Consider the following 112378-nt stretch of genomic DNA (forward strand, 5'->3'; position numbering starts at 1 on the left):
CTGCTCATCTTCGGCATGGTGACCACATCTCCTCACGTAGGTGGGTGTCACGGTTATCCCGACGGTAACGCAGATCACCTTCACGTGTCAGGAGCCGTGCCGCACATCCTCGGCCGCGTTATCGCTTCGCGGCCATCGTCGGTGTGCTGTGACCGGCCGGAACGGCTCCGGGCCAGTGACTATTGTCTGCTGTCGAACAGGAGAGTACGTTTAACGCACGACCACAGCGCGGAACGTGGAAACCTGTGAACCGCTGTAGGGGCGAAAACCATTTCTCGGCCTTTTTGCTGCATCAGAATGTCACAGAGAGGATTCGTCATGGATGAGGATACGTTCGACGATCTGCTTGTGTCCGCGGATGCAGGTCTGATCGTAGTGACCACAGCGGTGGAGAACGAACAAGCCGGTTGTCTGGTGGGTTTCCACTCGCAGTCGAGCATGTCTCCTCAGCAATACGGCTTCTGGCTGTCGAAAGCCAACCACACCTATCAGGTGAGTCTGCGGGCCACTCATTTCGCGATCCACTTCCTCACTGTCGACGATCTCGCCATGGCTCAGCGCTTCGGTGCCCGATCTGGTGAGGACACCGACAAGTTCCGCGGACTCGATGTCGACCCCACCGAGCAGGGAGTGCCACTGCTCAGCACTCTGCCCAATCGACTAGTCGTTGAGCGCATCACCATGCTCGATGACGGGGGTGACCACGTCGCCATCACCGCACGGGTGATCTCAAGTGAGACCACGGGAACATTCACACCCCTGCGACTGTCCCACATCGGCGACCTTCCACCGGGCCGCGATAATGACTCACGGGCAATCCAGCCGTGATGCGCTGAAAGATCTGGCTATGGAGACACCGTGGACCTTGACCGTGGCTGTCCCTTCGTCAGTGGTGGTCAGGGCGTAGGTTGGCCCCCGTTGACGTTGAGGGTCTCACCGAGAACGTAGCTGGACTCCGATGACGTGAGAAAGACGTAGGCCGGGGCGAGTTCCGTCGGTTGACCGGCTCGTCCTATCGGAGTGTTCTTCCCGAAGTGGGGAAGTGCTTCCTTCGGCTGTCCGTCAGAGACCTGCAACGGTGTCCAGATTGGGCCTGGTGCGACGGCATTGACTCGGATTCCCCTGGGAGCCAGCTGTGTTGCCAGCCCCTTGGTGAAGTTGTTGATCGCGGCCTTCGTCGACGCATAGTCCAAGAGGTGCGTGGATGGAGAATATGCTTGAACGGACGTTGAGTTCACGATCGTTGCCCCGGCAGGAAGATAGCCCACAGCCGTTTTCGATACACGGAACATGGCGCGAATGTTGGTCTCGAAGGTGACGCCCCACTGCTCGTCGCTGAGATCTTCTATCTCTTCGACGGCGATCTGTCGTCCGGCGTTATTCACCAAGGCGTCGAGGCCACCGAGCCCGTCTGCCGCATCATGGACGACCTGTTGACAGTAGTCGGGGTCGATGAGGTCACCGGGCAGTGCCACTGCGTTGACACCGGCTTCTCGGATGACGTCGCAGACATAGCGTGCATCGTCCTCTTCGGCCGGCAAGTATGACAGTGCGACGTCGGCTCCTTCGCGAGCGAACGCGATGGCGACTGCCGCGCCGATGCCGGAATCGGCTCCGGTGATCAGTGCCTTGCGGCCCTTGAGCCTGCCGGTGCCGCGATAAGTCTGCTCACCACGGTCGGTGCCAGGAATCAGTTCGACGTCTAAACCCGGCTCAGGCTGGTCTTGTTTGGGCGGGGAGATATCCGGAAATCGTTTCACCGGATCTTGAAAAGTCAGTTGATCATTCATCAGCGTTGATCCCCTTTCGGCTGATCCCGCGTTCGCGAGGATCAGACTCGTTTCGCTCTCGATCAGCACGATGCTCTCGGAAACATCAGCACCGTCCCGGTGCCGCCACGCTAGCAGGCTCCAAGGAGTCTCGTAACCCCTGTTGAGATCGACGTGGTCGCGATTACGGGCATGCTCGACGCCCGGCTGGCCTAGGCGGTGACCTCCTTGGGGTCGATGTCGGCCCGCAGCCCACGCCAGACGGGATGACGGAGACGACCGGCCTCGGTGATTCCTCCGTATTGGACTTCGCCGACGAGGCTGGGTCGCACCCACTGGGCATCACGCGATTCGGCGGAGGGAACAACCAGTGGTGGTGTCTTCCTGGTCAGCTGGTCCAGTTTGGCCCGAAGCTTTCGCAGCTGGTGCTCGTCGAATCCGGTACCGACGCGGCCCAGATAGACCAGTTCGCCCTTGTCACGAGCCGCCAGCAGCAGCGAGGCGAAGGTGTCGGAGCGCTCTCCCTTGCCGGTGCGCCACCCGATGACGATCACCTCGCGGGTGGAGGAATGTTTGAGTTTCGCCCAGGTGTGGGTTCGTCTGCCCGGCAGATAGATGCTGTCGGTCTTCTTCGCCATCACCCCTTCAAGTTCGAGTTCGCGGCTGGCCTGCATCGCCTCGTCGATGGTTCCTTCGATCGCGGAGGGCACATGGATGTGCTTGCCCTCGGTGACGAGTTCGCTCAGTCGTTCGCGGCGGTCGACATATGTGGACTTCAGCAGGGAGGAACCGTCGGCGTGCAATACGTCGAAGACCATCAGATGCACTGGGGTGCGCTCGCGTTCACGGGCGATGTCGCGCTCTCGAGTCAGGCCCATTCTGCGCTGCAGACGCCCGAAGTCAGGACGACTGTCCGGGCCCAGCGCCACGATCTCACCGTCGAGGACGCAATCGACGTCCACGCACGCGGCGAGCTCGATGAGTTCGGGGTAGGTCTCCGTCATGTCGTGGCCGTTGCGGCTGGTCAGCGCGATGGACCCGGACGAATCGTGCGTGCCGGCACGCACGGAGGCGAGCGCGCGGATGCCGTCCCACTTCATTTCGAACGCCCAGTCCTCGGTCTGTCGGCGAACGGCATCGATGTCTCCGATGCTGGCCAACATCGGAGCCAGGTCGGTGGGCTCGGCCAGTTCGGACATGGTGTGCTCGGAATTTTCAGGTGCGGACGAAAGGGAGCCCCGCCTCGGCGAACCTTTGGATGAGTCCTTGGACGAGTCCTTGGTCAGGTGGATCATCCAGTTCTTTTCGGGTTCCTTGTTGGGCCCGTGCTCGCCGGTGTTGAACAGTGCGAATCGTCGCACTCCTCCGAGTCCGCCATCGGCGGCTCCGTGAAGAACGGCGATGATCTCACTGCCCTCTTTCCACTTCTCAAGCTCGTAGGTCCCTGAGTCCCAGATCGTGACCTCACCGGCACCGTATTGGCCCTTCGCGATCGTGCCCTCGAAGCTTCCGTATTCGAGGGGGTGATCCTCGGTCTGGACCGCCAGGTGGTTGTGCTTCGGGTCGGTGGGAGGCCCTTTCGGCAGCGCCCATGACACCAGCACGCCTTCGTGTTCGAGCCGGAAGTCCCAGTGCAGCGAGCTGGCGTGGTGTTCTTGGATGACGAAGGTGAGCTCGTCCCCGCTGGCTCCGTGGCTGTCGGGAACCGGTTCACTGGTGCGCTTCGGATCACGCTTCGATCGGTAGATATCCAGGCGGTCGCGGGGTGCTGCCGAGGTGAGCGATGGGTTCGTGGACTCCCCCGAAGCTTTCGCCAACGGTTCGAGCAGATCGCCGAGGTCGTCGATCCTGTCGAGCACCTCTTCGAAGCGCAGCTGCTCGAGGGTATCCGGGTCGTCGAGTTCGTCCCATGTGCGTGGTGCCGCCACTGTGGGAGTGAACCGGCCGCGCAGCGAATAGGGTGCGACCGTCGTCTTCGCTGCCGAATTCTGGGACCAGTCGATGAGCACCTTGTTCTCACGGAGCGTCTTCTTCATCGCTGAAACGACGAGGTCTTTGTGATCGGCTTCGAGACTGCGTGCCAACTCGTGGGCGACATCTGAAATCTGCTGACTCGTTGCAGTGGCGTCGAGCGGCGCATAGAGATGGATTCCTTTGGACCCGCTGGTCACCGGGTAGACGTCCAAGTTCATTCCTGTCAACAGTTCTCTCACCAACTGGGCGACCTCGACGCAGTCAGCCAAACCACGTCCCGGACCGGGGTCGAGATCGAAGACCATGCGGTCCGGGTGCCGGCTCGTCGAGTCGATGGTGCCGGGGTCAGACGAACCTTTCGCAACCTGCCATTGGGGAATGTGGATCTCGAGTGACGCCATCTGCGCAAGGTAGGTCAGCGTCGCACGATCCTGGACCAGCGGGTAGCTCTTGGACCCTGTGGAGTGACGGATGGAGCGGCAGGCGATCCACGAGGGGGCAGATTCGGGCAGGTTCTTTTCGAAGAACACCTTGCCCGGCTTCTTGGGTGTGCCGACGCCGTCGACCCAGCGTTTGCGGGTGGCGATGCGATCATGGGCGTGCCGGATCAAATGCTCATGGATGCGCGCGTAGTAGTCGAGCACCTCACCCTTGGTCGTGCCCGTCTCCGGATAGAAGACCTTGTCGAGATTGGTCAGTGTCAACCGATGCCCGTCGACGGTGACCTTCTGTTCATGACCTGACATGGATACCTCCTGTTCCGTGTACGCTACTCGCTCGCGACGGCGGGAACGAGAGAAGCGGAGGAACTACCTCGGCGATGGATCCCTGCGGGGGTAGCCAAGGCTCTGAGACTGGGCTTCAATGGAGGGATGAGAGCCATTTGGACCGGATCGATTGCGTTTGGGCTCGTCAACGTTCCGGTGAAGCTGTATTCGGCCACCGAGAGCCATGACGTCAACATGCACCAGGTACATGAGAAGGACGGCGGGCGCATCCGCAATCAGCACCGTTGTCAGGAGTGCGGGAAGGTCGTCGAGTACGACGATATGGTCAAGGCCTACGACGATGGCGACAATCGCGTGATTCTCACGAAGGACGATTTCGAGGCCCTGCCCGCCGATGAGAATGACGACCTCGACGTCCTCCAGTTCGTGCCCAACGATCAGATCGATCCCATCATGTTGGAGAAGTCGTACTTCCTGGAGCCGACGTCGAAGACGCCGAAGGCCTACCTGCTGCTGCGCCAGACCCTTGAAGACACCGACCGCACAGCCATAGTGAAACTCACCCTGCGTACCCGCACACGACTGGCGATCCTGCGAGTCAGCGGAAAAGTGCTCATGATCCAGACGCTGCGGTGGGCCGATGAGATCCGGGACGTGGATTTCAAGGGAGTGAACTCGCAGGCGAAGATCTCCAAGAAGGAACTGGAGATGTCGGCCAAACTCGTCGACTCGTATTCGGAGGACTTCACGCCGGAGGAGTTCAACGACGACTACCAGGACGAACTGCGCAAACTCATCGATGCCAAGATCGACAAGGGCGAGACCCTGGACCTGGAGAAGGCCTTCCCAGATGAAGACGAGGACGAAGAGCCTGGCGGTGACGTCATCGACCTGATGGAGGCTCTGCAGAAGTCCGTGGACAGTTCGCGCTCAAAGAAGAAGAGCTCGAGTGGTTCCGGGGCGAATAAGTCCGGTTCGAAGAGGAGTTCGTCCTCCTCGAAGAAGGGCGAAACGAAGAAGAAGACCGGCTAACACCGCTCAAAGTGGTGTTGCGCATCGTATGGGGCAGGACCTGCTGCCCAACCGAAAGGAAGATCAATGAGCAACGAGAACTCCCACAAGGCCGAAGAATTCAAGGGCAAGGCGAAAGCCGCTGCCGGCAAGGCCACTGATGACGAATCTCTCCAGGCTGAGGGAAAGGCCGACGTGGCCCAGGCCAAAGGCAAACAGGCTGGCGCGAAAGCCAAGGACGCCGTTCAAGGCGTCGCCAACTCGCTCAAGGACTCCCCTGAGCGCTGAGCCGCACATGGTCTGAGAATGGGAGCGGCAGTTCTTTGCCGCTCCCATTCCTATATGTATCTCAAGCGGGGCGGTGGTGTCGTCGACGACGCAGTCGCTGTGTTACCAGCTCACTGCGCGGTCAGATCTCCCTGCGGTTCGTCAGCTTCTGCCAGTGCCGTGAGAAACCGGACGACGACCTCGCGTTCTTCGCTGCTCATGGCGGCAGCGGCAGCGAAGCGGCGCGAGTGTTGGCGGCCGATCGTCTCGCGTGCCGCTTGAGCTGTCTGTGGAGTCACATTGATGCAGATCGTTCGCTGATCCTCGGGATGCGGTGCGCGAGTCAGGTGGCCTGCCGCGACGAGTCGGTCGATGAGCTTCGTCGTCGACGCACTGGAGATTCCCACCTCATGGGCAATGTCCTTCGGCGTGATGACCAGGCCCTGCTTCTGCGCCTGCATGAGCATTCGGATGGCGCGCATGTCGCTCTCATTGAGACGCATGAACCGTCTGGAGGCCTCAGACAGTGCCCGATCTGCTTCCCGCCAGTGGTGCAGCGCCTCCATGACGGACATGCACTGCGTGATTTCGGACTGCGAAAACTGCGAACGATCGGAGAACTCGGGATCGTTCGAAAAGTACTTCAATTCTGAATCCTGGTGGATTCTTCGCTCTGCGCTCGACACGAAGACAGCATACCGTTGCTATGCTAGATTAAGTCTCTCGCCTGGCTAACGAAAGTGGGTTCGAACAGTGGAAATGGTTGTTCTCGTCGACCACACCGGAGACCCCATCGGTGTCCGCGCCAAGGCCGAAGTCCATGGTCTTTCCACCCCACGGCACCTGGCATTCTCCTGCCATGTCGTCGATGGACGCGGCCGACTTCTCGTCACACGGCGCGCACTGACGAAGAAGACGTGGCCGGGAGTGTGGACGAATTCCTTCTGCGGCCACCCCGCGCCCGACGAAACTCTCGAGGAGGCAGTCGCTCGCCGGTCCGAATTCGAGCTGGGACTGAGCATCGATCACATCACCTGCGCCATCCCCGACTTCGCCTACGTCGCCCGTGATGCCTCCGGTATCGAAGAGAACGAACACTGCCCCGTCTTCATCGCCCGGGCCACATCGTCGCTGACACCCAATCCCGCCGAGGTGGCCGAGACTCAGTGGACGACGGTCGCAGAGCTGGCAACGGCGATCGCCTCGGCACCATGGGCATTCAGCCCATGGCTGGTCGAGCACTTCCCCGAACTTGCACCCCGTATCGCAGAGCACATCACCGAGTCGGGGCACAAAGAGGGAGCGAGCCACAATGACTGATTCGATCACTCCACTCGACGACATCGCGTTCTCGTTCCAGGACCGACTCGTGCAGGTGCTCACGGACGCAAGGCACCGGTCGCGCGGAGTCTCCGCACAGTACGGGCAGCTCTGGGAGTCGCTGACTCGAATGGCCACGGGCGGCAAGCTGATCCGACCGCGGCTGCTCATCGACGCACATCGCGGTCTGGGCGGAGGTGACCAGGCAGCCGCCGTCGACGCGGCATGCGCCATGCAGCTGCTGCACATTGCGCTCGTCATCCATGATGATGTCATCGACAACGACACCGTCCGCCGTGGTGAGGCGAACATCTCCGGAGAGTTCGCTTCCGATGCGATGCGCCGTGGCGCCGGCCGGCGTGAGGCTCACACTTGGGGAGACGCAACAGCGCTGCTGGGCGGTGACCTTATGCTCACTCTCGCCCATTCTCTGCTGGCTCGACTCGATATCGACGATGCCAAACGCCGGGCCATCCTCGACATCTTCGATGACACGGTGTTCCAGAGTGCCGCGGGAGAACACTCTGATGTGTGGCTGAGCCTGCATCTGGAAGAGCCCCGTTCGCAGGAGGTCCTTGAGATGGCCGGGCAGAAGACCGCCGTGTACTCGTTTCAGGCGCCCCTGCTCATCGCGGCCGTTCTGGCCGGTGCCACCAGCACGCTGACTGCCGAGCTGGCCGACATCGCTGCACAGATCGGCGTGGTCTACCAGCTGCGCGATGACGTCCTCGGACTGTTCGGGGACGAACGGGTGACGGGAAAGTCCACGTTCAGCGACCTCCGCGAGGGCAAAGAGACACTGCTCATCGCCTTCGCACGCTCTGATCCGTCCTGGGCCGAGGTCCACGCCCTCTTCGGGGATAGGATGCTGAGCACCGCCGACGGTCATCGGCTGCGGAACGTCATCGAGGAATCAGGTGCACTCGTGTTCGTCGAATCCATCATCTCCGCACGCTGTGAGGACCTCTACCGACTCATCCGCGAAGCGAGCCTGCCCACCGCCTTGAGCACTCAGCTCATCGAGCTGACCTCCGACTGCAACCGCCGCACCGCATGACCTCGATGCCCATGCGCAAGGCTGTCAGGGACGATGAAAAGACCGGACCGGGCATCGACTATGACCGAAACATGTGGAGGATCCGGTCATTCGAAGCAGCTCGGCAGGTGCTGCGTGCCCGCCAGCAGACCACACAGGCCGGTTTCACCGCCGAGAAGATCCCGCGGGGCTATTTTCGCCATCATCCGATCCTGATCTCCGATGGCGATGACCATGATGGGCAACGCAGGGAGGTGGCTCGGTTCTTCGCCCCTTCAGTGGTTTCGGCTAAGTACGGAGATTTCATCAGCGACCGTGCTCAGGCGGTCGTCGACGGTGCCGTCGCGGAGGGCACATGCCGCGTTGACGACCTCGCTCTGGCCTACTCGGTCGAGGTCACCGCCACGGTGGTGGGCCTGACCGAGTCATCCGTCGCAGGAATGTCCAAACGTCTCGTCGGGTTCTTCAAACAGCCCCCGGTCGACCTCTCCGCTCCGTCGATGGGACGCACACCTCGGCAATGGATGCAGGCGGCCATCAACGGACTCGTCCCGATTGCGCGGTTCTACTCCGCCGATGTGCGCCCCGCGATCCGACCCCGTCGTGCGCAGCGGCGCGACGATGTCCTCTCGCATCTCCTTGATACCGGATACGGAACTGCCGACATCCTCGTCGAATGCATGACCTATGGCACTGCGGGCATGGTCACCACTCGCGAATTCATCTCCATGGCGTGTTGGCACCTGCTGTCCAACCACGAGTTGGGCCGCGCGTATCGTGAGGCGGCACGACCGGACAGGCTGGCGCTGTTGGAGGAGATCATCCGTCTCGACCCGGTGGTCGGCCACCTCTACCGGCGAGCACAGACCGATATCGACATCACCGACGACGGGCGCGTACACACCATCTCCCAAGGCGATCTCATCGACGTGTGCGTGCAGCAGACCAACGCCGATCCACAGGTGATGGGGGCGAACCCGGATGCGGTATGCCCAGGACGGAAGCTGAAGCAGGGAACGCCCGCAGCGGGACTGAGCTTCAGCGACGGAGCACACAAATGCCCCGGCCAATCATTGGCACTCTTCGAGACCGATGCCCTCCTGCATCCGCTGCTGGCCCGTCGGCCCCGCATTCTCCGTGAGCCCTCGATCAGCTGGGACAACCTCATCGAGGGCTATCGTCTGCGCGGTTTGGACCTGAGCCTGATGGACAGGTCGCGCCCAGCAGCCACGAGAGAGCCGATATGAGTTCACTCGAATACCTGGCGCTGATGGGCGCCTGCCTGCTGATCACACTTCCGCTGGAGCTGGTCTTCTCCGCCAGGGTGTATCGACGCTGGAAGGTCCTGGTCGGAGCTCTTATTCCGATCGTCCTCGTCTTCTCCCTCTGGGACATTGTCGCCATTGCCCGCGATCACTGGAACTACAACCCGAAGTACGTCACCGGAATCCACCTCGGCAACCTTCCGCTGGAAGAGATCGTCTTCTTCATCGTCATTCCCATCTGTGCCCTGCTCAGCTACGAAGCGGTGGGCACCGTCCTCGAATTCTTCGCAAAGAAGGCCAAGAGCAGGAAGGGAGGCCACAATGGTGCCTGAATACACGCTGATGACGATCATCGGAATGCTGGTCGTCATCGGGCTTGAGGCCTTCGTCTTTCGCAGCGGAATCTTCCGCCGCGCGAAGTACTGGATCGCGCTTGCCATCTGTCTGGGATTCCAATGCCTCGTCGACGGCTGGCTGACCAAACTGAGCGATCCCATCGTCATCTACGCCCCGTCCCACTTCCTGAATGTGCGCTTCCCCTGGGACATCCCGATCGAAGACTTCGGATTCGGGTTCGCCATGATCACCTCCGTGCTCATGGTGTGGCAATGGCAGCTCAATCGTTTGCAGAAGGGCACCGAATGACATTTGGACCACGGCCGAGGGACCGATGGGCTGAGAACATCCCGGCACCGCAGGGACGCACTCGCCCACTCAGGCCCAAACAGGTCACCGTCATCGGCGGCGGCATCGCAGGACTGGCCGCGGCCACGATCCTGACCGAACACGGCGTCAAGGTCACGGTGATCGAGAAGAACGACCACCTCGGCGGGCGTGTGAGTGCATGGCCGGTCGCGGCCGATCGGACCATGAGCCGAGGATTCCACGCCTTCTTCCGGCAGTACTACAACCTGCGCGATCTGCTCAGTCGGGCAGACCCTGAGCTTCACCGTCTGCGTCCCGTCGACGACTATCCCCTCACCCACCGCCGAGGCACCACGGACACCTTCGCCTCGATCCCCCGGACTCCCCCGTTCAATCTCCTCGGATTCGTCTGGCAGAGTCCCACGTTTCCCCTCCGCAAGCTCCTCGACGTCGACATCTCGGCTGCGGTGGAACTCATCGACGTCGAGTTTCCCGCCACCTACCGACGCTACGACGGCGAATCCGCGGCCGACTTCCTCAACCGGCTGCGCTTCCCCGACGAAGCCCGACATCTGGCGTTGGAAGTCTTCGCACGCTCGTTCTTCGCCGATCCGCACGATTTCTCCGCCGGTGAGCTCATCGCCATGTTCCACACCTACTTCACCGGATCGGCGGAAGGGCTGCTCTTCGACGTCCCCAACGATGACTACGACACCGCTCTCTGGACACCGCTGGCCGACTATCTCACCGAACTCGGTGTGACGATCCACACCGGTGAGAGGGTGGCTTCACTGGAATCCACCTCGGCGGGTTGGACGGTGTCGACCGGCGGCGGCGAGATCCACGGCGATGCCGTGGTCCTCGCCGCCGACCCTGCGCGAGCTCGTGATCTGCTGAGGGGCAGCCGCGACTCGATCGTGCGCACCGATCCAGTCGCGCACGGGTGGCTTGAGAACGTCGACTCGCTGACGAACGCACCTGCCTTCGCTGTGCTGCGTCTCTGGCTCGGTGGGCCCGTGGCCGACCACCGCTCACCGTTCCTGGGCACCAGCGGATATGACCTTCTCGACAATGTCTCGGTGCTCGAACGTTTCGAGGACGGGGCCAGGCAGTGGGCGCAATCCCACAACGGCTCGGTCCTGGAACTCCACGCCTACGCGCTCGACATCGACGCTGACCCGTCTGAGCAGGAGAAGGCTGACATCGTGGCCCGCCTGCTCTCTGACTTACATCAGGTCTACCCCGAAACCGCTCATCTGCCCATCGTGGACCAAGAGCTGCTCATCGAAGCAGACTGCGCGTTGACGGATACCCGTCCCTGGGATGAGCGACCCGAAGCTGCCACCCCGATTCCGGGATTGGTCATCGCCGGTGATTATGTGCGCTGCGACTTGCCTGTGGCACTCATGGAACGTGCCGCAACGACCGGTTACATGGCGGCCAATCATCTGCTCGCCTCGTGGAGGGTCGAGGGGACCGCGCTGTGGTCGCCACCGCGCCGCGGCCTGCTGAGACGCGGGGTGGTGGGGCGGGTGCGACACAGCGAGAAGGGCCTTACGAGGAGACACCGATGACCGACGACTTTTCACCAACATCATTGCAAATCACAGGGAGAATCTCATGACCGCCGATTGGAAACGCTTCATCATTCCGTCCGCTGTGTGTGCCGGAGCGGCCACGCTCGGGGCACTCGGGACGAAAGTCGATTCCGCCTGGTATACGAATCTGAAGAAGCCTGCCTGGCAACCACCGGGCAAGGTGTTCGGCCCCGCATGGACAACCCTGTACTCATTGACAGCATTCGCATCGGGGCGAGCGCTGAACCGCTTGTCAGACAGTCGGGACCGGCGAGCATATCTGGGTGAGTTGGGCGTCAACATGGCAGTCAATGTGGCATGGAGCTGGCTGTTCTTCTCCGCCCGTCGCCCGGACGCCTCTCTCCTTGCGTCAGCCGTGTTGGAAGCCTCGACTCTGAGACTGCTGAAGAGGGCCGCCACGGTCGATCGGGTGTCGGCTGCCGCGCTCGCGCCGTACGCGGCGTGGGTGGGATTCGCAACCGCCCTCAACGCGGAGATCCTCCGTCTCAATCCCGACGAAACGAGCCGGTGCCAGCCCCTCACTCGAACGAAGAGCGTCTGATGGCCGCTGCCGACGAGTGCCTCACCCTGGTGTGGTTTCGTGACGATCTGCGTGTCAGCGACCATTCGGCGCTTACAGCGGCGCGTGCCGATGGACGGGTCATCGCGGTGTGGGTCCGTGAGGTCCGCGATGTTGAGGGGCTGGGGCCCAGACCGTTAGGCGGGGCAAGCCGGTGGTGGGCGCACGAATCGCTGGCAGTTCTCCACCAGGAGCTCGCTGATCTGGGCATTCCACTGCTCTTCGCCGCAGGAGAGGCGGCAGCGATCATTCCGCAGCTGGCCAGCAGCCTCGGCGTCGATGCGGTCCGGTGGTCGCGCCGCTATGCTCCGGCCTCGCGGACTCTCGACGGCCAGATCAAAACTGTGCTGGACGATCAGGGCTTCGCAGCCCATTCCCACAGCGGGTCTCTCCTCGTCGAACCCTGGACGGCCGCACCTCAGGGTGGTGACCATTACAAGGTCTTCACCCCGTTCTGGAAGGCCGTGTCAGGACGCGAGGTCGGTGACGTGCTGCCGACGCCGGAACCACAGTCACCACTGGACCCGGCTCTGGTGGAATCGGCACGCAAATGCACAGCCGTGACCGACCTCGACGGACTGGGACTCCTCGACGGTACGGAGACCGGTTCAGGGGACTTCGCTGCAGCCCAGGGGCCACGATGGTGGCAGAACACCATCGCCTGCCACTGGTCGCCGGGAGCCCGGGCTGCCGGCGAGCAGCTTGAAGATCTGGCGGCGGGCATCAACGGCTACAGCACCACCAGAGATGTGCCCTCGGATGCGAAGAGCACCTCTCGACTCTCGCCGAGGCTGCGATTCGGAGAACTGTCACCGCGGCAGCTCCTCCACGCCGCACGAACGACGACATCCGTCACTCCAGAAGATCGCGCAGCATGGAACCGTCAGCTCTACTGGCGCGAATTCTCCTGGCATCTGACCTATCACTACCCCAACATCGACTACACACCGATCAGAGACGAGTTCCGACACTTCCCCTACGAAGACGACGATGAGGCTCTGGCCCACTGGAGGTCGGGTACTACCGGCTATCCCCTCGTCGATGCAGGAATGGCACAGCTGTGGGAGACCGGGTGGATGCACAATCGGGTCCGCATGGTCACGGCGAGCTTTCTCACCAAGAACCTCCTCCAGCATTGGTGGTCAGGCGAGCAATGGTTCTGGGACACCCTCGTCGACGCCGATGAAGCCAACAACGCGGTCTCCTGGCAGTGGGTTGCCGGCAGCGGTGCCGACGCGGCTCCCTATTTCCGTGTTTTCAATCCCGAACGCCAACGCGAACGCTTCGACCCCGACGGTGCTTATATCGACGACTGGCTTCCTTATCCCCCAGACGCCTCGCCCACCCCCATCGTTGGTCTCGCGGATTCGCGGCAGGCAGCGCTGAGTGCCTACGATCGAATGAAGAACATGTCCGCAGGAGCCGTATCCTCACGGCCTGTGTCCGCAGACGATGACGAGGCGAGGACGGTTTAGAACATGAGGGTGCTTCTGGCAGGATGCGGTGATCTGGGAACCCGTTTGGGACTGAGGCTGGTGGGCAGCGGGCATGAGGTCGTCGGTGCGCGCCGCCACCCCGAGCAGCTTCCCGACTCATTCGAAAAACTTGCTGTGGACCTCAGCAACCCCGGTGACCTCACCATCGACGACGTTGATGCAGTGGTGATCACGCTGACTCCCGATGACTATTCCGATGCGAGTTACGAGCAGACGTATCGCCGCGGAGTCGAAGGCCTGATCAGCATCCTGGACTCTCAACCCCAAAGGGTGATCCTCGTGTCCTCGACTCGAGTCCTCGGCAGTGCGTCGCCTGGCGAGACCGCGAATGAGGACACTGTGCCCCGACCTGAGTCGGGCCCTGCCCGCACTCTCTGGAAGACAGAAGAACTCATTCGTGCCACGTTCCCCTCCGCTTCCATCGTTCGGGCGGCCGGGATCTATGGTCGCGAGGATTCTCGGCTCGTCGAGGGAGTCCGGTCTGGTCGAGCAGTGAACTATCGCCGGTGGACGAATCGCGTTCACTACCGCGATCTGATCCGAGGCCTGGAAGCTCTCCTGTTCGCCCCTGACCCGCCGCAGCTGTTGCACGCCGCGGACTCGTGCGCAGTCCAACTGGGCGAGGTCGTCGAATTTCTGGCCTCCGTGCTGGACGTCGCGCCGCCACCAGATCTGAGAGAAGAGCCCGAGGCAGGGCGACGGATCGAGAACACTCGGTTCCATGACTTCCTCGGATCGCTGGAGTTCCCCACATTCCGCGACGGGTACTCGCATTAACTGTGCGCTCCCAAGCCAGCGGGCCTAGACTGAGGTATGGCTGAATTCAACACAGGCGATACCGTGACGATCACCGGCGAACCCATGAATGGCAACACCGGCAAGATCGAGGTCTTCGACGAGGAACGGGGCAAGTACCTCGTTCGAGTCAACGACCTCGCACAGCACTACTACAGCGCAGACGAACTCGAGCCATTCGAGGGCTGAGACACCGCCGTTTCGAAGAGGCCATCGTCGATGGGCAGGGGTCCCGGACTTGAGTCCCCTCGAATGCGTTTGAGCACAAGTTCAGCGCTGATCAGACACATCGGCACTCCGACCCCGGGAGCCGTAGTCGCACCTGCGTAGTAGAGCCCCTCCACCTTTTCGGAGGCATTCTGCGCGCGGAACATCGCACTCTGCCGCAGCGTATGTGCGGGTCCGAGCATCCCCCCGAGCCACGAATTGAAGTTGCTGGAGAAGTCTGTCGGCCCCTGTGTCTGCCGAAATCTGATCCGATCTCTCAGGTCAGGAATCTCGGCCCACCGGGCAACCTGATCAATGGCTCGATCCGCTGCACGTTCAATGCGCGGATCTCCCTGCCCATCACGGCCACCAGCGCCCATTCCGGCATCAGCCGGCACGGGGATGAGGATGAACAGATTCTCGTGCTCGGGTGGTGCCACGCTGGGGTCGGTGTGGCTGGGTTTGCACACATAGGCCGATGCCGGGGAGGAGATCTTCGGTCGAGGGCCGAAGATATCGTCAAAGTTAGTCGACCAGTCGTTCGTGAAGAACAGTGAGTGGTGCGGAAGCTGTGGGACTTCACCCTCGATTCCGAGAAAGACGAGAATGGCGCCCGGCCCGCTCGTCACCCTCTCCCACCAGCTTTCAGGGAAGCTCCGATCGACAGACTCCAGGAGCTGAGTCTCCGTGTGGTGGAGATCAGCGGCTGAGACGACGGTGTCACAATGTTGATCGTGATTCCGGCCCTCCTGATCGGTCCAGACGATGCCAGTGACTTTTCGGCGTCCGCTGCCTTGTGGTGCGGCAGAGATGTGTTTGATGACCGCATTGGTGTGCACACGGACCCCTGATTCTTCGACGATACGGGTCAATGCGTCGACGATGGTTCTGAATCCTCCCATCGGGTATTGGACCCCGTCGCTGAGGTCCAAGGCACTCATCAGGTGGTAGATCGCCGGTGCCCTCCGCGGGTCCGTGCCGAGGAAGATCGCCGGATATTGGAGGATCTGCCTCAGCACGGGATGCCTCACCGAGGTGGAGGAGAAACGCTCAAGAGATGTAGTGAGCAGACGCACCAAAGTCGGGAGCGCGGTCATGATCTCTGGCCGAAGCATCGACATCGGTGAGGTGAAGGGATTGTAGAGAAAGTAGTCGATCGCCATATTCTTGGTGCGCTCGGCCGAAGCGAGATATCGGTTCAGAGAACGACTGCTGCCCCACTCGATCCGTTCGAAGACTTCGAGCACTCGTGCTTTGCCCTGCGGAATCGTGATCGTCTGCGCTGGTGAGGATGTCGAGGCGGGGCTGAATACGGTGTAGGCCGGGTCGAGTGTGCGCAGATCCAGTTCGGCGGCTGCAGATGTCCCGACGAGGTTGAAGAAGTGTTCGTAGACCTCCGGCATCAGGTACCAGGACGGCCCGGTGTCAAACCGATAACCGTCGTGTTCGATCGAGCCGATACGACCGCCGAGAGTCGAGTTCTGCTCGAAGAGGTCGACGGTGTGTCCCTCGCGCGCCAAGAGTGCGGCAGTGGCCAGTCCCGCTGCCCCGCCACCGATGACGCCGATGCGCTGCGTCATGTTCGCCCCTCCCTCGCTGTGGCAAGGATGGCCTGCGAGGCAAGCCGCGCTTTCACCGCATTGGGGATGCGCACGCGCTCCTGATACAGGCGATCGACGGGAGTGACGGCGATCCTGTCATTGAGGGCGGCGAAGAGCGCCGCGGCGCTTCTCACCGCCGTCCTGGCGTCCTTCGGCAGCAGGGAGAACGTGGCCTGAGCGTGAGCGAGCTGCTCTCGGATGATGATCACCCACGCGGTCTTATCAGAATCCGAGAGCCGACTCTCAGTGGTGAGATAGCTGCGATGCAGGCGCACACTGTCGTCGGCCAGATCGCGGAGGAAGTTGATGTTCTGAAACGCCGCCCCAAGCTGCCGCGCACCGAACTCCAGCGCCTCAACCTCGGCGGGGGTGCGGACCTGATCGTTGAGGAAGACATTGAGGCACATGAGGCCGACCACCTCGGCGGAACCGTAGACGTAATCGCGGTGTTCGTCCGCGAGGAGACCGCGGACGGGTGCGAGAGATTCACTCGCGGCGCCCAGATCGGCTCGCATCGAGGCGAAGAACGGCTCAATGAGATCAAATGTGATTCCAGTTGTCCTCGCCGTCTGCGCAAACGCGTGGATGACGAGGTTGTCACTGATGCCGAATCGCAGTGCGCTGCGGGTTGCGGCAGCGAAGTTGTCAAGCAGTTCACGCTGCTCACCTGCATCGAGTCCGGCCTCAGCGGCAAGACCATCGACGATCTCATCGGCGATCCTCACGAGGGCGTAGATGTTGCGGATGTGGTGCCGGTGGGTGGGGCCGAGGAGCCTTGTCGCCAGTCCGAAAGACGTCGAATAGTTCGAAATGACGGCCTCGGCCACCTGCTGGGCCGTGTGGCTGAACAGTTCGTGGGTCTTCGGTACCATGTTCGCTAGCTTAGCTAACGAATTTCCTCTCAGCGTCGATCGGGGTGAGTTTTTTTCGCCGCCCGGGCAATGTTCTTCGCCATGGCTGGAAAGATGAGTCGATGGAATGGTGAGACGAATGCCCAATAGACCCGACCGCGGACACCCTTGGGAATGAAGATCGCTCGCTGCCTGAAGTCGCAGCCGCGACCGGCAGCGGTGGTGGTGAATTCGAGCCAGGCGCTGCCCGAGACCCGCATCTCCGCTCGCAGGAGGAGTCGATGTTCAGACTCGAGTTCCTCGACCCGCCACCAGTCGACCGGATCGCCGACCCGAAGCCGATCGGGCAGCCGCCGCCCGCGATTGAGGCCGGCACCTCCCACAATCTTGTCCCAGACTCCGCGCACTCTCCATGCCAGCGGCCACGAGTACCATCCGTTTCGCCCGCCGATGCTTTCGATGACGGGCCAGATCTGCTCAGGAGTCAGATCTGGGAAGTGCAGTGTCCGGTCGTCTGTGAAGACGCGTTCTCCGGCCCATCCGGGGTCATTCGGCAGCGGCTTCGCAGCCTGGTCGAGCCCTCCAGCATCGGCGTCCCAATTGGTGTCGACGGCCCCTTCGGCTTCGCGCAGCAGAGCCAGACGCACGGACTGCTCAAAGTCGAGCAGACCGTCGGGAGGCGGGGGTATGACAGCGTCGACGTCGCGGTCCTTGGTCACAGCGTCTTCCTGCAGTGACTGGACGAGCGGCAAAGTCAGTGTGAACGGCAGCGGGGTGACGAGGCCGACCCAGATCCCGGACAGCGTCGGTGCAGGCAGAGGCAGCGTGAGGACGTGCCGGGGCCTGAGTCCGGCGATCGCAGCGAACCTCTTCATGATCTCGGCGTACTTGAGAACATCATGGGATCCGATGTCGAAGGCACGATTGACGTCACTGTCGATGTCGACGGCCTTGAGGAGGTAGTAGAGCACATCACGGACCGCCAGGGGTTCAACGTGATTGGTGACCCACCTCGGCGCCGGCATCAGTCTCAAGGTCAGGGCGAGGTGACGGACCATCTCGAAGGAGGCCGATCCTGAGCCGATGATGATACCCGCCTGGAACGCGACGGCGGGCACGGGCGAGTCGATGAGAATCCGGCCGACCTCTGCTCGCGAGCGCATGTGCATGGACAGGTCCGCCTTGTCGGGATGGAGTCCTCCGAGGTAGACGATGCGTCGAACACCGGCCGCTTCTGCAGCTTCGGCAACCCGCCTGGCAGTTGCAGCCTCCTTCTCTTCGAAGTCGCGTCCCGATCCCATCGAATGGACCAGGTGGTGGATGACATCAGCTCCGGCTGCCGCTTCGATGAGACCATCCCCATCGTCGAGGTCGACGCGATGGATGTCGACCTCATCGGCCCACGGCACCTGCTCAAGCTTCTGCGGCGATCTCACTGCGACGCGAACGCGGTGACCGGCCTGCAGAAGGCGAGGGACGAGGCGTCCCCCGATGTAGCCGGTGGCCCCGAGGACGAGGACCGTGCGGGGACTGGGTGAGGGGTCAATGGTTTCGAATTGAGATAGTGCCACGTTGTCACCATAAGCAGTAAACGTTAGCTTGGCTAGTGGTTGGCGAGAGTGACCTCACAAGCACGCGAGGTTTCGCTCAATCCCAACGACTACTATGGGTGAAGGCAGTCTGCGGCGGGCCACATGACTCGACGATGAAACCGAGCAGAGAGAGCAGCGAGGTGAGTGGTGACCGACATCGAGAAGTCAGCGGTCTATGATGTCGACTCCAGCGATCCGCAGCAGCACCTCGTCGACCGATCGGGCATGTCACCTGCAGCTGTTGCTCAAATCGGGGAACTCATGACTGCTTTCGGTGAGCTTCGCGAGGCCGAACAGGCTATGTCCGAATCGTCTCAGCAGTACATGAAGCTCAACGCCACAGATATGAGGGCCATCCACTACCTCATCATCTGTCAGCACCGTGACGCCGTAGGCACACCCGGAGGCATCGCCGAGCATCTGGGCATCTCGAACTCGGCGACGACGAAGCTACTCGCTCGACTGGAACACGCCGGGCACATCAAACGGGCCCCGCACCCTGATGATCGACGAGCTCAGAAGATCAGCATCACACCGAAAACCTATAATTCGGCAATCGAGACTGTCGGCCGCCAACAGTCTCGACGCTTCCACGCCGCAGCGCAGTTGACCTCAGCCGAACGCGACGTGGTGATCCGGTTCCTCCGTGAGACGAAGAAGGACATCACCGCCCCCGAAGCAGAGTGAGTTCTCAGTGCTTGCTGGGCTTGGCCAGACGCGAGGGCCACCACAGACGATCCCCGATCCACAGCGACAGAGCCGGCACCAGCAGCGTCCGCACGATGAGAGCATCGAGGAGGACACCCAGCGAGACGATGATCGCCAGCTGGAGGAGGAACTGGATGGGAATGACGAGGAGTGCTGCGAAAGTCGCAGCGAGTACGATTCCTGCGCTCGTGATCACCCCTCCCGTCACCGACAGTCCTCGGAGTGTGCCTTCCCTCGTTCTGTGGGTGATGGCCTCTTCCCGAACTCGGGTCATCAGGAAGATGTTGTAGTCGATTCCCAATGCCACGAGGAAGACGAAAGCATACAGCGGTACCGACGGATCTGATTGAGGTTGCCCGATCAGACGGAAGATGACGGCACTGACTCCCAGCGCCGTGCCGAAGCTCAGCACCGTCGTCGCCAGCAGCAGCACCGGCGCGATCAGGGATCGCAGCAGGAGGGCGAGCATGATGGTGATGACGATGAGAACGATGGGAATGATCACCGTTCTATCTCGTGACGATGTGTCGTTGGTATCGAGATCAACAGCTGTGCTGCCACCGACCAACGCCTGAGTCGAGGACAAGTTCTCACGCAGATCCTCGATGGTGCCTTCTGCCTCAAGTGAGTCCGCAGGAGCGGACAAGGTCAGCGAGAACATGATGTCCCCGTTAATCTCCGTCGCCTCTGCCGCTGGCGGGCCAGGCCGTGAGTCGGTGATCACCTGGCCATCGTCGTCAATCGGTGTCGTGCCCGACGCGGAATCTCGGGCGACCAGCGCGAGACCGTCGATACCGCCTGACGACGAAATCGCCTCAGCGACCTCTCGACGTTCGTCACTGGGTGCGAGCACGTACGCAGGGTTGCCCGAGCCGCCGGAGAAGTGACGGTCGATTACTGCCTGGCCGTCGCGTGCCTGACTTTCGCCGAGCACGAAGTCACTCTGCGGGACGCCGTCGGCATCGAGGAACGCCAAACCGCCGCAGCCGATGACGAGAACGAGGGTGACTCCGGCGACTAGACGACGGGGTCCTTTGGCGACGAACCGGCCCACTCCTGGCCAGAGCCCTGTGGCATTCGGACCGGTGAGCACCGGGTGCTCGGTCCCATATCGGGGCCCCCGCGGCCAGAACGCCACTCGCCCGAAGACTGCGAGCATGGCCGGCAGGAAGGTCAGTGTGGTGAGCATGGCACACGCGATTCCTACCGCCGCCACCGGGCCGAGTGCTGAGTTCGATCCGAGGTCGGAGAGCAGCAGACACAGGAGGCCCACGATGACAGTTCCGCCCGAGGCCAGGATCGGTTCGAACACGCCGCGCATCGCTTTCCACGCGGCAGGGAAAGGGGTGGGATTGTCCCGCAGCTCTTCTCGGCAACGGGCGATGTAGAGCAGGGAGTAGTCGGTAGCGGCACCGATGACCAGGATGAAGAGGATGCCTTGGACCTGCCCATTGAGCGTCACGATTCCCTCACGAGCCAATGCGACATTGATCAGCACCGCTGCGCACAGGGCCGTGAGAGAGCTGACGAGCACAAGAACCGGCAACAGGGGCGATCGGTAGACGATGACGAGAATGACGAACACGACAGCGAGGGCGACGAGGAGCAGGATTCCGTCGATTCCGCCGAAGGCCTCTTGCAGATCGGCGCTGAAACCTGCCGGTCCGCTGACCCAGACATCGAGGCCGGCCAGCTCTTGTGCAGCGTCGTCCTCCAACTGTGTGACCACATCGCCGATTTCGGCATCGGAGGGGATCGAGACGACAAGCTGCGCGGCCTCCTTGTCATCCGATGGGATGACCGGGGAGGACTCCGCACCAGGAATGACATCGGCTGCGCGTTCAGCGAAGTCGTCGAGTCCCTCCTTGTCGGTGTCGGTGAGACCGCCTGAACGTTCGGCGACGATGATCGCCGGGACTGCGTCTGATCCGGTGAACTTCGCAATCTCGTTCTGGACCTTGGTCGATTCTGCACTCGAGGGCAGGAATGACGATCGCTCGTCGGTGGAGACGTCGTCAATCGATCCGAAACTCATCCCACCGAATCCGAATACTGCCAGCCAGACGAGAATGAGGGCAGCGGGAATAAGGATGCGCACGGCCCGTCGAGGATGAGACGACGACTCCAACTTTTCTTTCATCTGGCTAGTATTTCACCTGGCGAACTAAAACACCAAGCGCTGGCACTCACTCAGGGCTCGCACCGTGAGGAACCTTCACCCCATCACCAGGGATTCGCCAGCTGCCACCGCTCGAACCAGTATCTGTCGCCCTGGTAATGCGACTTCGACGGCCTGCAGCCCTTGAGATCCGAATGCTCTCCCAGCCAGGCCCTGACCAGTTCGGGCACCTCCCCCATCCTTCCCCGCCAATCATCGAGTGGCAGCAGGAGCACCGCGCCATCGACCGCCGTGAGGCGGCACGAGTAGTTCGGCAGCCCCTCGGTGTTCTGGGAATGTGTATAGCTGATCTGCTCACAGCCCGTGGTGAGGTAGAAGCGGATGTACTCCCCCGAAACGTCCGAGCACAGCGACTTGAAGTCCTGGTACCGACTGAGCCATTCCGGTCGCTGATATTCGTTCATACGTTCTATTATGCTCTGTTTTGGGTCAATCGTGAAGCATGCCCAGCGCCGACCCTCAGAAGCCTGTCAGGCTGTGGATTCAGAGAAACTTCTCGAACCACCAATCCAAACGCACACACTCTCCGAACCAGTACTGCTTGCCCGGTGCAGATGATCTGCACCGGGATTCAGGAAAGGACAGAGACAATGTTGAGCCTCAAACGCACAGGTCTTCGGACCATCATCGGTGCCACGATCGCAGCGCTTACCGTGATGGTCGGAGTCTCCACCGCCCCCGGCGCAGCTTCGGCGGCTGAAGCACCTCAGACAGATTCTGCAGACACCTCCAGCTCACTGATCGAAGGACCCCTCGTCGACCTCGGAGATCTGATGAACCTCATCGGCTCAATCAACATCGGACAGTTCCAGTAACCGTCCTTCTGAAATTCCGACTGCACCACCATCTCGCGCTCGAAAGACATAATGACTGACGACTCCCCCCGCATCGAACTCACGTCCGCGCAAAAGGGCATCTGGTATGCCCAGAAGATCGAGCCCGACAACCCGACCTTCCAGATCGGGCTGTACGTCGAAATTCTCGGACCCCTGGACGTCGATGTCATGCGACGTGCCGTCGGCACCACCGTGGCCGAGGCCGATTCGCTCAACGTCGTCTTCGGCGAAGACGACCAGGGAGTCTTTCAAAAGCACGGCTCGCCTCGCAGGCACCTACACTTCCATGATCTGCGAGGCGGGTCGGTCGACGAATCGGTGGCAAGGGCCCGGGCCCTCATGGAGGCCGACCTCGCCACCGTTCACGACCTCGAGACAGGTGAACTGCTCAGGTCTGAGCTGTTCCACCTCGGTGACGACCACTGGATCTTCTACCAGCGAGCCCACCACCTCCTCGTCGACGGCTACTCCGCTGTGCTCATCCTGCGACGCGAGTCGCAGCTGTACGGCGAGCTGGCTGATCCTGCTGCACAGCCATCGGAATCACCTTTCGGCAGCTTGGAGGCCCTGGTGGCCGAGGAAGCGGACTACCGATCCTCGGAGCGTTTCCGCACCGATGCTGATTTCTGGTCACAGACCATCGCCGAGTCGGAGACCGCCACGGGCTTGGCGGGACGTCCGCCTGCCTCGGCGAAACAGCTGGTCACAGCCGACGCCGACATACCCACGGAACTGGCCAGACAATTGGCGAGCGCCCAATCGGCACCGACGCTCATCCTCGCAGCGGCTGCAACCTATCTGCACAGGATGACAGGTCGGAAGACCGTCTCCGTGGGGCTGCCTGTGACGGCCCGGCGCAGCGCCCTGGCCAAATCAGTGCCGTCGATGATGTCGAAGATTTTGCCGCTGCAGCTGACCGCTGCACCAGAGACCACCTTCCCTGAACTCCTTGAGAGCACGGGTTCCGCCCTGCGCTCGACACTCATCCACCAACGATTCCAGTATCAGGAGCTCGACACCGACACGAGCTACATCGGGCCTTCGGTCAACATCTTCCCTGCCGTCGAAGACATCAACTTCGGTCAGGCCTCAGCCTCCCTGCATCTCCTGTCCACGGGCCCCGTCGATGACCTGTCGATCATCGTCCACGGCCTGGGAGCGGACCAGAACTCGTCCGGGAGGGACTCACGAAATGCGATCGTTCGGCTTGAGGCCAATGCCGAGCTCTACTCCCAGGAGAGCCTGGCCGATCACCTGGGACGCTTCATCTCCGTCCTCGCCCAGCTGGATCCCGGTCACGCTCAGCCTCTGGCGGGGCTGTCTCTGCTCGACGACAGCGAAGCAGACGAGGTCATCGCCGGCGGACAGGGCCGCGTCCAGGACATTCCCCGCCACACCGTGGTCGACGAATTCGCCCGCCACGCACATCAGACACCCTTCGCCTCCGCCGTCGTCGCCGATGACGGTCATCTCAGCTTCTCCGAACTCGATCGCCGTTCGACACAATTGGCCTGCTATCTTCGCAAGCACGGCGCCGGCCCGGGCACACGCGTCGCCGCACGAATCGGACGGACCACGGCGATGCCGGTCGCTGTGCTCGGGATCCTCAAGGCGGGAGCCGCCTACGTCCCTCTCGATCCCGATCATCCGGCGGCCCGAATCGAAGCAATGGTCGCCGACGCGGCACCGGCCCTCGTACTCAACTCCTCACGCGTGCCCGGTCCTGCCGGAGAGACTACGGTCCTCACAGACCGACCTGTCATCGACCTGGATTCGGACGTGCTCGCCGCTGCGCTGTCGTCCAGGACGACGCAGACGACACCGTTGGCCACACCGGCACCCGATGACCTCGCCTATGTGATCTTCACATCCGGGTCGACCGGCCGGCCCAAGGGCATCGGCGTCGAACATCAGTCCTTGCTCAATCTCCTCCTCAGCCACCAGGAGACCATCTTCGCTCCGGCTGCGGAACGCCTCGGTCGCGGGTTGCGGGTGGCACACACCGCAGGGATCTCATTCGACGCCGCCTGGGACCCGCTGCTGTGGCTCTTCGCCGGACACGAGCTCCACCTCATCGACTCGCTCACTCGCCGCGACCCCGAGGCCCTGACTGCCTACTTCACCACCCATGGCATCGACTCCATCGAGACGACGCCCTCTTTCATCAAGGCTCTGCTGGCTCACAGCAGCTTCGGCGCGAACGGCCACCCCAGTGTCGTCGCATTGGGCGGAGAAGCAGTCGACAGCGGGCTCTGGAACCAGTTGGCCGCGCGTGAAGGAATGACCTCCTACAACCTGTACGGGCCGGCAGAGACCACCGTCGACAGTCTGACAGCGCCCATCGTTGCCGGCACGTCGCCGATCCTCGGCCAGTCCGTCACCAACACCCGGCACTACGTCCTCGATTCCCGGCTGACCCCTGTGCCCGAACAGGCCACCGGAGAGCTCTACATCGCAGGGCTCAACCTTGCGCGCGGCTATGTGGACCGTCCCGGCACCACATCTGAGCGCTTCGTTGCCGACCCGTTCGCCGACGACGGTTCGAGGATGTACCGCACCGGAGACATCGTCCGCCGGCCCCTGAACGGCGGTGTCGAGTTTCTGGGCCGCGCCGATGAGCAGATCAAACTGCGCGGCTACCGAGTCGAACTCTCCGAGGTGGAACTCGCCCTGCAGGCCGATCCCAGGATCAGTTCGGCCGTGGTCGAACTCAAGCAGAACCAGGCCGGTTACGCTCAGCTGCTCGGTTTCGTCACCTCGCCTTCGCAGCTCGATACCGCCGAGGTGCGCCGAAGCATGAAGGCCCGTGTCCCGGACTACATGGTCCCCTCGTTCATCATGCAGATCGAGGCCATTCCACTCACGGTCAATGGCAAACTCGACCGTCAGGCTCTCCCCGAACCGGAATCGACACGTTCCGAATCCGAGGCACCGAGAGACTCCCAGGAACGGATCGTGGCCGAGGCGTTCAGCGACGTGTTGGGCATTGACTCCGTCGGCATCGACGACGACTTCTTCGAACTCGGCGGACACTCGCTACTCGCCACCCAGCTGGTCGCCTCCCTGCGCACAAGCTTCGCCACCGCACCCGCCCTGCGCGAGGTCTTCCAGCACCCCACCGTCCGCGAGCTCAGCGCCTGCTTCGACCCGAAGGCCACCACCGACGATGCCGGTCATCAGCTCGTCGCCGCAGACCGACCCACCCCGATACCACTCTCATATGCCCAAGCTCGCCTGTGGTTCATCAACCAGTTCGATCCGAGTTCCGCGGCGTACAACATTCCCCTGACTCTGCGCATGCGCGGACGACTCGACGTCAGTGCGCTGCAAGCGGCCATCAACGACGTCATCGCACGGCATGAGAGCCTGCGCACCGTCTTCCCCTGGACGACCGGGCAGCCCGAGCAGGTCATTGCCAACCCGGCCAGCGCCCGCATCGCAATGTCCACCGTCGGTGTCAGTGAAGAGCTCGTCCACCACACCGTGGAAGCAGAGGCCACCCGAGGCTTCGACGTCTCCAGCGAACTACCGATCAGGGCCCTCCTCATCAGACTCGGCGAGGACGATCATGTGCTGCTGCTGACTCTGCACCACATCGCCGCTGATGGCTGGTCACTTGGCCCCCTGGCCCGAGACCTCTCCACCGCCTATCGCGATCGCGGGCAGGTTCGGGCCCCGGCATTTCCCCCTCTTCCCGTGCAGTACGCCGACTATGCCCTGTGGCAGCGAGATTCTCTCGGCACCGAGGACGACCCGAACAGTGCGCTCTCGCACCAACTGGCGTTTTGGAAGGACACGCTGGCCGACGCGCCCTCACAGCTGCGTCTTCCCGCCGATCGGACCAGAAGTGCTGCGAACTCAGGATCTGTCTCCCGTGCAATTCCCGTCGATATCAGTCCCACGGTCCATGCCGGGCTGCGCAGACTCTCCATCGAGCGCAACGCCAGCCTGTTCATGGTGCTGCAGGCGGCATTCGCCGTGCTGCTGGACAAGCTCGGTGCGGGCAGTGACATCCCCATCGGCACTCCCGTCGCAGGCAGAACCGAGACGAAGCTCGACGAACTCGTCGGGTTCTTCGTCAATACTCTCGTCCTGCGTACCGACACCTCGGGCAATCCCAGCGCCGCCGATGTCATCGACAGGGTCCGCGGAGCTAACCTCGCGGCCTACGCCAATCAGGACGCCCCGTTCGAACGTGTCGTCGACGAACTCGACCCACCACGCTCTGAGGGACTGCACCCCCTGTTCCAGGTGATGCTGACCCTGCAGAACACGGCTCCGGTCGATCTCGACATGGGCGACCTCAACGTCGAACCCGCATCTGGGCCACAGGTTTCGGAAGCGAAGTTCGACCTGCTCCTCGATCTGGCAGAACGTGCTGGTGAGACCGCCGGAATCACCGGCTCCCTCACGTTCGACTCAGCGCTCTTCGACGAATCCACCGCCCGGGACATCGCCGAACGCTTCGCGCACATGCTCGAGCAGTTCGTCACCAACCCGAACCTCCTCGTCTCGGACCTCGATGTGCTCAGTCCCACTGAACTCGACATCATCCGTGACGAGAGCCGCGGTGCCGATCGCCTCCGAGTGGACGCGACGATCATCGACACCCTCGACTCCACCATTGCCCGTGACCCCGAGCGGACCGCACTCGTGGCCGAGGGCACCGAACTGAGCTTTGCCGAATTCGGGGAACGCGTGCACCGCTACGGCCGCGCGCTCAGCCGGCGAGGCATCGGCCCCGGTCAGCGGGTCGCGATCGCTCTGCCACGATCCGCCGATGCCATCATCGTGCCGTTGGCGGTGCTGAGCATCGGAGCCATCGCCGTTCCCATCGACCTCAGCTACCCGCAGGAGCGGATCCGGCTGATCCTCGAGGTGAGCGACCCGGTCGCCGTCGTCACCGACTCCCCCGAGGTGCCGGTGCGAACGGGCACAGCCATGTCCACTGCAGATCTGAGAGCCGACCACCCCACCGATCGAGCTCACACCGAGGCCGAGGGCCGCCTCGGCGAGGCCTCAGGTGCGGACGTGATCGGTGCGATTCGGGGTGAGGACTATCGTCCGGGTCTCGATGACCGCGCCTATGAGATGTACACATCCGGATCCACCGGAACACCCAAGGGCGTCGCCGTGCCCCATCTCGGGCTGGCCAATCTCCTGGCCCACCACCGGGAGACGATCTTCGCCGAGGCGGGCCTGGGTGAAGAGCCGATCAGAGTCGCACACACCGCCGGCCTGGGCTTCGACGCCGCCTGGGACCCGGTGCTCTGGCTCGTGGCCGGAGCGAGCCTGCACATCGTCGACGAGGATGTGCGCCGAGACGCCGAGGCGCTCGTGGACTTCTGTCGCGAGCAGCAGATCGATGCGCTCGAGACCACACCTTCATTCGTGCGTCAGCTGATCGCTTCCGGGCTCCTCGACAACGGTGGGCAGCTCGACAATGGTGGGCAGCTCGACGAGCAGAACCACGAGGCCGCTGTGCTGACGATCGCTCTCGGCGGAGAGCCCGTGCCCGAGGACCTGTGGCGTGAACTGGCCGAGGACTCAGGTGCGCGAGCCTATAACTTCTACGGGCCCACCGAATTCACCGTCGACTCCGTCACGGCGAAGGTCGAAGGGGAGCACACCACGATCGGGCATCCGATCAGGAACGTTCAGGCTCTGGTTCTGGACCAGCATCTTCGCGAAGTCGCCCATGGCGTGGTGGGCGAGCTCTACCTCGCAGGAGACGGAATCGCCAGCGGATACGTCAACCGAGTGGCAGAGACCTCACTGCGGTTCGTCGCGAACCCGCTCGGAGACGGCGAGCGCATGTACCGGACGGGTGACCTGGTCCGTCGGACCGCGGACGGGCGCCTCGACTTCATCTCCCGTGACGACGACCAGATCAAACTGCGCGGGTACCGGATCGAGCTCGGAGACGTCGAGAATGCGCTGACCGCCTGCCAGGGCGTCGAACAGGCCGCGGCCATCGTCGACAACCAGCAGGACCCGCAATCGGCACGGCTCGTCGGCTACTATGTCGGCGACGTCGAGGAGTGCGCCATCCGCGACCACCTCGTCCGCCAGCTTCCGGCACCGATGGTCCCACGGGTGCTCCTTGCAGTCGACTCGATTCCGCTGACATCTCATGGCAAACTCGACCGCAGTCGCCTGCCGGTTCCGAACTTGTCGGGAGTCCCGTCCTCCCGCGCCGCTCAGACTCCGGACGAACGCACCATGTGTGAGCAGTTCTCCCTCGTCCTAGAGGCCGAGCACATCGGACTCGACGACGACTTCTTCGAGCTGGGCGGTCATTCACTGCTCGCCGTCTCCCTCATCGGTCACATCCGAGAGGCATTCGACGCCGACCTTCCGCTGCGAACGATCTTCGATGCTCCCACCCCTGCGGCCCTGCTGCGCCGAATCGATGCCTCATCCCGCAGTCTGCCGACCGGACTGGGTGAAGGACGGTCAGCACAGGTCGAAGAGGTGCCCACCGCTGACCCAGGTGCTGCTTCGGGGCTGCGCCTGTCCGAGTGGAAACGCTCACCCCAGGGCGCCCGCCCCCACACGATCCCCCTGTCCTTCGGGCAGGCGAGGATGCACTTCCTCAATCAGCTCGACACCAGGGCCTCCGACTACACCATCTCTCTCGCGGCTCGTTTCGAGGGAGACCTGGATCCGGAGATCCTCGGCCAGGCTCTCAACGAGATCATCACTCGACACGAGATCCTGCGCACCGTCTATCCGACCATCGACGGCACCCCTGTCCAGCACATCCTGCCCCCGGAAGCCGGACACGGCATCCTCGATCGCCGCACCACTTCGTCGCCGGCCGCGACCACGGAGGAGATGGCCCGGGAAGCCGCTCGAGGATTCGACCTCAGCACCGACCTGCCGCTGCGGGCGGTCCTCTTCGCCGAGGGAGGCCAGTGGGTCCTTCATCTCGTCATGCACCACATCGCCACCGACGGAGCGTCCCTGGATCCGCTGACTCAGGACCTGGCCACCGCCTATGCCGCACTGCGCGGCTCAGCCCAACCGATGCGACGAAAGCTCGACGTTCAGTACGCTGACTTCGCTCTATGGCAGCGGCATGTGCTTGAAACGCAGACTCTTGACGGTGACGATCGTCCGCTCCTGGAGCACAGAACCCGATTGTGGGGTGAGCGCTTGGCCGGAATTCCGTCCGAAACGCCGCTGCCTTCGGACCGTCCTCGTCCGCATACCGCCCGTCAAGCTGGCCGTCACCATCACTTCCGCCTCGACGACCGCACGACCCAACGACTGACTGCCATCGCCGCCGAGGCGGGAGCCAGCCTGTTCATGGCACTGCACGCAGTGCTCGCCGGGTTCCTCAGCAGAGTCGGGGGCGGTGAGGACGTCGTCATCGGCTCGCCCAGCGCCGGACGTTCGGACCCGGAGCTCGAGGACATGGTCGGGCTCTTCGTCAACACCGTCCCGATCCGCACCGATGTCTCCTCCCAACCGGATTTCCACACCCTGCTGGCGCGCACCCGAACCGCGGTGATCGATGCACTGGAACTCGACGACGTACCGTTCGAACGACTGGTCGAAGCCATCAATCCGCCCCGTGTGCTGGGCCGCCATCCTCTGTTCCAGACCATGCTCTCCCTGGAGAATTCGGCTTCACCCCTCCTCGACCTCCCGGGAGTCGACACCAGCATCGAACCGGAGGTCGAGACCGGAGATGCGAAGTTCGACCTCTCCTTCACCTTCCGCAGACACGCCTCGGGAAGGTCGACTCCCGAGCCCGGCCTCGACATCGTGCTCGACTACAACTCCTCGATGTTCGACGCCGCAACGATCAGTGACATGTGCGAGAATCTGTCCCGATTCGCCGCCGAACTCGCGCAGAAGCCCGAGCGGCCGATCACCGACATCTGCTTCCTCGAGACCGCAGAGGTGACTCACGCGATCGACCAACTTGCCGGTCCCGTCCCCTCTGGCTCCCTGCCGATGGTGCTCGATGTCTTCGCGACCACTGTGCGCCAGCTACCCGATTCCACCGCAGTGGAATCAGCCGAAACCTCGCTGACGTTCAGGGAACTCGACGAGGCCTCCGATCTGCTGGCCCGCGAACTCATCAGGTTCGGCGCCGGGCCCGGGTCGACGGTGTCCGTGCGGCTGAGCCGCGGCGTAGGCATCATCGTCGCCACCCTGGCCGTTCTCAAGTCCGGTGCTGCCTACAACCCGATCGACATCGACTACCCCGTGGGTCGTACGACTGCGATCATGGCCGATGCGACGCCGAGCATCGTCTTGGCTGAGACAGGCACCGCGGAGGAGCTGGCACCTGTCCTCGCCGAGGCCGGGATCGCCCCGCCCGTCGTCGAGGTCTCGGCCCTCGACGGCACACTCGACGATGCCCGCTCGACCTGGCCATGGCCGGGTTCGGTGGCTGCTGCACCGGACCAGTCGCCTCCAGCGGGGCAAGTCGATCCGGCGGCCTACGTGACCTTCACCTCCGGCTCGACCGGACGGCCGAAGGGCGTTGAAGTCGGCCACGATGCGCTGGCGAACCTGCTCGCTTCCCACCGCGCCACCTATCTGCCGACCCCGGCCACCGGTGCCGAGCAGATCACGGTGGCTCACACCACCGGTATCGGCTTCGACGCCGCATGGGATCCCCTGCTGTGGATGATGGTCGGGCACCGCGTCCACATCACCTCCACGCAGGTCCAGCGCGACCCACAGCAGTTGGCGCGCCTGCTCCGCGATCTGCGAATCGGGTTCTGGGAGACCACTCCCAGCTACCTGCGTCAGCTCAGAACGGAATCGGACTTCCTGGAACTGATAGACCAGGCAGCCAGGGCCCAGGTTCCGATGACTCTCGCCCTCGGCGGCGAGGCGATCGATGAGGATCTCTGGGAGTGGCTGCGCGAACGCCCGGGCATCAGCGCCTACAACCTCTACGGCCCCACCGAGACCACTGTCGATGCCTTTGCCGGGCCCGTCGCCTCCTCGGCGACTCCGGTTCTCGGCTCGGCACTGCACCACATGCGTGGCTATGTGCTCGACGAGCGACTCCACCATGTGCCGGCCGGGACGACCGGAGAGCTCTATCTCGCCGGGCACCAGTTGGCGCACGGATACCGAGGCCGCCCCGGACTGAGCGCCGAACGCTTCGTCAGTGATCCCTACGGCGAGCCAGGTGAACGCATGTACCGGACCGGGGACCTCGTCGTTCGTCATCACAACGGCGACCTCGGCTTCCTCGGTCGCAGCGACAACCAGATCCAGCTCCGCGGTTTCCGGGTCGAACTCGGTGAGGTCGAACGAGCCCTGCGCTCGGCCCCGAACGTCAAGGACGCACTCGTGAGATCGTTCGGTGCCGATGCCGCTACCATGTCGCTGGTCGGCTATGTCGTGGCGGCTGCGACCAACGCCACGGGAGCGAGAGAGGCGCGTGAAGACCTCGCCGATGAGGCTCGGCGACATGTGCGATCAATGGTGCCGAACTATATGGTCCCGTCGCGGATCGTTGTCATCGACGAGGTCCCACTGACTGCGCACGGAAAGATCGATGAGTCGGCCCTCCCCGACCCATCACAGGCAGAGGTCGGGTCGCGTTCGGCACCCCGCACGCCACATGAGGAGACCGTGGCCGCCATCTTCGCCGAGGTGCTCACGCTGCCCCGAGTCGGGATCGACGAGTCGTTCTTCGAACTCGGCGGCCACTCCTTCCTCGCCCGGCCGCTCATCGCAGCCGTCAACGAGGCCCTCGGTGCCGAACTCTCGGTCCAGTCCCTCTTCCGCTCGCCCACCGTCGAGCAGCTGGTGGCCGAAGCCGGCCAGGAGACTGCTGATTCGGTCGGCGACAGCCTGCAGCGACTGCTTCCGCTGCGCACGACGGGAACCAAGTCTCCTCTGTTCACGGTGCATCCGGCCTCGGGCATCAGTTGGGGCTTCGCGACGATGCTCCACGGTCTCGACTCACAGCGCCCACTGATCGGCCTGCAGATGCCGGGACTGGCACCGGAGGATCCAGGCACCATCACTGCTCACACGCTGACCGAGCTCGCTGACGACTACATCGCGCAGATGAGGTCGGTGCAGCCGGAGGGTCCGTATCATCTGCTGGGTTGGTCCTTCGGCGGAATTCTGGCGCATCGCCTGGCCACGCGACTGCAGGAGCTCGGTGAGGACGTTGCCTTCCTCGGGATCCTCGACGCCTTCCCCGACGGGCAGGAGACCAACGCCGACGTCAGCGAAGGGGCGCAACTGTGGGTCGACTACCTCGGTGCCAGACATCCGAGCCTTCAGCTTGGAGCAGAAGGGCTTGAGGACGAACGAGCTCTGGAGATCCTGCGCGAGATCGGCGACCCTCTGGGCAACGTCTCGGTCGATACCATCGCAAGGATGACAGACGGTTTCTTCACCATGGCGCGGCTGATCCGTGAAGCCCCGGTGGAGAGATTCGCCGGCGATGTCGTGCTCTTCACGGCCACCAAGGAAATTCCGCCCGGGACCCCCACCGCCGAATCGTGGCGACCCTATGTCACTGGTCACATTCACGTCACCGAAACCCCGGCACGACACGCAGACATGCTCACGTCGCCTGCCCTTCGAGAAATTCTTCCCGTGTTGGCAATCCACTTGGACACTGACGCCGAACCAGATATGTAAGCGTTACATCTCACCAGCTATCAACAAGAGATGAGGAAAAGTGCAAAACCCCTTTGATGACACCACCGCCACTTTCCGTGTACTCGTCAACGACCTCCAACAGCATTCCCTGTGGCCGACGTTCGCCGATGCGCCCGCTGGCTGGGTCATCGCCTTCGGCCCGGCCGACCGCGATGAATGCCTCGAATTCGTCGAGGCGAATTGGACGGACATCACTCCGCGCCGGCTCGCCGAGATCGCGTCATAGTGATTCGCATTGACCAACTGAGGAAGAACTACGGCAGCTTCAGAGCCTTGGACGGAATCGACCTGCAGGTCGACCAGGGTCAGATCTTCGGGCTGCTGGGTCCCAATGGGGCAGGCAAGACCACCACGGTCAAGGTTCTGTCCACGCTGATCCGTCCCGACTCAGGAGACGCGATCGTCGCTGGGAACTCGGTGACCGCCGATCCCACCGCCGTGCGTGCCAGCATCGGACTGTCCGGACAGTACGCGGCGGTCGATGAGAAGCTCACCGGCTACGAGAACCTCGTCATGGTCGGCCGTCTCTACGGGATGAGCCGCACCGAGTCGCGAGTTCGAGCTCGCGAACTGCTCAGGGAGTTCGCCCTCGTCGATGTCAGGGACAAACGCGCAGGCGCCTATTCGGGTGGCATGCGGCGTCGTCTGGATCTCGCCTCGGCTCTGGTCTTCCGGCCCCCGGTGGTCATCCTCGACGAGCCCACCACCGGCCTCGACCCACGCGGCAGGCTGGACACCTGGGACGTCATCTCAACTCTTGTCGGTCAGGGAACCACCGTGCTGCTCACGACCCAATATCTGGAAGAGGCCGACCAGCTGGCGGATCGCATCGCCGTCATCGACTCCGGTCGGGTCATCGCAGAGGGGACCTCGAACGAACTCAAGGTCAGCCTCGGCGCCGAACGCATTGCGCTGACGCTCAACAGTCCTGATTCCCTCGACGAGACTCTGCGCGTCTTCGAACGTATCCTCGGGGGCTCGGTCAGGCCGCAGATGGACTCGACAGGGCAGCGACTCACGGTCCCGGCACCGCAGGGACAGAAGACACTGTTGGAAGTGCTCGGCGCCCTGGACCGGAGCGGAGTCATCGTCACCGAGGCGGCTCTGTGCCGACCAACGCTCGACGACGTCTTCCTGGAGCTGACGGGAAGCCCGGCCTCTGCGAAACCATCGCCTCAGCTGCCCTCGGAAGTCGAGGTGGGAGCTTGAGTACCATCACCTCGGCGGCGCGCGATAGCTCCGTCATCGCCTGGCGCAATCTCCTCAACGTGGGCCGCACCCCCGGAGCCCTGGTCACCGGCGTCGTGCAGCCGGTGATCTTCGTGTTCCTGCTCGCATTCGTCTTCGGCGGCAGTCTGGGTGGTGCACCGTACCGGGAGTTCCTCATCGGTGGGATCCTGGCTCAGACGCTGACATTCAATTCCTCCTTCACCGCGGTCTACCTCGCCAAGGACCTTCAACTCGGACTCATCGACCGGTTCCGCTCACTGCCGATGTCACGCGTCGGCGTGATTCTGGGGAGGACGACGTCCGACCTGGCCACCGGCTCGATCTCAATCGTCGTGACAATGGTGTGCGGACTCATCATCGGTTGGCGCATCACCGAAGGCTTCGGGTCGGCACTTCTGGCCATCCTTCTGCTGCTGCTCTTCGGCTTCGCCATGTCATGGATCGGCGCGGTCATCGCACTGACGGCCAGAAGCGTCGAGGTGGCTCAGAGTCTCGGCCTGATCTGGCTCTTCCCCGTCACGTTCCTCTCCGGTGCCTTCGTCTCGGTCGATTCGCTGCCCGGACCGCTGCAGGCGATCGCCTCGTGGAATCCTGTCACTGCAGTGGCAACCAGCGTCCGAGACCTGTTCGGCAATGTCTCTCCCGCTGGGTACACCTCAGGGACGGGGTGGGCGGCAGACAACCCGATTCTGTACGCGGTGATCAGCTGCGTGGCAGTGATTGCCATCTTCTCCACCCTTGCCGTATCCCAGTACTGGAGAATCAGCAGGAGGTGACCCGGGGCACCATCGAATACCTGCTCTGCGATGTCAGCTCAGTGGAACGGATCCGTGACGAACACCGATGGCTGGGCTCGATTCTCTCACCTGCCGAAATCGCGCATGCAAACCGTCTTCGACAGGCCACGGATAGAGCTGCCTACCGTTGCGGACATCTTCTGTTCCGGCTCATGGCAGCTCGCCGGCTGGGCCTCGATCCGAAAGCCGCTGGGGATCTGAGACTCACTCGCACATGCCGCAGCTGCGGCGGTCCCCACGGGAAACCGCAGATCGCAGGTGCGGAACTCAGCCTGTCGAAGACCGGTGGCATGGTGGCGGTGGCCTCGGGGCCCTCGTCGTCTCCCGTCGGCATCGACATCGAACGCATTCCGGACGAAGTCTTCCCGGGCTTCGACGACTACGTGCTGGCGCCGACCGAGTCGGTCCCCCACGGTGGGGATGCGGTGCGGAGCCGTCTCGAGCTCTGGGTTGCCAAAGAAGCGGCACTGAAGACGACCGGGCACGGCCTGAGTATAAGACCCGGTGAACTCGAGGTGGTCCGAACCGGGGACCAGGCATCGCCAGTTACCGGCGGCGGAGTCTGGGTGTCCTCGATCGAAGCTCCCGAACACCCGGAACTCAACGGGCTGAGCCTGGCATCTCTGTCCCGCTTCCCCTACTATGCAGCAGCACTCAGCTGCGCCGACCGGCTGCCTGTCACCTCGCTGAGGCTGTCAGAGCTCCTCACTGTGGAGCACCGCTGAGCATACTGGCGACCAGGCCGAGCACCGCGAGGAAGGCCAAGACTATGAGGAACACACGTTTACGCATACTCCCGATTCTACTGTGGGGCGCCTGGGCAGAATCCAGGCTTGGGCTCACCGGTCGGCTGGCAGGCAGCCCAGCAACGGTAGATTCGGCACCCGAAAGGGTCGGACTGGCTACGATGTCTGCCGACGGGCACCGGTCCCACGAATGAGCGCCGCGGCCAAGACAGCACAGAGCAGATACACCACTGCGACGGCAATCCACCCGGCAGTGAACCCGCCGGCCGAGCCGAGGAGCAGTCCCATGCCCAGCGGCCCGACGGCGAACCCGGCGAACATGCCCGCCGTGACCATTCCGCTTGCCGAGGCCATCGACGCCGAAGGGATCGACCGCATGAGTGCGCTCATGAGCACCACGGAGACCCCGAGCGCCGAGATTCCGTGCAGCGCGACTGCAACCCAGAGCAGCCAGGCCTGGGCGGAGACCCCTGCAACGAGGAACAGAGTCGCTCCGCCCAGAGCGATGAGTGCGAGGATGAGCAGCAGCCGCAGTCCCGATGCACCGCGAGCCATGGCCCGCGCCCAGCTGACTCGGGCGATCACTCCGATGACCCCGGCCATGGCTGCGGTGACACCGCCGAGCACGAGCGAGAATCCCAGTTCGCGTACCGCGAAGAGCGGCATGTAGACGTTCGTGGCCTGGACACCGATGCCGTTGAGCAGGCCGAATGCCGCCAGCGCCCACACCATGCCCGGATACCGCGGGGCGTACGGGGAATGGGCGGGTCGCGACGATTCCGACGGCAGCGTGCCATTGCCGGCAGCCACCTCGGCGGTATCGGTGTGCGGCGCGGCGGCCGACGGCAGCAGCGGGGTCGAGCGCAGAGATCTCCAGGCCACCACCAGGAGGACGAGCGGGATGACGGTGATGGTCAGGGCCGCGCCCCTCCAGCCCATGGCCAGAGCGAGCGCGGGGAAGGCGAGGCTCGAGACCAACTGGCTGACCTGCACTCCGGACTGCTTGATGCCGACCCAGCCGATCCGGCGGGCTTCGGGGACACGTTCGAGCAGGATCCGGTTCGTTACGCCGTTCGGGAAGGACTGGGCGACTCCGGAGAGCCCTGCCGCGACGAGCAGCAGCCCGAAGCCCGCTGGCAGCGCCGCCAGCACGAAGCTCGCCGCTGCAAGCAGGAAGACCGCCGCCATCAGCAGCAGATCGGACCGGCGATCAGCGACACGGCCCAGGATCGCATTCCCGATCGCCGCACACCCGAAGCAGACGGTGGCCAACAGCCCGAAGTGCGCCTCAGAGATGACGAGTTCGGAGATGATCTGATCGCTCGTCGCGCTCAGCCCGTAGAGCAGCAGCGGCCCGGCTCCGACAGCACCGGTGAGGACGGTCAGCAGACCGAGGTTCGGCCCCCGCTGCTCGTTCGTGCTCACCCGTCACTCTCCTCGTATTCCACTCCAATATGTTAGGCCCAGGCACGTTTGAAGTGGGATGAGTCCGTCTGGTGGCCACGTGGAGTGCGGGTGGAAGGCTCAGCCGAGATGGGTCACCCGGGATGGGTCAGCGGGATGCATCAGCGGGAGAGCACTGATTCCACTTCGGCGGCGTCCGGGGTGCTGATCCTCAGCTCGTCGAATCCCCTGCCGAGTTCGGTGTTATGGAAGCGAATGTGGAGCACAGGCTCGTCATGTTTCAGCGACACGAGACGTCGGGTGCCGTCCGGGTGCCGAAAAGTGCCCAGCGTGCGGATGCCGGGCATCGCCAGCCCGGATCGGAACCCAAGGAACTCGTGCGTCCGTTCGCCCACGTGGGTCGAATGGATCGCGCTGAGAGGAACGGAATGAAATCGTCGCCCGGCCATCAGCCGTTCCCAGCCGGGAAAGATGATCGTCAGTTGCCTGTTGTTGATGGTGATTGCAGTCATGCTGAATCCTTCGGTCAAGGAGGCTGAACTAGCCCTTGCTTCACCGTATGTGCGACCGAACTTCGACCGCTTCCCCCTGAGGATCGACTTCCCGATCCGCCGTGCGGCGGAGTCCGTCTTCGACTCCTCACACGGCTCTCGTCTTCAGGCGATGCGCTCCGGGTAGGAGTACGCATTGAAGCGCCCCCTGCGGTTGAAGCCGATGACAGTCACGCCCAGGCTCTTGCCGTGGTCGACGGCAAGTGCCGAGGGTGCGCTGACGGCCGACATCATCGGAATGCCCGCCATCGCGGACTTCTGCACGAGTTCGAAGGAGGCCCGGGCGGAGACCTGGAGGACGGTGCGGTTGAGAGGCAGACCGGTTCCATGGTGCGACATGGCCCAGCCGATGACCTTGTCGACGGCGTTGTGGCGGCCGACGTCTTCGCGTCCGACGAGGAGTTCTGGCTCAGCGGCGGGGTCTTCGCCGACAGCGAAGAGCGCTGCGGCGTGGACTCCCCCGGTCTTGTCGAAGACCTCCTGCTGGCTGCGCAGGCGATCGGGCAGCTCACCGATCCTGGCCGCTGAGAGCAGGGGCGAGAACCGGAACTCTTCGTCCAGGTCGACGGGGAAGGAGGCCGGGATCAGCGGGTAGGCGGAGGTCTTCGTGACCGCGTCGATCGCTGCGGTGCCGCAGATTCCACACGAGGACGAGGTGTAGACGGATCGGGCGGGGGCCGCCTCGGCGCTCCAGGTTCCGGGTCGCAGTCGCACGGCCGCGACGTTGTAGTTGCGGGATCCGTCGGGGGCGAGCCCGGCGGAGAAGTCGATTTCCTCGATCTCGTCCATCGAGGTGATGATCGACTCTGACAGCAGGTAGCCGGCGATGAGCTCGACGTCATTGCCGGGTGTGCGCATCGTGACGGAGAACTGCTCGCCGTCGAGTCGGATCTCCAGCGGCTCTTCCCCGGCCAGGGAATCGGGGCCGGCAGAGATCTCTCCGGTGGCATCGAATTTGTAGACCCTGGCCCGGACTGCCCTGCGTTGCTTCATCCCGATCAGTCCCGTGGCCCGTGGTCGGTGGTGTCCTCGACCGAGGTCTGGATGTGTTCGAGGAGTTCGTCGATGACGATGATGCCGTCCTTGACCCCGCCCTTGGAGCCGGGGAAGTTGATGACGAAGCTGCGACCACGCACACCGGCGACTCCGCGGCTCATCACCGCCGAGGTGGTCGTCTCCAGTCCCTTGCGCCACATGGCGTAGATGAGTCCGGGTGACTGTCGTTCGAGGAGTTCGGCCGTGAATTCCGGGGTACGGTCGTCTGGGGCCAGCCCTGTGCCGCCGCTGGTGACGATGATGCGTGGGCGCTCGGCCTCGGGTGCGTCGATGAGGAGGGCGCGCAGCGCTTGACCGACGGGTTCGCCGTCGCGGACGACGATGGCATCGGGGGTCTCGTATCCGCGCGTGCGCAGCCAGTCGACGAGGATCGGGCCGGTGGTGTCGGCCGCCTCTCCCCTGGCCGCCGAGGTGGAGGCGATGATGACGGCGGCAGTCCGTCCCGCGCCGAGGAGGTCGGCAGTCCCACCGACTGCTGAGTTCTGGCTATTCACGAATCAATCCTTCTTCCCAGCGCGCACACGAGCTCTGCTACCCATTGTTCCACGAAGAGCTAGGCACCGAACCAGAATCCGAGCGCCTCACTCAGCCCCTGCGTGTTCAGTCCATCCGAGCTGGATTGCCCGGCCCACGCCACGTAGCCGTCCGGACGGATGAGGACGGCAGTGGGAGCCGCCACCTCGCCGATGACCGGCAGATCCCACACACCGTAGTAGCGCGCATCGACACGATCGACTTGATCTGCCCACGCTGTGATGTCGATATCACTGGGATCGCCGAGGTTGACCAGCACTGGGCGGGCCCCGTGAAGAAGCGTGTAGGCCCGAAATGCCCCTGCCGGGCTGTGGAGGTCCAGGTCGGGCATGCGACGACCCACCAGCGGGTGCGCGTCGCCGCCGACGATATCGGCCCGACTTTCGTAGTGGATGGCGAGTCCGGAGAGGTCACCGGCAAGTGTTTTGCGGGGCCCGTCCATGTGGAGCCACCCATCGATGACATCATTGAGGGCCTTGACGCGGTCGTCCATTCGCATCAGGGCCGTCTGTGCCAGGTTGTGGTGGATAACCTGCTCACCCACGGCGTGACGTTCCCGGTGATAGGTATCGAGGAGGTTCTCTGGTGACGTCCCCTTGACCACCCGCGCCAGCTTCCATCCCAAGTTCACCGCGTCTTGGACGCCGGTGTTGAGGCCTTGGCCGCCGACCGGCGAGTGGACGTGCGCCGAGTCTCCGGCCAACAGCACTCGTCCGGACCGATAGGCTGCAGCCTGGCGAGCCATGTCGGTGAAGCGAGAGATCGAGCCGGGGCTGTGGGCACCGAAGTCCGTTCCCCACGCATCGATCAGCCCGGCACGCAGTTCGTCGAGGGTGGGTTCTGCGCTCTCCTGCGGTTCCTTCTCGGAGACGACGAGGCTTGCCCGACCGTTCGGGAGCTGGCTGAATGCCTGCGTGCCGAATTCGTGATGGTGGACGCCCCATTCGGGTTCCTCGGTCAGCTCGACGTCGGCGATGAGGCTGCTCATGGTCGGTTCCCAGCCCGGGAAATCGATTCCGGCAGTCTTTCGGATCAGGCTGCGTCCGCCATCGCAGCCGACGATGTAGTCAGTTCTCAGAGTCCGACCATCGGAGAGCCGGACGTCGACACCATCGCGATCGTGGTCAAACCCGGCGACTTCGACGCCGTAGTCGATTCGCACCCCGAGCTCTTCGACCCACTCGGCCAAGATTCGTTCGGTGATCTGCTGGCGCAGCCCCAAGCCGTAGGGGTGCCGGGATGGAAAATCGATGATGCCAAGTCGCGTGTTGCCAAATCCCAGCACCTGAGAAATTTGGCCCGCGTCCAGGAACCGATCGACGATGCCTCGCTGATCGAGCATCTCAAGGGTCCGCGACTGCAGTCCCAGCGCACGGGTTCCAACCAGATCCTGGTTTGCTCGTCTTTCGACAAGAGCGCTGTCCACCCCTGCCAGAGCCAGCTCTGCGGCCAGCATCAACCCGGTCGGCCCAGCACCGACGACGATCACTTCAGTCACTACAGCTCCACTCTTTCAACGCGACATACAAGTATCGTTCGCAAGTGGGGCCTTGCCGCAAGTCCCCACCTGCACTATAAGGTAAATAGAGGCAAGGAATGTTGGGTTCCTTGCCTTTCGTCGTCTGCCCCTGCCATCAGCCGCCTCGCCACGATGTAGATTGACTCTCAGGCAGCACCGCCGACACACTCGGCCAGAGATCAAAGGAGGCGCGATGGAGGATCTGTCGCTGAGCACGCTGGTCTGGCTGCGCATGGTGCGCTTCGTCCAGAACAGCAATCAGCTGTCCAATGACCATCTGCGGCAGTTCGATCTCACCCTCGCCCAATTCGAAGCTCTGGCCCATATCCGCAATTTTCAGCCGATCACGCAGACCGACCTGGCCCGCGGTCTCACCGTCACGGGAGGCGGCATCTCCAGAATGCTCTCCCGTCTCGAGGCCGAGGGGCTCATCTCGAGGCAGCAGGACTGGAAGACCAAGCACATTTCGCTGACCGACAAGGGCACCGAGCTCCTCGCGCAGGCCTATCCCTCACAGCTTGACCAGCAGGCATCACTCTTCGACGAGGTCCTCGATGAGGATGAGAAGACACAGCTGCATGCACTGATGAAGAAGCTCTACGAGCACAGCATCACCCGCCGCGAGGACGACGCTCAGTCCTAGGGAATATTTCTCCGGAATTATCAGTTGACATGGCAAATGACATTTCACTGAGGAGAGAAATTGAGCGATCCCACCGGCCAGACTGCACCCCCTGAGCAGACAGCGCCCACCGAGCAGGCCCAGCCCACGAACATGATGGATCACCTCGGATTCAGCTCCGGTCAGGGACTGCAGTTCGGGATGTACAGCCTCGGCGACCATCTGCCGGATCCAGCCGATGGGTCTCGGGTGAGCCCAGGTGAGCGCATCCGCGAATTCATCGGCTACGCCCAGGCGGCCGAGGATGCCGGCTTCGATTTCTTCAGCGTCGGTGAGAGCCATCAGGAGTACTTCGCCTCGCAGGCCCACGCCGTCATCCTCGGCGCGATCGCCCAGGCCACAAGCACGATTCGCATCGGCAGCACCTCGACGATCCTGAGCACCTCAGATCCGGTGCGCGTGTTCGAGAACTTCTCCACCATCGATCACATCTCAAACGGTCGCGCGGAACTCGTCGCCGGCCGCGCCTCCCGGATCGGCCTGTTCGAACTCCTCGGCTACGACCTGCGTGACTACGAAGAGCTGTTCGAGGAGAAGTTCGAGCTGCTGGGCCGGATCAATCGGGAACAGCGGGTGACCTGGAGCGGGAAGTTCCGCGCCCCGCTCAACAGCGCCGAGGTGCTCCCCCGTCCCGCACAGGACCCGCTGCCGATCTGGCGGGCCGTCGGCGGCGCCCCGACAAGTGCGATCAAGGCGGGCCTGGCCGGAGTGCCCATGGTCATGGCCCACCTGGGCGGGACCACCTCGTCGTTCAAGCCGACGGTCGATGCCTACCGGGAAGCGGCACGTCACCGGGGCTTCGATCCTGCCACCCTGCCGATCGCGAACGCTGGATTCCTCCATGTCGCCGAGACCTCGCAGGATGCGCTGCGCGGACTCTACCCGCACATCAATGAGGGGATGAAGCGCACGAATGGGCAGGGCATGCCCAAGCAGCTCTTCGCCCAGGCCGTTGATCCGCACAGCATCGTCAACCTCGGCAGCCCCCAGCAGATCGTGGAGAAGGTCCTGCACCAGCACGAGGTCTTCGGTCATCAGCGCTACCTCGGTCAGATCGACTTCGGCGGCATGCCCTACGAGAAGGTCATGAACCAGATCGAGATCCTCGGCTCTGAGGTCATTCCCGCCGTGAAGAAGTACACGGCCTCGTCGACTCCCCTAGCTGCCTCGACTGCCCAGGCCACCTCGGCGATGAATGCGGACACAGTCGAGGAGGTCGCCCGATGAAGCTCGTCGCTCTATCCGGCTCGAACGTCGGCACGAAGACGCGCACGGTCATGGAACACGTCACCCAGACGGTGATGGTCCAGGACCCAGACGTCGAGGTCACACTCATCGACCTCGCCGAGGTCGACATGGTCTTCAGCGACGGCCGCAACTTCACCGAATATACCGGCGATACGGGTCGCGTGACCCGTGCGCTCATGGATGCTGATGTGATCATCATCGGCACCCCGATCTTCCAGGCCTCGATTCCGGCGACCCTGAAGAACATCTTCGACCTGCTGCCGGTCAATGCCTTCCGCGACAAGGTCGTGGCTATGGTCGCGACCGCGGGTTCGGCCAAACACTATATGGTTCCCCAACAGCAGCTGCAACCGATCTTGAGCTACATGAAGGCGCAGGTCGTCCAACCTTATGTGTTCGTCGAGGAGAAGGACCTGCTGCGGGGCCAGATCGTCAACAACGATGTCATCGCAAGGCTCGACCGGCTGGTTGAGGACACTCTCGTGCTCACACAGACTTATGCCTCGATCCGTGAGGCCAAGGACGCAGCCTACGGGTTCTGAGTTCTCGCGATTGTCCCAGACGACAAGTGAGGCTGTTGCCAGGGTTCTGCCAAACGCAGCGAATACTCTGTAGTTGCAATTTCAATCAACTTTGGAGAGCGCTGTGTACGCCACGACTGGATTCCCACCCATTGCCCGTGACATCATCACCGTCCTGGCCCGGATCGCCCTCGGCATCATCTTCATCGCCCACGGCTGGCAGAAGTTCAATGAGTGGACCGTCTCGGGTACCTCGCAGTCCTTCGCACAGATGGGTGTGCCGCTGCCAGACATTGCGGCCCCATTCGCGACCTTCGTCGAGCTCATCGGCGGAGCGCTGCTCATCCTCGGCGCCCTGACTCCCATCGTCGGCATCCTGCTCGCCGCCAACCTCATCGGCGCGCTGGTCATCGTCCACCTCACCCCCGTGCCGTTCGTCGATCAGGGCGGCTGGGAACTCGTCGCCGCTCTGGCCGCAGGCGCTCTGCTGCTGGCCGCCACGGGGCCGGGCCGCTTCAGCGTCGACCGGTTCCTGTTCAAGGGGAAGAAGGCTGCGCTTCGAAGCGACGTCGATACTCCGACGGCGTGACCTTGAATGCTGCAGCGAAGTTCTGCCGCAGCGTGACCACACTGCCGAATCCGCAATTCACGGCGATCTGATCGATCGACAGACTCGAAGTCTCCAGTGCCCGCCTGGCCTCATCGAGGCGGCGCATCCGCACCCATGAAGCAGGTGTCGCCCCAGTCGATGCCCGAAAGGTGCGGATGAAGGTCCGCAGGCTCATATGTGCAACCTCGGCCAATCTCTCGACCGACAGGTCTTCGTCCAGGTGGTGCGCCGCCCAATTGAGCACCGCCGAGATCGAATCGTCTTCGGCACGTTCCGGCAGTGGTCGCTGGATGTACTGCGCCTGCCCACCGTCGCGATGCGGAGCAATGACCAGACTGCGCGCCACCTGGTTGGCCGCGGCAGCACCCAGCCGAGTCCGGACCATGTGCAGACAGGCATCCAGCGCCGAGGCGGTGCCGGCCGAGGTGATGACATCGCCGTGATCGATGTAGAGAACCGAATCATCGATCTCCAGATCCGGGTGTCGAGCTGTGAGCTGGTCGAATCCCTGCCAGTGCGTCACCGCCTTGCGGCCGGCGAGCAGACCCGCGTCCGCGATGGGGAATGTACCCAGGCACAGTCCGGCAATGGAAGCACCCCGGTCATGGCTGGCAACGAGCAGCTCTCGCAGGGGATGCCCAGCCGGGCGACCATCGTCGTACCAGGACGGGACAACGACCACCTCGGCGCCGGATGCCGCTTCCGGCCCCCTCACCCCGGTGATCTGGTACCCCTCCGCCGTCGTGATCGGCTCGGCATCGTCGGAGAACAGGATCGTCTCCCACGTGGCGAGGCCTTGGCGGGCAACTTCGTCGAAGACCATCTGCGGCACGGACAGGTGGAACATGGTGATGCCGGTGAAGGCGTAGATGGCGATGCGCACGGCAGGCTCCTCCCGATGACTGCTTACTGATTGGCTGGAATCAGTTTGGCGTAATTCCATCGTAGATGAGCATTTGTGCTACTGGCAGCCCTCGGTCGGCTTTTGCACACTGGAGATGTGCCGCAGATTCGCGCCACTTCTTCACTCATCACAACTTTGGAGCTTCGCTATGCCTACCGCGCGCCGTGCCCTTGTCCTCGTCGATGTGCAGCAGCAGTACTTCGACGGCCCGCTGGAGATCCAGTACCCGAGCCATGACCAGTCACTGCCGAAGATCACTGCGACCATCGACGCCGCGGTTGCCGCCGACATTCCCGTCGCCGTCATTCAGCACACCATGGGCACCGAGGCGCCCGTGTTCAATCCGAACGAGCCCGGTTTCGCACTCCACCCTGAGATCGCACAGCGCCAGACTGATTCCTGGAAGTCAGTGGTCAAGGAGTACGGCTCGGTCTATGCCGACACCGACCTGGAATCATGGCTGCGCGAGAAGAACGTCGACACCGTGACGCTGGTCGGGTACATGACGAACAACTGCATCCTCTCCTCAGCGGCGAGTGCCGAGGTGCTCGGCTTCACCACGGAAGTGCTCTCGGACGCGACCGGTGCCATCAACATCGCCAATGATGCCGGCTTCGCCGATGCCAAGACCGTGCATACAACCCTGATGGCCGTTCTGCATTCGAACTGGGCCGCCGTGGCGACCACTGATGCCTGGAGCAAAGCGCTCAGTGCTCAGGAGCCGCTGCCGAAGGGAGACCTGGGCAGCTCCGCCGTCACCGGTGCGCAGAAGGCAGGGCAGAACTGAGCTATGACTCCAGGCGGCTCAGCAGGTCCTTGACGCGTTCGCTGATGTCGTCGCGGACCAGACGCATGCGCTCGATTCCGTCAATGCCACGCTCAGAAGGTTCGTCGGTGTCCCAGGTCTCGAGCCTGGTTCCGTTGGGCACATGCACTTTCGCTTCTCGCCCCAAGGTGACGACGACATCGGCTGCTTCCAGATCGGCTGGAGTGACCAGCTTCGGACTTCCTTCGCTGATGTCGATGCCCACTTCGGCCAGAGAATCCACCGAAAGCTGATTGAGCGAGGTGCCGGGCTTGGTGCCGCCGGAGGCGACATCGACCGAGTCGCCGGCGATGTTCCTCATGAGGCCGGCGGCCATCTGTGATTTTCCGCCGTTCTTCACACAGACGAAGAGGACGTGGGGTGGTGTTTTCATCGTGTCTCCCGGTGGGTTCATCGTGCATCCTGGTGTGCGCCGCGTCCGTGTTCCAGCCCGGTGGGAATGCCCAGCGTGACCGGTTGCGGGGTCGAGCCGCAGCAGCCGGAGCCTTCAGCCGCAGGTTCAGCCTCGTCCACCGGCGCTGGTCCGCAGCACCCGCCATCATCGTCAGTCACAGAGGCGGCTGAGGGAACGTCGCACGAGGAACCGATGTCAGCCGAGCAGACTCCGGTCTCCGGAAGCACGAGCTCGACCTTATCGGCGGCCGCCTGGTCACCGGCGATGGCGGCAACGATCGAACGAACCTGCTCGTAGCCGGTAGCCATGAGGAATGTGGGCGCGCGCCCGTAGGACTTCATCCCGGCGATGTGGAAATCCTTCTCTGGGTGGGCCAGGAGGCGGGCACCGTGTGGTGCGACGGTTCCGCAGCTGTGGTGCTCCGGGTCGATCAGTGGACCCAGACCCGTAGGCGCCTCGACGATCGGGTCGAGGTCGAGTCGAATCTCGCGGAGGAAGCTGAGGTCTGGCCGGAAGCCGGTGGTCGGAACGACCAGGTCCGCGTCGAGCGAGACTGCGCCTGCCGAGGTGGTTGCGCTGATCGTGAGTGCGCTTGGGATATCCGTCGCCGAGGTGGTGCTGAGGCCGGAGTGCGCCTGCGCCGCGATGCTCAGTTCCGTAATGGTCGTCGAGGTGTGAACCTCGATGGCTCCGGCCTCAACGAGGTTGCGCAGTCGCGTGCCCAGTGCTCCGCGGGCCGGGAGTCCGTCCTGGTCGCCACCGCCGTAGACACTGGCGGGATCGGTTCCACGGATGACCCAGCTGATCCGGGTGCTGGGTTCGGTCTCGCGGAGCTCCCCCAGTGCCAGCAGAGTATTGGCTGCCGAGTGACCGGCTCCGACGACAAGCGTGTGACGACCCGCGAACTGTGCTCGGTCTCGGCCGAGGATGTCGGGCAACGGTGAGGTGACGAGCCCAGCTTCTCGGGCTTCTGGTTCCCCGATGACTGGCAGTCCTGCCTGGCCGAGAGGGTTCGGCGACTCCCAAGTGCCGGAAGTGTCAATGACGGCACGTGCGAGGTGGTCTTCAATCTCCCCCTGTGCGTTCTGGGTGCGAACGAGGAACGGAGTGTCACCGCGTCCTGGGGTGCGCGTGCGATCTTTGCCGACACGACTGACTGCGATGACTCGTGTCTGAGTGCGAATCGCGCGGCTCAGTTGTGGCGTCGCTGCCAATGGTGCAAGGTATTCGGCGACGAGCTCAGCCCCGGTCGGCAGGTAGTCGCCATTGGGCTCGACCCATCCTGTCGGATCGAGTAGGGCGCGGGCGGCCTGGTCGATGTTGTACTTCCATGGTGAGAAGAGACCGATGTGGCCCCATTGACTCACCGCCGCAGCAGGCGTCGAACCAGCTTCGACGATGAGCGGGTCCATATCGCGAGAGACGACGTGCGCTGCGGCGGCAAGACCGACCGGACCGGCACCGATGATGGCTACGGGGAGTTCGGACAGTGGCGTCGACTCAGTCATGATGCATCCTCCAGGCTGTTCAGCAGAGCCTCGATGCGAGCACGAATGTCGTCGCGGATGATGCGCACGGTCTCGATTCCCTGACCTGCCGGGTCGTCGAGTTCCCAGTCTTCGTAGCGTTTGCCGGGGAAGATGGGGCAGGCATCTCCGCAGCCCATGGTGATCACCACATCCGAGGTCTTCACCGTGTCCGGGGTGAGAATCTTCGGCTGCTGGGCGGTGATGTCAATACCGACCTCAGCCATCGCCTCGGCTGCGATCTGGTTGAGCTGATGCGCCGGCTCGCTGCCAGCGGAACGGACCTCTACTCGATCGGCCCCGAGCTCGCGGAGGAATCCGGCAGCCATCTGTGACCGGCCGGCGTTGTGCACGCAGACGAAGAGGACTGTGGGCTTCGGTTCGGCTGAGGTCATGAGTGCGACTCCTGTCGGTTCGGGGCCATCTGGCCTCCGGCGTATTCGGGGAAGAAGCGGCGTCGTGACCACAGGGCCACGTAGACGAGTGCAACGAGGATGGGGACCTCGATGAGGGGGCCGACGACCCCGGCCAGAGCCTGCCCGGAGGCGACTCCATAGGTGCCGATGGCCACGGCGATGGCGAGTTCGAAGTTGTTTCCGGCAGCGGTGAAGGCAAGCGTGGTCGTCTTCTCGTACCCGAGGTGCAGGGCACGTCCCACGATCATGCCGAAGGCGAAGACGACGATGAAGTAGATGAGCAGCGGTAACGCGATGCGGGCGACATTCAACGGATTCGAGGTGATCTCATCACCCTGGAGAGCGAAGAGCAGGACGATGGTGAACAGCAGGCCGTAGAGCGCGAAGGGCCCGATCCTGGGCAGGAACCGGTCTTCGTACCAGGTACGTCCCTTGGCCTTCTCACCGATGGTGCGGGTGAGGAAACCAGCCAGCAGCGGGATGCCGAGGAAGACGAGGACGCTGAGCGTGATCGCCCAGAAAGAGAATTCGCCGCTGGTCGTCGGCAGTCCCAGCAGATTCGGCAGCCACTGCAGGTAGAACCAGCCGAGGAGACCGAAGGCGAGGACCTGGAAGACCGAGTTGATCGCGACGAGGACTGCGGCGGCTTCGCGGTCCCCGCAGGCGAGGTCGTTCCAGATGAGGACCATGGCGATGCAGCGGGCGAGGCCGACGATGATCAGTCCCGTCCGATATTCGGGAAGGTCGGGTAGGAAGAGCCAGGCGAGGGCGAACATGAATGCCGGTGCGGCCAGCCAGTTGATGAGCAGGGAGGTGATCATCAGCTTCTTATCGGCGAGCACCCGGCCGGTCTCGTTGTAGCGGACCTTGGCCAGCACCGGATACATCATCACCAGCAGCCCCAGAGCAATCGGCAGCGACACGTCGGCCATCTTGATCGAGTCCAAAGCCGGCCCAAGTCCCGGCACGAGGCGGCCAAGCAGCAGGCCAAGCACCATCGCTGCGATGATCCACACCGGCAGGAAACGGTCGAGGGTCGACAGTCTGGCCTGAGCCGGTTCGTTGGCGGTGGCGGTGACGGGGGTGTTCATCGGACTCCTAAAACATCGATGGGTATCGATATGAATCCAACCACCACGTATCGACAACTGTCAATATGTGGGCATAATGGAGAGGTGACTGCTGAACAGACATTGCCCGCACCCGCCTCGACGGCCTGCTGCACTCCCCTGACCGCTGAGCCCTTGGGCTTGGACGAGGCTCAGGACTTCGCTCGGATCCTTAAGGCACTCGCCGACCCGACACGCCTGCGCCTGGTCTCACTCGTTGCCGCGCACGAGGACAATGAGGCGTGCGCGTGCGATCTCATCGATCCGGTCGGACTGGGCCAGCCCACGGTCTCACATCACCTCAAGATCCTCGTCGATGCTGGGGTCCTCCACCGGGAGAAGCGCGGCATCTGGTCGTATTACTCAATGGCAGAAGAGACTTTGGAGCGCATCGCGGCGTTCCTGTCTCCTGCGTAAATCCACCGTTTGGCGCCGCGCACACTGCGACCGCACCTCGAGAGGCTTCGCACCGCCGGGCAGGATCGGGGTACGCTCCGAAATGAGACCGCACCACTCCCCCGACGAAAGCAGTGAGGTCAATGACTGCGACTGGCAAGACTGTCCTGCAGGCAAGTCTGGATGTCTTCCGCACCCATGGAATGACGACGATCTTCGGCAATCCGGGATCGAACGAGCTGCCGTTTTTGGCAGGACTCGGCGATGACTTTCGCTTCGTCCTCGGCCTGCATGAACAGGTCGTCGTCGGCATGGCCGAAGGCTTTGCTCGTGCCACTGGTCGTCCTGTCCTGGTCAACCTGCATGCCGCTTCCGGGTCCGGCAACGGGATGGGAGCGCTGACCAATGCGCACTACGGCCACGTTCCCCTGGTGGTCCTCGCCGGGCAGCAGGTCCGTCGGACGGTGGGTCAGGAAACCATGCTGGCCAGTTCGGATGCTGCCACCCTGCCAACGCCGTTGGTGAAGTACTCCCATGAACCGCTGTCTGCCACGGATGTCCCCCGGACGCTGTCGCAGGCCGCCTTCGAAGCCACCACCCAGCCCAGTGGCCCCGTCTATGTCTCCGTTCCATTGGATGACTGGGACGAAGAGGCGCTCGACGACGATGACCTGCTGACGACTCGAACAGTGTCGACCGGACGTGGTCTCGACCCGCAGCTGCAGCAGGAGCTGCTCGCTTCCCTTGATGGGGCGAAGCGTCCCGCGCTCGTGGTCGGACCCCAGGTGGATGCCGCCGCTGTGTCTGATCCCGAGGTCTTAGAAGCAGTGCAGTCATTGGCGGAGAAGCTCGATGCCTCTGTCTATGTCGCCCCGTCACCGACCCGCTGCCCCTTCCCCACGACCCACCCGAATTTCGAGGGTGTCCTCGTTCCCGGGATCAAGTCGGTGCGTGACCGGTTGGCTGACCATGATGTCGTCCTCGTGTTGGGTGCTGCCGTGTTCAGGTATCACCGGTGGGAGCCTTCGAACTATCTGGCTCCCGGCACCGAGGTCATTCAGATCACCCAAGACCCGCGCGAGGCCACTCGGGCACCGTTCGGCAAGGCCGTCATCACCGATGTCGCCAGCAGCGCTGCGACTCTTGCCGATGGGGTCACCGATCGCGGTACCCGGCGCGGCGAGCGCGGTTCACGGATCATGAACCCAGCGGCCACCTCGGCGGAGGGAATGACCGGCGGCGAGATTCTCGCGGTGCTCAATGAGCACGTCAACGACTCGGTGTCCTACGTCAACGAGACCACCACATTGGACCTTGACTACCTCGAACAGGTCGCCATCGACCGGCCTGGAATGTACAGCTTCCCAGCCTCTGGCGGCCTGGGCTTCGGGCTGCCTGTCGCCGTGGGAATGTCGATCGGGGCACCAGAGAAGACGGTCGTGGCAACCGTCGGCGACGGCTCGGCCAACTACGGCATCACCGCGCTGTACACGGCGGCCCAACTGCAGACGCGGACCGTGTTCGTCATCGTCAATAACTCCGGCTACGGCGCCCTGGCCGGCTTTGCCCAGCGCATGGGCGTGCCCAAAGTTCCCGGACTGACACTGGGCGGCATCGACTTCGTCTCCCTAGCCAAGGGCTACGGGGTCCCAGCCAAGCAGACGTCTACCCGTGCCGAGTTTGCGGCCGCCTATCGGGAGGCACTCGAGGCGTCCGGGCCGGTGCTCATCGATGCTTCGATCGTGTCGTGACAGGTGTTGTCTTGTGACTGCTATGTGAGGGGTTTCAGCCCAAGATGGGGCAGCGCCGCGTCGATGATATCGGTTGCGGACTTCCGCACGGCCTGCGCTGCGCTGACGCCAGCCCTGTCACGGTAGGCGCTGACTATCCTGGCTCCGACTGCATATCCTGCTCCGGTAGGAAGGCCGACAGGTTCACCTCCGAACTGACGTGCTGAGACATCACCGAGAACCCAAGCTGCGAAGTCCTGCATACCCGTGACATCGAGTCCGGTCACGACCTTCGCCAGGACATCATCATCGGCATAGACCTCCTTCGAGACGAAATGCGTGTAACCCTTCTCGCCGTACAGTTCGACAGCGAATACGTCTGCGAGTCCTTCGGCGACGACGTGTTCTCCGACAGTCACAGTGGCGGGATTCCAGATGATGCCGTCGGGTGAGTAACGGACGTTGTGGTGGAGTTCGTGGACTGCGATTGCCTCCAGACGGTCAAGAACGCGCGGGGTGGGCCAAATCGTCAAGACGATGTATCCGCTGATCCCGCCGAAGCCGGACAACCCCTGCGCTTCGTTCATGAAATGTGCATTACCGGGATCTCCCAGTACGATCAGTACCTTCAGATCAGGAATCTTCACACCGGAATCGGCCGCTTCCAAGGCTTCAATCCCGCAGATGAGTGCCTCCTCGATCCGCTGCCAAGCATCGGCAGCGATGAGTTTGTCGAGGCCCTCGCTAACCTGTTCTGCATCATCGGAGAGAGGAAATCCGAAGTTCTGCCCATGCGTCTCTGCCATGTCGACGCCACCGGGAATGAAGTGATACATCCCGGCCATCGGTTCCCACATCTGACGAACGAGGTCGGCACGGTGCTGTGGTTCCGCGTCGACAACTCGACGCATAGCCGATGCACTGTCAATGAGTGAAATAGTCATAAACACGACGGTATGCGTTGACTCGACGTCAAAGTCAATACCGGCTCGCTTCGTCCTGACATATACGCCGATACCTCCACATGCATGCGCAATTACGAACATCGCCTACGCTGGCACCTATGGGATTTCAGGCTTTGGAACACTACGCAGAAACCGCGGGCTTGACTGTGGCAGCGGTGGTCCCCGAGGAACAGAACAGCGACTATGAGTCGGGATGCGCCAAGCTCGAGGGAACCTGGTGGCGAGTCCGGACAGCACGCATCACACCGACCAAACCAGGTGCCTTCGTAGCCGTCTGGGAACGCTCCCCAGAGGGGAACACTGCGCCATTCTCCGGTGACGATACCTGTGCGGGGCTTCTCGTGTTCGTCTCAGACGAAGGGTTCTTCGGCCTCTTCAAGTTCCCCACCGCGGACCTGATCAAGTTGGGAATCTACTCGTCACAACGCTCGACAGGGAAGCGAGGCTTCCGTCTCTACCCGCCTTGGTCCACTTCGCTGAATCCCCAAGCGACTCGCACGCAGCGCAAGCAGACTCCGTTCTTCGAACAATTTCGTTGAGTCATTCGGACAAGCCGGGCCACTGTTTGTCCCCCATGAGCTCGGCCCGATATCCTCGGAAGTAAGCAACAGTAGCAAGAAACGCTCGGGACGACCCGAACGCAATCAGTCACGATGAGGACGGCCTCGAAGAACAGGAATGCCCGTCATGACTGCCGCCATTCGCAGCATTCTCACTCCCACTGCCATCGTTCGCCTAGCCCTCGGCTGGGGCGCCTTCGCAGCTCTCCTCTTCGCAGGCCCACTGCTGGCTCCGCCCGTTGCGGGCCCACTCCTCGTCACCGCCCTGCTCATCATCGTCGGCGTCATCCTCATCTGCGCCTTCGGAGTCGTCCACGAGGCCGAGCATCTGGCCGGCCGCCTCGGCGATCCCTATGGTTCACTGGTGCTCACGCTCTCGATCGTGCTCATCGAGGTGGTGCTCATCGCCGCCGTCCTCCTGGGCCCCGGGGAGCATGCCACGATCGCCCGTGACTCAGTCATGGCGGTGTCGATGATCATCCTGGGCGCCGTCATCGGACTGTGTCTGCTGGTCGCGGGGCTGCGCCACGGCAGTCTCGCCCACAACCGCACGGGCGTCTCAACGTATCTGTCACTCATCATCGTCCTTGCCGCCCTCGCCTTCGCCCTGCCGGCACTCATCGGCACGAACGGCAGCTACGAGGAATGGCAGGAGATCCCGATCATCGTGCTGACGATCGGAATCTACGCCTTCTTCCTCTACCGTCAGATGGGCGCTCAGGCTGCCGATTTCCACGAGGTGGATCCACGTCTGACCAAGCCCGCCGAGGTGGCTCCGGATTCCGCTTCGACCACAGTCGCGACCACGCAGAAGCAGAGCATCGTCGAGATCATCTCCACTCACCGCACCGAGATCATCGTGCGTCTGGCTCTGCTCATCGCCACGGTCACACCGATCGTACTGCTCAGCCACGATATGGCGTCGCTGCTCGATGACGGCTTGGGCCGCCTCGGCGCTCCCGTGGCTCTGTCGGGGGTCGTCATCGCACTCATCGTCTTCCTTCCGGAGACGATCACCTCAGTCAGGGCCGCATGGGAAGGTGAGGTCCAGCGGGTGAGCAATCTGTGTCACGGGGCGCAGGTGTCCACGGTGGGGCTGACGATTCCGACCGTACTGCTCATCGGGCTGCTCACCGATCAGCCGATAGTGCTCGCGGAATCCCCGGCGAACCTGCTCCTGTTCGCGGTCACGCTGCTGCTGTCGGTGACGACGTTCGCGGCGAAGAAGGTCACAGCCGTCCACGGTGCGGCCCACCTCGTCGTGTTCGCGATCTTTGGGATCACACTCTTCTCCTGATCGGGCATGAGTAGGCAGAGGACCTCCTCGAGACAACGGCGGAACGTCCCCACACCGGCGCACACAGGAACGTTTCGGAGCTCCGCAGGTGTCTCGACGAGAGGGTGCGGCAGTACCTCAAATACCTGGCTATTTCAGCCGCGTTGCCCGCGCCGACGGGCTGTGAGTTCGTCGGTGATGCGTTCAAGGCTGCCGTTCGACGTCAGAGCGGCCCACCCTCGAGCCAGTGTCTGGAAAACAGCAGAGTTGTCCAGCATCTTCAACCCGAGCCGGTCGTGCGAGGGCTGGAGGAAGCGCCCCATGCCGAAGAGGATGAGGGCGTACCCAAGGGCGAGAAACAACACTGGAATGATCCACATGCCCTCATCGTCTCTCCGTCTCTCAATCAAGCACAAGCAATTGTTTTCTCATCTCTGTCAGTAAATACTTTATGATCGGAGTATGCTCGACACCCATCGACTCGCGATCTGGAGGGCCGTGGTCGCCAGCGGCTCAGTCCAGCAGGCCGCGGCCAATCTCCAATACACTCCAGCGACGATCAGCCAGCACATCATCAGGCTGGAGAAGGACGTGGGCCTGCCCCTCTATGAGCGGAGCGGGCGAGGAATCGCACCGACTCCCGTCGGGGTGCGCTTGGCCGAGGAATCCGGTGAAGTCTTCTCCAGTCTGCGACGCCTCGAGGCCACGCTCGATGACCTGCGGCGAGGTCCGCGACCGCGTCTCGAAATCGGCTGCTTCTCCTCGGCAGCGAAGGAATGGATCCCCGCCATCGTCTCCTCAGTCGTCACCGAATTCCCCACGGTGCAGTTCGAGATCAGCCTCAGCCCCGCAACGGATGCCGATGACTGGAGTCCGCACGACCTTGAGATCCATTCGGAGGTGCCCTCTCTGCAGCCGAGAGCGATCCCGGGGTTCCGCAGGCAGGTTCTGACGGAAGAGGGCTACCAGCTCGTCGTTGCTTCCGATCATCGCCTGGCCGGCGCCGACGCGGTTTCGATGTCCCAGCTCAGCGACGAAGCGTGGGTCAACGCCGACATCAGCAACTCACCGGCAGCTCTCATCGTGACCCGGGCCTGCAATGCGGCCGGCTTCGAACCCAACTTCACTGCGGGCTCCGATGACCACTACGCTGTCCTGGCCATGGTCGCCGCCGGGGTCGGGGTCTCGGCCCTGCCCTCGCTGGCGATTCGAGACCTGCCGAACGGAGTCACGGCGGTGCCGCTGATCGATCCGACACCTCGGCGACGGATCGTCCTGCAGACACGGGAGGCCGTGCATCACTACCCCTACGTGCGCACCGCCGAGGATCTCATCCACGCACGGGCACAGACCGCCTAGTCGCAGCAGAGGTGGGCGCAGTGCGAGCCTCCTTCGGCGAGGACAGGGAGTGCCCGGCCGCACACTCGACGACAGCTTTCACCGGTTCGCCGCAGTCGCGGTGGACCACCTCGAGCGGAGGCCCATCGGTGTCAGCGGCGCCGTCGTGGCCAGTGCCGTGTTTGTCGCCCCAGCGCAGCAGAGAGATCATCACAGGGTAGAGATCGAGACCCTTGTCCGTGAGCCGATATTCCTTGCGTACTCGCCGTCCGGGTTCGCGATAGGGCGCGACCTCGAGGACTCCCGCGGCGACGAGCTTGCGCAGCCGATCGGAGAGCACCGGGTCCGAGACTCCGACATGGTCACGGATCTGGTCGAACCGGCGCACTCCGTTGAACGCCTCCCGGAGGATGAGCACGGTCCACTTCTCCCCGATGACATCCATGGTCTTCTGGATCGAGCATTCGGCAGTGTCGAATTCCAGCCAGTCCATATTCGCCCCTTCGTTTGACCGCCTGATCCATTATAGGCTAACTTCAAATTATTCAGCCAGCTCGAAGGGGAACTCATGAATCCGCAGTCAGACGCACTCCCAGATGTCTCACTTGCCGCAGCCAGCAACTTCGTCGCCGCCTCAGGACTCGTCATCGACGAGGTCACAAACACGAGCGTCCGCGGCCATGCCGACCTGGGCATCGACCATCACACACCCTGGGGCGTCGTCCACGGCGGCGTGTACACAACGCTCGTGGAGAGCACGGGAAGCATCGGCGCCAGCCACGCCGTGGGCGAGCGCGGCGAGTTCGCCGTCGGCATCCACAACGCCACCGACTTCCTGCGCCCGACCACCGGCGCCCGCGTTGCAGTCGAGGGCACCGCCCTGCATCAGGGCCGGACCCAGCAGCTGTGGGAGGTCATCATCACCGACACCTCATCGGACAAGGTCCTCGCCCGCGGCCAGCTTCGCCTGCAGAACGTCCCCATGCCGAAGGAGGCCAACTGAGATGGGCGGCGAATCGAGCACTCGCGAAACCACGGTGACGTGGAGCGACCCTTCGGAGGGACTCTCACTCCTGCCGACGTTGGACGGCATCGACTACCTGCGCAAGATCGCCGCCGGCGACATCCCCGGAGCACCCATCGGATCCCATATGGGCATGGAGATCGCCGAGGTGGGTGAGGGGACGGTCACGTTCCGCTGCCATCCCGATGAGTCCCATTACAACCCGATCGGCATGGTCCACGGAGGGTTGGTCTGCACCCTACTCGACTCGGTGCTCGGGTGCGCGGCACAGACCACTTTGCCGAAGGGCACCGGATACACCTCGATCGAGATCAAGGTCAACTACCTCCGGCCTGTCACGGCCGACAGCGGGCCCCTTGTCGCCACAGGCCGAGTCGTCAAGCCTGGTCGCCGAGTGATCTTCTCCGACGGTGAAGTCGTCGACAACAAGGGCAAGACCGTCGCCACCGCATCGGGCAGCCTGCTCGTCTTCCCGCTGGAGGCCAAGTAGGCGAGGTCGTGCGGCCGTGATCAACGACGTGTTCGCGGACTGCCCGGCGACCTCGGCGATTGTTCGCGGTCTATTCCGTCGGTGCAGGCGACGATGAGTCGCCGGTCGAGCCATCCGCGTCACCATCTGCCGTGTTGGCATCGCCGTCCGCCGAGCTGGTACCACCATCACTCGGGCTCGAGTCACCGTCGTTCGGACTCGTTGGGGTTTCTGTCGAGGTGTCTTCCGAGGGTTTCTCCGAGGGCTCCGTTGAGTTCTTGCCTGTGGCTGATTCAGCCCAGACGGTTTCACCCTCGCCGGGTTCCGGCCAGGCGACATCCTCAGTGAAGGCTGGCTGATCCGCACACGTGTCGAGCACGGCCTCCATCGCGTCCTTCTCAGCTGAGGCCACCCACAGTCCGTATTTGTGTTTGACCGCGATCTGCCGGGAGACGTACTCGCAGTGGAAAGCTTCGTTCGGGGGCAGCCATGCGGCCGCGTCACCTCCGCCCTTCTGGCGAATGACATCTGCGCTCACGGTCAGCAGGTTGAGCGGGTCGTTGCCGAACTCGCGCAGTTCATCGACGGACATGCCCGAGGCCCCGGTCTGCCAGGCGTTGGAGGCGGAGACAATCTGATCGATGTCGACATTGGCGGAACCGCGTTCGAAGGCATGCGACTCACCGAGGTAGTCGTCGTCGAGTTCACCGGCGACGGCAACACACCCATTGGTCTCTGCCTCGATCTCAAGATCCTTGAGGTCACGCCTGAGCGCATCGTTGCGGGTGTCGCAGCCGTTGTCATCGACATCTGCGCTCCAGTCGAAGAGTTCCGAGTCGTAACCGGTCCTGTGCTCTTTGACCTTGACATCAAGCTCTTCGAGCATCGACTGTGCCGCACCCAGCTCCGCACCGTCTGCGCCCTGCTGTGGAGAATCGCTGCCGTCTTCGCCGTCTGTTGCCGGCTTCGACTCGTCCTGTGTGGAGACATCAGGACCGGAGTCTGCAGGCGCCTCCGAGTCGTTGTGCGATCGTGGTCCCGGGGCGGGTGCCGCCGAGGCTGAAGGTCGTGAGGGAACCGGGTCGGAATCCGCGGTGCCGCCTCCACCGGTCGACCATGACACGTCGTTTCCGTTGATCTGACTCGCACCGTCGCTTCCGCATCCGGAGAGCAAGGCGAAGACAAGTATGGCGAGAAGGGACACTGCCCGAATTCGAGTACTGCGAGTAGCGACTGCGGAGTTCATCGAGTTGGGCACGCTTGAAATGTTAGGGCAGGTTGTCACTATAGGGAACGGGGCTGACCAATCGGTAATCGATTCGTTATAGGTTGAAAACGAAACTGTCATAAACCGTGGACGCTGAGCCACCTCGGCGACTATTCGCAGCCGATTCCGTCACCATCGCGGTCGAGGTGGGACGCATACCCCGGGTCACCTCGGCGAACGGGTGCGGCTCCGGCGTCACGGACGGCGGTGCAGTTCTTGTAGTAGACCGATCCCGAGGACCCCGAGCCGGACGATGTCGACTTCTGACCCGAATCACTCGTCGAACCGGAGCTCGACTTCGACCCCGACGACGACTCCGAACCGGAGCCCGACTTCTTCTTCGTCGTAGTGTCCTCTTCGGTTGTCGCATTGTCGCCCTCACCGGGTGCGGGCCATGCGACGTTCTTCGTGAACGCGGGCTGGTCATCGCAGGTGCCGAGGATTCGCTTCATCGCGGACTTCTCCGCTGCCACGACCCACAGGTCGTACTTGTGCTTGATCGCGATCTGGCGGGAGACGTACTCGCAGCGGTAGCTCTTGGCCGGCGGCAGCCAGGTCGCGGCATCTCCGTCGCCCTTCTGCCGGTTGAGGCTCGAACTCACTGCAAGCAGGTTGAGCGGGTCGTTGCCGAATTCTCTGAGAGTGTCCTCGTCGAACTTTGCGGCACCGGTCTGCCAAGCGTTTGAGCGGGCAACGACGTGGTCGATGTCGATATTGTTCGGGTCCCGGTCGAAGGCGTAGGTCTCGCCCTTGTATTTGTCGTCCAGGTCGCCGGCGATGACGACGCAGCCTTTCGTCCCTGCTTTGAGGGTGATGTCGCTCAGGTCCCGGCGCAGCACATCGTTGCGGGTGTCGCAGCCGTTGTGGTCGGCGTCGGATCGCCATTTGAACAGGTCCGCGTCATAGCCGGTCTTGGGTGCGCGCCCCTTGACTTCCAGCTCCTCCAGCATTGCCAGGGCAGTGCCCGGAGCCGATCCGCCGGCCCTGCCCTGCTCGGTCTCCTCTGGCTTGTCCTGGCCGTCACTGCTCTCGGTGTCTTCGCTCGGGGCCGTGGTCTTAGGCTCGGGCTCGGGTTGCGCAGCCTCTTCGGTTGCGGCCTGAGTTTCCGAGCTCCAGGAAGCATCGTCAGCGCTGGCTTCTACGTCTCCGCCGTCAGCGCAGGCAGAGAGGAGAGTCAGGCTGAGAAACGCAATGAGGATGAAGACCAAGCCGGCGCGGAAACGTGTCGTGGCATGGTTGAGGAAGGTGGAAAAGGGCATGGCTGTCCAGTCGTGCAAAAGGGGTGAGAACGTGGTCGTGGACCGTGCGCGGCCAAGATGCCGCGTCGCGATCCACTACAGTCATAATATGGTGGCTCCGCACCGAAAGCACGCTGGCTGTGGACAATGAGACGGATTCGTTATTGGCCCACGTCACTCAGCATTGGCTCAGGGTCACTCAGCATTGGCTCAGGCCACTCGGCCACCGCGGTTACGGCGCCCGGCCCATCAGTCGCTGAGGTGAATAGCCAAATCCGTGCGACCGGGTTTGACCGTACCGACCAAAGCGCGAGTTGCTCGGTCGTAGTCTCCACCCAGCAATCTCCGGTAGGACCGCGGCCGCTCACCGGAGAGACCGTTGATCCGCTCAGCCAAGCGCTGCCCCTCGCGCTCAAGCCCTGCTTCTCCAATGCCGCCTGTTTCATAGACCACGTGGAGATCCAATGCTTCGATTCCCACATACCAGAGGGCACCATGGGTCAGAGGGAAGAGCAGCGATTCAAGGTCACCGCTGACTCCGCGCGGCCCCAGAGTGCGCTGATCATCTCCTGCGGTGACGACGATCAGGGCCCTTCTGCCCATCAGCCTCCCGTCGCCGTACCTGCGTGGCAGACCGGAGGCTTCATCGGTCTCCCCCTGCGCGAATCCTGTCTGCAGCACCCGATCGAACCAGCCCTTGAGCATCGCCGGTGGCCCGTACCACCAGAGTGGGAACTGCAGGACCAGCAGCTCGGAGGCCGCCAGCCGCTCCTGTTCTCGTCTGACCTCGGGTTCGACTTCGCCACGTGCATATGCCAGACCGGCGAGGTCCGAGACGTTGCCGGCAACGGTGGCCAGGCTGCCTAAGTCAGTGTCGCTCAGCGCCGGGTTGAATCCCTCGGCGTAGAGGTCAGACACCGTCACATAGTAGTGCTCAGACAGTGCCTTGGTCCCGGCTTGAAGGAGGTGCTGGTTGAGGGAATTGTGCCGCGGGTGGGTGTAGACCCAGTGGGCGCGGCCTGGTGTGGGTTCATGAAATGTGTTCATATGCCAATTTCACCGCACAAGAGTGAGACGCAGAATCGCTCACAGTCTCATAAAGATCTTTCAGCGTCTAAGCTGAGGGTGTGGACACGCTCTCCGATGTACTCACGCACATCCGCTCCTCCGGCGCGCTGGTGGGCCAGACTCTCGCGAACCCGCCCTGGCGCGCCACCTTCGCAGAAGACGCTTCACTCTCTCTGGTCACAATGCTGCGCGGGGAGGCATGGATCGTCGACGGCGAAGAATCCCATGAGCTCTATCCCCACGACATCGCCATTGTCGTCGGACAAGCCCCCTTCGACGTGACCAGCGACCCCGCAGCGAATCCCACCCCGATGTACGTTCAGACCCAGACCGGAGTCTGCTTCGCTGATGACGGCGCCGAGTCCGAGAACATCGCGCTGGGCGCTCGCACGTGTGGTGTGCAGTTGGAGGCAGATGACGCCATGCTCACCGGCTCCTTCACCGCCACCGGGCATATCGCCGATCGCCTGCTGAGCACTCTGCCACGTGTCCTCGTCGTGCCGCGGGCCGTGCAGCGCACAGCATCATTGCAGCTGCTGGAGGCAGAGATCCTGCGTGAGGAACCAGGTCAGCAGGCGATCCTCGACCGACTGCTCGATCTGGTGCTCGCCGGTGCCCTGCGCGACTGGTTCGCCCTCCCTGAGGCGAGGGCACCGGGTTGGTATCGGGCACATTCGGATCCGGTCGTGGGTACCGCTCTGGCAGCCATGCACGAGGCCCCACACCGCGGCTGGACCGTCGAGGCGCTGGCGCGTCAGGCACTGGTTTCGCGTGCCACCTTGGCGCGCCGTTTCACTGATCTGCTGGGCGAGCCTCCGATGTCGTATCTCAACGGGTGGCGACTGTGTCTGGCCGCCGACCTTCTCCAGCGCACCGATGCGACCGTCGAGTCCGTTGCCCACGAGGTCGGCTATTCCAGCGGCTATTCTCTGAGCACCGCCTTCCACCGCGAATACGGTGTCCGGCCCAGCCACCATCGCCGGACGAGAGATCAACAGGCAAAGAGCTGAGGCCGAGCACCGGTTCGTGCCATGGTGGAAGGGAACACAATCGTCGGTGACGAAGGAAGGGAGTCGATCGTGCGACACGATGCAGAACGTCCTGAGTCGAATCGTCTGATCACCGGTGCCCCGATCCCAGGACTCTGGATCCAGGTATTGGCGACGATGGGGGCGAATACCTTCACTCACCTCAGTCGTGATGAGGTCCGGGCCCAAGCGCCCCACATCCTCATCGTCTCCCCCACCGCCGAGGTGGCCCGCACCTGCTTCGCCGACCTCCTTGACAGCGCTGATCCGGTCACCGGCACCCGGGCTTCGGAGGAGTTCATCACGGTAATGACCGCGGAGGAGATTGTGCCTGCCGACGTCCTCGCGGGGACGTGGGTCTTCCTCCCACATCGACAGGACGGGTGGACGGAACTCGAGACCACCTCGGCGAGGGTGCGTGCGGCATTGGTCAAAGAGAACACGGTCCGGGAACGGGATGAGAAACTCACCCTCATCGAGTACGGGATCAACCTGTGGCTATGGGCCGAACCACCCTCGAGCGGCGGCGATCCCGTCTGCCACGCCGGCGAGCTCATCAGCTGGGAGAGCGCATGGGCGTTAGGCGGAGCGAGCGACACAGGACCTGAGGACACAGGATTCGATGGCAGCGGACCCAGTGGCGCTGGATTCGGTGGCAGCGGACCCAGCAGCGCAGGATCCGGTGCTAGCGGGTCCTCCGAGCGTGCGCCGGAAGTCTCCGCGCGGCCGCCCATCTACTTCGGTCTGCCCGAGGTGCTGCGTCAGCGCCGCCGGAACGGGTAGGACCCGGGGCTTGCCACCTGCAGACAGACTGTCTCACAGCCTCTAGGCCCTGCAGCCACATCGAGCGGCCCACTTACCGTCGCGGGAGCAGGCTATAGAGTAGCCCGTCGATGACAAAGGAGCCCCTCGGTGCCGCATCGGTGCCGCATCGGTGCCGCGGCTTGGCCGAGCCTCACACAACGACGATGCGGCCCAGAGTTCACGTGGCGACGCCCCGATCACGACACCGCGATCACGACACCGCGACGACGACTCCGGCGGTGATGAGGAGAATGAAATAGCCCCAGGCGTGGATGATCTCCGGGATCTTCGGCACTCGGCGACGCAGGAGTACGATCAGCGGGATCGCGCTGATGAGCAGGGCGAGCGCCGAACGCAGGTCCACCGAGCCGACCATCCCCGGAACCGCAGTGGAGGCATGGGTCGTGATCGTGACGAGAACAGCTGGGAGCATGATCACCAAGGTCAGAGGGTTAGCCAGGGTGGTCGCCACCGTCATCGTCGCCCCGGATCGGCGCATCATCGGCACCGTCATCACACTGCCGCCGACGCCGAGGAATGACGCCAGGCCACCGATCGGGAACCCGAACAGGGCGGCAATGCCGCGACCGCCGTCACTCAGGTGCTCATCGCGGACCTTCGGCCCACCTCGGCGGAAGAAGCCGGGACGGGCGAGCAGGTCGATCGCGGTCACGGCGATGTAGATGACGAAGCCCCATTTCAGCAGGGTCTCGGGTGCGAATTTGGCGCAGAATGCCCCGAAGGCCCCACCGGCGGCGAGGAGGATGAATAGCCACCACTCCCCTTTGAGGTGGGCCAGGGTCTCGCGCTTCGTGGAGAGTGTGGAGACGACTGCGTTGACGAGCATGACCAGCGCCGAGGTGGCTGCGGCCACCCGTGCTGTGTCGCTGCCGAGGTCGGCGTGGACGAGGGTGATGATCGGGACGGTGACGAAGCCGCCGCCGAATCCGAACAGCACAGTGGTCAGTCCGACCAGAACGCCGACAAGCACCAACCCCAGAAAGTCCACTCGCCTATCTCACCCCACCGCCACCTCGGCGGGCAAGCCCTGGGGCTTCGTCGGTCAGTCGTAGTGCCTGTTGAGTCGTTGTGACGACTCAGTCGTTCTTCCGGGCGAATGCGAGCGCGAACTCCTTGCGACTGTCGGCGAGCGCCTCGCGTTCGAAGCTGTTCTTCCACGTCCGGTGCAGGCGCTTCTGCTGGGCGATGACCGCACGGTCGGCCTTCATCGTCTCGTGCAGGTACTCCAGTGCCCGGGCCTCGACCGCACTGTCCTCGACGACGGTGTTGAGGAAGCCGCATCGTTCCATGTCAGCCGCGGTGAAACGGCTGCCGGTGAGGATGAGTTCCGTGGCCTTCGTCCACCCCATGAGTCGGTGCAGATTGACGGATTCGAGGACCGAGGGGATGCCGATGCGCACCTCGGGCATCGCGTACCAGGAGTTGGTGCCGCCGACCCGGAAGTCGGCGGCCGCAGCGATCTCGGCCGCTCCCCCGATGCAGTAGCCTTCGATGGCGACGGCCACGGGCAGATCGCAGTTCTTGATCGCCTCGCACACCTGCCCCAGCCGAGTGATCGTCACGTGAGCAAGAGAGGCATTCGCGTGCTTGAACTGCGAGGTGTCCATTCCCGCGGAGAAGCCCTTGTGACCCGCCGAGGTGAGCAGAACCCCGCGCAGCTCCTGATTGTCCGATGCCGCTTCGAAAGCGTAGATGAGAGCGTCGAGCATGCCCGGGCGCAGCGCATTCGCACTTGTGGTGTTGTCGATCGTGATCGTGAGGATCCCATCGTCGCTGCGGGTGCGTCGGATCATCAAGGGCTCACTTTCTGCGCCGAGGTGGCGCGAAGGATGTCGAGGAAGGCCAGCGCCGCTGCACTCGGGTTGAATTCACTCCAAGCGAGATATTCTATCCGCGTCGGCCCATCGGCGATCGGCACAGTCGAGAGCCCACTGTTCTCGGGCACGACATCCGGCGCCAGCAGGGCCACGGCCAGATCCTGGGCCACGAGATCGAGCATCACCTCGGTGGACATGACGTCGAAGGCCACGGAGCGGCTCAGCCCTGCAGCGGCGAAAGCTCGATCGGATTGGGACCGGCCCGGGCTGCTTGACGGGAAGTCGACGAAGGTCTCGGCAGCCAGATCCTCCAGGCGAAGCCGACGGCGCGAGGCCAACCGGTGCTTAGGGGACACTACGGCGCTGAGGCGTTCGTGCGCGAGCACCTCGGTCGACACCCCCGTTGGGGCTGTGGCATCGGGGAGCCCGAGCACCGCCACATCCATGTCCGACTCGCGGATTGCGGTCACGAAGTCGAGGCTGCCGCCGGTCGTCAGTCCGATCTCCACGTTCGGATGGGCGCGATGGAAGGCCCCGAGCGCGGCGGTGACGTCCACGGTCGTCACGGTCGGAATCGCCCCGATGAGCAGCCGACCGCGCAGGTCTCCTGTGGTCGAGGTCGCCTCGGCGATGGCACGCTGGGCCGCATCGAGTGTGGCCCTGGCCGCTGGCAGGAAGGCCGCACCGGCCTCGGTGAGTTCGACGCGTCTGCTGGTGCGGGCGAAGAGCTGGACACCGAGTTCGTGTTCGAGGGTCTTGATCTGGTGGCTGAGTGCTGACTGCACGACATGCGATTTCACGGCCGCGCGGGTGAAGTTGCGTTCCTCGGCGACGGCGAGAACATAGCGCAGCTGCTGCAATTCCATTCATCTATCGTGACACACGATCATTGCGATGAGAACTATGTGTTGGACTCATAGAACTGCTGCGTTCGATGCTGGAGCCATGACAACGACACACTCTTCTGCCCCCATCACCGGCAAGGCCACCGGCTCGGCGGCCCTGGTGACTGCGGTGACGGCACTGGCCCCGGCGGCCTGGGGCACGACCTACTTTGTGACCACAGCGTTCCTGCCGGCCGATCATCCCCTGTTCGCGGCCCTCATGCGCGCCCTCCCCGCAGGGCTCCTGGGTCTGCTCATCGCCCGTCGACTGCCCCACGGCGACTGGTGGTGGAAGACCCTCGTGCTGGGCACCTTAAACATCGGGATCTTCTTCCCGCTGCTCTTCGTCGCCGCCGAGCGTCTGCCCGGTGGGGTCGCGGCCACCCTGGGCGCCACGCAGCCGATCCTCGTCACCTTCCTCGCAGTCATCGTCCTCGGCGAGGCCCTCTCTCGGTGGCGTCTGGTCTGGGGACTCGTCGGTGCGGTGGGTGTGGGCATGGTGGTGCTGGGTCCGGGTGCCGGCTTCGACCCGGTCGGGATCCTCGCAGGCATCGGCGGTGCGGCGGCGATGGGAACCGGCGTCATCCTCATCAAACGCTGGGGTCGCCCAGCCGGGGTCAGCGCGGTTGGCTTCGCCGGCTGGCAACTCAGCGCCGGCGGTCTCGTCCTACTGGTCCCGACCCTGCTCATCGAGGGAGTTCCCGAGACCATCGACGGTGCCGGCCTCCTCGGCTACCTGTGGCTGGGGCTCATCGGCGGCCTGCTGGCCTACACCCTGTGGTTTCGGGGGCTGGGCCGGCTCCCCGTCACGGCAACGGCCCTGCTCGGCCTGCTTTCGCCGTTAGTCGCAGCCACCGTGGGCGTCGCCTTCGCCGGGGAGTCGCTCAACCTCGTCCAGCTCGCCGGATTCGCCCTTGCCCTGGCCGCCTTGTTCTGCGGGCAGCTGAGCCCGCGCACTGAGAATGGAGAACGAAAATGAGAATCGCTGTCATCGGAGCCACCGGAATGGTCGGGACTCGCATCGTCGCCGAGGCGGCCAGCCGTGACCATCACGTCATCGCAGCCTCACGCACGCCGCTTCACCAACCCCGGAGCGGGGTGACATCGACGCAGGCAGATGCGAGCAACGCCGCCGACCTCGACTCTGTGCTCAAGCGTGCCGATGCCGTCGTGCTCACCGTCCGCGTCGTGCCTGGTGAGGAGGATGCGTTCATCACCATCACCGAGGCGGTCCTTGCCGCCAGCGCCCGTGCCGGCCTCCCCATCTTCGTCGTCGGAGGTGCCGGGCCGCTGCACTCACCAAAGGATCCTGATCGGCTGGTCGTCGACGACCCCTGCTTCGTCCCCACGAGGTGGCGGACGACGGCCGCCGCCAGCGTCGCCCAACTCACGGCCTGCCGCGAACACTCGAATGAGAACTGGACCTATCTCAGCCCTCCTGCCGTTCTCGAACCAGGAGTTCGCAGCGGCACCTACCGACGCGGCACGACGACGCTGCTGACCGATCACGAGGGGCGATCGCACATCAGCGCCGAGGACTTCGCGGTGGCAGTCAACGACGAACTCGAGTCCCCGGGCACGGACCGCCACATCACGATCGCCTCGGAGCCACCTCGGCGACCATAGAACCATCTTGTATCCAAGATGGATCCAAGATACGTTGTGTGGGTACACGACTGAGATAACGGAAGGCGTCGATGAAGACCCGCACGCGCGCACAGGCCAAGCTGATCACCGCACAGCTGCTCTCCGGTGCCGGAATCGCCTCCGGCTACGCGGTCGGCGGTCTGCTGGCTGAGGAGATCACCGGCAAGACCTCGATGGCGGGCATCGCGCAGATGAGCGTCATTCTCGGCGCCGGTCTTATCGCCTATCCTCTCGCGGTACTGGCTGGCAAGGCCGGCCGGCGAACCGCCCTGACCTTGGGATTCGGCATCGGCACAATCGGCGCGACGGTCGTCCTCCTCGGCGTCGCTCTGCAGTTCCTGCCGCTGTTCATGCTGGGGATGATGCTGTGCGGCTCCGCGACGGCCTCTGGCCTGCAGGCCCGCTATGCCGCGGTCGATCTCGTCGATCCCGCGAATGCCGGGCGAGCCATGTCGCTCGTCGTGTGGGCGACGACGGTCGGCTCCGTGCTCGGGCCCAGCTTCACGGCACCGGGCGCGCACCTCGGCGCGGCCCTGGGCATGAATGAACTCGCCGGGCCCTACCTGATCTCGATGACCGCATTCGGACTGGCGACCCTGGTCGCGTCGACGCTGACGAAGAAGATCAAACCCGGTGCCGCCGAGGCGGTCCCCGAGTCCGCGGAGACCGCTGAGTCCAGTGACTCCGGTGATTCCGCTGTCGAACCGCCGACGATGAAGCTGGGCCCGGCACTGCGCTTCGCGCTTGCCCGCCCGGTGCCGCTGTTCGCGATAATCACGATCATCGCCGGGCAGATGATGATGACCAACGTCATGGTCATGACCCCGGTGCACATGGACCACCAGGAATTCTCCCTCGGTGCCATCGGCATCGTCGTCAGCGTCCACATCGCCGGCATGTATGCCCTCTCCCCTGTCTTCGGCTGGATGGCCGACCGGTGGGGACCGGGAACCGTGATCGCCGGTGGTGTCCTCGTCTTCGCTACGGCGATCATCCTCGGCGTCATCGATGCCACGGCCGAGGTCTCGTCCATGGTCCTGCTCAGCATTGCGCTGATCTTCCTCGGCATCGGCTGGTCGATGTTCCTCATCGGCGGATCGGCCCTGCTGACTGCCTCGGTGCCCCAGCATGCGAAGGTCACTCTCCAAGGTGCATCGGATGCGGCGATGAACCTCGGCGGTGCGCTCATGGCCGCGATGGCCGGCACTGTGCTGCAGGCAGGCGGGTTCCTGTGGATCAATCTGATGGCCACCGTCGTCCTCCTCATCACCCTGGCGTTATCGATCCGGGCCGTGCCGCTCATGCGCTGGCCGAGCAGGGGCCGCGCACCAACGCCGACCGAGGATGACGCTGCGGAGGCCTCGCAGGTGCGTTGAGTGAGATGATCGACCTGGTGGGCCATGAGTCCATCTGTGGGCCGCGAGTCCAACTGTGACATCAGAAAAGCCGAGTCAGGAGAGGAGCGTGCGATTATGACGAGCAGCAACGAGAAGACCAGCGCAGCCGAGCGTGCCTATCGGCTCATCCGCACTCAGATCCTCAATGGCACTCACCAGCCGGGAACCATGCTGGGCGAAGCCGGCTTGGCCGCCGATCTCGAAGTCAGCCGCACTCCGGTGCGAGTGGCTCTTGCCAGGCTGCAGGATGAAGGGTGGATCGTCATCTACCCCAAGCGCGGGGCCATCGTCCAAGGAGTCGATGAGCGCACCGTCGCCGAGCTCGCCGATGCCCGTTTCGTACTTGAGACCACCGCGGTCGACCGGGCCCCGGATGCATTGCGACAGAAGCTGGCCGATGCCCTCGACACTTCGATTCACGCTCAGCGTGAGGCCTTCGACACCGGTGACATCGCCGCCTTCATCGACCTGACTCTGCAGTTCCATCGCGGCTTCGTCGAAGCCGGTGACAACCAGGTGATGCTCGAACTGTACTCACAGCTCTCCGACCGGCACCGCTTCATCCTCTTCGCCTCCGGCGACCGGCTCCTCGACCGGTGTGAAGAGATCATCGCCGAGCACGCCTCTCTGGTCGAACACCTGCGGACGGGAGACTCCACCGGGTTTGCGAACATCCTGCGCGGACACCTCGCGGAGAACGCACCGCCCACAGCTACCTCGGCGAGGACATCGACGGCATTCGAATCAACGATGCTCGGGAACCACTGACGGGGCTTGCCTCCCCGCAGTAGGCTGGGTCCATGGAGCACAGATATCTTGGAAACAGCGGCCTGAAGATCTCGGAAATCACGTACGGAAACTGGCTCACGCACGGCTCCCAGGTGGAGAACGACACCGCAACGAAGTGCGTGCATGCTGCCTTGGACAACGGCATCTCCACCTTCGACACTGCCGACGTGTACGCGAACACCGTGGCCGAGCAGGTCCTCGGCGATGCGCTCAAGGGTCAGCGTCGCGAATCCCTGGAGATCTTCACCAAGGTGTACTTCCCGACCGGGCCCAAGGGTCACAATGACACCGGCCTATCCCGCAAGCACATCATGGAGTCCATCAACGGTTCCTTGTCCCGCCTGGGCACCGACTACGTCGACCTCTATCAGGCGCATCGCTACGACTACGAGACTCCGCTGGAAGAGACCATGCAGGCCTTCGCGGACATCGTGCGTGCAGGCAAGGCGCTCTACATCGGCGTCAGCGAGTGGAACGCCGACCAGCTGCGTGCCGCACACCATCTGGCCCGCGACCTGGGCATCCAGCTCGTGTCGAACCAGCCGCAGTACAACATGCTCTGGCGCGTCATCGAGCCCAGAGTGATTCCGACCTCGAAGGAACTCGGCATCTCCCAGGTCGTCTGGTCCCCGATCGCCCAGGGTGTGCTCACCGGCAAGTACAAGGTCGGCCAGCCCGCTCCCGCAGGCTCGCGTGCGACCGACGAGAATGGCGGCAAGGAGACGATCACCGACCGCTATCTCAACGACGAGACGCTCAACGCCGTCGCCAAGCTCGAGCCGATCGCGGCCGACCTGGGTCTGACCATGGCGCAGCTCGCCATCGCCTGGGTGCTGTCGAACGACAATGTGGCCACTGCTCTTGTCGGCGCATCACGTCCCGAGCAGGTTGAGTCGAACGTCGCGGCATCCGGTGTGAAGCTCGACGCCGAGGTGCTCGCTCGTATCGATGAGGCGCTCGGCGATCTGCCGGAGACGAATCCGTCGAAGACGAAGTCCCCGGCGACGCGAATCGTGTGATCAGATCACCCTGCAGTCGCTGATTTCGTGAGGCTCGGGCTGTTCTCGCGGTGCAGCGGCTCCGGGGTCGGTCGGAGTACGAGTGGCGCGGCGGCTGCGGTGAGGACGCCTCCCAAGGCTGCGAACAGAGGCAGATACAGCAGGTCGTATGCCTCGTTGGCAGTGAAGAGTGTCGCCGGGCCGCTCCCGAAAACAAGTGCCACGATCGTCAAAGTCACCACCACCGAGGCGGCGCCGAGGGCAAAGAAGAAGAGCACAGATGCTGCGCGAGAGGCTATCCACTGCACGCAGAGTCGCACCGTCCAATAGGCGGGGACTCCCATCACCAGTCCGAGTCCGCCTCCGACGGCGGCGAACAGTGGAAATATCCTCAGATCATCGGCAGTTGCGTCCCATCCTCCGACAGCAATGAGGGCCAGATACCAGAGCACACCGCTCAGCATGCCGACTACAGTCGCGAGCACGAGAAACCGACCGAACGTGCCCCATCTACCGAAGATCATGCCTCTCAACCTTTCGCCACCTACAACATACCCTGTTCTTTCAGGTGGTGTTGCGCAGCCAACTGCGCGGCCAGCTCAGATACACGTTTGCGAATCCTGTGTCAGATGCGGGTGACAGGATGAAGAAGTCACACAGTCCTGCTGCGCCGAAGGAGAACGATCATGACCACGCCGAACCTGTTCCTCATCTATGTCACCGACGTCGAACGTGCGACGAAATTCTACAGCGACCTCTTCGACATGGAACCCGATATGCTCACCCCGCGCTACGTGCCATTCACCGTGGCTCCCGGAGTCCTCTTCGCCCTCTGGAGCGGTCGCGCCGAGGTCGTCGGACAGAACCCGCCCCGCACCTCCGAGGTGGGACTGATGATCCCCGGCACAACCTCGGCGGTGGACAGCCTCTTTGCCGAGTGGACAGCGAAGGGAGTGACCGTCATCGACGAACCACACGATGAGGTGTTCGGGCGCACCTTCGTCGTCGCCGATCCTGATGGCAACCTCATCCGCGTCTCGCCGATCGACTGAAGACGACCGGTCGTCTTGGCTGAAGCCGAGCGGTCGTCTCCGCGACACCTCCATGACACCTCACTCTTGACCTCTGGCGATACCCTGTCCCTAGTGTCCGATTCACTGGGGAGTAGACTCGCACGGCGCGGTTGGGCAACGACGTGGTGCGGACAGACGGATCTGCACTGCCGCCGACCGTGCCGGTGAAGGCAGATGCTGAGGAGAAAGAGGGAATTTCAGTGACAGATGCGGATACGGGCAAGAGCACGACGGCTGATGGCAAGCCATTCAACCGGAATGTAGTGCTCGCGGTTCTCGTCTCCGGCGCATTCGTCATCATCCTCAACCAGACGCTGCTCAACACTGCGCTGCCCGCGTTCATGCAGTCCTTCGACATCACGGCCAGCGCCGCGCAGTGGGTGACGACGAGCTTCATGCTGGTCAACGGCATCATGATTCCGATCACGGCATTCCTGATCCAGAAATTCACCACACGCGGCCTCTTCCTCACTGCGATGCTGCTGTTCATCGTGGGCACCTTGGTGTGTGCGGTGGCACCGACCTATCCTGTCCTTCTCCTCGGACGAGTCATTCAGGCCTCGAGCGGCGGCATCATCATGCCGCTGATGCAGACCATCCTCTTCGCGATCTTCCCGGTGGAGAAACGCGGAACGGCGATGGGCACGTTCGGCCTCGTCATCGCCTTCGCTCCGGCCATCGGTCCGAGCCTCTCCGGTTGGATCGTTGATCACCTGCCTTGGGAAGTCCTCTTCTACATGATGCTGCCGATCGCGGTCATCGACATCATCGTCGCCTATTTCATCCTCAAGAACGTCACCGAGCGCACCTACCCCAAGCTCGACGTCCTCTCCATCATCCTCTCCACCTTCGGCTTCGGCGGCCTGCTGTTCGGCTTCGGAACCGCCGGTGACGCCGGTTGGCTGAGCCTCGAAGTGATCATTCCCCTCGCCGTCGGCGTGATCGCACTGGCCATCTTCATTCCGCGCCAGCTCAAACTGGACCAGCCGATGCTCGAGTTCCGGGTACTCCGCTACCGCATGTTCACACTCAACACTGCTCTGGGTATGTGCGTGTTCATCGTCATGATCGGCGGCATGATGATCCTGCCGCTGTACATGCAGAACATGAACGATTTCACCGCCATGGAATCGGGCCTTGTGCTTCTGCCCGGTGCAGCTGTCATGGGACTGATGTCGCCGGTCACCGGTCGAGTCTTCGATGCCATCGGCGCCAAATGGCTGGCCGTTGCCGGGTTCACACTGCTCACTGTCACCACATTCATGTTCGCCGACCTCGCGGCCGACACTTCGTTCATCTACCTCGCCGTGGTCAACACGATCCGCATGTTCGGGGTCGCGATGGTGATGATGCCGGTGACGACTGCGGCACTCAACCAGCTGCCGCAGAGCCTCATTCCCCACGGAACGGCGCTCAACAATACCTTCCGCCAGATCGCCGCCTCAGTGGGCACCGCCGTCCTGGTCACCATCATGGTGTCCACAACACGCGACCCCGAAGTCTATGGAGTCGAAGGCCTGGTCCACGGTGCGGACGTCGCTTTCTTCGTAGCCGCGGTCATCGGCATCTTCGGCATCGTCGGGTCCTTCTTCATCAAGAACTCTCACGGCGCGAACACACCGGGCTGATTCGAGCCAAGGCCGGGTGTTAGCACCACCAGCAGATCAGGGTCGTTCGACGATCGCGGCGAAATGACTCGCAATGGTCCGCGCGTGTGTCACTGGGTCTGGATCCGTGATGGCGCCGCTCAGTACAAGCGTCGCATAGCCGTGGACGAGCGACCACGCAGCAAGCTGGGCATCCTCGTTCGGCTTGCCCCCGGCATTTTCGACTGACCGTGCGGTGCCTTCACTGAGCGCGATCTGCGATCTCAGCTGCGCTCGGCTGAGATCGGCGTCGTCCTCGCGGAGCATATGCGGCTGGAACATGACAGAGAAATGCGCAGGATGATCGAGCGCGAAGGTCACGTAGGCGACGCCCATGTCAACGAGGTTCAGCTGCCGTCCCGACTCCGACATCGCGTCAGCCATGAGGTCGTATCCTTCGGCGGCCAGTGCCGTCAACATGCCCGCCTTATCCCCGAAATGGTGAGTCGGGGCCGCGTTGGAGACGCCCGCCCGTTTGGCCACAGCGCGCAGGCTCAGTTTCGCAACGCCTTCTTCGTCGATCGCTGAGGCGGTTGCTGAGAGCAGAGTACGGCGCAGGTCTCCGTGGTGATAGGCCATGAAAAGATCCTAACGAGCAATCTTTTCATTGACAAGATCGTTGATCGATGCGAATCTTTACAGTGTCAAGTTCCTTCGCCCCATCATCAAGGAGTTCACCCAATGGCGCCCCTGATATTTCTGCTGGTGACCACTTTCGTGGTCCACCTCATCGGGCGAACGCTCAAACCGTCGTGGCTGCCCTGGAAGATTGCCGTTCGCGCGGGAGTCGTCGTAATGTTCCTCGTCACCGGAACCTCGCACTTTATCGGCATGCGCGCCGAGCTCGTATCTATGGTTCCCCCGAGTCTGCCCGCTCCGGAATTCCTGGTCACGCTCACCGGATCTCTCGAGCTGGCCGGCGCGCTCGGACTGCTTTGGGCAGGGACTCGCCATTGGGCTGCGGGCGGTCTCTCACTGATGCTCATCGCCATGTTTCCGGCCAACATCTACAAGGCTCTATCTGGAACCGGCACAGCCGGAGCCGACTTGGCCTGGGATGACACCCTGCTTCCGAGAACCGCACTGCAGGCGATCTTCTTGGCAGCAACCTCGTCGATTCTCATCTGGCACATTCAGGCGAGACGTCGAGTGAAGCCGACCATTACCCCGCCTCATTCTCCAAAGTCCGCTGGTCGGATCACCTCGAACTGATCTCTTCAAGAAGGCCGGCTGATCACCTGTAGAAGCCCTCGCGCAGATCGATGCCGTATTCGATCCAGGCTTTGAGTGCTGCGAGCATTCCGGTCCAGCCCATGCAGTTGCCGAAGGCTCCCTCGGCCCCGCCGACCGTCGTCTTCCACGATTTCTCGGTCACCGTCACCAAAGTTCGAGCACCGTCGTCAATAGGCGAGAACTCAAAGGTCGTCGTCGTGCTCGGGGCTGTGGCATGTTCCGAGCCCTCCCACGCAACGACGATCTTCTCATCCTGAACGGACTCGATGACCTCGACGGGAAACCGACCGGGGAAATCCGCGAAGTCCCAGGTCACCTCGGCGCCGGGCTCCAACCGTCCGCGCGCACCTCCGGTGGTGAAGTACTTCGAGAGCTGCGCCGGGTCGGCGACAGCCTCATAAGTCTCATGCGGAGTCTTCGAAATGTAGCCCATGACCGTGAAGGACAGTTCTTCCAGCTGTGCACCTTTGTCGCTCTGCTCATCGTTCATGTGATATTTTTACCACATGTCGAACGAAAAGGGAATGGTCTTGTCTGCAAGTGACGACGATGCTCGCGATGATGCGGTCTTCAAGGCGCTGGCAAATCCGACTCGTCGCCGAATCCTCGACCTGCTTCGTGACGAGCCGCGCACAACCGGCGAGGTCTGCGCCGCCTTTCCCGACCGGGACCGCACGACCGTCCTGCAGCACATCCGCGTCTTGGAGAAGGCCGAGTTGACCGCAGGACGCCGGATCGGTCGAACCCGTCAGCTGGCCCTGGCCCCTCTGCCGATCAAACGCATCCACGACCGTTGGATCGGCGAGTACACACGAGCCGCGGTGGGACTGCTCGCCGAACTCGACGGCCAGACCGGCCCGTCCGACAAAACACTCTGAGCGTCGCTGACACCCGGCAAGCGCGACGAAGGAGTTCAGCGTGAACGGCGAATGGTGCGCAGAATCCAGGACGCGACACCGGCAACGAGCAGCAGCAGCGCACAGACGAGGAACGTCGCAGAGTCTCCGAGGTAGGTGAAGCCGAGTCCGCCGAGGACGCCGGCAATGGCCAATCCGATATCGAAGTTCATGTTCCACGCCACGCTGGCCTTCCCCGGCGTGCTGACATTGGCGAAGGCCATGATCAGACTCGCCGACTGCAGCGTGCCCAACCCCAGCCCGATGATCATCATGGCGAGGAAGAGCATGCCGCCGAAGACGAACACCGTGACGACCAGTCCGATGACCGCCAGGGCAAGGCCGAGAAGGTTGAGGGCGAAAGGTGAGAACCTGTCAGCGATGGCCCCGGCGACGAATCGACCGACGACCGCCGAAACCTGCATTGCGCCGATGTAGAGCGCGGCGCCGGCGACGTCCTCGCCAGGGCCGAACCCGACGATGAGACCGAAGACCACCATGCCGACGAGGAACGGGGAGAGCATGATGACCAGGTAAAGGGCATCGCCGAGGCTGCGGCCGGCTTTGCGTTGGGACTGGCCCTTATCGGTCCGCGAGTGCACCGCGACTCCGGAGTCATCCGTGGGTTCCCTGTTCGTCCTGCTCTCTCGACCGGGCAGGTACTTCACAACGGTCGGCACCGCGAGGAGAAGAGAGACGCACACGATCATCCGAAATGTCCACACGGGAACCGTGCCGACCAGCCACAGGCCGAGGGGCGCACCGACCGCCGCGGCCAATGAGGTGATCCCGCCGAAGATTCCCAGTGCCTTGCCGATGCGCCCCGGGGAGGTGGTGGCCGGCACTGCGGCATTGGCAAGAACGACGAAGAGACCGAAGCCCACTCCCCCGCACACACCTGCCAGCACGAGACCGAGCAGCGGCACAGGCACCACCAGCCCGAGGATCTGACCTGCAAGTTGGAGTCCGAGGGCGAAGAACAAGGCACCCTTGAGTCCGAGCACCCTACCCACCCATGGGGCAAACGGCTGCACTGCGATGACGCCGATCATCATCGTCGTGAGCACCGACCCGCCGGTGACTGCCGAGAGGCCGTGGACGGCAGCGATCGAGACCATCGTGGAATAGCTGAAGAAGAATGCCGAGAAACCGAACATCGCCGTCCACACGAGACCCAGCAGAGCTGGGGTGAACGTCGAGGCATCGGACCGGTCAGAACTCATGATGTGACCATACGACACTTGGCGTCGCGGGCCGAAGTCGGATCGAAGCAGGACTGACGTCGGGCTGGCTCAGAGCGACGATCGGTCCGGGTCAGTCAGAAAGCTGGGGCCTGTGGATCTCAGCGTCGAGCTCTGAACCGAAGATCAAGGCCAGGTTCACCATCCACAGCCAGACGAATCCGACGATCACACCACCGATGGTGCCGTAGGTGGCGTTGTAGTTGTCGAAATTGTTGATGTAGAGAACGAAGCCCAGAGAGACGACGATCAGCACAACGAGGGCAACGAACGCCCCGATGCTCGACCACCGGAACGTCGCCTTCTTGACGTTCGGAGTCGCATAGTAGAGAAGAGCGATGGCGAGCATGACGAAGAAGATCACCACGGGCCACCTGGCGATGCTCCAGATCATCACCGCCACCGGCCCCAGACCGACAAGCTTGCCGATGGATTCCGCGATGGGCCCTGAGACCACGAGCAGCAGCCCGAGTCCGGCCATCAGGAGCAGCAGCACCAGAGTGATGAGCAGCATCATCGGCTTGAGCTTCCACAGCGGCCGGGTCTCCTCAACAGCGTAGGCCCTGTTCGCCGCACGTCCAAAGGCACCGACGTATTTCGACGATGACCAGATCGCGACCGCGACACTGACGATGAGAGTGAGACCGGCCGCCGGCGACGACACCAACTCGGTGACGATCGGCCGAATCGCCTGCGATGCTTCGGCCGACAGGTCCGAAGTCAGGCCCAGAACAGCCTCGGTGGTCGACTTCGCCTCACCGACAACACCGAGCATTGAGACGAGGGCAAGAGTCGCCGGTGCTATCGACAGCAGCGCATAGAACGCCAGACCGGCGGCCAGATCGAGGCCCTGGTCACTGATCACGTGGCGGATCGTGTTGGTGAGGATGCCGGTCTTGCCTCGCTCGAGACGAGATGGTGCACCAGCCTCAGACGATGGGAGGCTGCGGGTGGCCAGTGCCTCGAATCGGGCTGTAGTCGGCTCGGCACGAGTGGGGATGTTCTCTGCCATGGAATTCTCCTGACTGCGGGGACAGCCTGTAGGGGATGCTGCAATACGTTGACATCGTAGTCGTTGACAGCTTCCTCTCAGCTTCGCCATGCCGCCGACTGATCTTCTCGAGCCGTTGTCAGGTGTTCATCTTCTGATCAACGCTCCTCTGTACAATCACGTCATGAACTCCACCCCCGAAAACGATTCCAGCGGCGTCATCGATACAGCATTCGTGCTCCGGTTCGAACCTCAGTACACGGTCACCGACATCGAGGCTGAGATCTTCGATTCCATCGGGCCCAAGGTCGTCAAACGCGAGTCGTACAAGCGCAAGCAATTCCTCAAGGTCGCCGAGTGGAAGGCCGTCGCCGCACAGGCGACGTTTGAGAGTCTCGACGCCGATGACATCGAATACGTGACAGCGGTGGCACTGGACGAGGACACCCCGAACCACCTGCGACTGCCATTCCTCAAGGTACTGCCGGGAGTCGGCGGACCACTGGCCAGCACCCTCCTTGCGGTGTTCGACTCGAAGAAGTTCTCCATCATGGACTCCCGCGCCACGGGAGTCCTACACGAGTTCGGTCTGCTTGAGTCGCCCAACCCGAATCAGACTGATTACCAGTCCTACCGGAAACTGGTGAAGTCCCTGGCCAAGGGCGCCAACTGTGCACCGATCGATCTCTACCGAGCTCTCATCGCCTACTCGCGCCAGCCCAACGACTGAAGCGCATCCGAGGCGCATCGCGCTGACTTGCGCCATCCAGTCTCTGCACTGGTGGGTGAGTCAGCGCGCCTGTCCCCATTCGGCCATCTGCCACATGCGCGACAATGCGCGGAAGATCAGGTAGAGCACCAATAGAGGCCAGACGGGAACGAAGAAACCCATGCGCGCAGCATCTCTGCGATCGCGCCACGATCTCCCGTAGTCAGCCTTGGACAGCAGCAGGATGATGATGAAGACGGCCACACCCGCGTAGGCGATCATGGCGATGGCGACCGTTTGGATCATGAGTTCTCTCGCAGGCTAGGCTGCACCAGAGTTCCGCTCGCCGTCACCGTTTGCTCTCTTCCATCAGTGCACGCAATTCCATTGCCATCTCCCAAGACGCTCTTCTGACAACCGGTTCACCCGGTGCTCGAGGATGGTTTGGCTGCACACCGACATCCTCAGACGGTGGTCGACTCCGCCTTCGGTGACACCCGGCCAGAACACCGCATCCCGATCCTCAGGGCACGTCCCCAACTCGGGTCAGCACGTATCGTTGCGCCGGGCTTCGAAGGTTCGTCAGATCACATTCGGTCTTTACTGTACCCGGAAGTTACGCGATTGTAATCCCCCGATAACGACTTGTCTCAAAGTCAATCTCAGGGGTGGTTTCACGGCAGGGTCTCCTGCTACGATTGAAGCTTTTACTATCGGATCAACTGCCATCAAAGGCAGTCCGATCACCCTGCTGTCGCGGTGATCTTCGTGAGTTCTTTCTGCCACTGACTGATCTCTTCTGCAAGCTGTGCAGGGTTGAGACTGTTGCGGTAGGTGATCAGTTCGGCTTCCTGAACAGGCGACATCACGCCAGCGTCGCTCAATCGGCGCAGCGGCGTCGCCGGATCGTCGTAGATTCGCTTGCGGTGGCCAGCAGAGTCCTTGGCCCAGGCGACCGGCTTACGAATAGGTGTGAAGAAATTCAGCCGATCGTTGACCGCCCTCCACAGGTTATTGAGAGCCCATCTGGCTTCCTCAGTGTCATAGCGATTGACGAACCCGTATTCGTGGACCAGGTGCTGATGCTTTGACGCCTCCGGCAGCCGGTCTCGGCGATGATCCTTGGCTACAGGACTGTAGTGAATATCAAGCGCCTGTGCCCACGAGCCGACAACTTCGTGGACTCTCTCGCACGCATTGCTCAATTCGACGGCATTGACCCAGAAGGGAATGCCCGTGATCTCGTCGAGTGCCCACTGCAGAATATCGGCGACGCGCTCCGGAGCGTTGTCAGCCAGACTTCGAGTGAACACCCATCCGGTGTGCAGGCATGTGGCGTTGAGAGTGATGACGGATTGCCCACCCACGGTCGAACCCGTGTGGGCCACAGTGTCGGCCATGAAGAAGCCGGGTTCATTCTCATTCTCTCCGCCGGCGAAGTCGAGGAACTCGGCACTGGGCGCATGGGAGCGCCTCGTCGACACATTGCGAGTCGCAAAATCACAGGTTCGAGCACACTGCAGATAGCGGTCGATCGAGGCCGGACTGACAGACAGCAGCTCCTCCCGTATCTCAGGACCATAACCGTCTTCGCCGAGCATCAGGGAACCATGACGTTCCAAAGCCTCGAGCAGCACAGGCATCGCTGCAGCCAGATACTTTCCGCTCTGGCGACCCGACCAATCCCAGACTTTCTCCAATACTGCTCGAGCCTCGTGGGAGTATTTGCCCTCTCTGTGGCGCGGCTCGCCTGAGTCGTCGGGAAGCGGCTTCTGCCCTCGCGCCAACTGAGCCAAGAGCCTGCGGACATGGTCGCGCGACCACCCTGTCATAACGACGATCTCGTCGAGAATCCAGCCCTTGTCCTGCTTTCTCGCTGATCTGTAGCGCTCCAGATAGTCGTTGAGAATCATCCCGTGTTGTCTCCTCGAATCATGGTGAGGAGCTAATTGCGTATGCATGAATTACTCTGTTCCTCCATTTCCGTCGCGGCTCCGCTGCCGCATGCAGCTCATTACGAATTCAGAACTCCGATGCTATTGTTCGAATAGGCAGGAGGTTTTCCTAAACCCAGGAAGACAACAGAAAATGTCACAAACAGCAGCGCGACTACTCGGATTACTGTCATTGCTGATGGTTCCTCGCACATGGTCCGGCACAGATTTGGCGGAGCGTCTCAACGTCAGCTCACGCACGGTCCGCAACGACATCGGCACTCTGCGCGACCTCGGCTACCCTGTCGAGGGGACCCGCGGCGGAGAGGGCGGATACCGCCTGGGATCCGGCGGATCGGCCGTGCCACCGCTGCTGCTCAACCCTGACGAAGCCGTCGCCGTCGCAGTGGGACTTCACTCGGGCCTGAGCTGCATCATCGGCGGAATGGAAGAAACCTCGGCGCAGGCCCTAGCGAAGCTCGAACAGATACTGCCCGCAAGCGTGCGTAACCGGGTGAAGAACCTGGCTCATTTCACGGTTCCCTTGGCTGGCAACCATCCGATGCCGATCGTCGACCCGAATCTGCTGACTCTGATCATCGAATACTGTCACAGCCACGAGAGGTTCAGGTTCACCTACGACTCTGCGATCGGAGTCTTCTCCCACCCAGGAGGCACACCGTCAGAGCAGGAGCGCGGCAGGGAGTTCGAAGTTGAGCCCTACCGGCTGGTGAACCATCAGCATCGCTGGTTCCTCCTGACCTTCGACCCCGAGGAAGAGGCTTGGGCAATCTTCCGAGTCGAACACATCGTCCCCAAGCTGCCCGGAGGTCGACGTTTCGAGCCCCGTGCTCTCCCGGCCGACGACATCGGCGCCTACGTCGAGCGCAACGTCTCGGCCAGCAGGTGGAAACACGCGGCCACGGTCACCGTCGACGCTGCCGCACCCGAGGTCATGAAGATGCTGATGCCGGCCGAAGGCACTGTCGAAGCACTCGACGAACAACGCTCGACCGTGAAGATCGGGGCGGAGACAGTGAGCACCATGGCGTTGACGCTGGCCCGGCTCGACGTCGAATTCGTTGTCGAGGACTCACCGGAGCTCACCGCGGAGCTGCGTGCGCTCTCGGATCGACTGCGGCGCGCGACGACATAGGCACAGCCGGGAGCTGCGAGCCGTCCTAGCGCCGTATAGCCTGCTGCCCGCCGCTGAGTCCAACCCCCAACGATCCTCACCAGACATGTCCGGGAAAACCATAGAGCCACGTGGTTTTTCGCGGGCATGACTCGTGAGTCTTGTCCTTTCCTTGTCTCCTGCAATCGTCGAACTGTAGCTTTCTTAGCAATCGCCGAAGTAACACCGCGATTATTTCCGAGAAATCACTGTGGTCAAATACCACCACACTTCTCTTTTCCCGAGGCAATGATCCAATTCAGTGCCTGCGGACGAATTCAATCAGAATCCGATGACATCTGAACAAACACAATTGGCATTCGTTTGGAGAATACAAATGCGCCCACCGAAATGGCGGACCCCATTGGCTGTCACAGCCGCCGCCTGCATTCTGGCAACCACCCTGCAACCTGGCCCGGCTGCAGCAGACGAGTACGCAGATGGATTGCCGACGGTCGTCGACATCAGCCCAGGAGCCATCGCCACCACCGACTTCATCACCGACAACGATGCGGTGATCATCACCGTCGCCGGTTTCCTTCCGGGTGAGGAGGTGCAACTCGACATCGTAGCCACCCCGAGAGGAAAAGAGGCCATCCACGACAGACAGCGAGCTCGAGCCGACGGCACCGTGACGTTTCCAGTCGGCGGGCCTCCCGGTCGACCAGTCAATACCTATGCGGGCGGCTACCAGGTTGAGATCACGTCCGAGCAGAGTATGAATGAGGGTTATCTGAGCGAATCATTCTCTGTCCTGCCCGTCGTCCCAGCCAGCGGTACAGACCCCGGTGCCGGCACGGACGGGGCCACGACGCCGGTGGAGAGTATCGGACCACTGGCAAAGAACGGGCTGCAGATCCCACCGAGCCCGGGATTCTCGGTCATCGGGGTCGGCCTGAGCCTGCTCGTCCTTGTCTTCGCCTCAGCGGCGGCCGCCGTCATGGCTCGAAGGTCGCAGAAATCGATGACCGATGACCGACAGTAAGGACAGACAGCACATGACTCTGCCCGAACAGATGATCCGAGCCGAACTCCTCAACTCGCGGATCACGCGAACCAACGCCGTCTACGCACACTTCTACGGACCGCTGTGCCTGCTGGTCATCTCACTGACGTTCTTCCCCTACTACGAGTCGGAGCCCCACAGTTCGATCAGCTACGGAAACCTGTGGCAGGAGGTGGTCCGTCTCGGCCCCGGCTACGACCTGATGGCTCTGCTGGTCCTCCTCCTGACGGCGCTGCTGTTGGCCCTCGCAGCAGTGGGAAAGCTGTCGACGAGTGGTCTCATCGCAATCCTGGTGGGATCGACGGCTGTCGGTTCCACCCTGCTGCAGTCCCCCGGATACGTCGACCCGCCGCCCTACACGGATTTCGGTGTCTTCGACATCGTCCTCAGCTTCCTCACGGCCGGCCTGGTCCTTGCCCACGCCATCCACTTATTCGTTCTCGAGCTGGCGTTCCAACGTGGAGGCGTCTGAGTCTCACCGCGTGATGCTCACTGCCGGAGCAGGCCCTGTTCGTTCAACGCCGGGATGACCTGCAGCCGCGTCAGCGGAGCGAACTGACGCTCACTGGTATCCGCCGGCATCGGGTCGTAGGGAAACCATGCGGCTTCAGCGATTTCGGCCAGATGGTTGATGCCATCGACGTTGAGTTCAGCTGGCAGACCCTCGTAGCAGAACACGTCCCCGATCACCCTGTGGTCGGCTTCATTGGCCGCCTCAGCGGCGAAGGTGCCCAGCGGGGACAGACGGTCAGTCTCCAGGGTGAGTCCGAGTTCTTCACTGATCTCCCTGATGATCGTCGCCTCGGCGGACTCGCCGGTTTCGGGTTTGCCGCCGGGAAGCATGAACGACGTCGTCCCCTCCTTGCGCACCATGAGGATCTGAGGTTCATCGGGGTGCAGCAGAACGAGTGCGCTGACTCGGATATCGTTCATTCCAGCCTTTCGTCAGTCATTCCACACTCCGGAGACACCTCGGCGATGGGATCCGAGAACGTGCGTGTCAACCATACCGACCGCCTCCATGAGCGCATACATGGTGGTTGGTCCCACGAACCGGAACCCCTTCTTCTTCAGCGCCTTCGACAGCGCCACCGACTCGGGACTCGTGGTGGGAATCTCGCTCAGCGCACGGGGGCGCGGGGTGGTCTCAGGCTGGAAGCCCCAGATGAAATCACCGAGACCCCCGTCCTCACGCAGCGCCAGTGTTGCTCTGGCATTGCCGATGCAGGCTTCGATCTTGCCACGATGCCGAATGATTCCCGAGTCATCGAGGAGCGCCTCGATCTCGGAATCACCGAATTCGGCAACCAGCTCGGCGTCGAAGTGCTGGAAGACCTCGCGGAATCGTTCGCGCTTCTTGAGAATCGTCAGCCACGACAACCCCGCTTGGAAGCCTTCGAGGCTCATGCGCTCGAACATCCCGGATTCGTCACGGACGGGCATGCCCCATTCGGTGTCGTAGTACTCACGCAGCAGCGGATCGCCATAGGCCCAGGGCGTTCGAGGCAGCCCGTCCTCACCGACCACCGCACCGTCAACGGCGCTGCCTTCGTCAGCATTCGTCTCTGTCATCGGTGCCTCTTCCCTGCCTCGTCCATCCACACCGTCACGGTACCCCGACGCACTGACATAACGTGTCCGGGCCCATGTCCGTGGCGCTGTGTACCCTGATGTCATGAGTCCACATCGGGAAGTGACGTCGGTGCTGCTGATCGGTTTCGGGGCGATCGGGCGCCACGTCACGCGCTTGCTGCACCCGGAGATTTCGAGTGGCCGGCTGCGGCTGACCGCACTGGTCCGGGACCTCGACAAACACGCCGAGCATCAGGGGCTGGGAGCCGAACTCATTGAGGTCGAGAGCCCTCAGGACCCGCGGTGGGCTGAGCTCCGTGCCGATGTCGTGGTCGAATGTGCGGGTGTTCCGGCTGCCAGAACCTATGGTCCGGCCGTCATTGCCGCTGGTATCCCGTTCGTCCTCACCAGTGTCGGTGCCCTTGCCGATCGGCCGATCAGACAATCTCTCCTGGCCGGACCGGGTGAGCTGCATGTGACGAACGGAGCCATCGGCGGGCTCGACGTCCTCGAGGCTGCAGCTCAAGCACAGTCCCTTGACGAGGTGTCCATCAGGACAGCCAAGGCCCCACCCGGACTCATCCAGCCCTGGATGGACGCCGAGGAGGTCCGCCGTCTCCGCTCGCTGACTCCTGCCGATGGACCACTGACCATCTTCACCGGCTCCCCCGCCGAGGCGATCGTGAAGTTCCCCGCCAATGTCAACATCACCGTGGCGCTGGCCTGGGCGACGCGTGGACTCGGATTCGACGCGGGCGCGGACGACGAACTCATGGAACGAGCTCTGCAGCGAACGCGTGTGGAGATCCGGGCTGACCCCAGCCAAGTGGACTCACACCATGAGATCACCGCGAGTGGGTCGGCGGGTGACTTCGCATTCTCGATCTCGTCGACGCCGAGCCCGGAGAATCCGGCCACCAGCGGTCTGACCGCACTGTCGGTCACTCGCACCCTGCGGAAATGTCTGGACGACTTCACACGGAGGTGACCGTGGCCACCCCCAGACAGACAGCGGCCCCCGGCACCGCCATCGGCCTTGAAGGCAGATGGCTGCACCGGGGGCAGCGTGCAGACGATGTCAGTCGTCGGGGTGAGCGATGTTCTCCTGCAGCTGCAGGAACTCCACGTGGCGACCGTACTTGTCGAGGATGTCATCGATGAGCTGTTCCTTCGAGTAGCCCATGACGTCGTATCCCTGTCCGGTCCCGCCGTCGAGGTAGACCTCCATCCGGAAGTAGTCCTCGGTTCCACGCGGGACGTGCCCGCCGAACGAAGGAACGCTGACCTTGTGCGGCCAGATCTGGTAGCGGAACGGGTATTCGCCCTTGCCGTCGACTTCGAGCTGGATCAGCTCGCCATCTTCGACGAACACGCCTTCCGTGTCGACACGACCGCAATTGGCCTCGACACCCCGCTCGACCATCTCTGCCACGACTTCTTCGAAGGTGGGCAGCAGGACGTCGCGTTCGAAGTCGCGCGCCTTGCTGCCGCTGGGGAAGGACAGGACTCGACCGAGCTGACGCTGCCAAGGCTCATGACCGTCGGCTGTGTGCGAACGTCTGGCCAAGGAACCGGGCAGGCTCTGAGAAACGCTGTCGACTCGGTGTGCTTCAACCCGCAGCGCCTTGTACAGACCGATCATCACAAGGATGACGACGAAGGCGAACGGCAGTCCCATCACGACGGTTGCGTTCTGCAATGCCCCGACACCACCGACGATGAGCATGGCAATTGTCAGCGCACCGGTGGCCAGAGCCCAGAAGATGCGCAGTCCCGGCCGGCCGTCGTCCTGCGGGGTCGGCAGACGGGACGAGAGGTTGGCCATGACCAGTGCAGCGGAGTCCGCCGTGGTGACATAGAACAGCAGCGCTGTAATCGTCGCGAGCGCGGCGATGACGACGAAGCCCGGGTAGTTCGAGAGCAGCTCATAGAACCCGCCCTCAGGGTTGAGCATCGTCTTCTCTCCGAACTCCTTGTCACCGTTGCGAATGAGGTCCAGGGCGGAGTTTCCGTAGATCGAGATCCACATGAAGATGTAGATGAACGGGATCGTCAGGGTGCCGAGGACGAACTGACGGATCGTGCGTCCGCGCGAGATGCGGGCCAGGAACAGACCGACGAATGAGGCGAAGGCGATCCACCAGGCCCAGAAGAACAGAGTCCAGTCGGTCATCCACGTTCCGGTGTCTTCGAAGGCGAAGGTCTGACCTGCCATGTTCGGGAACATCCGCACGAAGTCGAAGACGTTGAGGACGAAGGCGTTGAGCAGGAATTTGGTGTTGCCTGCGACGAGGACCCAGAGGCTGAGTGCGACTGCCAGGAAGACGTTGAGGATCGAAAGGAACTTGATGCCCTTGTCCACTCCTGAGACGGCCGAGAGCGTCGCCACGGCGACGCCGACGACGACGATGCCGATCTGTGAGCCCACACCGATGGGGAGGCCGAATACCGTGTTGAGACCGACGTTGACCATGACCACGCCGATGCCCAAGGAGGTGGCCACACCGAAGACGGTGCCCAACAGCGCAGCGAAGTCGACGGTGTCGCCCAGTCCGCCGTGGACGCGCTTGCCGAAGAGCGGGGCCAGCGCGGAGCGGATCGCCAAGGGCATGTTCATCCGGTAGGCGAAGTAGGCCAGGGCAATGCCCATGAGGGCGTAGAGGCCCCAACCGCTGATGCCGTAGTGGAACAGGGTCCACACCGTGGCTTCACGCGCGGCATCGACTGTTTCGGGCTGTGTGCTCGGCGGTGCCAGATATTGGGTGACGGGTTCGGCCACGGCGAAGAACATGAGGTCGGTGCTGATGCCTGCGGCGAAGAGCATCGAGGCCCAAGCCAACAACCCGTATTCGGGCTTCGAATGCTCGGGGCCGAGCTTCGTGTTTCCGTATTTGGATGCGGCGAGGTATATGACGAAGACGAGGACGGCGGCCACGAGAAGGACGTAGAACCAACCGAACCAGTCCGAGGTCCAGCCGACGACGGCACCGAGGACAGCCTCGGCGTTGGCCGGAGCGAAGAAGGCCCAGATCGTGATGGCCAGGGTGCCGAGGGCTGCCGCGATGAAGACCGGCTTGTTCACCGGGGGCAGAGCCTTCTTCACACCGCCCTTCGGCGACTTGGCGGGTTTGTCCACTGTGGCTGTCATCGGCTCACTCCTTCAGCGGACGACTTCGCGTCCACATCGATTTCCCTGTTTCTGCACACCGGACTCCCGGTGAAGACCAACCATGCAGGCTACCATATCGTAACCGTCGGTAACCGGGTAGAGGTCAAACTGTGACCTCACCAGCGGCCTTGTGGCTATCACCGAACCGGGTCGAATCTTCGCCCACTCCCTGTGGCTTCCAGCCTTGGCTCACAGTGAGACGAGGAACAGAGCCAGAGCCATGGCGACACCGGATCCGAGGAAGGTCACCGAGGTGTAGCCGAGGATGTCACGCATCTTCAGTCCCGCGATGGCCAGCACCGGCAGAGCCCAGAAGGGCTGGAGCATATTCGTCCACTGATCTCCGTAGGAGACCGCCATGATCGCGATCGACGGATCGACTCCCAGCTGGTTGGCGGCATCGAGCATGATCGGCCCCTGGACGGCGAACTGTCCGCCGCCCGAGGGAACGAAGAAGTTGACCAGTCCTGCCGAGAGCAGCGCAAGGACGCCGAAGGTCGTCGGGGTCGCAATCGAGACGAGAGCGTCGGAGAAGACAGCAATGAGACCGGTGCCGGACATGATGCCCAGAATTCCTGCGTAGAGAGGGAACTGGAGGAGGATCTCGCCGACGTTCGAGGCGGCTTCCTTCGTCAGGTGGATGAGCTCGAAAGGGTTCTTCACGAGCAGGAAGATGAGTGCGAGGAAGGACCAGTTGACGATATCGAGCGTCAGTCCCCCGCCCTGGGCGAAGTGGATGATCAGGTAGATCACGAGTGCCAGACCGACGATGAGGGTAAGGATCCGCGAGGCGTCGATGCGGTCGGCGGGAGTCACGACCTCCTCGTCCACGGTGGACCTCGACTCGGAGGAGATCGACTCGGGCAGCTCGTAGACCGGGGCATCCTTCTTCGGCGCGATGAGGAAGAAGAGGACGGCGCAGACGATGATGACGCCGAGGATGGCAAGCAGATTCCAGGTGGAGAAGATGGTCTGGCTGACAGGAACGACCTCACCGCCCAAGGACTCAGCGAGGAACGAATCAGGGGTGGCAGCGGTCAACGGACCCGAACCGGAGTAGCCCATGTGCCAGACCACGAAGCCTGAGTATCCGGCGGCGACGAGCAGCGGGAAGTGGACTTTGAGGCCGCGGCTGCGCGCCTGAACGGCGATCTCACGCGCCAGCAGTGCACCGACGACGAGGCCGAGGCCCCATGTGATGAGGCTGGCGATAGCGGCGACGAGGAAGACGAAGACGTAGGCGAAGGCCGGGCTGCCGGGGACGCGGGCCAGCCATGTCAGCAGCTTCTGCACGGGGCCGGTGTTCGCGAGGATGTGTCCCAGCAGCAGGATGAGGCACATCTGAGTCATGAACTCGAGGAGCCCGGCCAGTCCCTCACCCCAGCCGGTGACGACGTCGACGGGACTGGCCCCGGTGAGGATGAACGCCAGGACGGCGACGATGAGGGTGAGAACGATGGCGAACGTCAGCGCTGACGGAATCCACTGTTCGAGGAAACGGTTGATCGGACGCATGAACCCTTTTGAGGCCGCGGCGTTGACCTGGGTCGACGGCTTCGATGCCGACATGAGATCCTCCTGCTGAGAAAAGACTGTGTGTGTCCTCAGCATACAATCAGGGCGCTGATCGACCATGCGATCAGCGCCCTGAGAGCTGCAGCCGGCTCCGTCGACGCCGAGCGTCAAGAGTGACGCAGTGCGTCGGGAGTTCAGCCTCAGTTGTTCTTGAACACCAGCTGCTTGTTGACGAATTCGTCCATGGCCAGAGGTCCGAGTTCACGGCCGACGCCCGAGCGCTTCACGCCGCCGAAGGGCAGGTACTCACGGCTGCCCTCTGGGGCGTTGAGGAAGACCATGCCCGAGTCGATCTGCGAGCCCACACGTTCAGCGCGCTCGATGTCGTTGGAGAACACTGCCGCGCCGAGGCCGAATGGGGTGTCGTTGGCCAGTTCGACAGCTTCTTCCTCGCTGCTGACCTTGTAGACGATGACAGCGGGGCCGAAGAGCTCTTCGTAGTAGCCGCGCATGCCCTTCTCCACATCGGCGAGGACGACTGGTTGCACATAGGCGCCTCCACCGTCGTAGCGCTTGCCGCCGGCGAGCAGAGTCGCACCGTCTTTGACTGTGTCCTGGACCTGCTCGATGAACCGGTCGGCTGCCGCGATCGATGACAGCGGGGACAAGCGGGAGCCCTCTGCACCGGGGGTCTCAGGTGTGAACTTCTTGGCCGCCTCGGTGATGGAGGTCAGGAACTCGTCGTAGACATCGTCCATGACGATCATGCGCTTGGGCGAGTTGCAGGCCTGTCCGGTGTTGCCCATGCGGGTCTTGAAGAACGTGTTCGCGCTCTTCGCCACATCGGGGGTGTCGAGGAGGATGTAGGGGTCGGAACCGCCGAGCTCGAGGACGACCTTCTTGAGGTTCTTGCCCGCTTCGGCGGCCACGGCCGCACCTGCACGCTCGGAACCGGTCAGGGACACACCGTGGTTGCGTGGGTCGGGCAGGATGATGTCTGCGACCTGCTCATTGCTCGCGTAGATGTTGATGTAGGCGCCCTCGGGAAGCCCTGCCTCGATGAAGATCTCTTCCATGATCTGAGCCGAGCGGGGGCACTGCGGGGCGTGCTTGAGCAGGATCGTGTTGCCCAGAGCCAGGTTGGGGGCGGCGAAGCGTGCGACCTGGTAGTAGGGGAAGTTCCAGGGCATGATGCCCAGGAGAGAACCGACCGGCTTGCGGCGGATCATCGCGGTGCCGTCCTCGGGTCCGCGCAGCGGCTCATCGGCCATGAACGCTTCGGCGTTGTCAGCGAAATAGCGGTAGATGGCCGAGCTCAGGCCAACCTCGCCCTTGCCTTCGGGGACGGCCTTGCCCATCTCCAGCTGGATCACCTTCGCCAGCTCTTCGGCCCGCTCCGCGTAGATTTCGGAGACGCGAACGAGGATCGCTGCGCGATCAGCGACGCTGGTCTGGCTCCATTCGGTGAACGTGGTTGCGGATCGGTCGAGTGCGGCCAGGATCTCTGAATCGGTGGCGGTGGCGAATTCTTCGGCCACTTCGCCGGTTGCCGGGTTGGTCACGCGATACATGGTGGACATGTCGAGCCTCATTTCTGCGGGGGTTATTGACACCGATCCAACGGCGCGGAGCCGAACCTCCGGCACCGTTCGACGAGTGGATTCATCTCCCACGCTATGGCCCAATCACCTCGGCGGCAATTCGCTGTCCCACCCCTTGAACACAGCCCCGAATGTGATCGCTGTTACTGTGTTGCCATGAACAGTGTGACTGAACTCGTGAAGCGCTATTACTCCACCGTCGACGCTGGGGACGCCGGCGCCACCTCGGCGCTGTTCGCGGCCGAGGGCCAGTATGATCGCCCCGGATATCCGACCATGGTGGGCCAGCAGATCACCGATTTCTACCACGGCGAACGCGTCATCGAATCAGGTGCGCATTCCCTGACTGAAATCCTCATCGACGGCGATCGCGCCTCCAGCCGAGGGGTCTTCACCGGCCGCCTCAAGGACGGAACCGAGACCTCCGTGGGCTTCGCCGACTTCTTCCTCTTCGACACCGAGGGCCTCATCGCCGAACGCACCACCTACTTCTACCAAGCCGCGGTCTGAGCGACCGGAGTCTCAGTCAGCCCGGCGACTCCCCCAGCTGAGTCTCACTCAGTTGGGCTCCGGGCCTCACTGCTGGGAGTGGTTGCCCCGTTGCTTGCGTGCCTCGAGCACAGCCTGTTGAGCACGGTCCCTGGCCTCGACTCCGGCTCGGCTCGGCGTCTGACCATAGGCCCGCTCCACCTGAGCATAGACATCGGCCATTCCCTCCTCGCTGAGGTCGAGCGGAAGTTCACCGATCTCGGCGAAGGAGGGCCCGATGTGGTCCATGAAACCGCGGATCCCCTTGTCTCCCCCGCCAAGGTGCATCGCCTCGAACTGACCCACCGCAGACCACCGCAGGCCCAGGGAATTCTTCATCACCGCGTCGAGGTCGGGCGCTGAGATGACCCCGTTTTCGACCAACGAGATCGCTTCCTTCATCAGTGCGTTCTGCAGGCGGTTGCCGACGAACCCGCGAACTTCACGATTGAGTGCCACGGGTTCGCGTCCGCAGCTGCGGTAGAACGCAAGGGCGCGTTCGACGGTGTCCGAGCTCGTCGCCGGGGCCGGAACCACCTCCACCAGCGGCATCAGGTGAGGTGGGTTGAACGGATGTCCGACGATGACCCGGGCCGCGACTTCCGGCGGCAGATGCCGTGCGACCAATGATGCGGGGATGGTCGACGACGAGGTCGCGAAGATCGCATCCTTCGGGGCGGCCGCAGCTATCTGGGCGAACAGCTTCGGCTTGGCCTGCGGATCCTCAGGCCCTGATTCCTGCACGAAGGAGGCTCCCGCCACGGCGGCCTCAACGGATTCGGCGAGGCTGATGGTTCCCAGCTCGGAGGCGAGCATGTCGTGGGCGGCAGCGTCGGCACTGACCTCGGCCTGCAGATCGGTGACCACCTCGGCGAGGTCGGGTCTGGGGTCGAAGACCTGGACCGGGTAGCCCGATCGGGCGAACAGCCAAGCGAATGAACGGCCGATCGTCCCGGCCCCGATGACAGCAACGCAGAAGCTCATATTCTCAAGGCTATACCTGCCGATTGCTCTTCGACGCCACCCGCAGGCACCAGCACAGATGCGAGAGATATCGACGTTCAGGCACGTCGAAACGGGCGGTTCGGTGGCACAATGTCACCATGACACCGCGAGAAGGATTGATCACAGTGGATTCGGAGATCATCGCCCTGGCCGAGGATGAGTACGCGGCCGCGGCTGAGTCAGCGCGGATCGAGGTTCGCGAGATCCACACCGCCGCCGAGGCTGCCGAAGCCGCCCTCCTGCTCGACGAGGTGTGGAGCGTCGACGAGACGGGCACCAATGTGCTCGAACCCGGACTCATCGTCGCCTTCGCCCATGCGGGCAACTATGTCTCTGCCGCCTACAGCCTCGACGAACCCGATGAGATGATCGGCGTGACGATCGGCTTCTTCGGCCAGCCTCTGGGCACGGTCATGCACTCTCACATCGCCGGCGTGCGGCATCAGATCATCGGCCGCGGCGCCGGATCAGCGATGAAGCTGCACCAGCGACTGTGGTGCCTCAATCTCGGCATCACAGAGATGACCTGGACCTTCGATCCGCTGGTGGCACGCAACGCCTACTTCAACTTCCAGCGCCTGGGAGTCGGAATGGTCGAATACCTCGAAGACTTCTACGGACAGATGCGCGACGGCGTCAACGCCGGTCAGGCCAGTGACCGCATGGTCGTCTCGTGGCCTCTCGACAAGCCGGCCCGGGCCACCCTCGCCGAGGCGGACGATGCCTTCGAATGTCTGCGCAGTGACGACAACGGCGAGCCTGTGGTTGCCGAGGTGCCCAAGGAGGCCAGTCTGGTCTCGCTCGATTTCCCCTCCGACATCGAGGCGCTGCGCGGCCACGATGCCGATCTTGCCTCACGGTGGCGGATGGCTCTGCGTGATTCGCTGACCGCACTGGTCGCCGACGGCTGGGTCCTCGACACCTGTCTCAAGGGCGGAACGTACCTGCTCCACCATCCCTGAGGCTGACTCAACCACCCTTTGGGTCGGCTGCACTGCCGACAAGGTCGACGGCTCCCGCGTGGCAGGCTGAACTCAGCGCACATCGGATTCGCTCCGAGCCGAGGGCCTCATCCCGTGGGCTGGGAACCGACACACTGATCGCGGCCACCATCGGCCCCTCGGGTCCCCGCACGGGCATACCCAGAGCAGAGACTCCACGTTCGGTGCGTTCACGGTTGAGCGCCGATCCCACCCTGCGAATGTGGTCGAGCTGACGACGAAAGCGAGCGAACGCCTCGGCGTCGAGGAATTCACCCGAGGTGCGGGCCGCATTCGAGGTGTAGAGGCCAGCAAGGACCTGTGGCGAGAGATCAGCCAAGAGCACCTGCCCGCCCGAGGTCAGGCGCGCAGGCAGGATCTCCCCCGCCCTGCTGCCGATCCGAATCCGATCGGAGCCCTCAGCGCTGGCCAGGAAGCGGGTTGTGGTGCCAACCCGAACCAGGAGATTGCAGGTCTCTCCAGTCGTCTCAGACAATGACTCGAGATGTGGGCGCAGAATCTGCAGCAGTCTGCGGTGGGCCGATTGGGCCTCGACATTGGCTACGATTCCCGGTCCCGGGTGGTAGATACGCGACTCGTCCTGGACGGCGAAGCCGCGGTAGACGAGCATGCTCAGCAGGCGATGCGCGGTCGAGGGGCTGACCTGCAGATCGGCTGCGGCATCGGTGATCGAGACGGCCCCGGTGTCTCGCAGCGTCTGCAGCAGACGCAGCGCGTTGTCGACCGAGCCGAGCAGATGCGCCGGCGCCTGGGCCACCACACGACGTTCCATTCCCTCATCGTAGTGCCCTGCGCCCGAAGCTTTTCCACATAGCAGAATCTTTTTGCCCCTTTGTGGTGACCACGACCACAGTGGAAGCAGACACGTCACTGATCGATGACGATTCTGCAGACGACAGGAGCAGCATGCAGTTCTACCTCAATGGATTCCAGCCCGGCGACCCGGAGAAATCGTCGCCGAGCCCCCAGGCACAGACGCCTGAGCTCCCCGAGGAGGTCGATGTCCTCGTCGTCGGCTCGGGGCCGGCCGGAACCGTTCTCGCCGCACAGCTGGCAGAGTTTCCCGATATCACCACTCGCGTCATCGAGCGCCGTGAGGGACCACTCGAGCTGGGTCATGCCGACGGAGTCGCCTGCCGGACGGTCGAGATGTTCGACGCCTTCGGTTTGGCCGAACGCCTCGTGCGCGAAGCCTATTGGGTCAACGAGACGACCTTCTGGGGTCCGGCCGAGGCGGACCCGAGGCAGATCATTCGCACCGGGCGCATGGACGACGTCGAAGAGGGGCTGTCCGAATACCCGCACGTCATCGTCAACCAGGCCCGCATGCAGGACTATCTGCTTGAGCGCATGGCCGACTCTCCTTCACGGCTCGTCCCCGACTACGGCCTCACAGTCACCGATGTCAGAGTCGATGACTCCGCCGAGTCCGAGCATCCGGTCACCGTCACCGTGGCGCTGAATGATCCCGATCCTGAGTCCGCCGACGACCACCCAACGTCCCCTCGCACGATCCGCGCCAAGTACGTCGTCGGCTGCGACGGCGCCCGCTCAGCAGTGCGCCGATCGATCGGCATCGAGATGAACGGGGATGCCCGCAATCACGCGTGGGGCGTCATGGATGTCTTCGCCGTCACGGACTTCCCGGACATCCGCCTGAAGTCGGCAATCCAGTCCGCGTCCGGCGGCAGCGTTCTGCTCATCCCGCGCGAGGGCGGGTACATGGTCCGCCTCTACGTCGACCTCGGCGATCTCGATCCCAACGATTCCGGTGCCCGCAGCCGATTCACCTCGGACATGATCATCGAAGCCGCGCAGCGGATCTTCCATCCCTATTCGCTCGAGGTCAAGGACATCGCCTGGTGGTCGGTCTACGAGGTGGGCCAGCGCATCGCCGACCGCTTCGATGACGTCGCCGAGGCGGAGCGCGGCACCCGTTCACCGCATGTGTTCATCGCCGGCGATGCCTGCCACACCCATTCGGCGAAGGCCGGTCAGGGGATGAACGTGTCCATGCAGGACGGGTTCAACTTGGGTTGGAAGCTCGCAGCAGTGCTGCAGGGCCGCAGTCCGAGCACGCTCCTCGACACCTACGCTCAGGAACGTCAGGCAATCGCCCAGGAGCTCATTGATTTCGATCTCACCTGGTCAGAGGCCATGGCAGCGAAGCCAGCCGATCCGAATGACCCCGAAGCCGGCGGCATGAGCGCTGCCGAGCGGCAGAAGATCTTCACCGCGGGTGGACGCTTCACCGCCGGCTTCGCCACCGACTATCCTCCGAACCTGATCACCGGTGACGACACCCACGAACACCTGGCCACAGGCTTCCCCATCGGCGAGCGGTTCCATTCGGCTCCCGCCATCCGTCTCGCCGACGCCAAGCCCCTCGAACTCGGGCATCAGGCGAAGGCCGATGGTCGCTGGCGCCTCTATGCCTTCGCCGACACCGCCGATCCGGCCTCGCCGAATTCGGCAATCCGCCGCCTCTGCGATTTCCTTGCCGAGTCACCCGAGTCCCCGATTCGCCGTTACACGCCCGCCGGGGCAGACCCCGATGCGGTCTTCGACGTCCGTGCGATCTTCCAACATTCTCACCGGGACCTGTCTGTCGATGCGATGCCGCAGTTCCTACTGCCGCGCAAGGGACGCTTCGGTCTCATCGACTACGAGAAGATGTTCTGCGCGGACCTCCGGACAGGTCCGGACATCTTCGACGCTCGTGGCATCGACCGCAGTACGGGCGCCCTGGTCATCGTCCGACCGGATCAGTACGTTGCCCAGGTGCTGCCGCTCGATGCCCATGCCGAGCTCGTCGACTTCTTCTCCAGGATCATGGTGCCCTCGGCCTGACCCAATCAGCGGCAGCCGAGGGCAGCCGCCACAGTCGAAGACAGAAAGAGGAGTGCTGGAACCCGCTTGGGCTCCAGCACTCCTCTTTCCCTATGGCGCTTGATTCTCTGTGGTGCTTACTTCTCTTCCCAGTTCTTGCGCAGCAGCTTCTTGTCGAGCTTGCCCACCGAGGTGCGAGGCATCTCAGTCACGACATAGACCTCATCTGGCATCTGCCACTTGGCGAAGCGCTCGCTGAGCGTTTCGACGATGGACTCGCGGGTCACCTCGGCGCCGTCATCGGCCACGACATAGGCCACGGGACGCTCGTCCCACTTCTCGTCGGGGACACCGATGACCGCGGCCTCCTTGACGTTGGGGCTGTCGAGGATCGCGTTCTCCATGTCGATCGAGGAGATCCATTCGCCGCCGGACTTGATGACGTCCTTGAGGCGGTCGGTGATCTTGAGGTAGCCGTGGGCATCGATGACGCCGACGTCACCCGAGCGCCACCAACCGTCGAGGAAACGGTCGGCGTTGTCGGGCAGCTGGTAGTAGGACTCGGTGATCCAGGGGCCGCGCATGACGATCTCTCCGACCGACTTGCCGTCGCGAGGCATCTCCTCGCCGGTGGGGTCGACGATCTTGACCTCGACGCCGATGATCGGCAGGCCCTGGTAGCGCTTGAGGTCCCACTTCTCTTCATCGCTGAGGTTCATGCCCGACTTGATGCGCCAGTTCGTCGTCGCCAGTGGGGTGGTCTCGGTGGCACCGTAGCCGTGGATGACCTCGGCGCCGGTGACCTCCTTGAAGCCGCGCATCATGGACAGCGGCGGCTCCGAAGAACCGGAGACCAGACGGACTCCGGTGAGGTCCGGTGGGGTCGGCATGTTCTTCATCATCGCCAGCATCGGGGTGAAGATTGCAGGCGCACCGTTGGCCAGCGTCACCTTCTCCTCGATGAAGGCCTGGCCGATGGCGCCGAACTCCTCGGCGGCGAACTTGCCTGGCAGGACGAGCTTGGCACCGGCGGCGACCGCGTTCTGCGGGAAGCCCCAGGACAGCACGTGGAACATCGGAGTGATGGGCATGACGCAGTCGTCGAAGGTCGCCTGCAGTGCTGCCAGTCCGCCCATGGTGTGCAGGTAGATCGAGCGGTGGGAGTAGTAGACGCCCTTGGGCCGACCTGTGGTTCCGGTCGTGTATCCGGCGTAGGCAGCGGTCTTCTCGTCAACGACGGGCCAGTCATAGGTCTCAGGCTTGTCGGCGATGAGATCTTCGTAGAAGACGACATTGTTCAAGCTCGTTTCGATCTCGGATGCCGGCTTGTCGGTCATGACGACCCAGCCCTTGACGTCGAGCTTCGGTGCGAGTGCCTCGGCGACGTGGAGGAGGGATTCCTCGACGAAGATCCAGTCGGACTTCGAGTGGCTGACGACGTAGGCGAGGTCTTCCGGTGCCAGGCGCAGATTGAGCTGGAGCATGGTCGCGGCCACACCGGGAACCGAGAAGTAGAGCTCGAGGTGACGGCGGGAGTTCCAGTCGATGACGCCGACCATGGAGCCCGCGCCCACACCGAGTTCATCCAGCCCGTGTGCCAGCTGAGCCATCCGCTTGTACTCGTCGGCGTAGTTGGAACGACCCCAGGAGCCATCGGACCGGCGGTAGACGACCTCGGATTCGCCGAAGACCGTCGCGGCATGGCGGATCAGGCTGGTGGTGTTGAGCTGGTAGCTGTCACCGAGGGTGGATGGAATGCCTGTAAGCATGAGACTCCTTTGGTCATGGTGGTCGTGCTGGGGTGTATTCGTGATGGGGTGGAGGGGCGTGCAGATATCCGGACTATTTTCATCGTCAGAATATCCTGGCAAGTGATGCCGCTCACAACTTCCGCCGCAACGTTACCAATTAGAAACGTATGGGGCGCCGAGGTGAGGGTGAGCCGTGCGCTCACCGGCCGTCGACTATTCGCCGGTGAAGTTCGGGCCGCGCTTTTCCATGAACGCTGCAACGCCTTCGGCGAAATCCTTACTCGCTCGCAAGTCCGTCTGTCCCTTGAGTTCTCGATCGAATGCATCGTCGAGCCCGGTCAGCGTCGCAGCGTTGATGGCTTCCTTCGAAGCCGCGAAGGCCAGAGGTGCGCCCTGCGCCCACTGCGCCGCAATTTCCTGCGCCCGGTTCAGGTGCTCGCCCGCCGGCGTGACCAGGCTGGCCAGGCCCCAATCCGCAGCCTCCTTCGCCCAGACCTTCTGTGCCGTCAGCGCCATCTTCATGGCTCGATGTCGGCCCGCCGAGGCTGCCACGAGTGCCGTTGCCCCGCCGTCTGGCATGAGTCCGATCTTGGTGAAGGCCAGCATCAGGTAGGACTCTTCGCTCATCACGGTGTAGTCACAGGCCAAGGCCAGGGAGCAGCCGATGCCGGCAGCTGGTCCGGAGACCGCGGCGATGGTCGGGATCGGCAGATCGATGATCGATCGGATGATCTCATTGGCCCGGTCGAGACCGAGGCCCCCGTTCTGCACCGAACCCTGCAGATCGGCTCCCGAGCTGAAGGCTCGATCGTTGCCGGTGAGAATGAGCACACGGGCCGTGGAAGCCGCCTCGGCGACGGATTCCCCGACCGCTTCGATGGCCTCCCTGGTCAGCGCATTGAGGCTTTCGGGGCGATTGATCGTGATGGTCACGACCCCGTCTTGCAGATCGGTGAGAACACTCGAGGTCAAAGCGACTCCTCTTAGTTGGCGCTGGGTGACTGATCTTCCACCTCAACCTTAACGCACGATAAGTTGATCTGGGTCACACGTCTCACCGCACGAACGCAACCGCAAAGGTGCATCGCCCGGGTCAGCTGACGCCCCTCAGATCAGCCGCATCGCTCGGCCCAGCTGACGCCCCTCAGATCAGCGCGGCCGCCAGCTGCGTCCCCGTCAGTGTGCGGTCAGCGAAGACCAGGCGCATCGCCTGCGGATCGGGGTTGCCGGCATCGGGAGCCCTGTGCTGCAGGCTCAGACCGACCTTCTCCGCAACCTTCCGGGAGGCCTCATTATGTTCGAGCAGATAGGCGATGACCGGCATTTCGGGTTTGAGCTCCTGGGCTCGAGCGATGGCCAGACGAGAGATCTCACTGGCATAGCCGCGACCCTGGACCTCGGGACGGAAGCGATAGCCTAAGTTCCAATAGGCCTCGATCCGATCCGGTTTCCACTCATCGGCCAGTGGCATGCGCCTGACACCGCAGCCGCACATTCCCAGCACCGGCCCGTCCTCGGTTTCGCGAACGATCCACGATCCAAGGCCGTCGATCTCCCAATCGGCGATGCGGGTCAGCAGGTACGCCTCTGCTTCCTCCCGTTTGACCATCCTGCCGCTGGGGAAGTGCGTCCACACGCGGGGGTCACTGTAGATCTCGAAGATCTCGTCCAGATCTCCAAGACCCGGGCGGTCAAGCACGAACGGCTCAGTCATCAGGCGTTGTGAGCGGCCTTGATAGCCGCGTCGAGATCGGCCCACAGGTCCTCGGCGTGCTCGATGCCCACGCTCAGACGCAGCAGTCCGTCGGGCACCGACTTCGGTTCCGAGGTATTGCGCCGGCGACGTTCGATGAGTGATTCCACTCCGCCCAGGGAGGTGGCCGGCGTCCACACTCGGACCGCCTCGGCGACGGCTGTGGCCTGTTCCGCGGTTTCTGTGCAGAAGGCGACGACCGCACCAAAGCCAGAGAGCTGCGCTGCCGCGCGTTCGTGGCCGGGGTCGGTGGGCAGACCCGGGTAGCGGGTCTCGACGACGTTAGGGTGCGTGCTCAGGCGTTCAGCGATCAGCGCGGCATTGGCCTGGGCGCGCTCCATGCGCACCGACAGTGTCCGCAGGCCCCGCAGTGCCAACCAGACTTCGAAGGGCCCGGCGATCGCTCCGCGCAGTGAGCGTTCGCCGTGCAGCCGCTTATGCAGATCTTCGCTGCTGGTCAGCACTGCACCGAGGACGACGTCCGAGTGACCAGCAAGGTATTTGGTCACGGAGTGGACGACGACGTCGGCACCCAGGTCCAGCGGCGTCTGCAGGAGTGGGGTCGCGAAGGTATTGTCGACGACAGTGAGGATGCCGCGTTCGCGTGCGGCGGAGATGAGTGCAGGGGTGTCCGCGACTTCGAGCATCGGGTTCGTCGGAGACTCGATCCACAGCACCGCCGAGGCGGCACTCACGTCATCGAGTGCGCTGACGACGGCCTCTGTGTCGGCGATGTCGACGGTGGTGAGGGTGAATCCGCTGCGCTCGGCGACCTCACCCGCGGATTCCAGTGACCCCTGGTAGCAGTGCCGGGGCATGATCAGGGTGCCCTCGCGAGGGACCAGGCTCAGTGCCGCTGCGATCGCGGCGAGTCCCGAACCGAATACCAGCCCGGGCAGTTGGGCATGTTCGAGTTCAGCCAGCGCCTCTTCGAACGGAGTCCATGCCGGGGTCGAGAACCGACCGTAGACATAGTCGGAATGATCGATCTCGCCGCTGCCGACAAAGGTCGAGGACAGTTCGATGGGAGGGTTGACCGAGGAACCGTTCGAGCGTGGCGGACGACCCGCTTCGACGACGACGGTCTCTGGCGCGTGGGAGGAATCTCGTGTGGTCATTTTCCCAATATATGTCGTGTCCAGGCGGCTGTGCATCGATGTCTCAGTCACACCTCAGTTGTTCCGTGCAGACAGCCACGCGGCACGGGCCTCGCGTTTCAGTCGTGCACGTTGACCATGTGCTCCAGCAGTGCTCGGGCTCCGGTTGAAAGCCGACGCCTGGGCGACCACACCGCGTGCAGTTCCCGGTCGAGGGCGACTCCGGACTCCACTGGCAGCGGCACCAGGCGGCGAGCGCTGAAGTCATCGCGCAGGGCCAACTCCGAGAGCACGACCGGCGCGATACCGGTGGCTGCGGCGATCTTCAGCGCCGAGTTCGACCCGTACTCCCCCGCCACGCGCGCTCCGCCGTACTGTGCCAAAGCGGCGTCGAGGACCTCTCGCGTTCCCGAACCGACCTCTCTGACCAGAAGCGGCACCGTCGCCAACTCCTCGGCGCCGATCGGGTGAGTCCAGGCCTCGGCGAAGGTGGGTGCGGAGGCGATCATGAGCCGGTCATGACCGACCACCTCGGCAGGGAAGCCCTCCGGCAGGGACACGGATTCGATGAGTCCGAGGTCGCAGCGCTGCTCGCGCACTGCCGCGATGACTGCCGAGGAGTTCTCGACGGCCAGGCCCACGTCGATGTCGGGATGCATCGAGGTGAACGTCGTCAGATATCTCGGCAGCAGGTATTCGGCCACGGTCAGGGAGGCGGACACGCGCACGGTGCCGGCCCGGGCATCCTGGATCGCGCGGGTGCCCGCATTGAGATCGGCATAGGCATCGATGACCTTCGAGGCCCACTGGGCAACCGCGTGGCCTTCGGCGGTGAGCTGGGTGCCCTGCGGAGAGCGCTGCAGCAGAGGTACCTTGAGATCCCGTTCGAGATTGCGCAGGCTGCGCGAGGCATTCGGCTGGGCAAGTCCCATCGCCTCGGCGGCCTGTCCGATGGATTGAGCGCTCGCGCTCAGCGTCACCAGCAGCCCCAGAGCCGGCAGCTCGGGCCAATCCTGCATTCTGCTGAGATCCTGCATGGCCCGATTATGCCATATCATCCCGATATGGGTTGTTCGACTTTTGGCGGCTACCGCTTCCCGCCCCTGCTTGACAGACTGAAGCAATGAAGCGCATTGTCCGTCTCCTCCCCGGCCTGGGGGTCGCCGCAGCCGCCACCGCGATCGCGTGGCCCATCTCCATGCTGGCTCCCGTCCTCTCCCCGCTCCTCATCGCCATCGTCCTGGGGATCATTGTGGGCAATGCCTTTCCTGAGCTGCCGCCGACCTTCCGGCCCGGTCTCGACTTCGCTGCCAAACCTCTCCTGCGATTGGGCATTGTGGCCCTCGGCGCGCAGGTGGTTCTTGGTGACATCCTCGAACTCGGGTGGCTGGTCCTCGTCCTCGCCGCCGTTGTCGTTGCCGTCGGCATCGTCTCCGGACTGCTCCTGGCTCGCCCGTTCCGCGTCGAGTCGAATCTGGCGCTGCTCATCGGGTGCGGGTTCGGCATCTGCGGTGCCGCCGCTGTCGCCGGTGTCGAGTCGACGCTGAAGGCGAAGAAGGAGGACGTGGCCGCGGCGATCGGCCTTGTGGTCCTCTTCGGCACGCTGATGATCGCCGTGATCCCGTCACTGAGCATCGCCTTCGGGCTCGCCCCAGACACCGCAGGAATGTGGGGTGGGGCCTCGACGCACGAGGTCGCGCAGGTCGTCGCGATCGGCGGCATCATCGGCCCAGCTGCTCTGCAGGTCGCCGTCCTCGTCAAGCTCTCCCGCGTCATCATGCTCGCCCCGACCGTCGCCGTCCTCAGCCTGGTGATGCGTCGCAGGGAGAGCCGGGCGCAGGCCTCGGTGACTTCTCCCGCCGAGGTGGCCCCGCAGTCCTCCTCGACTGCGCAGTCCTCGTCGCCGGCCGGGTCATCATCGTCGCCCGGGGAGTCCCTTTCGGGCAGGCGGCCTCCGGCGCCTGCGACGAAACGTCCGCCCATCGTGCCGCTGTTCGTCCTCGGGTTCCTTCTCATGGCGGGTCTGCGCACCTTCGGTCTGCTGCCCGAGGTCGCCGTGTCCGGTCTGGGCTGGCTGCAGACCGTGTGCCTCGCCATGGCGATGTTCGCTCTCGGTCGCGGTGTGCAATGGCGTTCGCTGCGCAACCTCGGCGCCGGTCCCATCGGGCTGGCCGCGACGACGACTCTCATCGTCGCTGCGATAGGACTGGGCGGAGCCCTCCTGTTGACCTGAGCGGGTGCTGACCTGAGCGCGTGCTGGCTTGAGCACACATGCTGGAAGCCCGCCCTGCCGACTGCCCGATCTCGATACGATGATCCTGAAGTCGGCTCGGGAGACGATCCCGAACCGGGGCAAGAACACGAGCGACGCCACGGTGAGCGAAGGATGCAGCAATGAGCGCAAACGCAATAGTCATCGGCAGCGGCGTGATGGGGGCTTCGATCGCCTACTCGCTGGCCAGACGCGGATACACAGTCACCGTCGTCGACAAGAAATCGGGACCGGCCCAGGGATCGACCGGGGCGACGAGTGCGATCGTTCGCTTCACCTATTCGCTGCGAGACTCCATCGCCCTGGCCTGGGAGTCCAAGCATCTGTGGGAGAACCTGCGAGACCACCTCCAGGCGCCGGAAGCGGAACCAGTGGCGGACTTCATTCGCACCGGCATGGCCGTCATCGACATTCCCGGACTGCTTCCGCCCACCCTCCGCTCCGACTTCGACGATCTCTCCATCCCCTACACCGAGTGGGATGCAGTCGACCTCTCGCGGGAGCTGCCCGGCATCGACGTCTCGAACCACTACCCACCCGTGCGTCCCGATGATCCGGCGTTCCTCGATGACAGCGAGGAGGAGGCGAGTGCCCTGTACACACCCGACGGCGGGTACATCTCTGATCCGGTCCTGGCCACGGAGAACTTCGTCCGCGCCGCCCAACGACACGGCGCACAGTTCCTCTACAACGCCGAAGTCATCGCCTTAGACCACCACCTCCTCGACCCACAGCAGAACGTTGAAGGTATGGCTAGCGAAGGAGGCGCACCCGAAGACGTGACCGAAGGCGCGCCCAGAGCAGGCGGCGACTCTACTGAGGGGCGCACCGCTTGGAGCGTCGAGCTTGCCGACGGCAGGGTCCTCGACGCCTCTGTCGTGGTGAATGCGGCAGGCCCTTGGTCCTCGAGACTCAACGAGCTCGCCGGCATCGGATCGGACCATGGGGTCTCACTGACTCCGCTGCGCCAGGAGGTCCACACTCTGCCGGCGGAATCGACTGTCATCCGCGCCGACGGCTCCCGCATCCCTGCACTCCTCGACGCCGGCATCGGCACCTATATGCGCGCCGAGGTGGGAGGGCAGCTGCTCATCGGAGGCTCAGAACCCGAGTGCGACGAACTCGAATGGGTGGATGATCCCGACGAGGTATCCATGAGTGTTCGCCCCGAGCAGTTTGAGACGCAGTCGCTGCGCGCGGCCAAACGATTCAACGACATCACGATACCGAACCGAGCGCGCGGAGTCGTCGGCGTCTACGACGTCGCCGCGGACTGGACGCCGATCTATGATCGGTCAGAGGCAGATGGCTTCTATCAGGCTGTCGGCACCAGCGGCAATCAGTTCAAGAACGCACCGATGGTCGGCGAACTCATGGCAGGCCTCATCGACGCTGTCGAAGCCGGCCACGACCACGACAGTGATCCGGTCCGCATTTCACTCACATACACCGACGAAGAGTTGGACCTGGGCGCCTTCTCCCGCCTGCGCACACCGGCAGGAACAAGCGGCAATGTGATGGGCTGAACTGCGAGCCGCTGGGCCGATCCCCAACTCGCCGGGCCCAGATGAGCACCCTCAAGTGCCGATATCTGGGAAATACCGACCAAATGGCTCGCGGCAACCGTTCCTGCCGGTACTGGGATGGTAGTGTCACTCAGCGAATCAACCAGTTTCGCTCAGCGATATTTCAGCCTCATTGGGGATCCTATGCTCGTACAAATCATTGCGTTGTTGATCTTCGTCGCCCTGTTCGCGATCGGCGCGATCCGGGGCGTGCAGATCGGCGTACTCATGCTCGTCGGCGCCGCCGGAACCGGCCTGTTCCTGACAGATATGACCGTCGACGACATCATTGCGGAGTTCCCGCTGTCCATCATGATCCTGCTGGCCGGGGTCACCTACTTCTTCGCCATTGCGCAGGAGAACGGAACCGTCGACAAGATCATCGACTGGGCACTGGAGAAGGTCGGATCCTCTGCCGTCCTCCTGCCTATCGTCTTCTTCGTCATCACAGCGGGCATTGCCTCCATGGGTGCGCCTCTGGCCGGTCTCGTCATGATGCCGGTCGGCATGCAGGTGGCCCGCAAGTACGGAGTCGACTTCGCTCTGATGGGTCTGGCGATCTGCTTCGCCATCGGCGCCGGTGGGTTCGCCCCGACCAGCCTCTACGGCATCGTCACCTACAGCACCGCCCATGATGCGGGAATCGATCTCTCTCCCTTCCTGCTCTTCGGCATCGCGGTCGTCGTCTACCTCGTGATGCTCACCGTCGCCTATTTCATGTTCGGTCGTCAGCTCTTCGGACGGAAGTCCGCCATGGCCGCTGCAGGATCAGTGCACTCCGGGGCACACGCCACCGGAACGAACGAGTTCGGAACCACCGACGAAGGCGCCGGTTCGACGATCTCCCGCGGATCCGCCTCGGCGACGAAGGTGGCCTTCGGTGAAGACGACGAGGACGAAGCCCTGTTCGACTCCTCGAGCTCCTCGGAGAGTGCCGAGTCGGGGCCCTTCTCGTTCGTGCAGATCCTCACAGTGGTCCTTATGGTCGGCCTCATCGGTTCGGTCGTCGTTCTGGCCGCGTTCGGCAAGGAACCCGACATCGGCCTGCTCTGCTTCCTCTTCGGTGCGATTCTCTCGCTCGCCGATCCCAAGACCGGCAAGGCTGCACTGCCCAAGATCGACTGGTCGACGGTTCTGCTCGTCGGCGGCATCATCACGTTCGTCGGCGTACTGCAGAACATGGGCGCCGTCGACCTCCTCGGCGAGGGTGCGGAGGCGATCGGTTCGCCGCTCATCGCGGCCTTCGTTCTGTGCATCGTGGGCGGACTCGTCTCCGCCTTCGCCTCGACGACAGGCATCCTCGCGGCACTCGTGCCCTTGGCGCTGCCTCTCATCGCCGCCGGCGGAGTCCCCGGCTGGGCGCTCATTGCGGCACTCGGCGTGTGCTCGGCCGTCGTCGACGTCTCACCGTTCTCGACACTGGGTGCCACGGTCGTGGCCACTGTCCCGCAGGATCACAAGGCCAGGCTCACTCGCATCCTCGTGAAGTTCGGCATGTCGATGGTCATCATCGGACCCATCGTCCTCGTCGGCGGGCTCGTCGTCCCGGCCATGTTCTTCTGAGGGACCTGTGGTCCGGGCCCATTGGGGCGCCCGGACCACAGAGCTCTCGTCACATCAGCGCAGCTCCTTGACCAGGATGACGAACTCGAGGTCATCGACCAACGGCACCCCGAACCGGTCGTCACCATAGGGGAAGGGTTCGATCTCGCCTGTGCGCTCGTAGCCCCGGCGCTCATAGTAGGCGATGAGTTCGGCACGCTTGTTGATGACGCTCATCCGCAGCGAACGAGCGTTCCAGCGTTCGGCCACCCATGCCTCGGCGAGGTTCATCAGGGCCGATCCCACTCCTTGGCCCTGCCCCTCTGGGGACACCGCGAGCACGCCGAGGTAGGCGGTTCCGTCAACAGGTTCGCGCAGGTAGACGCTGCCGACGGCCAGGCCCTCCGCAGAGCGCACCAAGAGCATCGAGGAATCGGTTTCGGCGAGCATTTCGCGGGCCATATCGGCGTTCAGTCGCTGACCGCTGAGCAGATCAGCCTCGGTCGTCCAACCCTGCTTCGAGGGTTCGCCGCGGTAGGCGGAGGCGACCAGTGCGACATAGTCGTCGATATCGTCAACGCCGAGTTCGCTGACGTCGAAGCCTGTTTCATTCAGGATCAGTGTGTGAGCATCGACCATGGTGGCAGGGGCGTGAGTGGACATAGGTCGGCTCCTTGAGGATGTCTGACCGTCGCCGGGAACGGCCGAAAGAACGGGTTGCTCAACAGGTTAGTCGCTCGGCCGCGAACGCAACTATAGTTTCACGTATCAGGACTGACACATTCGCCTGCTGGTATGCGCTGGCCGGCATTTTCGCCCTTGAGGAGCGTTCATGGATCTCGTGATCTCGGATGAGACGTATACCTTCGCCCACGACGCTGCGGCTGACCGCTTCACGGTGAGCCACGACGGCAAGCCCATCGGTCACGTCGACTACATCGACCGCGTGGCCAGCCCGGATGACACATCCGAATCCGCGGTGCGCACCTTCACCCACACCGAGGTGTCCCCCGCCTATGGTGGTCGTGGCATCGCCGCACATCTGGTGCGCTTTGCCCTGGAGACCAGCGCCGAGGCGGGTCTGACCTTCCGTACGACCTGCTCCTATGTCATGGACTTCTTCCGCAAGAACCCCGAGTTCGACGAGATGCGGGCCTGAGCAGGCACGAACCTGAGGACGTAGCCCACCCAGAGCGTCGCGGCGATGACCACGAGGGCGACGGCGCCCCACAGCAGACCGGGTTCGGCCACCGCCAGCTGCGGAATGTCGCGACTGGGGATGATCGCGGCGAAGGTGCCCGCCGCCAGCGCCCCGAGCCATGATCCGACCATCATCGACACGTGCCGGCGGATCTTGCCGATGCGAATCGAGATGACGCCGATGGTTGTGGTTGCGAACGTGAAGATCGCGAGCGCATGGAAGACCGTGAAGCTTCCGCTGAGAGTGTAGATGAACATGCCGCTCACACATACGAAGTACATGAGTATGACCCATGACCGCCCGATCCATCTGTGTTTGCGGTCCTTGGCTCGCCGGATGAGCTGAACCGGTGCCAGCAGCACAACACCCGAGGCGGCCAGTGCGTGGATTGCTATGAACATCGTTGTCATAGACTTAAGATAGTTCCACTAACCAAGGGCGGCAACGTAGATAGCGGAGCCGGATCTGCTATCCAATCGAGCCGCCTAACCACTGGCCTTCCGGCCCGATTGAGGATGTGGGGATTCGCATGAAACTCAGTGCTCTGGCCGCAGAATCCGGGGTCTCGACCGCCAGCATCAAGTACTACATCCACGTCGGCATCCTGCCCCCTGGCCGGAAGCGGAATGCGACCACCGCTGTCTACTCCCAAGCCCATCTTGATCGCCTTGCCCTCATCACCTGGCTGCGACGAGAGCTCGGATCCCCGATCGAGTCCATCGCCGCACTGACGCGGGCCATCGACGACGAGTCCTTGGAGAACATCGAACTGATGGGCCTCTGTCAGAGGCTGGCTCTGGAGGCGAGCAATGTCCTGAAGTCCGCTGACCCGGCGTCACCGACAGCCCACTCGACTTCACAGCCGGACGACTCTGAATCACCTCCCCACTCCGAATCCTCATCCTCATCCTCATCCGTCGAGAACGATATTCGTGGGGTTCTTCACGAACTGGGATGGCCGGACATCTCAACGACCGCAGTGGCCTCAATGGCCGGCGTTCTCGATGAGCTCAGCGCCTCGGGATACCACGTGGGACCGGATACGATTCGTCGCCATATCCGTTCTCTGGCCGAGGTCGCCAGCAGGAACACCCGCCCGATCACCGATGATCTGAGCAGAGATCGCATCTGCATCGAGGTGATGCGCGGAATCACGATGCACAACAGACTTCTCATCACGACCAGCGCGCTCGTCCATGCTTCCCTGTCCGCCATGCCACGAAGCTCGCAGAATTCCGCACCTCAGGCAACGAAATTCGAATGACTTACAGCGGTTATCACCACTACACTGTGTGCAGGCTGCTCTCTGCCGTGCCCGTCGGCCACCCCGCAGTCATATCTTTTCGATAGCCGAACGACAACCAAAGGAGGACCTGTCGTGGACATCTCCCCGATCATCGACAAGCTCAACACCGGACTGTTCATCAATGGCCAGTGGCGTGAGGCCGAGGGTGGGAAGACCATCGACGTCGTGAACCCCGCGACCGGTGATCTCATCACCACGGTCGCCGATGGAACCGCCGCCGATGCCGCCGAAGCCATCAAGGTCGCCGGTGACACCCAGGAGTCCTGGGCCGCCACCCCACCGCGCGAACGGGCCGAGATTCTGCGCCGCGCGTTCGAACTCCTCATCGACCGTGCCGATGACATCGCTGCGGTCATGACCGCCGAGATGGGCAAGCCCTTCGCCGAGTCCAAGGGTGAGGTCACCTACGGTGCCGAATTCTTCCGCTGGTTCTCCGAGGAGGCCGTGCGCGTGGGCGGCGAATACACCCAGTCCACCGACGGCAAGACCCGCGTCATGGTCTCTCGCGAACCGGTCGGGCCCTGCATCCTCATCACCCCCTGGAACTTCCCGCTGGCCATGGGCACCCGCAAGATCGGTCCCGCCATCGCCGCCGGCTGCACCATGGTGTTCAAGCCTGCGAAGCTGACGCCGCTGACTTCGCTCATGCTCGTCGACGTACTCATCGAAGCCGGCCTGCCCGCCGGTGTGCTCAACGTCGTCACTTCGGAGTCCGCCCGCCGCGTGGTCACCCCGTGGATGAAATCGGGAATCGCCCGCAAGGTCACCTTCACCGGCTCCACCGAGGTGGGCATCGGTCTGCTCAAGCAGGCTGCCGACAATGTCATGAAGACGTCGATGGAGCTCGGCGGCAATGCCCCGTTCGTCGTCTGCGATGATGCCGACATCGACAAGGCCGTCACCGGTGCGGTCCAGGCGAAGATGCGCAACGGCGGCGAAGCCTGCACCTCAGCGAACCGTCTGTTCGTCCATTCCTCGATCGCCGAGGAGTTCTCGACGAAGCTGACCGAACGCATCGGATCGATGACCGTCGGAAACGGCCTCGACGACGGCACCGAGGTGGGCCCACTGGTCGATCAGGATTCCCTGGACAAGGTCGCCAGCCTCGTCGACGATGCTGTGGCCAAGGGTGCGAAGGTCCTCACCGGCGGGTCGAAGATCGAGGGCAAGGGCTTCTTCTACTCCCCGACCGTCATGACCGATGTGCCGCTGGACTCCGAGATCCGCACCACCGAGATCTTCGGGCCTGTGGCCCCCATCGTCACCTTCGACACCGACGAAGAGGGCATCGCCTTGGCCAATGAGACCGAGTTCGGTCTGGCCGGCTACCTGTTCAGTGAGAACGTCGAGCGGGCGCTGAACCTGGCCGACAAGATGCAGGTCGGCATGGTCGGCCTCAACACCGGCCTGGTCTCCAATCCCGCCGCGCCCTTCGGCGGTGTGAAGAAGTCCGGGCTGGGGCGCGAGGGTGGTCGCGTGGGCATCGAGGAGTTCCTCGAGGTCAAGTACGTGGCCCTGCCCCGCGCCTGAGGCAACCTCGTCGACCGGGGCCGCCGGCGGCTCACAGCCGCATGTCGACCCACTGTTTGACGCCCGCCCGCGATCGGGTGCCGGCGGTGAAGACCGCGGGCACCTCGTCGAGTGCCATCGCCGGGCCCATGATCGCCTCCGTGGGCATCTCCTCAAGGAGGTGCACGGCCGCGGCCATGTCCTGCGGGTGTTCGTAGATGAATGAGCCCTTGATGCGCAGCTGGCGCTGCACAATGCTGAAGCTGGAGGCGCCGAGGTGGTGGTGGTCCTCCCCCACCAGGGTCACCGCTGCGAATGGAGCCAGATGGTCGACGACGGCGCCGAGTGCCTCCGGCACTCCGGCCGCGTCGATGACGACCTCGGCCGCGGGGCTCTGCCCCGGGGTGAAGATCTGCGCACCGAGTTCAACCGCCAACTGGCGACGCTCTTCGCTGGGTTCGCTGACATACGGGTGATGTCCGTGCGCCACCAGGGTGAGAATCGACAGCAGCCCCTGGGCACCGGCCCCGAGCACGAGCACGGTTTCCGACCCTTCGAGGCCCGTGCGGCGAATCGCCGAAGCAGCGACAGCCAACGGCTCCGCGCACACCGCACGCTCGAGACTCATATGGGCATCGAGTCGGTGGCAGAACTCGCTGGGATGGTCGACCACCTCGGCGAGGAAGCCGGGCTGAGTCAGGACTCCTGCGCTCAATCGCGAGGTGCAGGCGGAGGTCATGCCGCGCCGGCAGTATTCGCACCGGCCGCAGGTGATGTTCGGCTCGAGGGCCACCCGGTCACCGACGGCGAATCCGCAGGCACCGGGGCCCACCTCGGCGACTTCACCGATACCTTCGTGACCCAGTCGCCACGGAAGCTTCGGCGGCGTGCGTCGGCCGGCGGCCAGGGTCTGATCGGTCCCGCAGATGCCGACGGCGAGCATGCGGATGCGGAGATCGCCCCTGCCGACCGGGCCCTGCGGCAGGCTGCAGTCGACGACCTCGACGCGGCCGGGTGCTGTGATCTCCGCCGAGCGCATCAGAGCTGGGCGCCCATCTTGGTGCTCGTCACCGCGCGCTCGGCATCGCGTTCCACGCGCCACTGGTGGACGAGGTACACCGCGATGGCGATCGAGATGAGGCATCCGCCGGCCAGGTAGGCGGCGACGAGGTACCAGGAGCCTCCTCCGACTCCGACGAGGAAGGTGGCGATGAACGGGGTGAAGCCGCCGGCGATGGCGCTGGCCAGCTGGTATCCGACGCCGGCGCCGCTGTAGCGGAATTCGGGGCTGAACATCTCGGCGAACAGTGGCTGCTGCACGCTGACGACGGCATCGTGGGCGATGTTGATCAGCAGCACCGCGAAGATGACGATGGCGACGATATTGCCGCTCTCAAGTGCGAAGAAGAACGGGATTGCGCACACGAGGCCGACGATTCCGCCTGTGAGGTAGACGCGCAGTCGCCCGAACCGGTCGGAGAGGTAGGCGAACATGGGGATCGTGATGATGCCGAGCCCGCCGACGAGGAGGGTGATGTTGAGCATGATCTGGCGATCGAAGCCGAGTTCGTCGGTGGAGTAGGCCAGGGCGAAGGTCGTCACGATGTACATCGTCAGCAGCTCGATGAACCGCATGCCGATGATCTGGAAGATCTGTGCCGGGTAGCGCTTGAAGGCTTCGAGGATCGGTAGCTTCGCGACCTTGTCCTCCTTGGCGTTCTTGACGCGTTCGAGGTATTCCTCTGACTCTTCGACTCCCGAGCGGATCCACAGTCCGACGAGGACGAGGACGGCGCTGAAGATGAATGGGATTCGCCAGCCCCAGGCGAGGAAGGCCTCCTGTGAGAAGTTCCCACTCAGAAGGGCCACGAGTCCGGTGGCCAGCAGAAGACCCACGGAGTATCCGATCTGGACGCCGCTGGAGAAGAATGCCTTGAGCTTCGAAGGGGCGCTTTCGACGGCCATCAGTGCAGCACCGCCCCATTCGCCGCCCACGGCGACTCCCTGAATGCAGCGCAGGAGGACAAGCAGGGCCGGAGCCCACCAGCCGATCGTTTCGTAGGTGGGAAGGATGCCGATGACAGCGGTGGCGACGCCCATGATCGTCATGGTCCATATGAGCATGGCCTTGCGTCCGAGCTTGTCACCGAAGTGTCCGAAGATGATTCCGCCCAAGGGCCGGAAGATGAAGCCGACTCCGAATGTGGCGAATGCGGCCAAGGTACCCGCGTGAGCGCTGTAGCCGGGGAAGAAGAGTTCACCGAAGACCAGAGCGGCAATGATTCCGTAGAGCAGGAAGTCGTACCACTCGACCACGGCTCCGACGAATGATCCTGCGGCTGCCCGGCGGGCGCGTTTCATTGCCTCGGGGCTTACTGTCGTCTGGGGCTGTCCTGTGGACATGGCATTCTCCTTTGAATGGTGGAGCTGTCGGTCGTCGGCGGTGCTGTCGGTTCGGGTTAACGCAGATCACATTATCATGATGTACGCTTATCGTACATATGTGCACTATGCGCACATCGTTGTGGTCGCTCGGCCGCTGTCTGAGGCGTCGCTGTCGTCATCTGTGGAGGTCGCACGTGACTGCGACCGATACCCTGGAGAGGTGAAGTCAGAGATGAGTCCCGCCGAAGAGCCGTCGCCCGGCCCCCACTATGTGAAGTCCGCGGAGAAGACCCTGGCCGTCCTCCTCGCCTTCACCGCCGAGACCCCCTATCGCACCGTCACCGAGGTGGCCGCCGCCACCCAGCTGACCCGGGCCGCGGCCCGGCGCTTCCTCCTGACCCTCGTCGACCTCGGCTACCTGTCGACGGAGGGCTCGCACTTCGCACTCACTCCCCGTGTTCTCGACGTCGGAGCGGGATTCCTCGCTGGCCTCGATCTGCCCAAGGTCGCCCAACCGCACCTCAACGACCTGGCTCATGACCTCGACGAATCCGCGACGCTGAGCATCCTCGACGCCGACGACGTCGTCTACATCGCCCGGGCCGCGGCGCCGCGGCTTCATGCGGTCACCGTCAATCTGGGAAACAGGCTCCCCGCCTGGGCCACGTCCATGGGAAGGATGCTCATCGCCGAGCTGCCCGAGGCCTTCCAGGAGCAGTTCCTCGCCCGCGTCGAGATCTCGCCGTTCACCGATCACACCGTGTCATCGGCCGCCGAACTCGGCCAGGAGCTCAACCGGATCCGCAAGCAGGGCTGGTGCCTCGTCTCCCAGGAACTCGATGACGGCCTCCGCGGCCTCGCGGTTCCCATTCGCCGAGGCGGCAACACCCTCGCCGCACTCAATGTCTCCCTGCATACGTCTCATCTGCGCGGGCTCTCAGTCGAAGACGACCTCGTACCCCGCTTGCAGCGCGTTGCGGCATCGATTGCGG

Annotated in this window: 110 protein-coding genes (2 of these 110 cut by a window edge); 59 read left to right on the forward strand and 51 right to left on the reverse strand. The window is 63.3% G+C overall.

The genetic code is table 11. The features are described from left to right. Nucleotides 1–17, reverse strand: the 5' portion of a protein-coding gene (locus LQ788_RS15665; RefSeq protein ID WP_231442539.1) for a ChaB family protein. The gene continues 400 nt to the left of window position 1, outside the view; the window shows 17 of its 417 coding nt (coding positions 1–17); it begins with the start codon at nt 15–17; the stop codon falls past the left edge of the window. A 301-nt stretch (nt 18–318) separates the two neighbouring features. Between LQ788_RS15665 and LQ788_RS15670 the strand changes: the two genes are divergently transcribed. Further along, a complete protein-coding gene (locus LQ788_RS15670; RefSeq protein ID WP_231442541.1) occupies nt 319–828 on the forward strand; it encodes a flavin reductase family protein in 510 nt (169 codons plus the stop codon). A 68-nt stretch (nt 829–896) separates the two neighbouring features. On the opposite strand, the gene LQ788_RS15675 is transcribed toward LQ788_RS15670, so the two are convergent. Beyond that, on the reverse strand, nt 897–1790 hold the full coding sequence (locus LQ788_RS15675; RefSeq protein ID WP_231442543.1) for an SDR family oxidoreductase: 894 nt from the start codon (nt 1788–1790) through the stop codon (nt 897–899). Between the two features lie 191 nt (nt 1791–1981). After that, a complete protein-coding gene (locus LQ788_RS15680) occupies nt 1982–4489 on the reverse strand; it encodes an ATP-dependent DNA ligase (protein ID WP_231442545.1) in 2508 nt (835 codons plus the stop codon). Nucleotides 4490–4615: 126 nt separating this feature from the next. Here LQ788_RS15680 and ku point away from each other — a divergent pair, with 126 nt between their 5' ends. Beyond that, nucleotides 4616–5503 carry a non-homologous end joining protein Ku gene (ku, locus tag LQ788_RS15685; protein ID WP_231442546.1) on the forward strand — a complete coding sequence of 296 codons (888 nt, stop codon included), beginning with the start codon at nt 4616–4618 and terminating at the stop codon, nt 5501–5503. A gap of 66 nt (nt 5504–5569) precedes the next feature. Continuing rightward, on the forward strand, nt 5570–5770 hold the full coding sequence (locus tag LQ788_RS15690) for a CsbD family protein (RefSeq protein WP_193069702.1): 201 nt from the start codon (nt 5570–5572) through the stop codon (nt 5768–5770). Nucleotides 5771–5880: 110 nt separating this feature from the next. On the opposite strand, the gene LQ788_RS15695 is transcribed toward LQ788_RS15690, so the two are convergent. Further along, a complete protein-coding gene (locus tag LQ788_RS15695) occupies nt 5881–6396 on the reverse strand; it encodes a MarR family winged helix-turn-helix transcriptional regulator (RefSeq protein WP_231442548.1) in 516 nt (171 codons plus the stop codon). Nucleotides 6397–6508: 112 nt separating this feature from the next. Between LQ788_RS15695 and idi the strand changes: the two genes are divergently transcribed. The 10 genes from idi to LQ788_RS15745 are packed head-to-tail and all read left to right on the forward strand — an operon-like array spanning nt 6509 to nt 14652. Beyond that, on the forward strand, nt 6509–7069 hold the full coding sequence (idi, locus tag LQ788_RS15700; protein ID WP_231447461.1) for an isopentenyl-diphosphate Delta-isomerase: 561 nt from the start codon (nt 6509–6511) through the stop codon (nt 7067–7069). After that, entirely contained in the window at nt 7062–8126 is a 1065-nt protein-coding gene (locus LQ788_RS15705) for a polyprenyl synthetase family protein (protein ID WP_231442550.1), read from the forward strand. Before idi ends, LQ788_RS15705 begins: the two co-directional genes overlap by 8 nt. Further along, nucleotides 8123–9352 carry a cytochrome P450 gene (locus LQ788_RS15710; RefSeq protein ID WP_231442552.1) on the forward strand — a complete coding sequence of 410 codons (1230 nt, stop codon included), beginning with the start codon at nt 8123–8125 and terminating at the stop codon, nt 9350–9352. Before LQ788_RS15705 ends, LQ788_RS15710 begins: the two co-directional genes overlap by 4 nt. Next, nucleotides 9349–9702, forward strand: coding sequence for a lycopene cyclase domain-containing protein (locus tag LQ788_RS15715; protein WP_231442554.1), 354 nt, complete (start codon nt 9349–9351; stop codon nt 9700–9702). The genes LQ788_RS15710 and LQ788_RS15715 overlap by 4 nt, the downstream gene beginning before the upstream one ends. Further along, on the forward strand, nt 9692–10015 hold the full coding sequence (locus tag LQ788_RS15720) for a lycopene cyclase domain-containing protein (protein WP_231442556.1): 324 nt from the start codon (nt 9692–9694) through the stop codon (nt 10013–10015). The genes LQ788_RS15715 and LQ788_RS15720 overlap by 11 nt, the downstream gene beginning before the upstream one ends. Further along, entirely contained in the window at nt 10012–11589 is a 1578-nt protein-coding gene (locus LQ788_RS15725) for an FAD-dependent oxidoreductase (protein WP_231442558.1), read from the forward strand. Before LQ788_RS15720 ends, LQ788_RS15725 begins: the two co-directional genes overlap by 4 nt. 46 nt (nt 11590–11635) lie before the next feature. Continuing rightward, complete coding sequence (locus LQ788_RS15730; RefSeq protein WP_231442559.1) at nt 11636–12154, forward strand: TspO/MBR family protein; 519 nt, start codon at nt 11636–11638, stop codon at nt 12152–12154. Next, on the forward strand, nt 12154–13647 hold the full coding sequence (locus LQ788_RS15735; protein ID WP_231442561.1) for a cryptochrome/photolyase family protein: 1494 nt from the start codon (nt 12154–12156) through the stop codon (nt 13645–13647). Before LQ788_RS15730 ends, LQ788_RS15735 begins: the two co-directional genes overlap by 1 nt. A 3-nt stretch (nt 13648–13650) precedes the next feature. Then, nucleotides 13651–14445, forward strand: coding sequence for an SDR family oxidoreductase (locus LQ788_RS15740; protein WP_231442564.1), 795 nt, complete (start codon nt 13651–13653; stop codon nt 14443–14445). Nucleotides 14446–14481: 36 nt separating this feature from the next. Next, on the forward strand, nt 14482–14652 hold the full coding sequence (locus LQ788_RS15745) for a transcription termination/antitermination protein NusG (protein ID WP_231442565.1): 171 nt from the start codon (nt 14482–14484) through the stop codon (nt 14650–14652). Here LQ788_RS15745 and crtI read toward each other — a convergent pair. From crtI to LQ788_RS15760, 3 genes are read right to left on the reverse strand one after another with little or no spacing between them, the layout of a single operon-like run. After that, the gene (gene crtI / locus LQ788_RS15750) at nt 14616–16250 is read right to left on the reverse strand and encodes a phytoene desaturase family protein (RefSeq protein WP_231442567.1); all 1635 of its coding nucleotides are present in this window, start codon (nt 16248–16250) and stop codon (nt 14616–14618) included. The two genes, LQ788_RS15745 and crtI, sit on opposite strands and share 37 nt — an antisense overlap. Beyond that, nucleotides 16247–17143, reverse strand: coding sequence for a phytoene/squalene synthase family protein (locus LQ788_RS15755; protein WP_231442569.1), 897 nt, complete (start codon nt 17141–17143; stop codon nt 16247–16249). The genes crtI and LQ788_RS15755 overlap by 4 nt, the downstream gene beginning before the upstream one ends. Nucleotides 17144–17172: 29 nt before the next feature. Continuing rightward, complete coding sequence (locus tag LQ788_RS15760; protein ID WP_231442571.1) at nt 17173–18693, reverse strand: SDR family oxidoreductase; 1521 nt, start codon at nt 18691–18693, stop codon at nt 17173–17175. A gap of 168 nt (nt 18694–18861) precedes the next feature. Here LQ788_RS15760 and LQ788_RS15765 point away from each other — a divergent pair, with 168 nt between their 5' ends. Then, nucleotides 18862–19401 (forward strand): MarR family winged helix-turn-helix transcriptional regulator, encoded by a 540-nt coding sequence (locus LQ788_RS15765; RefSeq protein WP_317207046.1) that lies wholly within the window; start codon nt 18862–18864, stop codon nt 19399–19401. 4 nt (nt 19402–19405) lie between these two features. On the opposite strand, the gene LQ788_RS15770 is transcribed toward LQ788_RS15765, so the two are convergent. Beyond that, entirely contained in the window at nt 19406–21562 is a 2157-nt protein-coding gene (locus LQ788_RS15770) for an MMPL family transporter (protein WP_231442576.1), read from the reverse strand. 83 nt (nt 21563–21645) lie between these two features. Further along, entirely contained in the window at nt 21646–22005 is a 360-nt protein-coding gene (locus LQ788_RS15775; RefSeq protein ID WP_231442578.1) for a hypothetical protein, read from the reverse strand. Nucleotides 22006–22191: 186 nt separating this feature from the next. On the opposite strand from LQ788_RS15775, the gene LQ788_RS15780 reads away from it, so the two are divergent. The 6 genes from LQ788_RS15780 (at nt 22192) to LQ788_RS15805 (ending at nt 35845) form a co-directional block, all read left to right on the forward strand. Next, nucleotides 22192–22416 (forward strand): hypothetical protein, encoded by a 225-nt coding sequence (locus LQ788_RS15780; RefSeq protein ID WP_231442580.1) that lies wholly within the window; start codon nt 22192–22194, stop codon nt 22414–22416. A gap of 51 nt (nt 22417–22467) precedes the next feature. Beyond that, nucleotides 22468–33072, forward strand: coding sequence for a non-ribosomal peptide synthetase (locus tag LQ788_RS15785; RefSeq protein ID WP_231442582.1), 10605 nt, complete (start codon nt 22468–22470; stop codon nt 33070–33072). A 40-nt stretch (nt 33073–33112) separates the two neighbouring features. Then, nucleotides 33113–33319, forward strand: coding sequence for an MbtH family protein (locus LQ788_RS15790; RefSeq protein ID WP_231442584.1), 207 nt, complete (start codon nt 33113–33115; stop codon nt 33317–33319). Nucleotides 33320–33366: 47 nt separating this feature from the next. Continuing rightward, complete coding sequence (locus LQ788_RS15795) at nt 33367–34302, forward strand: ATP-binding cassette domain-containing protein (protein WP_231442586.1); 936 nt, start codon at nt 33367–33369, stop codon at nt 34300–34302. Next, entirely contained in the window at nt 34299–35099 is an 801-nt protein-coding gene (locus LQ788_RS15800; protein WP_231442588.1) for an ABC transporter permease, read from the forward strand. The genes LQ788_RS15795 and LQ788_RS15800 overlap by 4 nt, the downstream gene beginning before the upstream one ends. Before the next feature lie 173 nt (nt 35100–35272). Next, nucleotides 35273–35845, forward strand: coding sequence for a 4'-phosphopantetheinyl transferase family protein (locus tag LQ788_RS15805; RefSeq protein WP_231442590.1), 573 nt, complete (start codon nt 35273–35275; stop codon nt 35843–35845). A 177-nt stretch (nt 35846–36022) separates the two neighbouring features. Here the strand turns inward: LQ788_RS15805 and LQ788_RS15810 are convergent, their stop codons facing one another. Together LQ788_RS15810 and LQ788_RS15815 are read right to left on the reverse strand one after the other, a co-directional pair. Further along, nucleotides 36023–37291, reverse strand: a complete 1269-nt coding sequence (locus tag LQ788_RS15810) for an MFS transporter (protein ID WP_231442592.1) — start codon at nt 37289–37291, stop codon at nt 36023–36025. Between the two features lie 140 nt (nt 37292–37431). Beyond that, on the reverse strand, nt 37432–37782 hold the full coding sequence (locus LQ788_RS15815) for a hypothetical protein (protein WP_231442594.1): 351 nt from the start codon (nt 37780–37782) through the stop codon (nt 37432–37434). Between LQ788_RS15815 and LQ788_RS15820 the strand changes: the two genes are divergently transcribed. Beyond that, complete coding sequence (locus tag LQ788_RS15820; RefSeq protein WP_231442596.1) at nt 37781–37948, forward strand: hypothetical protein; 168 nt, start codon at nt 37781–37783, stop codon at nt 37946–37948. The two genes, LQ788_RS15815 and LQ788_RS15820, sit on opposite strands and share 2 nt — an antisense overlap. Here LQ788_RS15820 and fdhD read toward each other — a convergent pair. Genes fdhD through LQ788_RS15835 form a run of 3 tightly spaced genes read right to left on the reverse strand, consistent with a single transcriptional unit; the run spans nt 37927 to nt 40909 of the window. Beyond that, nucleotides 37927–38814 (reverse strand): formate dehydrogenase accessory sulfurtransferase FdhD, encoded by an 888-nt coding sequence (gene fdhD, locus LQ788_RS15825; protein WP_231442598.1) that lies wholly within the window; start codon nt 38812–38814, stop codon nt 37927–37929. The two genes, LQ788_RS15820 and fdhD, sit on opposite strands and share 22 nt — an antisense overlap. A gap of 5 nt (nt 38815–38819) precedes the next feature. Then, a complete protein-coding gene (locus LQ788_RS15830; protein WP_231442600.1) occupies nt 38820–39371 on the reverse strand; it encodes a MogA/MoaB family molybdenum cofactor biosynthesis protein in 552 nt (183 codons plus the stop codon). A gap of 59 nt (nt 39372–39430) precedes the next feature. Then, complete coding sequence (locus LQ788_RS15835) at nt 39431–40909, reverse strand: FAD-dependent monooxygenase (RefSeq protein WP_231442602.1); 1479 nt, start codon at nt 40907–40909, stop codon at nt 39431–39433. Between the two features lie 214 nt (nt 40910–41123). Between LQ788_RS15835 and LQ788_RS15840 the strand changes: the two genes are divergently transcribed. The 4 genes from LQ788_RS15840 to LQ788_RS15855 all read left to right on the forward strand — a co-directional run bounded on the left by LQ788_RS15840 (nt 41124) and on the right by LQ788_RS15855 (nt 43970). Next, nucleotides 41124–41573 carry a MarR family winged helix-turn-helix transcriptional regulator gene (locus LQ788_RS15840; protein WP_231442604.1) on the forward strand — a complete coding sequence of 150 codons (450 nt, stop codon included), beginning with the start codon at nt 41124–41126 and terminating at the stop codon, nt 41571–41573. Nucleotides 41574–41633: 60 nt separating this feature from the next. Further along, nucleotides 41634–42839, forward strand: a complete 1206-nt coding sequence (locus tag LQ788_RS15845) for an LLM class flavin-dependent oxidoreductase (RefSeq protein WP_231442606.1) — start codon at nt 41634–41636, stop codon at nt 42837–42839. Next, entirely contained in the window at nt 42836–43402 is a 567-nt protein-coding gene (locus LQ788_RS15850) for an NADPH-dependent FMN reductase (protein ID WP_231442608.1), read from the forward strand. The genes LQ788_RS15845 and LQ788_RS15850 overlap by 4 nt, the downstream gene beginning before the upstream one ends. A gap of 103 nt (nt 43403–43505) precedes the next feature. Further along, the gene (locus LQ788_RS15855) at nt 43506–43970 is read left to right on the forward strand and encodes a DoxX family protein (protein WP_231442610.1); all 465 of its coding nucleotides are present in this window, start codon (nt 43506–43508) and stop codon (nt 43968–43970) included. Here LQ788_RS15855 and LQ788_RS15860 read toward each other — a convergent pair. After that, complete coding sequence (locus LQ788_RS15860) at nt 43918–44874, reverse strand: GlxA family transcriptional regulator (protein WP_231442612.1); 957 nt, start codon at nt 44872–44874, stop codon at nt 43918–43920. The two genes, LQ788_RS15855 and LQ788_RS15860, sit on opposite strands and share 53 nt — an antisense overlap. 169 nt (nt 44875–45043) lie before the next feature. Between LQ788_RS15860 and LQ788_RS15865 the strand changes: the two genes are divergently transcribed. Further along, entirely contained in the window at nt 45044–45682 is a 639-nt protein-coding gene (locus LQ788_RS15865; protein ID WP_231442614.1) for an isochorismatase family protein, read from the forward strand. Between the two features lies 1 nt (nt 45683). Here the strand turns inward: LQ788_RS15865 and LQ788_RS15870 are convergent, their stop codons facing one another. The 4 genes from LQ788_RS15870 to arsB are packed head-to-tail and all read right to left on the reverse strand — an operon-like array spanning nt 45684 to nt 49148. Beyond that, the gene (locus LQ788_RS15870; protein ID WP_231442616.1) at nt 45684–46094 is read right to left on the reverse strand and encodes an arsenate-mycothiol transferase ArsC; all 411 of its coding nucleotides are present in this window, start codon (nt 46092–46094) and stop codon (nt 45684–45686) included. Nucleotides 46095–46111: 17 nt separating this feature from the next. Beyond that, a complete protein-coding gene (locus tag LQ788_RS15875; protein WP_231442618.1) occupies nt 46112–47623 on the reverse strand; it encodes an NAD(P)-binding protein in 1512 nt (503 codons plus the stop codon). Next, on the reverse strand, nt 47620–48036 hold the full coding sequence (locus tag LQ788_RS15880) for an arsenate reductase ArsC (protein WP_231442619.1): 417 nt from the start codon (nt 48034–48036) through the stop codon (nt 47620–47622). Before LQ788_RS15880 ends, LQ788_RS15875 begins: the two co-directional genes overlap by 4 nt. Beyond that, entirely contained in the window at nt 48033–49148 is a 1116-nt protein-coding gene (gene arsB / locus LQ788_RS15885) for an ACR3 family arsenite efflux transporter (protein ID WP_231442621.1), read from the reverse strand. The genes LQ788_RS15880 and arsB overlap by 4 nt, the downstream gene beginning before the upstream one ends. An 84-nt stretch (nt 49149–49232) precedes the next feature. Here arsB and LQ788_RS15890 point away from each other — a divergent pair, with 84 nt between their 5' ends. After that, nucleotides 49233–49583: an ArsR/SmtB family transcription factor gene (locus LQ788_RS15890; RefSeq protein WP_231442623.1), complete on the forward strand. Its 351-nt coding sequence runs from the start codon at nt 49233–49235 to the stop codon at nt 49581–49583. Nucleotides 49584–49705: 122 nt separating this feature from the next. Then, on the forward strand, nt 49706–51313 hold the full coding sequence (gene mdlC / locus LQ788_RS15895; RefSeq protein ID WP_231442625.1) for a benzoylformate decarboxylase: 1608 nt from the start codon (nt 49706–49708) through the stop codon (nt 51311–51313). A 20-nt stretch (nt 51314–51333) separates the two neighbouring features. Here mdlC and LQ788_RS15900 read toward each other — a convergent pair whose 3' ends face one another. Then, nucleotides 51334–52236 carry a DUF2268 domain-containing protein gene (locus LQ788_RS15900; protein WP_231442626.1) on the reverse strand — a complete coding sequence of 301 codons (903 nt, stop codon included), beginning with the start codon at nt 52234–52236 and terminating at the stop codon, nt 51334–51336. 119 nt (nt 52237–52355) lie between these two features. Here LQ788_RS15900 and LQ788_RS15905 point away from each other — a divergent pair, with 119 nt between their 5' ends. Both LQ788_RS15905 and LQ788_RS15910 read left to right on the forward strand, forming a co-directional pair. Further along, nucleotides 52356–52796, forward strand: a complete 441-nt coding sequence (locus LQ788_RS15905) for a MepB family protein (protein ID WP_231442628.1) — start codon at nt 52356–52358, stop codon at nt 52794–52796. 148 nt (nt 52797–52944) lie between these two features. Further along, entirely contained in the window at nt 52945–54114 is a 1170-nt protein-coding gene (locus LQ788_RS15910; protein ID WP_231442630.1) for a calcium:proton antiporter, read from the forward strand. A gap of 134 nt (nt 54115–54248) precedes the next feature. On the opposite strand, the gene LQ788_RS15915 is transcribed toward LQ788_RS15910, so the two are convergent. Beyond that, entirely contained in the window at nt 54249–54473 is a 225-nt protein-coding gene (locus LQ788_RS15915; RefSeq protein WP_231442632.1) for a hypothetical protein, read from the reverse strand. Between the two features lie 82 nt (nt 54474–54555). On the opposite strand from LQ788_RS15915, the gene LQ788_RS15920 reads away from it, so the two are divergent. Then, nucleotides 54556–55452 (forward strand): LysR family transcriptional regulator, encoded by an 897-nt coding sequence (locus tag LQ788_RS15920; protein ID WP_231442634.1) that lies wholly within the window; start codon nt 54556–54558, stop codon nt 55450–55452. On the opposite strand, the gene LQ788_RS15925 is transcribed toward LQ788_RS15920, so the two are convergent. Next, on the reverse strand, nt 55424–55924 hold the full coding sequence (locus tag LQ788_RS15925; protein ID WP_231442636.1) for a winged helix-turn-helix transcriptional regulator: 501 nt from the start codon (nt 55922–55924) through the stop codon (nt 55424–55426). The two genes, LQ788_RS15920 and LQ788_RS15925, sit on opposite strands and share 29 nt — an antisense overlap. Nucleotides 55925–55999: 75 nt before the next feature. Between LQ788_RS15925 and LQ788_RS15930 the strand changes: the two genes are divergently transcribed. Both LQ788_RS15930 and LQ788_RS15935 read left to right on the forward strand, forming a co-directional pair. Further along, on the forward strand, nt 56000–56434 hold the full coding sequence (locus LQ788_RS15930) for a PaaI family thioesterase (protein WP_231442638.1): 435 nt from the start codon (nt 56000–56002) through the stop codon (nt 56432–56434). 1 nt (nt 56435) lies between these two features. Next, nucleotides 56436–56945: a PaaI family thioesterase gene (locus tag LQ788_RS15935; protein ID WP_231442640.1), complete on the forward strand. Its 510-nt coding sequence runs from the start codon at nt 56436–56438 to the stop codon at nt 56943–56945. 70 nt (nt 56946–57015) lie between these two features. On the opposite strand, the gene LQ788_RS15940 is transcribed toward LQ788_RS15935, so the two are convergent. From LQ788_RS15940 to LQ788_RS15950, 3 genes are all read right to left on the reverse strand, one after another. Next, a complete protein-coding gene (locus tag LQ788_RS15940; protein ID WP_231442642.1) occupies nt 57016–58128 on the reverse strand; it encodes an HNH endonuclease family protein in 1113 nt (370 codons plus the stop codon). A gap of 173 nt (nt 58129–58301) precedes the next feature. Next, the gene (locus LQ788_RS15945; RefSeq protein WP_231442645.1) at nt 58302–59450 is read right to left on the reverse strand and encodes a GmrSD restriction endonuclease domain-containing protein; all 1149 of its coding nucleotides are present in this window, start codon (nt 59448–59450) and stop codon (nt 58302–58304) included. Nucleotides 59451–59678: 228 nt separating this feature from the next. Beyond that, nucleotides 59679–60476 carry an NAD(P)H-dependent oxidoreductase gene (locus LQ788_RS15950; protein ID WP_231442647.1) on the reverse strand — a complete coding sequence of 266 codons (798 nt, stop codon included), beginning with the start codon at nt 60474–60476 and terminating at the stop codon, nt 59679–59681. Between the two features lie 80 nt (nt 60477–60556). On the opposite strand from LQ788_RS15950, the gene LQ788_RS15955 reads away from it, so the two are divergent. Together LQ788_RS15955 and LQ788_RS15960 are read left to right on the forward strand one after the other, a co-directional pair. Beyond that, a complete protein-coding gene (locus LQ788_RS15955; RefSeq protein ID WP_231442649.1) occupies nt 60557–61507 on the forward strand; it encodes an AraC family transcriptional regulator in 951 nt (316 codons plus the stop codon). A 69-nt stretch (nt 61508–61576) separates the two neighbouring features. Next, nucleotides 61577–62308, forward strand: a complete 732-nt coding sequence (locus LQ788_RS15960) for a hypothetical protein (RefSeq protein ID WP_231442651.1) — start codon at nt 61577–61579, stop codon at nt 62306–62308. A gap of 232 nt (nt 62309–62540) precedes the next feature. On the opposite strand, the gene LQ788_RS15965 is transcribed toward LQ788_RS15960, so the two are convergent. The 3 genes from LQ788_RS15965 to LQ788_RS15975 form a co-directional block, all read right to left on the reverse strand. Beyond that, entirely contained in the window at nt 62541–63338 is a 798-nt protein-coding gene (locus LQ788_RS15965; protein ID WP_231442654.1) for a sulfite exporter TauE/SafE family protein, read from the reverse strand. Between the two features lie 88 nt (nt 63339–63426). Next, the gene (locus LQ788_RS15970; RefSeq protein ID WP_231442655.1) at nt 63427–64143 is read right to left on the reverse strand and encodes an enoyl-CoA hydratase/isomerase family protein; all 717 of its coding nucleotides are present in this window, start codon (nt 64141–64143) and stop codon (nt 63427–63429) included. Beyond that, nucleotides 64143–65033 (reverse strand): LysR family transcriptional regulator, encoded by an 891-nt coding sequence (locus LQ788_RS15975; protein ID WP_231442657.1) that lies wholly within the window; start codon nt 65031–65033, stop codon nt 64143–64145. The genes LQ788_RS15970 and LQ788_RS15975 overlap by 1 nt, the downstream gene beginning before the upstream one ends. A 79-nt stretch (nt 65034–65112) precedes the next feature. Here LQ788_RS15975 and LQ788_RS15980 point away from each other — a divergent pair, with 79 nt between their 5' ends. From LQ788_RS15980 to LQ788_RS16000, 5 genes are all read left to right on the forward strand, one after another. Continuing rightward, a complete protein-coding gene (locus LQ788_RS15980) occupies nt 65113–66030 on the forward strand; it encodes an EamA family transporter (protein ID WP_231442659.1) in 918 nt (305 codons plus the stop codon). Then, a complete protein-coding gene (locus tag LQ788_RS15985; RefSeq protein WP_231442661.1) occupies nt 66027–66677 on the forward strand; it encodes an NAD(P)-dependent oxidoreductase in 651 nt (216 codons plus the stop codon). The genes LQ788_RS15980 and LQ788_RS15985 overlap by 4 nt, the downstream gene beginning before the upstream one ends. A gap of 71 nt (nt 66678–66748) precedes the next feature. Further along, on the forward strand, nt 66749–68074 hold the full coding sequence (locus LQ788_RS15990; RefSeq protein ID WP_231442663.1) for an MFS transporter: 1326 nt from the start codon (nt 66749–66751) through the stop codon (nt 68072–68074). 96 nt (nt 68075–68170) lie between these two features. Then, the gene (locus tag LQ788_RS15995) at nt 68171–68863 is read left to right on the forward strand and encodes a GntR family transcriptional regulator (protein ID WP_231442665.1); all 693 of its coding nucleotides are present in this window, start codon (nt 68171–68173) and stop codon (nt 68861–68863) included. Nucleotides 68864–68895: 32 nt separating this feature from the next. Continuing rightward, nucleotides 68896–69903 (forward strand): aldo/keto reductase family protein, encoded by a 1008-nt coding sequence (locus LQ788_RS16000; RefSeq protein ID WP_231442667.1) that lies wholly within the window; start codon nt 68896–68898, stop codon nt 69901–69903. A 5-nt stretch (nt 69904–69908) separates the two neighbouring features. Here the strand turns inward: LQ788_RS16000 and LQ788_RS16005 are convergent, their stop codons facing one another. Beyond that, nucleotides 69909–70406 (reverse strand): hypothetical protein, encoded by a 498-nt coding sequence (locus LQ788_RS16005; RefSeq protein WP_231442670.1) that lies wholly within the window; start codon nt 70404–70406, stop codon nt 69909–69911. 162 nt (nt 70407–70568) lie between these two features. Between LQ788_RS16005 and LQ788_RS16010 the strand changes: the two genes are divergently transcribed. Together LQ788_RS16010 and LQ788_RS16015 are read left to right on the forward strand one after the other, a co-directional pair. After that, on the forward strand, nt 70569–70934 hold the full coding sequence (locus LQ788_RS16010; RefSeq protein WP_231442672.1) for a VOC family protein: 366 nt from the start codon (nt 70569–70571) through the stop codon (nt 70932–70934). 221 nt (nt 70935–71155) lie between these two features. Further along, nucleotides 71156–72583 (forward strand): MDR family MFS transporter, encoded by a 1428-nt coding sequence (locus LQ788_RS16015; protein ID WP_231442679.1) that lies wholly within the window; start codon nt 71156–71158, stop codon nt 72581–72583. A 36-nt stretch (nt 72584–72619) separates the two neighbouring features. On the opposite strand, the gene LQ788_RS16020 is transcribed toward LQ788_RS16015, so the two are convergent. Further along, nucleotides 72620–73180: a TetR/AcrR family transcriptional regulator gene (locus tag LQ788_RS16020; RefSeq protein WP_231442681.1), complete on the reverse strand. Its 561-nt coding sequence runs from the start codon at nt 73178–73180 to the stop codon at nt 72620–72622. A gap of 102 nt (nt 73181–73282) precedes the next feature. Here LQ788_RS16020 and LQ788_RS16025 point away from each other — a divergent pair, with 102 nt between their 5' ends. Beyond that, complete coding sequence (locus LQ788_RS16025) at nt 73283–73813, forward strand: DoxX family protein (RefSeq protein ID WP_231442683.1); 531 nt, start codon at nt 73283–73285, stop codon at nt 73811–73813. A 22-nt stretch (nt 73814–73835) separates the two neighbouring features. Here the strand turns inward: LQ788_RS16025 and LQ788_RS16030 are convergent, their stop codons facing one another. Further along, nucleotides 73836–74324: an SRPBCC domain-containing protein gene (locus LQ788_RS16030; protein WP_231442685.1), complete on the reverse strand. Its 489-nt coding sequence runs from the start codon at nt 74322–74324 to the stop codon at nt 73836–73838. A gap of 16 nt (nt 74325–74340) precedes the next feature. Between LQ788_RS16030 and LQ788_RS16035 the strand changes: the two genes are divergently transcribed. Next, nucleotides 74341–74712: an ArsR/SmtB family transcription factor gene (locus tag LQ788_RS16035; protein WP_231442687.1), complete on the forward strand. Its 372-nt coding sequence runs from the start codon at nt 74341–74343 to the stop codon at nt 74710–74712. A gap of 35 nt (nt 74713–74747) precedes the next feature. Here the strand turns inward: LQ788_RS16035 and LQ788_RS16040 are convergent, their stop codons facing one another. Next, nucleotides 74748–75953, reverse strand: a complete 1206-nt coding sequence (locus LQ788_RS16040; protein ID WP_231442689.1) for an MFS transporter — start codon at nt 75951–75953, stop codon at nt 74748–74750. 91 nt (nt 75954–76044) lie between these two features. After that, on the reverse strand, nt 76045–76983 hold the full coding sequence (locus LQ788_RS16045) for a YihY/virulence factor BrkB family protein (RefSeq protein WP_231442691.1): 939 nt from the start codon (nt 76981–76983) through the stop codon (nt 76045–76047). Nucleotides 76984–77146: 163 nt separating this feature from the next. Between LQ788_RS16045 and LQ788_RS16050 the strand changes: the two genes are divergently transcribed. After that, a complete protein-coding gene (locus tag LQ788_RS16050; protein WP_231442693.1) occupies nt 77147–77692 on the forward strand; it encodes a hypothetical protein in 546 nt (181 codons plus the stop codon). Between the two features lie 60 nt (nt 77693–77752). On the opposite strand, the gene LQ788_RS16055 is transcribed toward LQ788_RS16050, so the two are convergent. Together LQ788_RS16055 and LQ788_RS16060 are read right to left on the reverse strand one after the other, a co-directional pair. Continuing rightward, a complete protein-coding gene (locus LQ788_RS16055; protein ID WP_231442694.1) occupies nt 77753–77977 on the reverse strand; it encodes a hypothetical protein in 225 nt (74 codons plus the stop codon). Nucleotides 77978–78414: 437 nt separating this feature from the next. Beyond that, nucleotides 78415–79584 carry an integrase gene (locus tag LQ788_RS16060; protein WP_231442695.1) on the reverse strand — a complete coding sequence of 390 codons (1170 nt, stop codon included), beginning with the start codon at nt 79582–79584 and terminating at the stop codon, nt 78415–78417. A 175-nt stretch (nt 79585–79759) separates the two neighbouring features. Here LQ788_RS16060 and LQ788_RS16065 point away from each other — a divergent pair, with 175 nt between their 5' ends. From LQ788_RS16065 to LQ788_RS16075, 3 genes are all read left to right on the forward strand, one after another. Then, nucleotides 79760–80761: a helix-turn-helix transcriptional regulator gene (locus LQ788_RS16065; protein ID WP_262908278.1), complete on the forward strand. Its 1002-nt coding sequence runs from the start codon at nt 79760–79762 to the stop codon at nt 80759–80761. 355 nt (nt 80762–81116) lie between these two features. Beyond that, nucleotides 81117–81764, forward strand: coding sequence for a hypothetical protein (locus tag LQ788_RS16070; protein ID WP_231442697.1), 648 nt, complete (start codon nt 81117–81119; stop codon nt 81762–81764). A 13-nt stretch (nt 81765–81777) separates the two neighbouring features. Then, a complete protein-coding gene (locus LQ788_RS16075; RefSeq protein ID WP_231442698.1) occupies nt 81778–82257 on the forward strand; it encodes a hypothetical protein in 480 nt (159 codons plus the stop codon). 17 nt (nt 82258–82274) lie between these two features. Here the strand turns inward: LQ788_RS16075 and LQ788_RS16080 are convergent, their stop codons facing one another. Then, nucleotides 82275–82718: an NUDIX hydrolase gene (locus LQ788_RS16080; RefSeq protein WP_231442700.1), complete on the reverse strand. Its 444-nt coding sequence runs from the start codon at nt 82716–82718 to the stop codon at nt 82275–82277. 12 nt (nt 82719–82730) lie between these two features. Beyond that, nucleotides 82731–83357, reverse strand: a complete 627-nt coding sequence (locus LQ788_RS16085) for a DNA-3-methyladenine glycosylase I (RefSeq protein WP_231442702.1) — start codon at nt 83355–83357, stop codon at nt 82731–82733. Between the two features lie 103 nt (nt 83358–83460). On the opposite strand from LQ788_RS16085, the gene LQ788_RS16090 reads away from it, so the two are divergent. Continuing rightward, on the forward strand, nt 83461–84345 hold the full coding sequence (locus LQ788_RS16090) for an aspartate dehydrogenase domain-containing protein (RefSeq protein ID WP_231442704.1): 885 nt from the start codon (nt 83461–83463) through the stop codon (nt 84343–84345). 90 nt (nt 84346–84435) lie between these two features. On the opposite strand, the gene betT is transcribed toward LQ788_RS16090, so the two are convergent. From betT to LQ788_RS16105, 3 genes are all read right to left on the reverse strand, one after another. Beyond that, the gene (gene betT / locus LQ788_RS16095) at nt 84436–86505 is read right to left on the reverse strand and encodes a choline BCCT transporter BetT (RefSeq protein ID WP_231442706.1); all 2070 of its coding nucleotides are present in this window, start codon (nt 86503–86505) and stop codon (nt 84436–84438) included. 210 nt (nt 86506–86715) lie between these two features. Further along, on the reverse strand, nt 86716–88095 hold the full coding sequence (locus LQ788_RS16100) for a short-chain fatty acid transporter (protein WP_231442707.1): 1380 nt from the start codon (nt 88093–88095) through the stop codon (nt 86716–86718). A gap of 146 nt (nt 88096–88241) precedes the next feature. Beyond that, entirely contained in the window at nt 88242–89621 is a 1380-nt protein-coding gene (locus LQ788_RS16105) for an NAD-dependent succinate-semialdehyde dehydrogenase (protein ID WP_231442710.1), read from the reverse strand. Between the two features lie 177 nt (nt 89622–89798). Here LQ788_RS16105 and LQ788_RS16110 point away from each other — a divergent pair, with 177 nt between their 5' ends. After that, nucleotides 89799–90152 (forward strand): nuclear transport factor 2 family protein, encoded by a 354-nt coding sequence (locus LQ788_RS16110; protein ID WP_231442711.1) that lies wholly within the window; start codon nt 89799–89801, stop codon nt 90150–90152. 66 nt (nt 90153–90218) lie between these two features. On the opposite strand, the gene LQ788_RS16115 is transcribed toward LQ788_RS16110, so the two are convergent. Next, nucleotides 90219–91154: a 3-hydroxyacyl-CoA dehydrogenase NAD-binding domain-containing protein gene (locus tag LQ788_RS16115; protein WP_231442713.1), complete on the reverse strand. Its 936-nt coding sequence runs from the start codon at nt 91152–91154 to the stop codon at nt 90219–90221. A gap of 119 nt (nt 91155–91273) precedes the next feature. On the opposite strand from LQ788_RS16115, the gene LQ788_RS16120 reads away from it, so the two are divergent. Continuing rightward, nucleotides 91274–92137, forward strand: coding sequence for a hypothetical protein (locus LQ788_RS16120; protein WP_231442715.1), 864 nt, complete (start codon nt 91274–91276; stop codon nt 92135–92137). Between the two features lie 7 nt (nt 92138–92144). Here LQ788_RS16120 and LQ788_RS16125 read toward each other — a convergent pair whose 3' ends face one another. Then, nucleotides 92145–92948: an IclR family transcriptional regulator gene (locus tag LQ788_RS16125; RefSeq protein WP_231442717.1), complete on the reverse strand. Its 804-nt coding sequence runs from the start codon at nt 92946–92948 to the stop codon at nt 92145–92147. A gap of 134 nt (nt 92949–93082) precedes the next feature. Here LQ788_RS16125 and LQ788_RS16130 point away from each other — a divergent pair, with 134 nt between their 5' ends. Continuing rightward, nucleotides 93083–95026, forward strand: a complete 1944-nt coding sequence (locus LQ788_RS16130) for an FAD-binding monooxygenase (RefSeq protein ID WP_231442719.1) — start codon at nt 93083–93085, stop codon at nt 95024–95026. A gap of 116 nt (nt 95027–95142) precedes the next feature. Here LQ788_RS16130 and LQ788_RS16135 read toward each other — a convergent pair whose 3' ends face one another. The 5 genes from LQ788_RS16135 to LQ788_RS16155 form a co-directional block, all read right to left on the reverse strand. Next, a complete protein-coding gene (locus tag LQ788_RS16135; protein ID WP_231442720.1) occupies nt 95143–96774 on the reverse strand; it encodes a long-chain-fatty-acid--CoA ligase in 1632 nt (543 codons plus the stop codon). Nucleotides 96775–96969: 195 nt separating this feature from the next. Then, the gene (locus LQ788_RS16140) at nt 96970–97728 is read right to left on the reverse strand and encodes an enoyl-CoA hydratase (protein ID WP_231442722.1); all 759 of its coding nucleotides are present in this window, start codon (nt 97726–97728) and stop codon (nt 96970–96972) included. A 172-nt stretch (nt 97729–97900) separates the two neighbouring features. Next, entirely contained in the window at nt 97901–98470 is a 570-nt protein-coding gene (locus tag LQ788_RS16145) for a GNAT family N-acetyltransferase (protein ID WP_231442724.1), read from the reverse strand. Then, complete coding sequence (locus LQ788_RS16150) at nt 98470–99627, reverse strand: trans-sulfuration enzyme family protein (protein ID WP_231442726.1); 1158 nt, start codon at nt 99625–99627, stop codon at nt 98470–98472. Before LQ788_RS16150 ends, LQ788_RS16145 begins: the two co-directional genes overlap by 1 nt. 98 nt (nt 99628–99725) lie before the next feature. Continuing rightward, nucleotides 99726–100643 carry a LysR substrate-binding domain-containing protein gene (locus tag LQ788_RS16155; RefSeq protein ID WP_231442729.1) on the reverse strand — a complete coding sequence of 306 codons (918 nt, stop codon included), beginning with the start codon at nt 100641–100643 and terminating at the stop codon, nt 99726–99728. 86 nt (nt 100644–100729) lie between these two features. On the opposite strand from LQ788_RS16155, the gene LQ788_RS16160 reads away from it, so the two are divergent. From LQ788_RS16160 to LQ788_RS16170, 3 genes are all read left to right on the forward strand, one after another. Continuing rightward, nucleotides 100730–101839, forward strand: coding sequence for a YeiH family protein (locus LQ788_RS16160; protein WP_231442731.1), 1110 nt, complete (start codon nt 100730–100732; stop codon nt 101837–101839). A 161-nt stretch (nt 101840–102000) separates the two neighbouring features. After that, entirely contained in the window at nt 102001–103404 is a 1404-nt protein-coding gene (locus LQ788_RS16165; RefSeq protein WP_231442733.1) for an NAD(P)/FAD-dependent oxidoreductase, read from the forward strand. 183 nt (nt 103405–103587) lie between these two features. Further along, nucleotides 103588–105006, forward strand: coding sequence for an SLC13 family permease (locus tag LQ788_RS16170; protein ID WP_231442735.1), 1419 nt, complete (start codon nt 103588–103590; stop codon nt 105004–105006). Nucleotides 105007–105060: 54 nt separating this feature from the next. On the opposite strand, the gene LQ788_RS16175 is transcribed toward LQ788_RS16170, so the two are convergent. Continuing rightward, nucleotides 105061–105648 (reverse strand): GNAT family N-acetyltransferase, encoded by a 588-nt coding sequence (locus LQ788_RS16175; protein ID WP_231442737.1) that lies wholly within the window; start codon nt 105646–105648, stop codon nt 105061–105063. Between the two features lie 169 nt (nt 105649–105817). On the opposite strand from LQ788_RS16175, the gene LQ788_RS16180 reads away from it, so the two are divergent. Further along, nucleotides 105818–106144, forward strand: coding sequence for a GNAT family N-acetyltransferase (locus tag LQ788_RS16180; RefSeq protein ID WP_231442739.1), 327 nt, complete (start codon nt 105818–105820; stop codon nt 106142–106144). On the opposite strand, the gene LQ788_RS16185 is transcribed toward LQ788_RS16180, so the two are convergent. Next, a complete protein-coding gene (locus LQ788_RS16185; RefSeq protein ID WP_231442741.1) occupies nt 106090–106596 on the reverse strand; it encodes a DUF2306 domain-containing protein in 507 nt (168 codons plus the stop codon). The two genes, LQ788_RS16180 and LQ788_RS16185, sit on opposite strands and share 55 nt — an antisense overlap. A gap of 119 nt (nt 106597–106715) precedes the next feature. Between LQ788_RS16185 and LQ788_RS16190 the strand changes: the two genes are divergently transcribed. Both LQ788_RS16190 and LQ788_RS16195 read left to right on the forward strand, forming a co-directional pair. Next, a complete protein-coding gene (locus LQ788_RS16190; RefSeq protein ID WP_231442743.1) occupies nt 106716–107450 on the forward strand; it encodes a MerR family transcriptional regulator in 735 nt (244 codons plus the stop codon). A gap of 114 nt (nt 107451–107564) precedes the next feature. After that, the gene (locus LQ788_RS16195; RefSeq protein ID WP_231442745.1) at nt 107565–109022 is read left to right on the forward strand and encodes an NAD-dependent succinate-semialdehyde dehydrogenase; all 1458 of its coding nucleotides are present in this window, start codon (nt 107565–107567) and stop codon (nt 109020–109022) included. Between the two features lie 31 nt (nt 109023–109053). On the opposite strand, the gene LQ788_RS16200 is transcribed toward LQ788_RS16195, so the two are convergent. Next, nucleotides 109054–110040: a zinc-dependent alcohol dehydrogenase gene (locus LQ788_RS16200; protein ID WP_231442747.1), complete on the reverse strand. Its 987-nt coding sequence runs from the start codon at nt 110038–110040 to the stop codon at nt 109054–109056. Continuing rightward, nucleotides 110040–111404: a shikimate transporter gene (gene shiA, locus LQ788_RS16205; RefSeq protein ID WP_231442749.1), complete on the reverse strand. Its 1365-nt coding sequence runs from the start codon at nt 111402–111404 to the stop codon at nt 110040–110042. The genes LQ788_RS16200 and shiA overlap by 1 nt, the downstream gene beginning before the upstream one ends. A 202-nt stretch (nt 111405–111606) precedes the next feature. Here shiA and LQ788_RS16210 point away from each other — a divergent pair, with 202 nt between their 5' ends. Next, nucleotides 111607–112378, forward strand: partial view of an IclR family transcriptional regulator domain-containing protein gene (locus tag LQ788_RS16210; protein WP_231442751.1) — the 5' portion only. It continues 26 nt past the right edge of the window; only the first 772 of its 798 coding nucleotides appear in the window; the start codon lies at nt 111607–111609; its stop codon lies off the right edge, out of view.

The organism is Brevibacterium zhoupengii (assembly GCF_021117425.1).
GTDB classification, from domain to species: Bacteria; Actinomycetota; Actinomycetes; order Actinomycetales; family Brevibacteriaceae; genus Brevibacterium; species Brevibacterium zhoupengii.

What these genes read in the sequence shown, in the direction of transcription:
- LQ788_RS15670 (WP_231442541.1), top strand. Translation starts at nt 319, where the DNA reads ATGGATGAGGATACGTTCGACGATCTGCTTGTGTCCGCGGATGCAGGT.
- LQ788_RS15675 (WP_231442543.1), bottom strand. Translation starts at nt 1,790, where the DNA reads ATGAATGATCAACTGACTTTTCAAGATCCGGTGAAACGATTTCCGGAT.
- LQ788_RS15680 (WP_231442545.1), bottom strand. Translation starts at nt 4,489, where the DNA reads ATGTCAGGTCATGAACAGAAGGTCACCGTCGACGGGCATCGGTTGACA.
- ku (WP_231442546.1), top strand. Translation starts at nt 4,616, where the DNA reads ATGAGAGCCATTTGGACCGGATCGATTGCGTTTGGGCTCGTCAACGTT.
- LQ788_RS15690 (WP_193069702.1), top strand. Translation starts at nt 5,570, where the DNA reads ATGAGCAACGAGAACTCCCACAAGGCCGAAGAATTCAAGGGCAAGGCG.
- idi (WP_231447461.1), top strand. Translation starts at nt 6,509, where the DNA reads ATGGTTGTTCTCGTCGACCACACCGGAGACCCCATCGGTGTCCGCGCC.
- LQ788_RS15705 (WP_231442550.1), top strand. Translation starts at nt 7,062, where the DNA reads ATGACTGATTCGATCACTCCACTCGACGACATCGCGTTCTCGTTCCAG.
- LQ788_RS15710 (WP_231442552.1), top strand. Translation starts at nt 8,123, where the DNA reads ATGACCTCGATGCCCATGCGCAAGGCTGTCAGGGACGATGAAAAGACC.
- LQ788_RS15715 (WP_231442554.1), top strand. Translation starts at nt 9,349, where the DNA reads ATGAGTTCACTCGAATACCTGGCGCTGATGGGCGCCTGCCTGCTGATC.
- LQ788_RS15720 (WP_231442556.1), top strand. Translation starts at nt 9,692, where the DNA reads ATGGTGCCTGAATACACGCTGATGACGATCATCGGAATGCTGGTCGTC.
- LQ788_RS15725 (WP_231442558.1), top strand. Translation starts at nt 10,012, where the DNA reads ATGACATTTGGACCACGGCCGAGGGACCGATGGGCTGAGAACATCCCG.
- LQ788_RS15730 (WP_231442559.1), top strand. Translation starts at nt 11,636, where the DNA reads ATGACCGCCGATTGGAAACGCTTCATCATTCCGTCCGCTGTGTGTGCC.
- LQ788_RS15735 (WP_231442561.1), top strand. Translation starts at nt 12,154, where the DNA reads ATGGCCGCTGCCGACGAGTGCCTCACCCTGGTGTGGTTTCGTGACGAT.
- LQ788_RS15740 (WP_231442564.1), top strand. Translation starts at nt 13,651, where the DNA reads ATGAGGGTGCTTCTGGCAGGATGCGGTGATCTGGGAACCCGTTTGGGA.
- LQ788_RS15745 (WP_231442565.1), top strand. Translation starts at nt 14,482, where the DNA reads ATGGCTGAATTCAACACAGGCGATACCGTGACGATCACCGGCGAACCC.
- crtI (WP_231442567.1), bottom strand. Translation starts at nt 16,250, where the DNA reads ATGACGCAGCGCATCGGCGTCATCGGTGGCGGGGCAGCGGGACTGGCC.
- LQ788_RS15755 (WP_231442569.1), bottom strand. Translation starts at nt 17,143, where the DNA reads ATGGTACCGAAGACCCACGAACTGTTCAGCCACACGGCCCAGCAGGTG.
- LQ788_RS15770 (WP_231442576.1), bottom strand. Translation starts at nt 21,562, where the DNA reads ATGAAAGAAAAGTTGGAGTCGTCGTCTCATCCTCGACGGGCCGTGCGC.
- LQ788_RS15775 (WP_231442578.1), bottom strand. Translation starts at nt 22,005, where the DNA reads ATGAACGAATATCAGCGACCGGAATGGCTCAGTCGGTACCAGGACTTC.
- LQ788_RS15780 (WP_231442580.1), top strand. Translation starts at nt 22,192, where the DNA reads ATGTTGAGCCTCAAACGCACAGGTCTTCGGACCATCATCGGTGCCACG.
- LQ788_RS15785 (WP_231442582.1), top strand. Translation starts at nt 22,468, where the DNA reads ATGACTGACGACTCCCCCCGCATCGAACTCACGTCCGCGCAAAAGGGC.
- LQ788_RS15805 (WP_231442590.1), top strand. Translation starts at nt 35,273, where the DNA reads ATGGCAGCTCGCCGGCTGGGCCTCGATCCGAAAGCCGCTGGGGATCTG.
- LQ788_RS15820 (WP_231442596.1), top strand. Translation starts at nt 37,781, where the DNA reads ATGCTGAATCCTTCGGTCAAGGAGGCTGAACTAGCCCTTGCTTCACCG.
- LQ788_RS15815 (WP_231442594.1), bottom strand. Translation starts at nt 37,782, where the DNA reads ATGACTGCAATCACCATCAACAACAGGCAACTGACGATCATCTTTCCC.
- fdhD (WP_231442598.1), bottom strand. Translation starts at nt 38,814, where the DNA reads ATGAAGCAACGCAGGGCAGTCCGGGCCAGGGTCTACAAATTCGATGCC.
- LQ788_RS15840 (WP_231442604.1), top strand. Translation starts at nt 41,124, where the DNA reads ATGGAGGATCTGTCGCTGAGCACGCTGGTCTGGCTGCGCATGGTGCGC.
- LQ788_RS15850 (WP_231442608.1), top strand. Translation starts at nt 42,836, where the DNA reads ATGAAGCTCGTCGCTCTATCCGGCTCGAACGTCGGCACGAAGACGCGC.
- LQ788_RS15865 (WP_231442614.1), top strand. Translation starts at nt 45,044, where the DNA reads ATGCCTACCGCGCGCCGTGCCCTTGTCCTCGTCGATGTGCAGCAGCAG.
- LQ788_RS15870 (WP_231442616.1), bottom strand. Translation starts at nt 46,094, where the DNA reads ATGAAAACACCACCCCACGTCCTCTTCGTCTGTGTGAAGAACGGCGGA.
- LQ788_RS15875 (WP_231442618.1), bottom strand. Translation starts at nt 47,623, where the DNA reads ATGACTGAGTCGACGCCACTGTCCGAACTCCCCGTAGCCATCATCGGT.
- LQ788_RS15880 (WP_231442619.1), bottom strand. Translation starts at nt 48,036, where the DNA reads ATGACCTCAGCCGAACCGAAGCCCACAGTCCTCTTCGTCTGCGTGCAC.
- arsB (WP_231442621.1), bottom strand. Translation starts at nt 49,148, where the DNA reads ATGAACACCCCCGTCACCGCCACCGCCAACGAACCGGCTCAGGCCAGA.
- mdlC (WP_231442625.1), top strand. Translation starts at nt 49,706, where the DNA reads ATGACTGCGACTGGCAAGACTGTCCTGCAGGCAAGTCTGGATGTCTTC.
- LQ788_RS15900 (WP_231442626.1), bottom strand. Translation starts at nt 52,236, where the DNA reads ATGACTATTTCACTCATTGACAGTGCATCGGCTATGCGTCGAGTTGTC.
- LQ788_RS15905 (WP_231442628.1), top strand. Translation starts at nt 52,356, where the DNA reads ATGGGATTTCAGGCTTTGGAACACTACGCAGAAACCGCGGGCTTGACT.
- LQ788_RS15910 (WP_231442630.1), top strand. Translation starts at nt 52,945, where the DNA reads ATGACTGCCGCCATTCGCAGCATTCTCACTCCCACTGCCATCGTTCGC.
- LQ788_RS15915 (WP_231442632.1), bottom strand. Translation starts at nt 54,473, where the DNA reads ATGTGGATCATTCCAGTGTTGTTTCTCGCCCTTGGGTACGCCCTCATC.
- LQ788_RS15920 (WP_231442634.1), top strand. Translation starts at nt 54,556, where the DNA reads ATGCTCGACACCCATCGACTCGCGATCTGGAGGGCCGTGGTCGCCAGC.
- LQ788_RS15925 (WP_231442636.1), bottom strand. Translation starts at nt 55,924, where the DNA reads ATGGACTGGCTGGAATTCGACACTGCCGAATGCTCGATCCAGAAGACC.
- LQ788_RS15930 (WP_231442638.1), top strand. Translation starts at nt 56,000, where the DNA reads ATGAATCCGCAGTCAGACGCACTCCCAGATGTCTCACTTGCCGCAGCC.
- LQ788_RS15935 (WP_231442640.1), top strand. Translation starts at nt 56,436, where the DNA reads ATGGGCGGCGAATCGAGCACTCGCGAAACCACGGTGACGTGGAGCGAC.
- LQ788_RS15945 (WP_231442645.1), bottom strand. Translation starts at nt 59,450, where the DNA reads ATGCCCTTTTCCACCTTCCTCAACCATGCCACGACACGTTTCCGCGCC.
- LQ788_RS15950 (WP_231442647.1), bottom strand. Translation starts at nt 60,476, where the DNA reads ATGAACACATTTCATGAACCCACACCAGGCCGCGCCCACTGGGTCTAC.
- LQ788_RS15970 (WP_231442655.1), bottom strand. Translation starts at nt 64,143, where the DNA reads ATGATCCGACGCACCCGCAGCGACGATGGGATCCTCACGATCACGATC.
- LQ788_RS15975 (WP_231442657.1), bottom strand. Translation starts at nt 65,033, where the DNA reads ATGGAATTGCAGCAGCTGCGCTATGTTCTCGCCGTCGCCGAGGAACGC.
- LQ788_RS15980 (WP_231442659.1), top strand. Translation starts at nt 65,113, where the DNA reads ATGACAACGACACACTCTTCTGCCCCCATCACCGGCAAGGCCACCGGC.
- LQ788_RS15985 (WP_231442661.1), top strand. Translation starts at nt 66,027, where the DNA reads ATGAGAATCGCTGTCATCGGAGCCACCGGAATGGTCGGGACTCGCATC.
- LQ788_RS15990 (WP_231442663.1), top strand. Translation starts at nt 66,749, where the DNA reads ATGAAGACCCGCACGCGCGCACAGGCCAAGCTGATCACCGCACAGCTG.
- LQ788_RS15995 (WP_231442665.1), top strand. Translation starts at nt 68,171, where the DNA reads ATGACGAGCAGCAACGAGAAGACCAGCGCAGCCGAGCGTGCCTATCGG.
- LQ788_RS16000 (WP_231442667.1), top strand. Translation starts at nt 68,896, where the DNA reads ATGGAGCACAGATATCTTGGAAACAGCGGCCTGAAGATCTCGGAAATC.
- LQ788_RS16005 (WP_231442670.1), bottom strand. Translation starts at nt 70,406, where the DNA reads ATGATCTTCGGTAGATGGGGCACGTTCGGTCGGTTTCTCGTGCTCGCG.
- LQ788_RS16010 (WP_231442672.1), top strand. Translation starts at nt 70,569, where the DNA reads ATGACCACGCCGAACCTGTTCCTCATCTATGTCACCGACGTCGAACGT.
- LQ788_RS16020 (WP_231442681.1), bottom strand. Translation starts at nt 73,180, where the DNA reads ATGGCCTATCACCACGGAGACCTGCGCCGTACTCTGCTCTCAGCAACC.
- LQ788_RS16025 (WP_231442683.1), top strand. Translation starts at nt 73,283, where the DNA reads ATGGCGCCCCTGATATTTCTGCTGGTGACCACTTTCGTGGTCCACCTC.
- LQ788_RS16030 (WP_231442685.1), bottom strand. Translation starts at nt 74,324, where the DNA reads ATGAACGATGAGCAGAGCGACAAAGGTGCACAGCTGGAAGAACTGTCC.
- LQ788_RS16035 (WP_231442687.1), top strand. Translation starts at nt 74,341, where the DNA reads ATGTCGAACGAAAAGGGAATGGTCTTGTCTGCAAGTGACGACGATGCT.
- LQ788_RS16040 (WP_231442689.1), bottom strand. Translation starts at nt 75,953, where the DNA reads ATGAGTTCTGACCGGTCCGATGCCTCGACGTTCACCCCAGCTCTGCTG.
- LQ788_RS16045 (WP_231442691.1), bottom strand. Translation starts at nt 76,983, where the DNA reads ATGGCAGAGAACATCCCCACTCGTGCCGAGCCGACTACAGCCCGATTC.
- LQ788_RS16050 (WP_231442693.1), top strand. Translation starts at nt 77,147, where the DNA reads ATGAACTCCACCCCCGAAAACGATTCCAGCGGCGTCATCGATACAGCA.
- LQ788_RS16055 (WP_231442694.1), bottom strand. Translation starts at nt 77,977, where the DNA reads ATGATCCAAACGGTCGCCATCGCCATGATCGCCTACGCGGGTGTGGCC.
- LQ788_RS16060 (WP_231442695.1), bottom strand. Translation starts at nt 79,584, where the DNA reads ATGATTCTCAACGACTATCTGGAGCGCTACAGATCAGCGAGAAAGCAG.
- LQ788_RS16065 (WP_262908278.1), top strand. Translation starts at nt 79,760, where the DNA reads ATGTCACAAACAGCAGCGCGACTACTCGGATTACTGTCATTGCTGATG.
- LQ788_RS16070 (WP_231442697.1), top strand. Translation starts at nt 81,117, where the DNA reads ATGCGCCCACCGAAATGGCGGACCCCATTGGCTGTCACAGCCGCCGCC.
- LQ788_RS16075 (WP_231442698.1), top strand. Translation starts at nt 81,778, where the DNA reads ATGACTCTGCCCGAACAGATGATCCGAGCCGAACTCCTCAACTCGCGG.
- LQ788_RS16080 (WP_231442700.1), bottom strand. Translation starts at nt 82,718, where the DNA reads ATGAACGATATCCGAGTCAGCGCACTCGTTCTGCTGCACCCCGATGAA.
- LQ788_RS16085 (WP_231442702.1), bottom strand. Translation starts at nt 83,357, where the DNA reads ATGACAGAGACGAATGCTGACGAAGGCAGCGCCGTTGACGGTGCGGTG.
- LQ788_RS16090 (WP_231442704.1), top strand. Translation starts at nt 83,461, where the DNA reads ATGAGTCCACATCGGGAAGTGACGTCGGTGCTGCTGATCGGTTTCGGG.
- betT (WP_231442706.1), bottom strand. Translation starts at nt 86,505, where the DNA reads ATGACAGCCACAGTGGACAAACCCGCCAAGTCGCCGAAGGGCGGTGTG.
- LQ788_RS16100 (WP_231442707.1), bottom strand. Translation starts at nt 88,095, where the DNA reads ATGTCGGCATCGAAGCCGTCGACCCAGGTCAACGCCGCGGCCTCAAAA.
- LQ788_RS16105 (WP_231442710.1), bottom strand. Translation starts at nt 89,621, where the DNA reads ATGTCCACCATGTATCGCGTGACCAACCCGGCAACCGGCGAAGTGGCC.
- LQ788_RS16110 (WP_231442711.1), top strand. Translation starts at nt 89,799, where the DNA reads ATGAACAGTGTGACTGAACTCGTGAAGCGCTATTACTCCACCGTCGAC.
- LQ788_RS16115 (WP_231442713.1), bottom strand. Translation starts at nt 91,154, where the DNA reads ATGAGCTTCTGCGTTGCTGTCATCGGGGCCGGGACGATCGGCCGTTCA.
- LQ788_RS16120 (WP_231442715.1), top strand. Translation starts at nt 91,274, where the DNA reads ATGACACCGCGAGAAGGATTGATCACAGTGGATTCGGAGATCATCGCC.
- LQ788_RS16125 (WP_231442717.1), bottom strand. Translation starts at nt 92,948, where the DNA reads ATGGAACGTCGTGTGGTGGCCCAGGCGCCGGCGCATCTGCTCGGCTCG.
- LQ788_RS16130 (WP_231442719.1), top strand. Translation starts at nt 93,083, where the DNA reads ATGCAGTTCTACCTCAATGGATTCCAGCCCGGCGACCCGGAGAAATCG.
- LQ788_RS16135 (WP_231442720.1), bottom strand. Translation starts at nt 96,774, where the DNA reads ATGCTTACAGGCATTCCATCCACCCTCGGTGACAGCTACCAGCTCAAC.
- LQ788_RS16145 (WP_231442724.1), bottom strand. Translation starts at nt 98,470, where the DNA reads ATGACTGAGCCGTTCGTGCTTGACCGCCCGGGTCTTGGAGATCTGGAC.
- LQ788_RS16150 (WP_231442726.1), bottom strand. Translation starts at nt 99,627, where the DNA reads ATGACCACACGAGATTCCTCCCACGCGCCAGAGACCGTCGTCGTCGAA.
- LQ788_RS16155 (WP_231442729.1), bottom strand. Translation starts at nt 100,643, where the DNA reads ATGCAGGATCTCAGCAGAATGCAGGATTGGCCCGAGCTGCCGGCTCTG.
- LQ788_RS16160 (WP_231442731.1), top strand. Translation starts at nt 100,730, where the DNA reads ATGAAGCGCATTGTCCGTCTCCTCCCCGGCCTGGGGGTCGCCGCAGCC.
- LQ788_RS16165 (WP_231442733.1), top strand. Translation starts at nt 102,001, where the DNA reads ATGAGCGCAAACGCAATAGTCATCGGCAGCGGCGTGATGGGGGCTTCG.
- LQ788_RS16170 (WP_231442735.1), top strand. Translation starts at nt 103,588, where the DNA reads ATGCTCGTACAAATCATTGCGTTGTTGATCTTCGTCGCCCTGTTCGCG.
- LQ788_RS16175 (WP_231442737.1), bottom strand. Translation starts at nt 105,648, where the DNA reads ATGTCCACTCACGCCCCTGCCACCATGGTCGATGCTCACACACTGATC.
- LQ788_RS16180 (WP_231442739.1), top strand. Translation starts at nt 105,818, where the DNA reads ATGGATCTCGTGATCTCGGATGAGACGTATACCTTCGCCCACGACGCT.
- LQ788_RS16185 (WP_231442741.1), bottom strand. Translation starts at nt 106,596, where the DNA reads ATGACAACGATGTTCATAGCAATCCACGCACTGGCCGCCTCGGGTGTT.
- LQ788_RS16190 (WP_231442743.1), top strand. Translation starts at nt 106,716, where the DNA reads ATGAAACTCAGTGCTCTGGCCGCAGAATCCGGGGTCTCGACCGCCAGC.
- LQ788_RS16200 (WP_231442747.1), bottom strand. Translation starts at nt 110,040, where the DNA reads ATGCGCTCGGCGGAGATCACAGCACCCGGCCGCGTCGAGGTCGTCGAC.
- shiA (WP_231442749.1), bottom strand. Translation starts at nt 111,404, where the DNA reads ATGTCCACAGGACAGCCCCAGACGACAGTAAGCCCCGAGGCAATGAAA.